Source organism: Saccharibacillus sp. WB 17 (genome assembly GCF_008634075.2).
Taxonomy (GTDB): Bacteria; Bacillota; Bacilli; order Paenibacillales; family Paenibacillaceae; genus Saccharibacillus; species Saccharibacillus brassicae.
In genome coordinates this window covers 1-115,343 of sequence record NZ_VPFK02000003.1, presented here as the reverse complement: position 1 = coordinate 115,343, position 115,343 = coordinate 1, and the positions used below count along the sequence as shown (strand labels likewise).

The following is a 115,343-nucleotide window of genomic DNA, read 5'->3' as shown; positions in this document are numbered from 1 at the left end:
CCTGGATGCCTTTGAGCGTGCCGACGAACGGCGTGGCGTCCGCGGCAAAGCTCAGTCCGGTCTCCCACCACGTCGCGCCGTCCGCGCTCAGGCCGAACGGGTCGATGTACGACACCGGATTGCCGTTGACGTAGGCATACCGGTTCAGGGTCAACCCGTCCCCGATGCTGCCGCTCAGTACGTCCCGATTCACAAACCGCTTGATCGCCGGATTATAGTAACGGGCACGCATCTGGTACAAGCCGTTAACATCCGTCTGCACGCCGCCCGCGTCCATTGTACTGGAACGGCTGCGAGCTTGCACCTTCGTGGCTCAAGCGCTCGCCGTACGTGTCGTAACTGTACGTATCGGTCACTTGGCCCTGCTCATCGGTCCTTGCATTCGTTAGCTTAGCTGCTTATCCACAACTTTACCAAACTGAATTCAGCTTATAGAGTTCCTCACTTGAAAAATGTTGTCTAAAAAACTAAATAGCCTTTCTCCGAATTCCTCCGGAAAAAGGCCGCTTCTATTATTTATTTACATGAAAGGGTTAGCATGAAATTCAAAATGTTTTCGAGAAATTTATTCTAATTGATCAAAAGACTACTTCATAGATATCAAGCTTGATCCTCTTAAAGTTGAAATTATATGTGGACTCAAAAATCACTTCTTGCGGCACAAGAGAATTAAAAGCATCTTTCTCAAAAATCATTTCTTTTCGGCTTAAATTTATCCATCCTCTATTCATTCCTTTCGAGTGTTTGAAAACACCTGGTATCCAAAAACTTTTGACTAGCTCTATCTCGCTTTCTTTTAAAAAATGTAGAAACCTACTGAATGAAAATTCACTAACAACGGCATCAGATTTTTCTAGCCTAAATATTTCATTTACTTTTGCATCAGTTGCTTCTTCTCCTAGCGTAGCTGGATGCACATTAATTACATCATAGACTGCTCTCAAATGGGGAGCCGCGTTTACAAACCCACCCTCATTAATTAAAGAAACTTTAAGATTTGAATTCACACCAACGTATTGGCCTAAAGGTAACTCATCTTTATCTAGTGTACTAATTAAAGAAGGAATCACTTTTTTACCTTTCAGTTTCAATGGTTTTTGCTCATGTTCGATCAAGATAAAAATATTTTATCCCTCCCTAATTATTGTACGTATTCTCTAGCTAACACTCTTCGGATATCATTTAACAATTCTTTTCGTAATTCAATCTTTAAATTATAATTATTCATAATAGCTCTTTTTGCCATCAGTTCTAGTGCTTCTGGAGAGTAGCCTGCTTTTTGTAGGCCGTTCTTATACTGTTGCCAATGATTTACCTCTTCAAGCATATCAACAATTCTAACTTTTTCTGGGTTCCATCTAAACCATACGCCTTCTTCTATGGAAGAACCTCCAAATACGCGGCATAGGTTCCTTCCATGACATCTGCTCCCCGGTGATCAGATCCACGCCGCTGAACACTTCCTGGATGCCTTTGAGTGTGCCGACGAACGGCGTCGCGTCCGCGGCGAAGCTTAGTCCGTTCTCCCACCACGTCGCACCATCTGCGCTCAAGCCGAACGGGTCGATGTACGACACCGGGTTGCCGTTGACGTAGCCATACCGGTTCAGGGTCTGGCCGTTCTCGATGCTTCCGCTCAGCACGCCCCGGTTCACAAACCGCTTGATCGCGGGGTTGTAGTAGCGAGCTCTCATCTGGTACAGGCCGTTAGCGTCGGTCTGCACGCCGTCGCGTCCATTGTATCCGGTAGCGTCGTAGCCGAGAGTATAGACTTCGCCAGTCGATTGGGTCACGGTGGTCAGGCGGCTTCCTTCGTAACCGTATTGGGTCTTTCCACCTAGAGGATTAGTCCCTTATTTAAAGATGAACTCTTGATCGCTTTTCACTACAAAAAGAAACCTTGAGAGGCATAGAGCCAATCAAGGTTATAACCAATATATTAACTGTCGGTTAAACTAAACATTGTCTGATTTTTCACTCTTAATTGCTACTCTTCCTGAACCAAAATGCTTTTGAAAAAAAGCGAAATCAAATAGTTTTCCAGAAGATTTTAATTCACATTGCTTCTTGTTGAATGAAGCTTGCTCAATGCTGATACCCTTCGTAAAATCAAAAGGAACAGTTTCTGATGTGTCGAATGTTAACGTCACCTTGGGATTTTGCTCAGTAACAACCATTAATGATGCATAAAAATCATGAAAAAAAGGCATCTTCCCACCGCACTTGCAAACAGTATCACCCTCATCAATAGTATAAGGCCAACTATAGTAATGTTCATTAATCTCAGGTGCACTACTATTAATTACTTTAAATTCTGCTCCTTTAACTTTTTCGATACGTACTTTTGTTTTACCAAATACAAAAACTGAATCCTCTTCCAAAAAGAAACCTTGTTGTTCCACTTGATTTTTAAAATCATAAACATTTACAACAGTATTAATAAGTTCAAATTCATATACACCTCTAATATCGCTCGGGAAATTCAAAAAAATAGTCGCATCAAAATTCCCTGTATCATCTACGATTTCGTCAAATTCTTTATGACTAATATCAAGCGTCAACTGCAATTATATCCCCTCACTTTCGCATAAAAATAAATCGATCTAACATAGGTGATTTGATAGTTTCACCGTCTGTAGTCAAATAACTGCCATCGTTCGGAACCTCTAGCAACTCACCTTTTATTTTTAATCCTCTATTATCTAGTTGCTTCAACAGCTTTTTCATGTTAGAACGAGAGCCAGTAATTGATATTTCACCATCCATTGATAAGACCCTGAGAACTTCGGAGTTTAATGGATCGTAGCCAAATGGATTTTCAAAGATAATTTTGCTTTGGCTACCTGTTTTGATACTCGTTAAGTTTGTTGCATCTCCGTAATGAACATCAGGTGACTTAGGATCTATATCAATATTATATGCCCCTTTTATAGCTTTGCCTCGTGCGCCAATGTTTAGAGTACCATTTTCTGTAGCAGCAATATTCAAATAATGATTTGGAGTTTTCGTGCTAGCTTTAGCTGTCATTTTAGAATCTATCTTTCTAGCTAACCAAGCCCCGCCTTCAATCCCTTCCTTCGCCAGATACTGCCCGACAAACTTCCCGAACGGAATCAAGCTCGCCGCCGTTCCCACGCCGGTCGCGACGCGATCCNCCTGGATGCCTTTGAGCGTGCCGACGAACGGCGTGGCGTCCGCGGCGAAGCTCAGTCCGGTCTCCCACCACGTCGCGCCGTCTGCGCTTAGGCCGAACGGGTCGATGTATGACACGGGATTGCCGTTCACGTACGCATACCGGTTCATTNTGTCATACGTGTACGTATCGGTCACTTGCCCTTGCTCGTCGGTCAGGGCGACGGTGCTGCCGCGCAGGTCGTAGTGATACGTCTGGTACTTCCCGGCCGCATCTTCGCGGCCGATCAGGCCCAGGCCGTAGACGNTAGCGGGCTTGCGGCGTTCCGGCCGTGTCGGTCTCCATCAGCACCTGGGACAGCACGGCGTGCGGATTGATGATCTGCTTGGTCGTCACGCCGTTCACGGTGATGGAATTGCGGTTGTTTTCGTTGTCGTAGCCGTAGCTAACGCCAGCCTGGATCAAATAACTCGCTATAAAAAGAACCTTGAATGGCATAAAGCCAATCAAGGTTGAAAGATATATTCAAAAATTACTCCATCACATCAGTCGGCTGTAAAATTTTACATTTTTTCTCCAACATCGCTTTTGTTATATCCTCTGAATTAGCATCGTCTCAATCTTGTCGTTATTAAAAATAACTCCAAATCTTTTTCTCCGTATAACTTTTGTTACTTAATCAATGATAACGATGAGGTATCCCATTATGATCTAGAACATGATCTACAATACCTTTTTCATCACAAATAACAAAAGTAATTTCATCCTCACCTTCATATGTTTTCGGTGTTACATCCGCTAAAACGAGCCATGCATTTCCTTTAATTCTATAAAAGCTGCTGTAAAACCTAACGGATCTTTCTACATCTTCATGTATGAATCCGTGTATATCATGCTTTTTCTGATAATCTTTTGCAATTTGAATAGCTTGAGTGGCAGTCACTTTCGTTTTTTCTTCCTCCACTAATCACTCAAACCCTTTCCATTTAGACATCGGCCATTGCCCATTTCTGAGGAAGAAAATATATCTTTGAGCTTCGTATATTTCTTCAGAACTAAATTTCGCTTTATTTCTCATGATTTCATTATATACATATTCCTCCCTTTGTAATCTCGATTGTTTGAGATAAACTTCTTGTCCAAGTTCTCTGAACTGTTTAGCATGGTAGGATTCATGAAGAGCACTTAAAAACGATGCGTTAGGTCGCAAAACTACTTGTCCTGTGAGAGGTCTAAAAGCTCCCTCAACATTTTTAGGAATGTATTTCCCCTTTTTATCGATGATAACCTTCGTACCAAAACTACTCATTTCATTTTTAAATTTCTTTAAATCTCGAATGCTCATAGTTCTTAATCCGTCATTAGTTAGACGAGTTTGACCACTTACAGGCATGTCTGCCCATTCCTTGTAATCAAGCCTTTCATTTGCTTTAGTAGATGACCGCAAGTCCAACTTCCCAGCCAGCCTAGCCCCGCCTTCGATCCCTTCCTTCGCCAGATACTTCCCAATATGCTTCCCAAACGGAATCAAACTCGCCGCCGTTCCTACACCGGTTGCGACGCGGTCGNTAGCGGGCTTGCGGCGTTCCGGCCGTGTCGGTCTCCATCAGCACCTGGGACAGCACGGCGTGCGGATTGATGATCTGCTTGGTCGTCACGCCGTTCACGGTGATGGAATTGCGGTTGTTTTCGTTGTTGTAGCCGTAGCTAACGCCGCCGGCTTCGATCAGGCGATTGCGGGCATCGTACCGATAGCTTTGCAGGCTGCCGTTCAGCGGACCGGTCAGCATGTTGCCTTCGCCGTCGTAGGTGACGGCTGCGCCGTTGACGGTCACCAGACGGTTATCCGCGCCATACGTCATCTGCATGCCGTACACATCCTGCATGACGGTCGGGTTGCCATAGACATCCCGAGTCACGCCCGGATTGCCGTACACGTCCCAGGTCACGGTCGGATGGCCATACACATCCCGGGTTACACTCGGGTTCCCGTATACGTCCCGGGTCACAGGCACGCCGTAGACGCTGTCGCCTACCGTTCCCGTGCCGCCCTGTCCGTTCGGACCCGTGGCTTCTCCCGGATTTGGCGATAATCCCGGCCCATTTTCGGCATAGACGACATCGGGAACCGCCTTTTCGAACGTGCCGCTGTTTTCCCGCACGAGGTTGCCGACCGCATCGTATACATACGTCGTCTCGACGCGAAGGCGGCCGTCGGCGTGCAGCTCGGATACGTTCGTCACCTGGCCGGCCGCCTCGTACAACCGCGTCTCTCTCGTCCCGTTCGGACGATTCGTGGCGATCAGGCGGCCGTTGGCGTCGTAGTCATAGCGCGTCACCCGGCCGTTCCAATCCGTCACGGTGGACAGACTGCCGATCGCGTTGTACGCGTAGTTGACTTGTTTCCCGTCCGGATACGTCAGCGTCTTGAGCTGGCCGGCCGCGTCATACGCGTAGCCGATCGTGTTCCCGTCGCCGTCCGTATACGTCTCGACCCGATCCAGCGCGTCGAATGTCCGCTTGAGGACCTTGCCGTCACTTCCGGTCACGGACAGGATGTTCCCGTTGGCGTCGTATTGGTATGAGACGCGGCCGGCTTCGTCCGTGAACTGGCTGAGCTGGCCGGCGGCATCGTAGGCGTACGCCGTGCTGCGGCCGTTTTTGTCCGTGTCCGCACTGAGCAGGCCAAGCGCGTTGTACGTGTACGTCCGGCTGCCGCCCGCCGCATCGGTCTCGTTCGTCAATCGCCCGAGCCGGTCGTATTGCGACTTCGCGGAATGGCCGTTGGCATCCGTCCGCTGCGTGATCTGGCCGAACGCGTCCGCGGTCTGCGACGTTTGGCCTTGCATGGCGTCGGTCACGCTCGTCAGCAGGCTGCGCTTGTCATAGCCGTAGCGGGTCGCGCGGCCCAGCGGATCGACCGATTCCGTCAACTGATTCAGCTGGTTGTACGTACTGGTGTACGCATTGCCCCGCGCATCGGTCCGTTTGACCGGGTTGCCGGCGCTATCGTATTGCACCGTGTAGACCTTGTTATTCAGCGCGTCGTACGCTTCCGTCGGACGGCCGAGCGCATCGTATACGTAGCGGACGCTTGCGCCCAGCGCGTTCGTCTCGCTCAGCAGGTGGCCGGCTTCGTCGTACGCGAACTTCGTCTCGCGCTTCAAGGCGTCTGTTACGCCGGTCATACGACCTTCCGCGTCATATTGAATCGTGCTTTTGCCGCCGAGTGCATCGGTGAAGCTCGTCAACTGCGCATTATTGTCGTACGTATAACGGGTAATATTGCCCATCGCATCCGTTACGCTCGTCAGGTTGCTCTGATCGTCGTACGCATAGCTACTCTGGTGACCCAATGCGTTGATGACCGCCGTCAATTGGTCCCCGTCGCTGTACACGATTTTGGACGTGTTGCCGTCGGCGTCGGTCTGAGTGGTCATTCGTCCGGCTGCGTCGTAACCGATACGATCCACTTCGCCCGTCGATTGGGTGACTTGGGTCAGTCGGTTGTTTTCGTACGCATACTTCGTCGTTCCGCCTTGCGGATCGATTGCCGACCGGAGTTGTCCTTTCTCGTTATACGCGTAGGTAACGGTGTTCCCTTCGGTATCCGTCGTGCTGAGCAGCCGTCCCTTCTCGTCGTACGTATGCGTGACGCTGCTGCCGTCCGGTCCGACCGCAGTCAGCAGGTCACCGCGGGCGTCGTACGTCATCGTGATCGACTGCCCCGACGGATCGGTCGCTTGGGTCACATTGCCTTGGTCGTCATGTGCGAAGGTGGTCGTCTGGCCCAGCGCATTCGTGAGGCCGGTCCGGTGGCCTTGGGCGTCATACGTATACGTCGTTTTGCCGGCCCGCGTGTCCTGCACTTCGACCAGCTGGTAGCGGGTATCATGGACGCGTTCTTGGACATTCCCGCTGCGGTCGTTGATCGTGGTCGTCAGCCGCCCTTCCGACCGGCTGTACACCAAGGTCGTCGAATGAGCGGCCACGCCGTCGGTCTGCTTCACGACTCGGCCCTGTTCGTCGTAAGTGTTGGCGAAGCGTTCCTGACCGGCCAACGATCCGGTGACGATCCGGTCTTGCCCGTCATACGTGTAGGCGGTCTTCTGCCCGGAAGGATCGGTGAGCGTCAGCAAACGTCCGGCCGGATCGTATACGAAGCTCGCCGTCCGGTCGGCGTGATCGCTGACCGAAACGACCCGACCCGCGGCGTCATAGGTCAGCCGCAGCTTCGCGCCGGTCGCCGCTTCGGTGACCGCTGCCAGCTTGCCGTCCGCGCCGTACTGCAGCGTCAGTTCGAAGCCGCCGGCCGTGTGCATCGATTGGAGCACACCGGCCGCGTTGAATTGATACGTCGTGCCTTCGTAACGGTTCAACGTGTAACGGCCGTCGGCGTTCTTTTGCAAAACATCATGGCGTGCCGCTTTGTCGGTCGATACATACGTACCGTCCGCTTGACGAGCAAACGTATGGTAGCGGAACGCACTCCAGTGAACGCGTACGGCTGGATCGCCGGGCATTGCCTTGAGGCGGATCTCGTAGTTATGCGTCCACCCTTTGCCGAGTGCCCCGTCGCCCTGCAGCAGGGAATAGTATTGAGCCTGGAAAGGCATGTCCACGCTGCCGTGCGCGACCAGCATCGTTTTGTTGATGATCTGCGCGCCGGTCGACGTATCGATCGGATCGGCGTAGAACGTCGCTTCGTCGTAATCGGACGGACTGAGCGAAGCGACCGGTGTAACCGCGGTCGGCGCCGTCGGTTCGGTCGTCTCTTCCCAGCGGAACAGGCCGTACGGGCTGTATACTTCCGCTGCGCTGCCGCTGGTATTGTGCAGCGTGGCGGTGTTGCCGCCGCCGATCGCCAGCGGACCGCTGCCGGGCTGCTCGGCCTGCTGCTCGATCCGATACGCGAAGCTGCCGCTTACCTGCAGCGTGCGGCTCCGATCGGTCACGTTCACCGATTTGAGCCATTTGTCTGCGGCCAGGCTGTAGATCGACAGCGCATCGCGGTCGTGCGCGGCCAAAGTAAACGATTCTTTACCGGCGGTCACAGTCGTGGCGGCACTCTGGCGGCCGGTCAGGATGGCGTAGCCGCCGGCCGGAACGGCAACGGGAATTCCCGTGCGCAGCCGCTCATAGTTGCCGGTTGGCTGCCCGGAGGCGTCGTAGACAGCCAGGTCGTACTTGCCGCTCAGGGTCAGCAGGGCCGGATCGCCCGAACCGTTGACGGCTTTCAGGCTCTCGCCGTCCGCCAGCGAGCGGAGAAGCAGATCGTCGCCCTGCGTGACGCGGATCGCTTCCGTAGGCGCCAGGACGGTGATCGGAACGGCGTCGACGTTGCCGATATTGATCCGTTCGGAAGCTTCGAAGCCTTGCGTGTTCCGCGTGCGGTCGCTGGAACCGATCAACGTCCCCGACCGGTCATACCGCTGGTACGCGTGGGCCCCGTTGATTTTGAGGGCGAAATAGCCCGGCGTAAGATTGCGCAGCGAATACGTCTCGCCGACGGCCAGCACTTTGGCCGTTACCGCCTTGCCTTTTGCCGCATCCGGCTTGAAAGCATCATAGGAACCGGAAAGCGTAACCGGCGCGGTCGACGCTCCGGTGAAGACGATTCGATCGCCTTGGTCCGCCATTCGGGTCGAATCCGCGTTGACGTCATATGCTTTGACTTTGCCTTCGGCATCGAACAGGGCATAATCGTAGACGCCCTGCGTTTGGATGAACCTATTGGAACGTTCGTTTTGAACATAAGCCGCGCTCTCGCCGGGGCTCAGCGTTTTCTTGAACGTGACGGGCGCGGCGCGATCCGTGATCCGGAACGATTCGTAAGGCCCGTACACCACATACGCTTTTTGATCGCTATTTTGGACGGCCAGTTTCCCGCCTGCCGCCACTGTTTGCGCGGACGTGAAGTTCCGGGCGTACTGCTTCAAGCGGCCGTCGGCTTCGAACTCGGCCAGATCATACAGCCCGCCCATATGCAGCTCCGAAGAGGTGGTCTCCAGATGAGTCGTTTCGATCGTGTCGCCGACTTGCAGCGTGCGTTTGATTAACGCCGGATGGGCTCTGGCCGTTATCCGGAAAGCGTCGAACGCGCCTTCGATGATCGTCGGCGCCGCGGACACGCCGGTGATCGCGATCTTCTCGTTGGCCTGCTGCACGGTTGTCGACGGGTTGGCGCCCAGCCCGATCCGGCCAACCGCACCGCTGGCCAAGCGGCTCGCATAATCGAACGGCCCTCCCGCCGTGTACAACCGGTACGCTTTGCCCTGCGTATTCGTAAAGTCGAAGCTTTCATTCGAATTCAACACGTGCCGGAACGTGACGGGATGGAGCCGGTTCTCCGCCGTATACCGCTCGTAAGCGCCGTACGCCTCGATCGGCGCTTCGCTCGTGTTCATGACCGCTACCTTTTGCGCAGGCGCAACCGAACGGACGCCGGTTATCGTCTGTCTCACGTAGCTGTCCGGTTTGCCCGCGGTATCGTAATCCATCAGGTCGTGCCGACCCGTCACATAGAGCGATTGGGTCGTCGCGGCGGTGCTGACGAACTCCGCACTCTGATGGATCGCCAGCGTCTTGATCAGCAGGGCCGGATTCGGACTGTCTTGCACGGTGGTTACGTCGTACGGCGCCAGCAGCACGACCTGCGACGCTCCGGCGTTGGTGATCGTCGTCCGCTCGCCGGGATAGAGCGCCAGCGAGCTTTGTTTGCTTTTATGGTCCAGCGATCGCAAAGACTGGTCCGCTTTGTAACTGGCCTGGTCATAGACGCCTTCGGTCTGCAGGCTGAAGTTCGCCGGACTGGTGTTGAACAGCTTGCGGCTTTGCCCCGAATCCAGATAGCCTTTGTAGAGCGCCGGTTCCGTGCGCCGGGTCACGTCGAACGCGTCGATCGGACCCGACACGCTCAGCGTGCCCGTCCCGCTGTTGGTCACGATCAGCTTTTCGTTTGGGGCTACCGGATACGTATCGGCTTGGATCCGATTGTCGAAGCGGCCGACCTCATTGTTCGCCTGATTGTACAAAGCGTAATGGTGCGCCTGATCCGCGGTGATCCCGAACGCATGGCGCGACGTATTGACGGCTTTGAGCGTTTGTCCCGGTTCGATCGTCCGTTTGAACGTGACCGGCTGCGTCCGGGCGGAGAAGCGGAACGCTTCGTACGGCGCGTAGACGTCTTGCGCCGCGCTGCCTACGTTGGTCAAAGCGACACGCTCCCCGACATTCAAACGGAAACTGGCGTGCAGCTGGGAAGCGCTGTAGTTCGTAAGGCCGATCCCGTCATAAAAAGCGGCGTCGTACCGGCCTTCCCCCCTGAACGTGGCGTCGCTGCGGGTTACGTTGTTCGCTTCGAGCGACTGGCCGGGCGCCAAGGAACTGCGGAACAAAGCAGGATGGGCCGAATCCGAATATTGGGCCTTTTCTTTGGGTACCTTGATCGTGATCGAAGCCGTGGCGCTGGGATTCGTGAACACGGCGAAGTGATCCGCAGGCAGGGAGTAAGTCGATAACAGGCTGCTTTTGGCATACGCGGCGACTTTGCCGGTCGAATCGTATTCGGCATGTTCGTACGCGCCGTCCAGCAGCAGTTTCATGCGGTCGTTCGACACGTTTTTGACTTTGAAACTGGCTTTCGGAGCCAACGTCCGGGTGATCATCGGTGGTTCGACCTGTGTCGTGGTGGAGAATGCAGGGTACGCGCCCGACACGACCATGGAAGTCGCAGACACGTTCGTGATGATGAATCGCTGCCCCGGTTTGACTAATCGGCTGCCGGAAGACGTTCTGCCCGTAAAAGCAAGGGTGCCGTCTTTGTTGTACGTGGAATATTCATAAATCCCGGTTCCATCCACATAGATGTAATAACTGCTGTCGGAAATATTGGTGGCCTGAAAAGAGCCGTTGGCGGCAAGCGAATGCCGAAAATCGGCAGGTCGATTCGAATCGTTCGCGAACCGGAAAGCCCGACCGGGACCGAATACGTAAATATCTCCGCGATCCCGGTTCGTCAAAGCGATGCTCCCGCCCGCAAGGATGTTTTCTGTACCGCCGGAAGAATTGCGTTCAAAGCTGCTCGCTCGGTAAGCTCCGCCCTTATATTCGATACTGGCGTTTTTGCCGCTGGCTTTGATGCTGTTTTCGTGCACTCCGTCCGTATTTTCTGCCCAGACGCTTTGGCCGGGCTGCAGTCGCACTTTTGCAAGGGCCCTCGAAGATCGGGGAGTCACGTGGATCACTTTGCTTTTCGTCTCGATTCTGAGGTTGGAAAAAGAGGTGTTGGTAATGTCCAAGTCATTATTTTTGTACAGGATGAAAGACCTTTTGCCTGAATCTTCGCCGTATGAGCCCGTGTTGCCGCTCGTGGTATAACGGGCATAGTCATATTGCGCTCCGTCGACGTATACATAGACCCCGGCTATCGATGTATACGAATGATTGACCGTTACGCTTTGTCCAGGAGCAAGCGTATAAGCATTCACCCCGGCCGATAGCGCCTGAGGCATTCTAATCAGCAGCAGCGAAGACAGAAGCAGAACGGCAAGCATAAATACCGGGAGAACGATTTTTTTCTTCATGGCCTAACCTCCGCTGCCGCCGGCTCGAACGTGCGATCCACAAAGCCGGCTTTGGCCTGCCCGTTAGCCCGAAGCAGCACCACCTGCAGATGCACCCGGGCCGTGACGGCATCCGAAGGCGCCATCCGCTTCTCTTGATACGCCTGCCAATCAGTGTCCTGCTTCAGGCCAAGAATCTGATCGTATCGGATCATCCGGTTGGCGCGGTCGTAATAATTGACGACGACCTGCACCACGGCGTCTTTCATCTGCTCGGACTTGACCTGCCCTTGGTACGTATAAGCGGTACCGCCCTGCACGGCCAGATCCCTGTAAATATTCGCTCCGCCCGGGCGCGGGCCGTTCAACACAAGAACCTGCGACGCGGAAAGGAGATACGTCTGTTCGGTAACGGTCGCGGTCGCGGAACCGGGAGCCGTCACGCCGCTGCCGTCCGGAGCCGCAATTGCGTACCGCGGCTGCATGCCGGACGTCCGATACGGCGTCCAGCCCGCAAGGACCGACGACGGTCCGGCCGATGAAGCGGGAGCGGAAGTCGCGCTGAGCAGATTGCCGCCTTGATCATAGGTATAACTCGTGATCCGGCCTTCTTTTTCGACCGAGGCGACCCGATCCAGACCGTCGTACCGATACTCGGCCGCATATATCGTAGACCCTACCAGAGTGAGCATACATAACGTGAGCACGACTGCCATGGACTTTTTCCCTTTGAATTTCATCGGTTCCGTTCCCCCTTGGATTGGCTTTTCTTACTGCTTTACCTACTCAGCCTCAGACTATAGCTTCTTCCTAAGGGTAACCATAGTTTATTTGTCACATTTAACCACTCATAAATACCTAATTTATTTTTTCATACAAAAAAAGCGCGCTCCCCTGTTCGGAGAAGCGCGCTTTTGGATCCTTTACAAGAAAATCAATAACCAAATCTGTCGCATATGTTCCTTGGCCTCATTCTTCAATCCTGTTCTTCAGCCTCGTCCCTCAGCTTTCTTCCGGCACTTCCGTCTCTTCCATGTACCGGTCGATCAGTCCCTGCTTGAGCTTCCATGCTTTTTCGCTGATATTGACGCGGTAGATTTCCGGGTTCAGCTTGCGCAGATACTGCGGCCAGAACTGGTTCAGCTGGGAGACATGATACTCGCGCACCTGCTCCAGCGCAGGAAGCTCGTAGACCAGTCGTCCTTCTTCGAACACCGGCACCAGCATGCTTTGCGCTTCGTAATCTTTGACGTAGCGGCGAATATACGTGTGCAGCGGATTGAACAGCTTCAGCTGCTTGCCTTTGCGCGGTTCGTCTTCTTCCGGGAAACAGATATAGTCCGCTACCGCTTTGCCCGTTCCGCGGTCGATAATCCGGTACACGTCTTTTTTGCCCGGCGTCGTCACCTTTTCCGGATTGGCCGAGATTTTGATCGTCGGCTGCATCGTTCCGTCCACTTCGCGTTCGACCAGCTTGTAGACGCCGCCCAGCGAAGGCTGGTCGTGCGCCGTAATCAACTGCGTACCGACACCCCAAACGTCGATACGCGCATCCTGCGTCTTGAGTTCGGTAATCGTATGTTCGTCGAGGTCGTTCGAAGCGACGATCTTGACGTAATCGAGTCCCGCTTCGTCCAGCATTTTGCGGGCTTCGATCGAGAGATACGCCAAGTCGCCGCTGTCCAACCGGATCGAATTCAGCCGCTTGCCGCGTTCTTCGAGCTTCTTCGCGGTACGGATCGCATTCGGCACGCCGCTGCGGAGCGTATCGAACGTATCGACGAGCAGCGTCGAACCGTCCGGCAGCACCTGGGCGTACTTGTCGAACGCTTCCTGTTCGCTCGTGAAACTTTGCACCCAGGAATGCGCGTGTGTGCCTTTGGTCGGGATGCCGAAACGCTTGCCCGCCATCATGTTCGACGTCGCGTGGAAACCGGCTACGTAAGCGGCTCTGGCGCCCCATACGGCCGCATCCGCTTCCTGCGCCCGGCGTGTCCCGAATTCAAGCAGCGTGTCGCCGTCGGCGGCCTGCTTGATCCGTGCGGCCTTGGTCGCGATCAGCGTCTGGAAATTCATGAAGTTGAGCAGCGCCGTCTCGACCAGCTGCGCTTCGAAGATGCTGCCTTCCACGCGGACGAGCGGTTCGTTCGGAAAAACGACCGCGCCTTCGCGCATCGAATGGATATTGCCGTTAAAACGGAACGTACGCAGTTCTTCCAGAAAACGCGTATCGTAATTTTCTTCCTGTTCGGACAGGTAGCGGATATCGTCTTCGTGGAAACGAAGATTCGATACGTAATGAACAATCCGTTCCAGTCCGGCGAATACCGCATAGCCATTGCCGAACGGCAGCGTGCGGAAGTATGCTTCGAACACCGCTTTGTGCTTGTGCGTCCCGTTCATCCAGTGTGCGTACATCATGTTGATCTGGTATTTGTCCGTATGTAAAGCCATGCCTGTCGTATCCATACCGTCTCCTCCTTCAATCCCGAATCAAAAAAAGGCTATCCGCGCCCGGTCGATCAAGACCGGAAACGTGCGCGGATGCAAGTCATGCGTAAAAGCGCGAAGCGGCTGCAAGTGAACAGGCGGCACTCAGGCCGAGATGACTTTCGCGCCGAGGCTGCCCGTAAAATGGCCCAACGCCCATTCGTGGCCGGCCGCATTGAAGCTTGCCACGGCGTCCGCGTGGACGACGATGTCAAAACCGAGGTTGTACGCATCGACCGCGGTATGCAGCACGCAGATGTCCGTGCACACGCCGATCAGATGCACTTCGGTAATGCCTCTCGCTCGCAGCCGCAGGTCCAGGTCCGTTCCCGCAAAAGCGCTGTATCTCGTCTTGTCCATCCAGTGGATCGCCGATTCGTACCGCTCGTAGACGGCCTTGAGCGTGCCGTACAGTTCCCGGCCGGCCGTTCCGCGAATATTGTGCGGCGGGAACAGCGTGCTCTCGGGATGATACGGATCGTTCTCTTCATGCAGATCGACCGCCATGACCGTGTACTCGCCGGCGGCGGCAAACTGCTCGGTCAGTTCGGCGATACGTTCCTGGATCGCGATCCCGGGTTCTCCTACCGGCAGGCTGCCGTCCACGAAATCGTTCGTATAATCGATTACGATCAGAGCTTTCATCGCAATTCCTCCTTGTCGTCGGCCGCGCCGATCAGGAATAGATCGACAGTCGGGGCACGTTGTCCAGAAAACGGTACAGCTGGGCCGGACGCTGCGAATACTGGTTCGAGCTGATCGGCGCCCCGTTTTCGTCGCGCACTTCTTCGAGAATGCCTTTGCGGCTGCGCGTGGACGTGATTTTGCGAATAAAATTCGGTTCTTCGAAGTCCGGCACGACAGCCTTGATCACCTGATACAATTCGCTGAGCGTAAAAGCCTGCGGCAAAAACTTGCGGGCGATCGTCGTCTGCAGCATTTTCTCCTGAATCCGCCGGTACGCGTCCGCGATAATATCCCGGTGGTCGAACCCGAGGTCCAGCTCGTCCAGCGCTTCTTCGACCGTGAACAAGCCCACTTCCTCGGCGTCATCCGCCGCCTGGCGCTTCTCCAGCACTTCTTCTTCCACGAGCGCGAAGAACGCGTGCGAGATGATCCAACCTCTCGGATCGCGGCCCGGATCGCTGTAGACGCTCAAATATTCCAAATGCCGGCCGACGACTCCGGTCTCTTCCTTCAGTTCGCGCATCGCCGTTTCGTACAGCGATTCGTCATCCCGGGAAAACCCGCCCGGCAGCGCCCATTTGCCCGCATACGGCCAAGCCCTGCGCCGAATAAGCATCACGCGCAGTTCGCGCAGCGGAAGCGTCTTGGTCACCGTCTTGCGTTCGCGCTTGGTCAGCGTGAACATCACGATATCGGCGGGCGCTCCGTCGGGTGTCCGATACTTTTTCGCATCGTAATTCGTTTGTTCTTCACGGTTGTTAGATTCGTTCTGTCCGTTCATCAGCATCACCATCGCAGCATTTGATAAAAGCGGTCCATACAAGTTTCGAATATGATATTATCATTATGACACACTCGAATTATTTGTCAACCCTGCACCGCTGAATCGTACGCAGGTCCAATCCCATCTGATACAGGTCGACCGGCTCGCCTTCGATGATCAGTGCTCCGCGCATGATGCCTTCCAGCTTGAACCCGATCGAACGGTAGAGCCGGTAAGCGCGCTGGTTGGACGCCTGAACGGTCAACTCGGCGCGAACAATATGGCGGCGCGCCGTCCATTCCAGCATTTCCGCGAACAGCTGCCGCCCGAGCCCATACCCGGTATGAGCTTCCAGAATACCGATCACGATATAGATCGTATGCTGGTTCCGCCGGACTTTGCCGCCGGTCGCTTCCAGATAGCCGACGATGCAGCCGTCGCTTTCGGCGACGAGCATCAGCGAGTTGGAACTGCGCAGCAGACCGCGAATCTGCTCCAGCTGATCGCCGTCGGTCATGCGCCGCTCGCCCGGTTCGTACAGCATGGAAGTCGTCTCGCGGTCGAGCTGCTTTTTCATTGCGAGCAGTCCCTGGCTGTCGCGCAGCTCGACCCGGCGTACGATCGGAGGCGCGGCGTGGACGACGCCGCTCCCGCGAGCGGACGAGCCGGCTTCGCTCTCCGGCAGCTTCTCCAGCATGAGCCGGTCCAGACGCCGGATGCCGTTCGTGCTGGCGCCTTCGGCCCAACAGCAGGCGTAATAGTCGGACTCGACCGCTGCGACGCGAAAGCCGGCCTGCTGGTACGCCGTCAAGCGGTCGGTCTGCCAGCTGCCGACATAAGCCATTACCCGGCGCACGCCGCCTTGCCGCAGTTCGCCGCATACGGCGTTCAGCAGGCGGACGAATCGCTGCGCTTCTTCTTCGCCGTGGACGGCTCCCGCCGCGTTGGCGATCTCCGCTTCTTCCGCGCCGATCCTCAGGCAACCGACCGCCGCCCGGAGCTCTCCGCCGAGACTCAGCGTCCACCACTGCGCTTCGTGCAGATACGTTTCGATCCGCCACGTCAAAAGGTCTCCGCTGTCCAACAGTTCCCGCGGCAGCTCGCCTGGCTGCGGCTCGGCTTGAATGATTTCGTTCCCGCTGATTCGATCACGTTCCATAGGGTCCGCTCCTCTGCAATCGTCGCTTTTTGGTGCAAAAACAAAAGACGCGGAGAAGATCGCCCGCGCCTGCTTGGCTTACGCCCCGAAGTTCAGCTCAACCGCAGGAAGAAGGCGGGCTGTCCGCCCCCCGTTCCACGGCAATCTTCTCGGATACGGTATCGTGGATAGCCGACACGATCATCTGCAGCAGATCGTTGATCTCGACCTGTCCCTGCTGGTAATCGCCCACGATCGGAATTCCGTCGAGTTCGTCTTGCAGCTCGCGCAGCTCCGCTTCGATCATGGCCGCCATCGTTTTATTTTTCATCGCTTCGAACGCGACAACTTCCTTTTGTTTCTTTTTAATCGTCTGGATCAGGGTTTGAATCCGTTCGTGACCTTGAATTTGCCGTTCGGCCTGCTGGAACACCCGGACTTCTTCGCTGGAAGAGACCAATCCGGCCAATTCCCGGGCTTTGCCCAAAATGTCTTCCCGGTTCCACAACGCGGCGGAATTTCCGGCTTCGGTGCGCGGCGGGACGTTTCCCTGGCTTGCGCTGCCTTGTATCGTCATGCGGTTCGCTCCCTTTCTCTGCTTCGGCGGCTTCTGCTGCATGCGCGCCATTTATCGTATGGACCCCGGATTCGGCGAATGCCGGGCTTGATCTCGACAGGTACGGTTCGGCTTCGATCGCTTGACCTGCGTCGCTGCCAACTTTTGATCGTTACGGTAAAAAATTATATCATACTGCCATGCGTCATTCCATTCGTTTCGCGCGGGCCAAGCTTTGAAATTCGCTTTTTGCTTTTTTGCAACTTTGGGGCCCTTTATGCAGTATACTTGAAAAACGACTGAAAAGCCTGCTTGATCGACAAGCATAACCCGGTTTCAGCCTTTAGGAGGAACATTGTTGAAAAAGAAACGTATCGCCTTGACGCTCGCAGCGGCGCTGGTCGGCTCGGCCGCCGTGCTGCCGTCTTTGCCGTATGCCGCATCCGCCGCGACGTCCGACCCTTCGGTCATCGCCACGATCTCGGCCGCGCTGGAACAGAAAAAAACGACGTTCACCGTTAACATGAGCAGCGCCCAATACTCGCGCCTGAGCAGCCTGCTCGACGGCGCTTCCGTCAAAGCCGAACCGTATACCCGCTATACGCTCGATCGGATCGATACGCGGGCCAGCGTGACCGGCTCCGGCGCTTCGGTCCGGTTCACGGTATCGTACCTGGAGAACAAGCAGCAGACCGACTACGTCACGGCCCAGGCCAAAGCCACGCTCAAAACGATCATCAAGCCGGGCATGACCGCGGAAGACAAAGTCAAAGTCATTCACGACTATATCGTCAAGCGCTTCGCCTACGACGACTCGATGACCCGCTACTCCGCCTACGAAGGCTTGACCAAAGGTACGACGGTCTGCCAGGGCTATACGCTGCTCGGCTACCGGATGCTGACGCTGGCCGGCATTCCGACCCGCATCGTGGAAGGCGAAGCCGGCGGGCAAAACCATGTATGGAACAAGGTCAAGCTCGACGGCAGCTGGTATAACCTCGACATGACCTGGGACGACCCGACGCCCGACCGCAAAGACGAAATCTCCTACACGTATTATCTGGTCACCGACAAGCTGCTCGCCCGCGATCATGCGTGGACGCGCACACATGTGCCGGCGGCCACTACCGATTATCGCGCGAAGCTGACCGAAAAAGCGAAAACGAGCGCCAAGTCCCGCAATCTGCTGGCTTCCATAGGCGGCGAGATGACCTCGACGACGGCCGCGCTGCAGCAAAAGGTGCTCAAAGCGATCGAACGCCGCTCGGGCGACTTGAGCGTCACGCACGATTTCGGTTCCGCTTCGCCCCGCGGCGAGCTGGATCGGATCATGAAAGCCTGCCTCGCCACGGCTGCCGAGCAGGTCGGTTACGCGTTCAAAGTCGCCGACAACGGCACGGCCGTCGTCATCTTCACGTTCGATTATTGAGGCCGCGGATCTGCCTGCCAATCAATAAAAGGGATCGCCCGAGGGCGATCCCTTTTTGTATGACCGGGTATGCACTTGTATGATTTCGAAACGGAAACGGCCGTGAAGCTGTTATCCGATGATTTCGGCCGTGTCGCCCGTTTTCGCCAGAACGGCGTTCGCTTCGTCGGTATCGATATGCATATCGAGCGCGAACGAATCGGAGACGCGCGCCACGACGTTTTCGAATACGACGCCGCGGTCTCCGCCGAAGCGTACTTTCAGCATTTGCTGATCCTGAATGTCCCATTTGGCGGCATCGGACGTATGGAAGTGGATATGGCGGGCAGCCACGATTACACCTTCTTCGATCTGCACTTCGCCGGCCGGTCCTTTGATCAGGATGCCCGGCGTGCCGGACGTTTTACCCGATTCGCGCACCGGAGCTTTGACGCCCAGCGCGAACGAATCCGTCTGCGAGATTTCCAACTGGGTCGACGGACGGGCCGGTCCCAGAATGCGGACTTTCGGGAACGTGCCTTTGGAGCCCACGACTTCCACCGTTTCGTTGGCGGCGTATTGGCCGGGCTGCGACAAAGCTTTCATTTCCGTCAGTTGATATCCTTGTCCAAACAATTTCTCGACATGTTCCTGGCTGAGATGGATGTGACGTGCGGACACGCCTACAGGTACGATTTTACTCATTGCGAGTCACTCCTTTTGTTTTCTCTATTTTATGCGTCGATCGGTAGGGCATACTTAAAAATACCCGCGCAGGCTCTATTATACACCTTCCCCGGCAAAAGAAAAAGTCGGATGGCAAGGGAGATCCGCGCCAAAAAGACGTCTTCCGCCTGCCCGGCGAAAGCCCGTCTCTTCGGTCTACCCTCTGTATGCGGTCGTGCTTTACCTCGGTTCTACGATCAATTTGATAGCCGTCCGTTCTTCTCCGTCGATGATGACGTCGGTAAAGGCCGGAATACAAATCAGATCGACCCCGCCGGGCGCTACGAAGCCCCGCGCGATGGCTACTGCTTTAACCGCTTGGTTGATGGCTCCCGCCCCGATCGCCTGAAGTTCGGCGGCTCCTTGCTCGCGCAGCACGCCCGCAAGCGCACCGGCAACAGAATTGGGATTGGACTTGGCAGAAACTTTTAATACATCCATGAGCAGGTACCTCCTCTGGGAAGAAGTGATAAACAGTAGTGTGACATCCAGTGACGGAAAGCAGCGGATACGGCTTGAATGGCTACTTCGTAACAACTATTCGCGACACGTACTTAAAATCCTTCTTTTTCGAGGCAGAACGACAAAATATTGCGAAATTTTGAAAGGTTTCGAGTCTTTATTCCATACGGAACTGGTCTTCCATCTGGCGGATTTTTTCGATTTTGCGCGCCTGCCCGGTTTCTTCGTCGATATCGACGTAGACGGCGTGGAAATGCCATTTGCCGTCTTCATCGACGTTGAAGCGCGAAGGCATCTGCGTCTTGAAGCGGTACAGCACGCCTTCCTGCTGCATGCCGAGAATGCCGTCGCGCGGACCGACCATGCCGGCATCGGTCAAATAAGCGGTTCCGCCCGGCAGGATACGGTCGTCGTTGCTCTGCACATGCGTATGCGTGCCGACGACGAGCGAAGCGCGGCCGTCAAGATGCCAGCCCATCGCGATTTTCTCCGACGTGGCTTCGGCATGAAAATCGACCAGGATGCATTTATGGTTCCGGCGCAGCTCGTCCACGATCTCGTCGGAAGCGCGGAACGGGCAGTCGATAGCCGGCAGAAACGTGCGCCCCTGCAGATTCACCATCGCGAGTTCTTTGCCGTTCGCTTTGATGACCGTATACCCCCGGCCCGGCGTACCCGGCGGAAAGTTGGCCGGACGAATCAGGCGCGGTTCGTCGTCGATGAACTCCAAAATTTCTTTGTTGTCCCACGTATGGTTGCCCATCGTAATTCCATGCACGCCGAGTTCGAACAGCTGTCTGACGATGGCATGGGTAATGCCGCGTCCCGAAGCCGCGTTTTCGCCGTTGGCGATAATGATATGCGGGTTATATTTCGATTTGAGGTAAGGCAGCATTTCCTTGACCGCGCGGCGGCCCGGACTTCCGACGATATCGCCGATAAAAATCAATTTCATTTCTGTCTTCCTTTCTGTCTCCCGTCCGATTCCTTCGGACAAGAAGAAACGGCTGCTCCGTCCCGTGAAGGAAAAGCAGCCGTTTGCTTGGGTGTAAGTGGATTGCTGCGAACGGCAGGTCGCGCCTTACGACGCGGCAGCCGTTCTATTTGGCATATTCGACCGCCCGCGTCTCGCGGATAACGGTTACTTTGATATGCCCCGGATAATCGAGTTCGCTCTCGATTTTCTTCGTGATATCGCGTGCCAGCTTGAAGCTTTCGGCATCGCCGATCCGATCCGGTTGGACCATGACGCGAACTTCGCGGCCCGCTTGGATCGCGAAAGACTTCTCGACTCCATCGAACGACTCGGAAATCTCTTCCAGCTTTTCGAGTCTGCGGATGTAAGTCTCGAGCGTCTCGCGCCGTGCTCCCGGTCTTGCCGCGGACAAAGCGTCCGCCGCTCCAACGAGCATGGCAATGATCGAAGTCGCTTCGGTATCGCCGTGGTGCGAAGCGATACTGTTGATAACGACGGCGTGCTCTTTGTACTTTTTGGCCAATTCGACGCCGATTTCGACGTGCGAGCCTTCGACTTCGTGATCAAGCGCTTTGCCGATGTCGTGCAGCAGGCCGGCGCGTCTTGCGAGCGTCACGTCCTGACCCAGTTCTCCGGCCATCAGGCCGGCCAGGTAAGCCACTTCCATCGAGTGCTTGAGCACGTTCTGCCCGTAGCTCGTACGGAAGCGCAGACGGCCCAAAATCTTGATCAGGTCCGGGTGCAGGCCGTGCGCGCCGACTTCGAACGTCGCTTGTTCGCCGTATTCGCGAATGCGCTCGTCCACTTCCTTGCGCGACTTCTCGACCATTTCTTCGATCCGGGCCGGGTGAATCCGTCCGTCGGCCACAAGCTTCTCAAGTGCCGTACGGGCGATTTCGCGGCGGATCGGGTCAAAGCCCGACAAAATAACGGCTTCCGGCGTATCGTCGATGATCAGGTCGATGCCTGTCAGCGTCTCGAGCGCACGGATATTCCGTCCTTCGCGGCCGATGATCCGGCCTTTCATTTCTTCGTTTGGCAGCGAAACGACAGACACCGTCGTCTCGGCCACGTGGTCGGCGGCGCAGCGCTGAATCGAGAGCGAGATGATCTCCCGGGCTTTGCGGTCCGCTTCTTCCTTGGCCTGCATTTCGATGTCTTTCATCATTTGGGCGGCTTCGTGTCTCGTTTCCTGTTCGACACTGCTCAAGATGATGCTTCTTGCGTCGTCCGTAGTCAAGTTGGAGATCCGTTCCAATTCGGCCAACTGCTGCGCAAGCGTTCTTTCGATCTGCTGCTTGGTTTCTTCGATGCGTTTCTCTTTGTTAGCCACTTGTTCTTCTTTACGTTCAAGCGATTCCAATTTTTTATCCAGCGACTCTTCTTTCTGCAACAATCGTCTCTCTAGTCGTTGATTTTCATTCCGACGTTCACGAATGTCTTTTTCAGCTTCGGTTCTGATTCGATGCACTTCGTCTTTCGCTTCGAGAACCGTTTCTTTCTTCAGTGCTTCCGCATCTTTTTTCGCGTTTTCCACGATTTGTTCAGCGGCCTGCTCCGCACTGGAAATCTTAGCTTCAGCAAGAGATTTGCGAATAAAATATCCGATCACGAACCCAAAGAATAATGCGGCTGCAACGAGAATCGCGACCCAGAAATTTGGCATTTCTGCTCACCTCCTCGTTCGTTCCTCCAAGGTATTCCTCGGGATAAAGCTTTTTTGGTTTTCATACCCTCATTCATCCATTCAAGGCTCGGTCCCAAGACCGTTCCCATAAGGCAAGACGACCGAAAAAAAGTCGCTGCCGATCCCGCTTTGGCAAGCGGGGGAGAGTCAATTAGGCAGAACTCAGGGATGCGCAGCGCATTTTTGGAAGGAAAAAGGCTTCTCACTCCACTGACGTTCCTCATTTATTGTAGTCTTCGTCAAAAGTTGTTGTCAAGCTATTGCCAAATTTGTGCGCGGATAATAAGCCGGATCAATCGAATTCCGTTCCGAGTTCTTCCGCATCTTCGCCTTCGCGGCTCAAAGCGAGGTCCAGCGCCCGGCGCGCAATATCGCTGGAAAAGCCTCTGCGCATAATGAAAGCGGCCGTTTTGCGCTTGCGATCCCACAGGTCTCCCTTGGTCGTACGCCACTTTTTGGCCGCCAGTTCTTCCGCGCTGCGCAGTTCGTCGTCTTCACCCAGCGCATCCAGCGCGTCGTCGATCAGCTCCTGATCGATGCCTTTGCGCTTCAGTTCCTGCTTCACGAGCACTTTGCCTTTTTTGCGCCCCGTCACCCGCTGCTGCGCCCATTCCTGGGCGTAGGAAGCATCGTCGATCAGATTCTCTTCCTGCAGCCTGTGCACCGTGTCCGCTGCCGCTTCCGGATCGATCTCTTTCTCCAGCAGCTTCTGCTCGATCTCGCCCGACGTGCGCGCCTTAAAGCTCAAAAAATTGATGGCGTGCGCATAGGCAATCTGCCGTTCGTTGTCACGCACGATATTATCGAGCGCTTCTTTGTCAAAAAAGCTGCCTTTGGTCATGCCATAACGAACCATCGTCGATTCGTGCACGGTGATATAATGCGGACCGAAATAGATCCGGTAACTTTGGCGCGGACGCCGCAGCAGTTCGACCAGCGTCACTTCCTGCGTTTCTTCTTCGGGAAAATCGCCCAGATTGTTCAGCCGTTCTTCGTACGATCTTTCATTTTTGCTTTCGCTATCGCCCTCGTCGGAGTTTGTGCGCCGGTTTGAATTTCGACTGCTTCCGTACGGTTTTCTTCCAAAGCTCATACAATCCCTCTTTTCTTCGATCCTGTGCCAAATTCGATTTTTCAAAAAAGCTGGTTAAAAGAAAAAACTCCAGCCGCATACGGGCCGGAGCTCTTCATCTTATTCGAAAGATTTATTCGAACGACTTATTCAACCGGATCATTCAAACGACTTTGCAGCCGTTGTTACTCGATTTCGAGCAGTTCTTGTTCTTCGTCCGCTTCGGCCTTTTTCTGAGCTTCGGTCGGCTCTTCGACAAGCGTAATCAGATTGCTGGCCTGGCGAATCTTCGTTTCGATCGCGAGCGAAATTTCCTTGTGGTCTTTAAGGAATTGTTTCGCGTTCTCGCGGCCTTGCCCCAGACGCTCGCCCGAGTAGGAATACCACGCACCGCTTTTTTCGACGATGTCCATCTCGGTTCCCATATCGATCAGGCTACCTTCTTTGGAAATGCCTTCTCCGTACATGATATCCACTTCCGCTTGTTTGAACGGAGGTGCGACTTTGTTCTTCACGACTTTGATACGTGTCCGGTTGCCGACGATATCGTTGCCCATTTTGATGGACTCGATGCGGCGCACGTCAAGACGTACGGTCGAATAGAATTTCAGTGCGCGTCCGCCCGGCGTTGTCTCCGGGTTACCGAACATAACGCCGATTTTTTCGCGAAGCTGGTTGATGAAGATCGCGATCGTGTTCGACTTGCTGATGGCTCCGGACAGTTTGCGAAGCGCCTGAGACATCAGGCGGGCTTGCAGACCGACGTGGGAGTCGCCCATTTCGCCTTCGATTTCGGCTTTTGGCACGAGAGCCGCTACGGAGTCGATAACGATGATATCGACCGCGCCGCTGCGTACGAGTGCTTCGGCGATTTCAAGGCCTTGTTCGCCGGTATCCGGCTGCGAGAGCAGAAGCTCGTCAACGTTAACGCCCAGGTTATACGCGTACTTCGGATCGAGCGCGTGCTCGGCGTCGATGAAAGCGGCTTGTCCGCCTGCTTTTTGCACTTCGGCTACCGCGTGCAGGGCAACGGTCGTTTTACCCGAAGATTCCGGTCCGTAAATTTCGATAATCCGTCCGCGAGGCATTCCGCCCGTTCCCAATGCCACGTCCAGAGCGATGGAACCGCTCGGTACGACCTCGACGTTCATGTGTGTCGATTCTCCAAGCTTCATGATGGAACCTTTTCCGAATTGTTTCTCTATTTGGCGAAGCGCCATATCCAGCGCAGCACGACGATCTGACAATATATCCACACCCTTATCTAATTGGTTTTGTACGTCTTCTGTACCTCTATCATAACGCTTTTGGACGGGTTTGCCAAGCTTTTTTTCGAACATACATTCGTATTTTTCCCGAACGGCTTTTTCCCTCTCCGACGCGGTCTGCAAAGCTAAAAAAACCCCTAAGTCGCAAAAAGAACCGCAGGCGAGTCTGAGGTATCGCCGCGGTTCTTCCGTATGTTTATTATACCAAAAAAGTCAGGTGCGGTCAATGTAAAAGCGCTTTGCTGCGCGGTCTGCGGCAGATTTCCGCACCTTTTTTCGCCTGCTGTTTTCCTGTGAAATCAGTCCTGCTTCTCCGCCTGCAAAAGCCGAAGCCACAGCCGGTACAGCAGCGTCTTCGTGGACCGCTTGCGCACGGTGTCGCGGTTGCCCTTGATAAGCAGTTCGAACACTTCCGTCTCGCCGCCCCGTTCGGAGATGCCGATATAGACGAGCCCGGCCGGCTTGCGCTCGGAGTAGCCCGGTCCGGCCACTCCGGTGACCGACAGCCCGTAGTCCGTATCCGTGATCATGCGGATCTGTTCGGCGAGCACCTCCGCCACTTCGCGGCTCACCGCGCCGGGCGCGTTCTCGCCTTCGAGGTAATCGTGCGGCACGTTCAGCAGCTTCTCCTTCATCTCGTTGGAGTAGCAGACGATGCCGCCTCTGAGCATGGCCGCGCTGCCGGGCACGGTAGTCAGGCTTTCCATGACCATGCCGCCCGTGCAGCTCTCGGCCGCGCTTACGTTCAGTCCAAGATCCGCCATCATCTTCACGATCGTCTCTTCGATCGCCACGTCGTCGCTCGCATACATATGCTGCGGCAGCCGGCTCTGGATCTGCACTTCGAGCGCGGTCAGCTTTTTGTCGGCTTCCTGAATGTCGTGCGCCTTCGTGGACAACCGGATCGCCACTTCGCCTTCTTTGGCATAAGGCGCGATCGTCGGGTCCGTCTGCGCGTCGATCAGGTCCAGCAGCTTGTCTTCGAGCGCCGATTCGCCGATACCGGCAAACTTCAGGATGCGCGAATACAGCGGCATCTCGTCGGTCAGCACCTGATGCAGCAGCCATGGCTTCGCTTCGGCCTCGAACATCGGCTTGAGCTCGCTCGGCGGGCCCGGCAGCACGATGTAATGATGGCCGGTCTCGTCGCTGATCGCGACGCCCACCGCAAGTCCCGTCGCGTTCGGCAGCGGGGTGCAGCCGTCGATCACGAGCGCCTGACGCTTGTTGTTGTCGGTCATCGGCACGCCGCGGTCCGCGAAAAACTCCGCGATCTTGTCCATGGCCGGACGATCGTTCCGTAGTTCCCGGCCGAGCACTTCGGCGATCGCGTCCTTCGTCAGATCGTCCTGCGTCGGTCCGATGCCGCCCGAAAAGACGAGTACGTCCGCACGTCCCTGCGCCTGGCGAATCGCTTCCTTGAGGCGTTCCTTGTTGTCTCCGACGACGGTCTGGAAATAGACGTCGATACCGAGCGCGGCCAGCTCCTGCGACAAATACTGGGCATTGGTGTTGACGATCTGGCCGAGCAGAAGCTCGGTCCCTACTGCGATGATTTCGGCTTTCACTACGCGTCACGCTCCTTATGAAGATGTGGGAATGGGGAAACAGCTTACGCATTCGACTGTTTCAGCAAATGACGGTTCGTCATTTACTGAAAGTCTCGCTTACGCATTCGACTGTTTCAGCAAATGACGGTTCGTCATTTACTGAAAGTCTCGCTTACGCGTTCGACTGTTTCAGCAAATGACGGTTACGTACAAAGTAATCGACGCCGGTGTAGACGGTGACAATGACGGCGGCCCAGATCAGGATCGTATCGGCCGGGAAAGACCAGATCTCGAACGGGAGGTTGTTCAGCAGCAGCACGACGATGGCCGCAATCTGGAGAACGGTTTTGATCTTGCCTCCGGAGCCGGCGGCCATGACGGCGCCGTCGAGCAGCGCGATCTGGCGCAGGCCGGTGACGGCGAATTCGCGGCTGATGATAACGATCGCCATCCAGGCGGCCAGTTTGTCCATCTGCACGAGCGAGATGAACGCCGCGGATACGAGCAGCTTGTCGGCGAGCGGGTCCATCAGCTTGCCCAGATTGGTCACCAGGTTGCGGCTGCGCGCGATATAGCCGTCGATGCCGTCGGTACACGAAGCGACGATGAAGATGATGCACGCGATCAGCTGGCCCCAGCCCAGCTCCACTCCGTGCCAGACGATAGGCTCCGGCAGAAAAGGCAGTTCCGCGAGGAGGAAGACCATCATGACCGGAATCATGAAAATTCGGCTGAGCGTAATACGATTGGGAAGATTCATTTGTGCATCCATTCCTTCCGATCGAGCCTTCGCCCGATTTCTCTTTTCAACCTTACAAGTATAATATCCGAATGTTAGGGTGTCAAAACGTCGACGGCTTCTCTCCGCGCCTGCAAAAATGCCCTCCGTTTCCTTGGGGAAACGAAGGGCATGCTTCGTGCGACGGTCTTATTTGAAGTTGGTGAATTGCAGTTCGATCGGCAGTTCGGCTTCGCGCAGAAGCTTCATGACGGCCTGGAGATCGTCCCGGCTTTTGGACGTGACTCTAATCTGATCGCCCTGAATCTGGCTTTTGACTTTGAGCTTGGAATCGCGGATCAGCGTATTGATTTTTTTGGAGCTGTCCGATTCGATGCCCGACTTCAGTCCCAGCTTTTGACGGACCGTATTCAGCGAAGCGGTCTCGATTTTGCCGAAATCCAGGTTTTTGAACGGGACGCCGCGCTTGATCATCTTCGATTGCAAAATGTCGATGACCGCGCCGAGTTTGTACTCGTCGTCGGAGATGATCGTCAGCGAGTCTTTGTCCAGTTCGAAGCTGGTCTTGGTTCCCTTGAAATCGAAGCGGCTCGTAATTTCGCGTTCCGCCTGATCGATTGCGTTTTTCAGTTCCTGCATATCCATTTTGGATACGATATCCATTGAATTTTCAGAAGCCACGGATCCTCTTCCTTTCGGGTGGAATTAATTAGTTATTGAAATTAGTTATTGAAATCAGTTCTTCAAATTAACCTGCAGGCGGGAAGTCGTCTTGCCGTCAACAATCGGCTGTCCGTCGACTCTGATATCCGTTACGGGCGAGTAGCCAGATTTGATATACAGACCCTGCGCGTCGAGATCGAACGACATCGATTCGCCTTCCTTCGTGTTCTGGTAGTAGAGCTTCTCGCCGCTCGTGCTGCCGCGATACACTTCCAGCCAGCTCATGCCGCTTGCGTTGATCGTGACTTTGACCGGCGTTCCCGCAGCGGCAGGCTGCGCGTCGAAGATCGTCGTCTTGCCCTGTTGGCCGGCCGGCGTGACAAGCGTTGCCCCGGTCGTGTTCGGAGTGCCCGTCTCCGCAGGCGTTTCTTCGCCGGTCGTGCCGGCTTCGTCCGGAGCTGCCGGATCTTCCGTCGGCGTTCCTTCGGTTCCTTCGGTCGGTTCCGCGCCTGTTCCGCCTTCTGCGGTACCCGTGTCGGCCGGAGGCGTCTCCGTCGTAGGAGGCGTCTCTTCCGCCGGCGTCTCTTCCGCTGCCGGAGCTGCCGGATCGGTTGTGGCCGGAGCCTGCGTGCCGCCGCCCGTCGTATCCGTTGGCGTCGTGTCCGCAGGGGCAGGCGTCGTCGTCGCGCTGTCCGCAGGCTTCGTCGTCGCCGCCGTATCCGGCGTCGTATCGTCGCTGGCCTGCGTATCGTCTTTGTTGCTGTTGACGTATACGATGGCCACGATGATCAGGATCAGGATCGGGAACGTCCACATCAGCGCCGTCGACAGCCCTTTGCTGCCTTCGCCGCGTCCGCCCGGACGTCCGCTTCCTCCGCCCGAACCCGCCGCTGCGGCCGTACGGGCCGAACGTTTGGTCAGCACCGGTTCCATGACGTTCTCCGGCTCGGCGGCCGGCACGTCCTTCGGATGGTTTTGCAGCAGCGCTTCCGGATCGAGTCCTACCGCTTCCGCATACGTCTTAATAAAAGCACGGACGTAAAAACTTCCCGGCAGAACCTTGAAATCCCCCTGCTCGATCGCTTCCAGATAACGTTTGCGGATTTTGGTCATTTCCTGCACGTCTTCAAGTGACAGCCCTTTTTGTAAACGGGCTTCTTTTAACTGCTGTCCCAGATCGGACATTCCGTTCATCCCTCCTTGTTGTATGCAAAGCCTGTGGAAACGCTATTCCAAGCAAGGCTTCATTTCCCTAGATGTCGTCGGTATAACTCGTGGCGAACGTGTCGTAAATGATCTCTTCGTCCGGCGTGCTGCGCAGCTCGATAATCATATCGAACTGCGAATGGTCGTATTCCGACTCGCGCATGAAAATATCCGGATGCTCGATCACTTTGGTGCAAGGCATCGCCATGATTTCTTTCAACAGCTGGTAATGTTTCTCGTTCGAGCGGATCGTGCTGACGATGCCGTCGATAATAAATACGTTGTTCGGGTTCATCTCTTCTTCCGACATTTGGCTCCGCACCGTCTGGCGCAGCAGCGTCGACGAAACGAACGTCCAGTGCTTCATCGCGCATACGCTGCCGGCAATGATGGACTCCGTCTTGCCGACCCGCGGCATGCCGCGCAGCCCGATCACCTGGTTGCCTTCGCGCTTGAACAGTTCCCCCAGAAAATCGACCAGCAGGCCGAGTTCGTCGCGCGTAAACCGGAACGTTTTGCGGTCGTCCGAGTCGCGCTCGATGTACCGGCCGTGGCGCACCGCCAAAATGTCGACCAGCTTCGGCGGGCGCAGGGCCGTCACCGTGACGCTGTCGACTTTTTTGAGCATGGCGCCCAGCAGTTGAATTTTCTCGTCGTCCGTCGTCTCCAGCAGCATGCCCCGGGTCCGTCCTTCGACGCCGTTGATCGTGATGATATTGACTTCCAGCATGCCCAGAATCGACGCGATGTCCCCGAGCAGGCCCGGCCGATTCTTATGTATGCGATATTCCATATACCATTGTTTGGTTTCCATGATCCATCCCACTTCCGTGTCGCGCGCAATTTTAAAGGCTGAAGCCGGTCCGAGCCCATGACTCCAACCTTTGTCTAATGATATTAAAAATGCCGTTTAAACGCAAGAAACAGATTCTTCATCTTTGAGCGGGGCGTCGGGCTTCGCGCCGGGCCTCAGGTGACCCATCCGCCGTTCGGGCTGAGAATCTGTCCGGTCATGTACGCCGACTCGGGCAGCGACAGGAAACGGACCGTCTCCGCGATCTCGCGCGGTTCGGCCAGTCGTCCGACCGGAATTTCTTCCGCCAGCGCGGCCAATTCTTCCGTAGACAGCGCATCGAGCATCGCCGTGCGCACGGCTCCGGGAGCCACCGCATTTACCGAAACGCCCGACAGGGCAAGTTCTTTGGCAAGCGCCTTGGTAAAGGCGTTGATTCCTCCTTTTGCCGCCGAATAGACGACTTCGCAGGAAGCGCCGGCCAACCCCCAAACGGAAGAGATATTAATAATCCTTCCGTATTTGCGGGAGACCATTTCTTCCATGAACGCCTGGCTGCACAAAAAAGTGCCTTTGAGATTGACTTCCATCACGCGGTCCCATTCTTCGTCCGTCACGTCGCACAGCATGCCGTAATGCGAGACGCCGGCGTTGTTGACGAGCACGTCGGGCACGAAGCCCGCCGATTTGAGCTCGTCGCGCATGCGCAGCACTTCGGCCCGGCTGCGCACGTCGGCGCGCGCGGTCAGCACTTCGGCCGCTCCGAGCGACGCGCAGCGGTCCGCGGCCGCGCGCACCGCTTCCGCCGAAGACGAATAATGCAGCGCCACCCGGCATCCGTCCGCGGCAAAACGTTCGGCGATTGCCGAACCGATCCCGCCGGACGCGCCGGTCACGAGGACGGCCGTGCCGGACGGCTTGCGCCGCCCGGCCTTTTTTTCCCCGTCCGGCATCACGCCCCGCGTACCACGGATACGGCGCGGCGATCCCAGCGGACATGCTGACGCAGCCGCGTATTGACGTCTTCGAGCGTCATGTCCTCGTAAATCTTCAGAATCGCGAACAGGTCGCCGCCGCGGAACTTGTAGCGGGTAAACTCGTGCGCGATACTCTCGGGCGAGTTCAGCATGCGCAGATAACCGCCGATTTTCTTTTTGCGCGCGCGTTCGAACGCTGTCGCTTCGAAGCCGCTTGCCGCCAACCGCTCCGATTCTTCGCGAATGCGTTCCATCAGCAGTTCGGGATCGCGCGTGTCGCCGCCGATGACGGAAAAGGCGTATTCGGGCGTAGCGCGGAAATCGCCGCCGAAACCGTCGGTGATCAGCGCTTCGTCGTACAGCTTCTCGTACAGCGGCGTACTGCTTCCGAGCAGCAGGTCGAGCATCACTTCCGTCGTCAGGTCAAGCTTGACCAGCTCCGGTCCGTCCACGTTCGGCGCCGATTCCTTGAATCCGAACAGGCACTTGGGCAGCGATACCGGCAGGTTCAGCTCTTTGCGCTCCTGCGCCACTTCTTCCGGTTCCGGGTCGAAGAAACGTTCGATCTCCGCCTGCGGGCCGTAGTTTTTGGACGCCTGATTGGCTTTGACCTGCTCGATGACCTGCTGCGGATCCACGCCGCCCACGACGAACAGCAGCATGTTGCTCGGATGGTAGAACGTGTTGTAGCACGCGTACAGCGTTTCTTTGGTAATCTCGCCGATCGATTCGATCGTGCCCGCGATATCGATATGCACCGGATGCACTTTGTAGAGCGCTTCGATCAATCCGTAATACACGCGCCAGTCCGGATTGTCCTGGTACATCTGGATTTCCTGTCCGATGATCCCTTTTTCTTTTTCAACATTCTCGTCGGTAAAATACGGATTTTGCACGAAATCGATCAGCGTCTCCAGATTCTCCGAAATTTTCTCGGTCGCGGAGAACAGGTAGGTCGTCTGGTCGAAGCTCGTGAACGCGTTGGACGAAGCGCCCTGCGTCGAAAATTTCAGGAACACGTCGCCTTCCGGCTCTTCGAACACTTTGTGCTCCAGAAAATGGGCGATGCCGTCCGGTACCCGGTGTTCTTCCTGACCGGCAACCCGAAAACGGTTATCGACCGAACCGTAATTCGTCGAGAACGTCGCGTACGTTTTCTGGAATCCTTCTTTGGGCAGGACGTAGACGCTGAGCCCGTTATCCAGCTTTTCGTAATACAGCGTTTCCTGCAAATGCTCGTAGACAATGCGCTCCATCGTTATTCCCCCTCTTTTCCGGTCAAAAAGTAAATGGTGTCCAGACGGAAGTTTTGCGCGGCGACCGCAACCTGCTCCGCCGTCATGCTCTCGACCTGTTCGATCAGCTCGGTCACCGCGCGCTCGCGGCCCGACAGCCTTCCGCCGAAATCGTGCTGGATCATCTGGAACGCCGAATCGCGCACTTCGCGCAGATCGTTGCCGAGCATCGCTTTCGTCTGGCCGAGTTCGGTGTCCGTGATCTCGCCCGCTTTCATCGCGTCGAGCTGTACCCGGATAATGTCCAGCGCCCGTTCGTAGTTGCCGATCTCGATGCCCGACTGGATCGTGCCAAACGCTTTGTGCGGTTCGTACTGCGACGACGCGTAATAGGCCAGGCTCGCTTTTTCGCGCACGTTCTGGAACAGCTTGGAATGCGGATACCCGCCCAGCACGCCGTTGTACACGAGCGCCGAAGCGTAACGGTCGTCCGCGTAGTCGATCGACGTTTTGAACCCGATATTGAGCTTGCCCTGCGACACGTCCATCGTTTCTTTGACGACGTGCGGATTGCCCGCCCCTTCGCTTTTGGCGCTTCTGGCGTATTCGTGCGGTTCGTGGCCGGGTCCGGCGACGTCGAAATACCGGTGCACGATACCGCGCACTTCGTCAAGCGTCGTATCGCCGACCACGTACAGGTCAAGCGTCGCTTCGGACAGCCATTTGCGGTACGATTCGTGCAGCGCAGGCGCGTCCAGATGTTCCAGCGCCTCGCGTTTGCCGAGCGCGTTCAACCGGTAAGCTTCTCCGGCAAACATCTCTTCCACGCAGCGCGAACCGGCATAGCGGGCTTTGTTGTTAATGATCGAGTCGAGCTTCTTGCGCACGTTGTCGCGTTCGGCGTCGACGAATTTATGCTTGAACACACCGCTTTCCAGCGCGGGCCGGGTGAGCGCTTCGCCGAGAAAAGACAGCGAATTCTCAAGCAGCGACTCGTCCGTGCTCACGAAAGCGTCGTTGATCGTGTCCATGCGAAACTGGACGATCTGGCTGCCGTCGCGCTTGTATACGTCAAAGCCGAAGCCGGCTCCGTACAATTCTTCGAGCCGCTCGCGAAACAGCATCGTCTCCGGGTAGGAGGCGCTGCCGCGGCGCAGCACGAACGGCGTCAGCGCGATCGGCGTCACGGTCTCTTCGCGGAGCGGGGCTCCGGCATATAGGGAAACGGCAAACGTCTTGAACCGCTTGGTCGGCATTACGTGAATGCGAATCCGGCCTTCCGCTGCCCGTTCAAATCCGGTCGTACTCATTGACATCACTCCTTAGGCTTTCGGCGGATTCCGCTCGATGATGGGGTTGCTCTAATTCTCTAACCATTCTTGACTATTCTAACTCACCGCCGAGAGCGGAATCAACTCGAAGCAGGGTCGGATCGGGCTCACGGCGGGAAAACAAAAAAAGATTCCTTCGTCCGCAGCGCGCGGGAAGCGCGGATGCGAACGAAGGAATCCGGGGTCGGGGCGGCAGCCAATCAAGAATTGGCTGCCGCCCGGCTTGCCTGCAGCTGCTCGATCGAGATCAGCACCTCGCGCGGCTTGCTGCCCTCGTAAGGGCCGACGATGCCGCGGGCCTCCATAGCATCCACCAGACGTCCGGCGCGCGTGTAGCCCACTCTCATGCGCCGCTGAAGCAGCGATACCGAAGCCTGCTTGGCTTCGACGACGATCTGCACGGCTTGATCGTACAATTCGTCCATCGCTTCTTCGGGGTCCGGCGCGTTGTCGTCGATCTCCGGCACGAGCGCCGTATCGTACTCCGCTTCCGCCTGGCCGCTGCAGTAGGCGACGATCTCCTCGACTTCGTTGTCGCTGAGGAAAGCGCCCTGCACGCGGACCGGCTTGGACGCGCCCATCGGCATGAACAGCATGTCGCCGCGGCCGAGCAGCTTCTCCGCTCCGCCCATGTCGAGAATCGTCCGCGAATCGACCTGCGACGAGACGCCGAACGCGATCCGCGACGGGATATTCGCTTTGATGACGCCGGTAATGACGTCGACCGACGGGCGCTGCGTGGCGATGATCAGGTGGATCCCGGCGGCGCGCGCCATTTGCGCGAGACGCGCGATCGCGTCTTCCACGTCGCCGGCCGCGACCATCATGAGATCGGCCAGCTCGTCGACGATGACGACGATGTACGGCAGAATGGCGGACGGATTGTCCTTCATCAGCGTATTGTAGCCTTCGATATTGCGCGTCGACGATTTGGAAAACAATTCGTAGCGCTTTTCCATCTCGACCACGATCTTCTTGAGCGCAAGCGAGGCGCGGCGCGGATCGGTGACGACCGGCGCAAGCAGATGCGGAATGCCGTTATAGACGTTCAGTTCGACCATCTTCGGATCGACCATAAGGAACTTGACTTCGTCGGGCTTCGCTTTGTACAAAATGCTGGCGATGATGCCGTTGATACAGACCGACTTGCCCGAACCGGTCGCTCCGGCCACGAGCAGATGGGGCATCCGGGCCAGGTTGCCGACGATCGTCTGGCCGGAAATGTCCCGGCCGAACGCGACAGTCAGCTTGGACGGCGCTTCTTCGAAGACGGGCGAATCCATCACCTCGCGCATCGTGACCATGGACACCTCGTTGTTCGGCACTTCGATGCCGATCGCGGACTTGCCCGGAATCGGCGCTTCCATCCGGATGTCCTTGGCCGCAAGCGCCAGCGCGATATCGTCGGTCAGTCCGACGATCCGGCTAACCTTGACGCCGACGTCGGGCTGGATCTCGTAGCGGGTTACGGCCGGGCCGCGGACGACTTCAAGCACCCGGGCGCGCACGCCGAAGCTTTCGAGCGTCGTCTCCAGCTTGCGCGCCGTCTGCATGTAATCGGCCTGGTTCGCCGCCGACGAAGTATCTTCCTTCGGCATGGCCAACAGACTCAGCGGAGGCAGCTTGTACGGCTTGGGCGGCGGCTTGATCCGCTCGCCTTCGGCGACTTCCAGCAGTTGGCCCGCCGCGGCCGGAATAGAAGGGTCGCCGCCTGGCAGCGGGAACAATCCGCCGTCCGAAGGCGACTCCGCCATTCCGGCTGCGGCCGCGCCTTCGGCCGAAGTCAATTCGGTCGGGGCAATACCGACCGCAAGAGCCGCTCCCGGCAGCGGGACTGCCGCTTCTTCGAAATCTTCGTCGTCATCCGCGGGCGCCGCATTCGGCGCGGCGGATGGAACGTCGATTTTTTTCTCCGCGCGGATATGCTCGAAGAAATCGCGGATGATCGGCGCGTGACGTTCCGGTTCCGGCGAACTCTTCGCGCCACTTGCCGGCGCCGCCGCCTCGGGGTACGTAGTGTCCGGCAGCACTGCGCCGATCGGCGCGGCGCCTGCGGCATCATGCGGGTGGGCAGGCCGGCCCGGTTCGGCCGGCACCCGGTAGGCGCCGATCCGGTCGGCTTGCTCCGGCGGCGATTGCGCACCTTCCGGCTCCGGTTCTTCGACCGCTTTGCGCCGGCGGCCCGGCAGCGACAGCGGTCCCCGGCGCGGCTCGATCTCTTCGCCGGGCTCAAGCTCGGGCTCCGGCCGCGCCGCGCGTCTGCGCTCGGCGGCTTCCGCTTTGTCCAGCGCCCGAATCTCGGCCTGCCGCTCGGCTTCGAGCCTGCGCTCTTCCGACGCGGCGCGCTCTTCCTTGAGCCGCGCTCCGGCCGAACGCGCCGCTTCGCCCGCCTTGCGGCGAACTCCGTTCATCAGGTCCACGTAGGACCGCTGCGTCACCAGCATCAGGCCGATGATCAGCAGCACGGCGGCAGCGAGAATCGCTCCCGGCATGCCCACCATCAGAAACAGCAGCGACAGCAGCAGCGCTCCGAAGTAGCCGCCTCCGATCGGACGGAGAAACGGCGTCGTCTCGCTCATCGGCCCGTCCGGGGCGATCAGCGAACGCTGCAGGTCGCTTTGGGCGGCGGCCAAAATACCATTGGCGCTCATCTGCCCTTCCAGCTCCGTGTGCGACTGCGCTTCCACGATCGACAGCGTCAGCACGCCGGCCAGCGCGATCAGCACAAGGCCCGACTTGCGGGAGCTCCATCCGTAAGGAATGCCCCGCCGAATCATCAGATACAGGCCGATATAGACGCCGAGCAGCGGGATGATCGCATACGCTTTGCCCAGCACGAGTCCGAAGCCGGCCGACAACAGCTGACCGATAAAGGCTTGTCCGGACAAGCCGATGACCGACAGCGTAATAAGAACGATGCCGTAGATTTCATATTTGAGGGCGCTGCCGAGCGCACTGCTCTTTTTTTTGCTGTTTTTGGTCGAGGCCGCACGGCTGCCGTTCGCGCGGGGCTTGCCGGCGGCACGCGTTCCCGTCCCTTTTTTCTGAGCCAATCCCAATCCCTCCTGCCGTTGACACGCTCTCCCCATAATAGCACATAAGTTCGCCAAAAGGCAGGGAAAACCGCGGCCTTCGCACGCTCTCTCACGTTTCCTTTTCGGCGGCAAAAAAGAAAAAACAAAAGCAAACACAAAGCAAAACAAAAAGCCCTTTCCGGCGGGAACGTTCTGTTCCCGGGCCGAAAAGGGCGATCACGCAGCCTGTCGATCGTCGATCGACGGCGCGGCTTGTTACACTTCCATGATGATCGGCAGGATCATCGGACGACGGCGGGTCTGGTCGAACAGGAAACGTCCGAGCGAATCTTTGACGCCCGATTTGAGCGAAGCCCATTCGTTGACGTTCTCGCTCATGAGGCGCTGCAGCGTGCTCGTAACGACGCGGTTCGCTTCGTCGAGCAGACCTTCCGATTCGCGCACGTAGACGAAACCGCGCGAAATGATGTCCGGACCGGATACGATGCGTCCGTCCTGCTTGCTGAGCGTCACGACGACGACCAGGATGCCGTCCTGGGACAGCAGCTTGCGGTCGCGCAGAACGATGTTGCCTACGTCGCCGACGCCGAGGCCGTCGATCAGCACGTTGCCGGAAGGTACCTTGCCGGCTTTGCGCGCTTCGCCGTTCTGGATCTCGACCGTATCGCCGATGTCGATCAGGAAGATGTTGTTCGGGTCGATGCCGACGCCTTCGCCGAGTTGGGCGTGCTTGCGCAGCATACGGTATTCGCCGTGGATCGGAATAAAGAATTTCGGACGCATCAAGTTGAGCATGAGCTTCAGCTCTTCCTGCGAACCGTGACCCGATACGTGAACGCCTTTGTTCGAACCGCTGTAGATGACTTCCGCTCCGAGGCGGAACAGCGCATCGATCGTGCGGCCGACGTATTTCTCGTTACCCGGTACCGGCGTAGCCGCGATGATGACGGTGTCGCCCGGCAGGATATCGACTTTGCGGTGCGTCGAGCGCGCCATGCGGCTGAGCGCCGACATCGGCTCGCCCTGGCTGCCTGTGCACAGGATCGCGACGCGGTCGGCGCCGATCCGGTTGATCTCTTCCGGCTCGATGATCATGCCTTCCGGAATTTCCAGGTAGCCGAGTTCCGACGCGATGGCTACGACATTGACCATGCTGCGTCCGATGACGACGATCTTACGGTCGGTAGCGATCGCCGCGTTGACGACCTGCTGAATCCGGTGCACATTGGACGCGAACGTCGCAACGACTACGCGCTGGCGCGCTTTGCGGAAAATGTCTTCCAGCACGATGCCGACGCTGCGCTCCGAAGGCGTGAAGCCCGGCTTCTCGGCATTGGTGCTGTCGGACAGCAGGGCGAGAACGCCTTTTTGACCGATTTCGGCCATGCGCTGCAGATCCGCGAATTGATCGTTGACCGGCGTGTGGTCGAACTTGAAGTCGCCCGTGTGCACGACGTTGCCTTCCGGCGTCTCGATCGCGACTCCGACAGAGTCGGGAATGCTATGGTTCGTCCGGAAGAACGTAGCCGTCAGCGTGCTGCCGAGTTTCAGTTCGGAATCGGCGTCGATCAGGATACGCTTCGTCTCGCCCAACAGGTTCGCTTCGCGCAGCTTGTTCTCGATCAGGCCGAGTGTCAGCTTTGTCGCGTACAGCGGAACGTTCAGGTGCTTGAGGACGTACGGCAGACCGCCGATATGGTCTTCGTGGCCGTGGGTGACGATGATGGCTCTGACTTTATCGCGATTCTCGGTCAGATAGCTGATGTCGGGAATGACCAGGTCGATTCCGAGCATGTCTTCTTCCGGGAATTTCAGGCCTGCATCGATGACGACGATATCGTCGTCATACTGTACGACATACATGTTCTTACCAATTTCGCCAACGCCGCCCAGAGCGAAAATCGTCAGCTTCTCCGTAGTATTGTTTTTCTTTACCAAGATGGATAGACCTCCTAATTATTAGTGTTTTGTTTGTTTTATAAGAGTTGGACGTTTGCTATTTTTCCGGTTTTTGGCATAGCTCGAACAAGGACTTGCACCGTTATGGATTCGAGAGGGCTTTTGGTACACAAAAGCCGCCCGATGCCAACTGATCAAGCCGATGCACGAACCTCCGTCAAATATGGTTCGTGTTGTTTTTCTATAACCCGCACCCAGTCACTTGCGTCCATTATACATGAATGAAAACCCAAAATACAAGTCGAAAGCCCTCTCATTCCCTGCCGGAACCGTTCAAAAGGCCTGTTTTGGCCCGATTTCATCGTGTTTCGGACACGCAAAAAAGCGCCGTTTCCTGTAATGGAAACGGCGCTGGAACCTTCAAAAAAATCTGTTTTCAGGAAAATTCGGCCATAAAGCGTTCGATATAACGTTTCTCTTCGTCCGTCGCGTCGAGCAGCGGCAGCCGTACCCCGCCCACGGCGTACCCGCGCAGCGTCAGCGCGTATTTGACCGCGACCGGATTGGGTACCGGATGCGGACAGGCGAACAGTCCTTTGAATACCGGCAGCAGCAAATGGTATACGCGGGTCGCGCCGGCCGCGTCGCCGCCGGCGTGCGCGGCGAGCATATGGCTCATGCGCTCGCCGACGACGTGGCTTGCCACGCTGACGATGCCGTACGCCCCGACGGACAGCGCCGGCAGCGAAGCGGCATCGTCGCCCGAATAGACGCGGAAGCCTGCTGGGGCGTTGGCGGCGATATAAGCGACCTGGTCAACCGGCCCGCATTCCTTGACGGCCACCACGTTCGGCAGCTGCGCCAGGCGCAGCGTCGTCGCGCCTTCGAGGTTCGAAGCCGTCCGGCTCGGCACATTGTAGAGCATGACCGGAAGACTCGTCGCCTGCGCGATCGCCGCGAAATGCGCATACAATCCGGCCTGGTTCGGCCGGTTATAATACGGCACGACGAGCAGCACGCCGTCGGCGCCGGCTTGTTCCGCTTCGCGGGTCAGCTCGACGCTGTGCTGCGTATCGTTGCTGCCCGTTCCGGCAATGATCTTGCAGCGTCCGGCCGCATGCCGCACCGCAATCTCAAGCAGCTTGATTTTCTCTTCGTCGCTCAGCGTCGGCGATTCGCCCGTCGTGCCGAACACGACGATCGACTGCGTCCGCTGCCGCTCGATCAGCATATCGATCAAAGCGGGAATATGCTCCCATGCCACTTCTCCGTGCTCGTCGAAAGGAGTGACCATGGCGGTGATCAATCGTCCGAAATCCATTTTTCATTCGCTCCCTCTGCGTGCTCTATGGTGGGTGTGCTTATCGCTTAACGATGCAGTTCGAATCTGGCGTGCAGCGCTTTGAGCGCTTTGACCATATCGTCTTTTTTGACCAGAACCCAGATCGTCGTATTGGAGTCGGCCGACTGCAAAATTTGCACGTTTTGCATCGTCAGCGCTTCGACGATATGCGACATGATGCCCGGAACGCCGTTGATGCCTCCGCCGATAACCGAGACTTTGGCGCATCCGCTGAGCGCGCGCGGCTCGTAGCCGATCTCCCGCAGCGCGGCCAAAGCCCGCTCCGCTTCCGTGTCGAACACCGTGTAGACGGCGCCGACCGGCGTCACGTTGATAAAGTCGACGCTGATCGCGTTCTCGGCCATTGCCTTGAACACGTTCAGCGACAGCTGGCCGCTCGGGTCCGGCTGTTCGACCGTAATTTGTGTAACGCTGCTCACGTAGGCGATGCCGGTCACGAAACGGTCGATCACGCCGGCCGATACGTCCGCGAAATTCTCCGGATGCGTGACGAGCGTGCCTTCTTCTTCGGAAAAGGTCGAACGGACCCGCACCGGAATTTGCGCCTGCATGGCGATCTCGACGGCACGCGGATGAATGACTTTGGCGCCTTGGTAAGCCATGTTGCAAATCTCGGTGTAGCTGACCACTTCGAGCGGCTTGGCATCTTCCACCAGGCGCGGATCGGCGGTCAGAATACCGTTCACGTCCGTATAGATGTCCACGATCTCCGCATGCAGCGCGGCGCCGAGCGCCGTCGCCGACGTGTCGCTGCCGCCCCGGCCGAGCGTCGTGAGATCGCCGTATTCGTTCTGTCCCTGGAACCCGGTCACGATGACGACACTGTGGTCCTGCAGTTCGCGCAAAATACGCTCGGGGCGCATCTCCAAAATCCGCGCGTTGCCGAAATGGCTGTCGGTCATGAAGCCGGCCTGCGCTCCGGTCAGTACGGTCGCGTCAATGCCTTCCTGATGCAAAATGCCGCAAAGCGTAGCCGCGGAGATGATCTCTCCGCAGCCCATCAACAAATCTTTTTCTTTGGCCGGCAGCGATTTGCCGCTCGTGCCTGCCGCCCAGCCGAGCAGCGTGTCGGTCGCGTACGGATCGCCGCTGCGTCCCATTGCGGACACGACGACGACCAGTTGATAACCGGCAGCCAGCTCCCGCTGAACGTGGCGAACGACGTGCGCTCTCGCTTCTTCCGAAGACAGCGACGTCCCGCCGAATTTTTGAACCCGAATAGCCATGGTCTCTTCCTTTCGTTTAGGCCTGCTGCGAACGAGCCGCAATGATTTCCGCGATTTGCACGGCGTTCCACGCCGCGCCCTTGAGCAGATTGTCGGAGACGATCCACAGATTCAGCCCGGTCGGCGAATCGAGGTCGCGGCGCAAACGGCCCACGAACACGTCGTTTTTGCCCGCGGCGTCGGTCGCCAGCGGATACGCCTGGTTGGCCGGATCGTCGATCACGGTCAAGCCCGGCGCGTTTTCGAGCAGCGAACGCACTTCGGCCAGATCGTATTCCGAACCGAGTTCCACGTACACCGATTCCGAATGGCCGTACACGACCGGGATACGCACGCAGGTCGCGGTTACCTGAATCGACTCGTCGCCCATAATTTTTTTGGTTTCGTTGATCATCTTCATCTCTTCGTACGTAAAGCCGTTGTCCGTGAACTTGTCGATCTGCGGCACGGCGTTGAACGCGATCTGATGCTTCACCGGCAGCGAAGCGACAGGAAGCACGTCCGGGTTGACCGGCTCGCCGTTCACGATCGCTTTCGTCTGGCGGTTCAGCTCGGCAATCGCTTTGGCGCCCGAACCAGATACCGCCTGATACGTCGATACGATGATCCGTTTAAGGCCGTAGCGGTCCTGCAGCGGCTTCAGCGCGGCCACCATCTGGATGGTCGAACAGTTCGGGTTGGCGATTACGCCGTTATGCTCGAAAATTTTCTCCGCGTTCACTTCGGGCACGACCAACGGAGCGGTCGGATCCATCCGGAAAGCGCTCGTGTTATCGATGCAGACCGTGCCGCGCTTGATCGCTTCCGGTACGAGCGCCTTGCTGACGTCCCCGCCCGCGCTGAACAGCGCGATCTGCACGCCTTCGAAGCTCTCCGGCTTCGCTTCTTCGACCGTCACGTCCTCGCCCTTGAACTTCAGCTTGCTGCCCGCGCTTCTCGCGGACGAAAGCAGTTTCAAGGTCTTGATCGGGAAGTTGCGCTCTTCGAGCAATCTCAGGATTTGTTCGCCGACCGCACCGGTCGAGCCGACTACGGCTACGTTAAACGTTTCATTCGACATCTGGCTTGTCTCTCCTTTATATGGGGCAAAATCGCTAAACATCAAGGTTTGCATTGTGAATATCATAGTGGGTCTCGAAATAAAAAGCAAGACGTTCGCACGCTATGAAAACGGCCCGCAAGCCAAAAAAGCCCGCGGCTTTCTTCGCTGCGAAGAAGCCGCGGCTGCCCGCAAAACATCGTTTATTTGCCGGTGTGCCCGAATCCGCCGCTGCCGCGAACGGTGTCGGACAGCTCTTCCACTTCGGCCAGTTCCGTCTCCGGCACTTCCTGGAATACCATCTGCGCGATCCGCTCCCCGCGTGCGATCGTAAACGGCTCCTCGCCCAGATTGATCAGCAGCACCTTGATCTCCCCGCGGTAATCCGCATCGATCGTACCCGGCGTATTCAGGCATGTGATGCCGTGCTTGAACGCCAATCCGCTGCGTGGACGAATCTGCGCTTCGAGCCCGCCCGGCATCGCGATAGCGATGCCCGTCGGCACGAGCGTCCGCTGCATCGGCTCAAGCACGATCGGCGCGAGCACGGCGGCCTGCAGGTCGTAACCTGCGGCAAGTTCGGTCATTTTGCGCGGAATCGCCAGATCTTCATTCCCGGCGAACCGTTTAATTTGTATCAGATGGGACAAGTTCATCTCTCCTCAATGCGTTAATCGCCCGGTCCGAGCCGCCGACCATCGCCACGGCGAACGGTTTGGCGAACAAGTGGTCGAGCGCGAGCCGGACGTCGGCTTCGGTCACCGCTTCGACTTTGGCGATCGTCTCGTCGATCGTCTCGTGGCGGCCGAGCATCAGTTCGTTTTTGCCGAGACGGTTCATCCGGCTTCCGCTGCCTTCGAGGCCCATGATCAGGCTGCCTTTGAGCTGCTGCTTGCCTTTGCGGATCTCGTCTTCGGTCAGTCCCCGGCTTTGCACTTCATGCAGCACCTGCTGCGTCAGCTTCAGCACGTCGGCCGTCTGCTTCGGCGCGGTTCCGGCATAGATCGTAAAGTAGCCGCTGTCGGCATGCGCGCTGTGGTACGAATAGACGGAATAGGCCAAGCCGCGCTTTTCCCGGATTTCCTGGAACAGCTTCGAGCTCATGCCTCCGCCGATCGAATTGTTGAGCAGCGCCATGGCGTACTGCCGGGGATCGTCATACCCGAACCCCTGGAACGACAGACAGATATGGTTCTGTTCCGTTTTCTTCTTGCGGTACACGAGTCCGCCGTCGAAGGACGGTTCGACGATCGGAGACGGCGTTCCCTTGCGGCCGAACGAGCCGAAATGCTGTTCGAGCAGCTCTTCGAGATCATCTCCGAGATTACCGGCGATCGCCACGATCGTATTGTCGACCGTGTAGCGCTCGTGCAGAAACCGCTGCAGGTCTTCCGAAGTCATCGGAGCGAGATGCTCCTGCGTGCCGAGTATCGGCATCGCCAACGGATGGCCTTCGTAAGCCGCTTCCACGATCAGGTCGTGCACCAGATCATCGGGATCGTCCAGATACATAGAAATCTCTTCGAAAATGACGTTCTTTTCCCGCGATAATTCTTCGGGATCGAACTTCGAATTGAAAAACATGTCCGACAAAATATCCATGGCAATCGGCAGATGTTCGTCCAGCACTTTCGCGTAATAGCTCGTATATTCTTTCGACGTAAAAGCGTTGACGTTGCCGCCGATCGCATCGAATTGTTCGGCGATGGCTCTGGCGTCGTAGCGTTCCGTTCCTTTGAACAGCATGTGCTCGATAAAGTGCGAAATGCCGTTATCGGCTTGCGTTTCGTTACGCGATCCGTTTTTGACCCAGATGCCGAACGAAACCGAACGCGAACCCGGAATATGCTCGGCGACTACCCGAAGACCACTGCTTAATGTATATTTTTTCAAAGCGTTATTCCCCTCCCGTGCGCTCAGCCGATACGTATCGGTCCAGATAAGCGTGCAAACTCTATCCTAACAAACTTTCGCTCAGCACTCAACCGTACGCGTTCCGGTCCTTTTAGTCCGCTCTGGGCGGACATTGATCCGATTTAACGTCTTACGCACGCGGCCCGCGCCGCCAAACACCGCCGCGGGGTCAAACGCAAAAAAAAGAGCCAGAAGCAAGTTCTGTCTCTTTCCTGTCTTTTGCACGCGCCGAAAGTCTTACAGTTTGGCCGAAGTTTCCGTGTTCAACAGCACTTTATGCGACAGGTTGACCCGTCCTTGTGCGTCGATCTCGGTAACTTTGACCTGCAGTTTGTCGCCAAGCGCGACGACGTCCTCGACTTTGACGACGCGCTCCGCAGCCAGCTGCGAAATGTGTACAAGCCCGTCTTTGCCCGGAAGCAGTTCGACGAAAGCGCCGAATTTCTCGATCCGTCGGACGGTTCCTTCGTAAACTTCGCCGACGACCACTTCACGCACGATACCCTGAATGATATCGGAAGCGCGGTTGATCATATCTTCGTCGGTCGAGGCGATAAACACGCGTCCGTCCTGCTCGATATCGATCTTGACGCCGGTCTCTTCGATGATCTTGTTAATAATCTTGCCGCCCGCTCCGATAACGTCGCGAATTTTCTCCGGCTTGATATTGATGATCGTGATCTTCGGCGCGTATTTCGACATTTTGGTTCTCGGTTCCTGGATCGCCTGCAGCATTTGCTCAAGGATGTGCATGCGGCCTTCACGGGCCTGCGTCAGCGCTTCGGCCAAAATCTCGCGGCTGATGCCGTCGATTTTGATATCCATCTGGATTGCCGTTACGCCGTCTTTGGTTCCCGCAACTTTGAAGTCCATATCGCCGAGGTGATCTTCCATGCCCTGGATGTCGGACAAGATGGAGATATGGTCTCCGTCTTTGATCAGGCCCATTGCCACGCCGGCAACCGGCGCTTTCAGCGGCACGCCCGCGTCCATCATCGCCAGCGTGCTGGCACAGATGCTGGCCTGCGACGTGGAGCCGTTCGATTCCAGCACTTCGGACACGAGGCGGATCGTATACGGGAATTCCGTCTCGGAAGGAAGCACCTTCATCAGCGCGCGCTCGCCGAGCGCTCCGTGTCCGATTTCGCGGCGTCCCGGCGCTCTCAGCGGACGGGCTTCGCCGACGCTGAACGGAGGGAAGTTGTAATGGTGCATAAAGCGCTTCGTGTCTTCCGGCGAGACGCCGTCGAGCATTTGCGCATCGCCCAGCACGCCCAGCGTACAGATGCTCAGCGCCTGCGTTTGTCCGCGGGTAAACAGACCCGAACCGTGCACGCGCGGCAGCAGCGCCACGTCGGAACTGATCGGACGAATCTCGGCCAGGCCGCGTCCGTCCGGACGCACTTTGTCGTGCGTGATCAGGCGGCGCACTTCTTCCTTGACGATATCGTGCAAAATTTCTTTGACGTCGTCCATTTTGCCCGGCGTCTCCAGATACTGCTCGATAAAGTGGGCGACCGTCTCGTCGTTCACCGCGTCGATCGCGTCTTGACGGGCATGCTTCTCGGCGATCCGGACCGCGTCTTTGAGACGTTCGCCCGCGAAAGCGCGAACGGCCGTATTCACGTCGGCGTCTACCGCATGCAGCTTGACGGCCATTTTCGGCTTGCCGGATTTCTCCACGAGCTGTTCGATAGCGGCGACGATCTCTTTGACGGCGTCGTGGCCAAACATGATCGCTTCGAGCATGATTTCTTCCGGTACTTCGTTGCCTTCGGCTTCGACCATCATGATGGCGTCTTTGGTGCCGGCGACGACGAGGTACAATTCGCTGACTTCCTGCTGCGCAAGCGTCGGATTGACGATGAATTGACCGTCTACGCGTCCGACAGCCACGCCGCCGATCGGTCCGTCAAACGGCACGTCGGAAATACTCAGCGCCGCGGAGGTGCCGATCATGGCCGCGATTTGCGGTTCGTTGTCGTGATCGACGCTCATGACGATATTTTGAATCTGAACGTCGTTGCGGAAGCCTTCGGGGAACAGCGGGCGAATCGGACGGTCGGTCAAGCGGGAAGACAGAATCGCTTTTTCGCTCGGACGGCCTTCGCGCTTAATGAATCCGCCGGGAATTTTGCCTACCGCGTACATTCTTTCTTCATAGTTCACGGTCAGCGGGAAAAAGTCGAGGTCTTTCGGCTGCGTGGACGCCGTAACGGTACACAGAACGACCGTTTCTCCGTAATGGACCATGACCGCGGCGTTCGCCTGTTTGGCCAAACGGCCTGTTTTGAGCGTGAGGGTTCGTCCCCCCAGCTGCATTTCTACTTGCTGTTCCATCAAATTCCTCCTCGGGCATCTATCATTCGGTTATTTTATATAAAATATCGAAAATCGTCAGTACAAAAACAACCCGGCTGCTGCCGTCGGCTCCAAAAAAGACCATACGGTTCACAACCAGGCTGCTTGTGCAATGCTTTTTAATTTTAGCGACGCAGGCCGAGCTTTTCGATCAGTGCGCTATAACGTCTAACGTCGTTATTTTTCAGGTAAGCCAGCAGTCTACGACGCCGTCCGACCATCTTCAGAAGACCGCGACGCGAGTGGTGGTCTTTCTTGTGCGTACGCAGGTGATCCGTCAGGCTCAAAATGTTGGCCGTCAGGACAGCAACTTGAACTTCAGGAGATCCGGTATCGGATTCGTGAGTTCTGTGCTCCTCGATCAGTTGGTTCTTGCGTTCTTGTGTCAATGCCATCCTAATTCACCTCCTAATTTCGTTAAAAGTATCCCCGTTCGCCTCGTAACGGCCGGTGAAAGCCAGAAACCAAGCGAGGGTTAAGTCACTTGCACGCGTGCGAGCAACATAAATCAGTATAGCAAACCTTCGGTCAAATGTAAACCGTCAGCTTCTTAAAATGCTGCGCGCCTGCTCCGCGTCTTTGGCGATCTGCGCCACCAGTTCGTCGATGCCGGAAAATTTGCGTTCGGGACGGATGAAACGAATCAGTTCGATCCACACTTCCTCGCCGTAAATACTCCGATCGAAATCGAACAGATGCGTCTCGTAGGTCGGCTTGACGATGCCGTCGGTGAACGTCGGCTTGACGCCCACGTTCATGACTCCTTCCAGCACTTCGTCTCCGAGGCCGAACCGAACGGCATAGACGCCTTTGACCGGCGTGACGTAATGTCCGGAAGGCTCGACGTTGGCAGTCGGAAATCCGATCGTGCGGCCGCGTTTGTCGCCGCCGACCACTTTGCCGGCGACCCGGTACGGACGGCCCAGCCAGCGCGCGGCTTTCTCGGCATCGCCCGCTTTGAGCGCGGCCCGGATACCCGAACTGCCGACTTTTTCGCCATCAAGCAAAAACGGCTGCACCGTCTCTACCCGAATAGCGCCTCCGCTCAGCGGAGCGAGCGCTTCGGCCGTTCCCTGTCCCATATGGCCGAACCGGAAATCGAATCCCACGACCGCGGTATCGACCTGCAGAGGCATCAGCATACCGGAAACGAACTCGGCCGGCGACACTTTGGAAAATTCGGACGTGAATTCCCCGACGTACATATAGTCGATGCCCATCGAAGCCAAGATCGCTTCTTTGTCGGACAGCGGGGTCAGGTACCCTTCGTAGTCGCCTTTGCCCATCACGTCTTTGGGATGCGGATGGAACGTCAGGACGGATACCGGCAGTCCCAGATTCTGCCCGAGATCGAGCGCGCGCCGAATGACGCTGACATGCCCCAGATGCAGACCGTCGAACTGGCCGATCGCCAGCACCTGGCGCTGCACGGGGATAAGACTTTCTTGTATCGTTAAAGGATAAGTTAACGTTATCGTCTTCACTTTGCGATCACCTGCATTTTCCGCCCGTCGTCTTCCGGCCGGTCCCTTCCGCTTGAATCTCTAGGGAAGGAACACTTTGACCGGAACGACTTTCCCGGCTTCTTCATTCCATTCATAGATTCCGATGAAACGATCGTCCGGCGTATACAGTCTGAACTCGCGCTCGGCGCCTTCGGCAGAAGGCGTAACGGCCCAGGGCGCAAGCTTCTGTCCCTGCAGCGCGTTGATCAACCGGCTTTCGTTCACGACGTGCTCCGCCATATGCGAAGCGGCTTTGTCCGCGCGCAGAAGCGCTTGTTCGAAGCTGCCGTCTTCAAGCTTTTGCTCGATATCGTCGAAAGTGAGGCAGCGGTCGAGCCCGATTCCCGCCGACTGCGTACGCTGCAAGGCGGCCATGGTCGAAGGAACGCCCAGCTTGGCACCGAGATCGACGCAAAGCGTGCGGATATACGTTCCTTTGGAACACAGCACCCGAAGCGAGACTTCCGGCTGGTCTCCGGGCGCGAAACCGGTCACCTCAAGTTCGTGAATCACGACTTCCCGGGCTTTGCGCTCGACGGTCTTGCCTTCGCGCGCCAGCTCGTACAATCGTTTTCCGTCGATCTTGATCGCGGAATACATCGGAGGCGTCTGCATGATCGAACCGATAAAATCCGACAGCGCGGCGCGCACCTGGTCTTCGGTAATGCCGGTCTGGGCCATTTCCTCGATCACGGTGCCCGTCAGGTCTTCGGTATCGGTCGCGATGCCGAACTTGAGCACCGCCCGGTATTCTTTGGGCATCTCCTGCAAATACTCGACCATCCGCGTAGCGCGGCCCAGACAGAGCGGGAGCACGCCGGTCACGGACGGATCGAGCGTGCCGGTATGGCCGATCCGCTTCATTTGGAGCAGCCTGCGGCATTTGGCGACGACATCGTGGGATGTCATCCCCGCAGGTTTGTACACGGGCAATACACCGTCGAATTCATTCATAGCGATTGTTGAATCCTTTCGATCACTTTGCGGGTCACTTCCTGCAGCGACCCTTCCATGCGGCATCCGGCAGCGCGCACATGTCCGCCTCCGCCGAATTCGGCGGCAATGGCGGCCACGTCCACTTTTCCGGCGGAACGCATGCTGGCCTTGACCGCATTATCGGTGATGACTTTGAATAGAACGCCAACTTCGACGCCCTGAATATTGCGCGGATAATTGACGATCCCTTCCAGGTCTTCGTTGGACGCGCCGGTCTGAAGCATATGTTCAGGCGTCACATGTACCCAGGCCACCCGGCCGTCGCCGGACATTTCCAGCGTGCCGAGCGCGATCGTCAGCACGTCGAACTGCGGCTTGGTCAACTGTTCGAGCAGCGAATCCGCCAGATCCGGACCGTTGACGCCGAGTTCGAGCAAATGCGAAGCGATCTGCATCACCTTGGGCGAAGTGCTGGAATACCGGAAACCGCCCGTATCGGTCAAAATACCGGTATACAGCATTTCCGCGATTTCGCGGTCCCAGCCCAGTTCGAACGAAGCCAAAAGATCGTACAGGATTTCCGCCGTCGCAGCCGCATCGGCTTTGATCAGCGTGCAGGTCCCGTACCCGTCGTTCGTCGGATGATGGTCGACGTTCAGCATGTTCGCTTCCGGCTCCATCCATTCCGATACGAGGCCGACGCGTTTGAAATCCGCGCAGTCCACGCAAATCACATTTCCATATGTCCGGGTGCGTTCCATCAAACTCATATCGAGAATGTCGGCGGCTCCGGCCATGTACGTCATACGTTGGGGAATCGGCCCTTCGTTGATCAACGTGAAGGTTTTGCCCAAACGCGAGAGAAGCCAGCCCACCGCAAGGGTGGAACTGACTGCATCTCCGTCGGGCTGTACGTGCGCCACGACCAGGAAATCATCGTGCTCTTCGATAAATCGTCGCGCATCGATCAAATCCTGCTCATACGTCCGCATCGCCGTCTCCTTTTTTGTTGTTGCCTGGTTCTTCTTTTTTGATCTGACCGAGCAGAACGTCGATCTTGTTGCCATAGGCGATCGATTCATCGACATGGAAAAACAGTGCCGGCGTATGACGCAGCCGAATCCGCTTGCCGATCTCGGTCCGAAGGAAGCCTGTCGCTTTGGCGATACCCGCCAACGACTGCTGCTTCTGGTCCTCATCGCCGAAAATGCTCAGATATACGTTCGCTTCGGATAGGTCGCCCGTCACCTCTACGTCGGTGACGGTAACGAATCCGATCCGGGGATCTTTGAGTTCGCTCTGGATAAGCTGGCTGAGTTCCTTCTTGATCTCTTCCGCAACCCGGCCTACTCTAATCTTAGCCATTTGTCTTCACCCCACTTTTTAGCGCTCGACGGCTTCCATCACATAGGCTTCGATGATGTCGCCTTCTTTGATATCGTTGTAATCGAGCGTAATGCCGCACTCGTAGCCTTGAGCGACTTCTTTGGCGTCGTCTTTGTAACGCTTCAGCGAGTCGATCTTGCCTTCGTAGATGACGATGCCGCCACGGATCAGGCGAGCTTCCGCATTACGCGCAATTTTGCCCTGAATGACCATGGAGCCCGCGATTACGCCGACTTTGGTAACTTTGAACGTGCTGCGGACTTCGGCCTGGCCGATGACCGTTTCTTTGAAGATCGGATCGAGCATGCCTTTCATGGCTTGTTCGATTTCTTCGATCACGTTGTAGATGACGCGGTGCAGACGAATGTCGACTTTCTCCTGCTCGGCTGTCAGCGCGGCCTGGTTGTCCGGGCGAACGTTGAAACCGATCACGATGGCATTGGAAGCCGCCGCCAGAATAATGTCCGACTCGTTGATCGCGCCGGCGCCGCTGTGAATGATCTTGACGCGTACGCCTTCCACTTCGATCTTGCCGAGCGAGCCTTTGAGGGCTTCGACCGAACCTTGCACGTCGCCTTTGATGATGACGTTAAGGTCTTTGATCTCGCCGTCCTTGATATGCTTGAACAGATCGTCAAGCGTAACGCGGGTGTTGGCGCCCATATCCGATTCGCGCTGCGTGATCGAACGCTTGTCGGCAATGCTGCGCGCTTTGCGCTCGTCTTCGAAGACCATGAACGGATCGCCCGCCTGCGGCACTTCGGTCAGACCCGTAATTTCGACCGGAGTCGAAGGGCCGACTTCCTTCAGACGGCGGCCTTTGTCGTTCACCATCGCCCGGATACGGCCGAAGCAGTTGCCCGCCACGAAGGCGTCGCCCACTTTGAGCGTACCGTGTTGAACGAGAATCCGCGCAACCGGTCCGCGGCCTTTGTCCAGCTCGGCTTCGATGACCGTACCGCGCGCACGCTTGTCCGGATTCGCTTTGTAGTCGTTGACTTCGGCTACGAGCAGAATCATTTCAAGCAGGCCTTCCAGGCCCATTCTTTGCTTCGCGGAAACGTTGACGAAGATCGTGTCGCCGCCCCACTCTTCCGGAACGAGGCCGTACTCGGTCAGTTCCTGTTTGACGCGGTCCGGATCGGCACCCGGCTTGTCGATTTTGTTGACCGCTACGATGATCGGCAGGTTCGCCGCTTTCGCATGGTTAACCGCTTCGACCGTCTGAGGCATAACGCCGTCGTCCGCCGCTACGACGATGATCGTCATATCGGTAACCTGGGCGCCGCGCGCACGCATCGCCGTGAAGGCTTCGTGACCCGGCGTATCCAGGAACGTAATTTTTTTGTTGTTAATTTCGACCTGGTAAGCGCCGATATGCTGAGTAATGCCGCCTGCTTCGCCGCCGGTTACGTTCGTGGAACGAATAGCGTCGAGCAGCGTCGTTTTACCGTGGTCGACGTGACCCATGATCGTAACGACCGGAGGACGTTCTTTGAGTTCCGCCTCTTCGTCGGTTTCTTCAAGCGTCTCGAAACGATCGTCTTCGACCGGGATCTTGATTTCGACTTCGACACCGAAATCGCCGGCGAGCAGCTGAATCGTCTCCAGATCGAGCTCTTGGTTGATCGTGGCCATAACGCCGAGCATGATCAGCTTCTTGATGACTTCCGAAGCGTCCTTATGCAGCAATTTGGCTGTTTCGCCGACCGTCATCGTGCCGCGCACGATAATTTTCTTCGGCGTATTGTCGATTTTCTCTCTTGGCGGCTGGTTGCGATTGCCACCGCGTCCGCCTTTGCCACCTCGTCCGCCTTGACCGCCGCGGAATCCGCCACGGCTGTCGTCGGAACGACGCTGGCCCGGACGTCCGCCCTGGCCTCCGCCGCCGCTGCGATTGCCGCCGCCGGGACCGCCGGTACCGGTACGGTTACCGCCTTGGCCTCCTTGACCGCCGCCGCTGCTGCGATTACCGCCGTAGCTGCTGCTCGAAGAACTCGAAGGGGTACCGCTGCGGCCTTGCGAAGAAGTGCCGCCAGGACGGTTTTGCGAACTTGGGCTTGTACCGCTAGGGCGCTGGCCTGTCGTGCCTTGGCCGCCGCCGCTAGGACGCTGCCCTTGTCCGCTTGCTGCGGGACGGCTTGCGCCGCCGCTGCTTTGCGGACGACTTTGTCCTCCGCCTACGGAAGAAGGACGGCTGCCCTGCGGACGGTTACCGCTTTGACTTTGCGACTGACTACTGTTTGGGGTTTGTGGTTTATTATTCATACCTACCTGCTTTTCTTGTAAAGTTTTTGTTGTTTGGTCACCGTTCGATTGCGGCTTGCTGCTTGGAGATGCCGGTTTGGAGGCATTCGACTTGATCTTCTGAAAAAATTGTTCCACTTTGCCGATCGCGTCCGGTTCCATCACACTCATGTGATTGTTCACCGGCATTTCGAGTCTTTTCAAAATGGTAATGATTTCTTTACTGCTCATGTCGAGCGATTTGGCGTATTCATAGACCCGAACTTTGTTCTCTGGTTTACTCAATATACTCCACCTCCGACGTTGTCCCCAGTTTCCTGCGGATCATGTCGGCGAACCCCTGGTCCGTTAATGCAAGCACGAGTCTTTCCGGCTTGCCGATGCTGGCGCCGAGACGCTCGCGGTCGAAACCGATAAGCAGGGGAACGCCGTACGTTCCGCACTTGTCTCGAAACTTTTTTTGGGTATTGGGTGAGGCGTCGCCGGCCAAAACGATCAACTTGGCTTCGCGCGACCGGATGGCTCTAAGGACCAACTCGTCTCCGGTAACCATCTTTCCGGCGCGCATGGCCAGCCCCAGTCCCGAAAGCTCATTATTCATCGTCTGCTTCTTTCTCCTGCAATTCCCGGAATTGTTGCTCGACCCGGATAAAATCCCGGGCGAGTTGTTCGTAAATTTCGATCGGCACCGGCTGCTTGAGTGCGCGGTCGAGCGACTTGTTCTTCTGGGCGAGCCTGAAGCAGTCCGCGTCCGCGCGCAGATAAGCGCCTCTGCCTGATTTTTTGCCCGTCAAATCGATTTCGATCCGGCCTTCCGGCGTGCGGACGACCCGGATCAATTCTTTTTTGGGCAGCATTTCCTGGCTTGCCACGCATTTGCGCAGCGGAACCTTTTTCGTTTTCATGATTGGAATCCCCGCTTTCTCCTGTAACCGACAGGCGATCCGCGATTCGAAGCTTTCAGGCTCCGAATGCAGGGCTAGTCAATAGACACGGAGTCCTGCGGCATTTCGCCGTCGTACGTGCGTTCTCTGCCGAATTCTTCCTCGGCCTGCGTCTCGCTCTTGATATCGATCTTCCAGCCGGTCAGCTTCGCCGCAAGGCGGGCGTTTTGGCCTTTGATGCCGATCGCAAGCGACAATTGATAGTCGGGCACGATGACGCGGGCCATTTTCTCGGCTTCGAACACTTCGACTTCGATCACCTTGGAAGGGCTAAGGGCGTTAGCCACATATTCTTCCACGCTCTCGGAGTAATTGACGATGTCGATCTTCTCCCCGCGAAGCTCGCCTACGATGGTCTGTACGCGGATGCCTTTTGGGCCTACGCAGGAACCGACCGGATCGACTTCGGGATTGCGGGAGTAGACCGCGATTTTGGAGCGGAAGCCCGCTTCGCGCGCAACCGACTTGATTTCGACGACTCCGTCGAAAATTTCGGGCACTTCAAGTTCGAACAACCGCTTCAGCAGGCCCGGATGCGTCCGGGACAAGATGATCTGCGGCCCTTTGGTCGTATTCTCGACCTTCGTAATGTAGCCTTTGATCCGTTCGTTATGCGCGAACTTCTCTCCCGGCATCAGTTCGGTCAGCGGCAGCGCCGCTTCGATCTTGCCGAGATCGACATACAGGTTCCGGGCGTCCATGCGCTGCACGGTTCCCGTCACGATGTCTTCCGTCTTGTCGACGAATGCGTTATAGATCAAACCGCGTTCCGCTTCGCGTATGCGCTGCGTTACGACCTGCTTCGCCGTTTGGGCGGCGATGCGGCCGAAGTCGCGAGGCGTCACTTCGAGTTCCGCGATATCGTCGATTTGCAGATGCGGGTTGATTTCCCGCGCGCCTTCGAGCGAAATTTCGGTTCTATCGTCGAGCACTTCCTCCGCGACCAATTTACGCGCATATACTTTTATTACCCCGGTATTGCGATTCATATCCACACGCACGTTTTGAGCCGTATTGAAATTGCGCTTGTAACTCGAAATCAGCGCCGCTTCAATCGCTTCGAAAAGAATCTCCTTGCTGATTCCTCGATCCCGCTCCAGCTCGTTCAAAGCTTCAATGAAATCCGTACTCATTTGCCCAACGCTCCCCCTTTCAGGACTCTCTATATTAGAAAATAATAGCCAGTCTGGCGCTGGCGACCTTGTCGTAAGGCACAGCCGCCTGCTTCTTGCCGATGGCGATCACAAGTTCTCCCTCTTCGAACGAAAGCAGCTTGCCTTCGAATTCCTTCGATCCGCCGATCGGCTCGTAAGTCGTAACGAAAACGTCTTTGCCGACCGATTTCAGGACGTCTTCCGCTTTTTTGAGCGGACGTTCGGCTCCCGGCGAAGACACTTCCAGGAAGTAAGCCTCCTCGATCGGATCGTTCTCGTCCAGTTTCTGGCTCATGTACTCGCTGATCTGCCCGCAGTCGTCGATATCGATGCCTCCGTCCTTGTCTACGTAAATGCGCAAGAAATAGCTTCCGCCTTCCTTGACGTATTCCACGTCGACCAGTTCGAATCCCTGTTCGTTCAGGTACGGTTCGATCATCTCTTCTACGGTTGATTTAATCTTTGGTGTGCTCAAGCATTCACCCTCCAAGCGTTGTCAGGTTCCGTCCGCAAAGGCGGCGCAGAAGATATCAGCCCAAAAGTAAAGAGTGGGTTGCCCCACTCTCTACACAAAGATCTATCTCCTACTGGGTCTAACTCCAAAATCCTACTCCGATTATACCATAATGCCCGAGTGGTGACAAGTACGGAGGCTTTACAAACGCCTCTGCTGCGCTCTTTCTCAGAACAGCGACAGCTGGTTGCTCTCCGGCAGGCCGCGGAAACAGCCCAGCTGGTTCAGCAGTTCGATGATCGTTTTGGAAGCTTTCGATTTCTGCTGGAAGTCTTCGATCGACAGGAATTCGCCGTGGTCGCGCGCCGAAGCGACGCTTTTCGCGGCGTTTTCGCCGAGACCGGCAAGCGCCGAGAACGGGAACAGGAGGCTCGTTCCGTCCACCGTGAACTTGTTGGCATCCGAGCGGTACAGGTCGATCGTTTTGAACGTGAATCCGCGGGCCGTCATTTCGAGCGCCATTTCCAAAATCGGCAGCATCGCTTTTTCTTTCGGCAGCGCCTGGAAGCCTTTTTGCTCGATCTCGACGATTTTGCGGCCGATCGCTTCGTATCCCTGGCAGAACAATTCGATTTCGAAATCCGCCGCGCGGACCGAGAAATACGTCGCGTAATATTCGATCGGATGGTACAGCTTGAAATAAGCGGTCCGCACAGCCGAGATAACGTAGGCCGCGGCGTGGGCTTTCGGGAACATGTACTGGATTTTGAGACAGGAATCGATGTACCAGTTCGGCACTTTGCAGCGCTTCATCTCGTCGATCCATTCCTGCGGCAGACCTTTGCCTTTCCGTACGCTTTCCGTAATCTTGAACGCGAGACTCGCATCCATGCCGGCTTTGTAGATCAGGAACAGCATGATATCGTCCCGGCAGCCGATTACGGTCTTGATGTTGCACGTTCCGTTCTTGATCAGCTGGTCCGCGTTGCCGAGCCATACGCCCGTTCCGTGCGAAAGTCCCGAGATTTGCAGCAAATCCGCAAAACTCGACGGCTTGGCTTCGATCAGCATCTGGCGGACGAACTTGGTGCCCATCTCCGGCACGCCGTACGTCGCGACCGGCGTACGGATCTGCTCCGGGGTGACACCGAGCGATTCCGTCGAATTGAACATGCTCATGACTTTGGGGTCGTTCATCGGAATGCTCGTCGGATCGACGCCGGTGAGATCCTGCAGCATCCGCATCATCGTCGGATCGTCGTGGCCCAGAATATCGAGCTTGAGCAGGTTCTCGTCGAACGCGTGATAATCGAAGTGTGTCGTTTTCCATTCCGCGTTCACGTCGTCGGCCGGGAACTGCACCGGCGTGATGTCTTCGATCTCCATGTAGTCCGGCAGCACGACGATACCGCCCGGGTGCTGCCCGGTGCTGCGCTTGACGCCGGTACAGCCGGAAGCAAGCCGGTTCAGCTCCGCCGAACGCCAGCGCTTCTGATGCTGTTCCTCGTACTTTTTCGCAAACCCGAAAGCCGTCTTCTCCGCGACCGTACCGATCGTACCGGCCCGGAACACGTTGTCCGGCCCGAACATGATTTTGGTAAAGTTATGCGCCTGCGGCTGGTATTCGCCGGAGAAGTTCAAGTCGATATCGGGAACTTTGTCGCCTTTGAAGCCGAGGAACGTCTCAAACGGAATATCATGCCCTTCGCCGAGCATCGTCGAACCGCAGTCCGGGCACTCTTTGTTCGGCATGTCAAAACCGCTTCGCACGCTGCCGTCCAGGAACCATTCGCTGTGTTTGCAGTCGGAATTGCGGCACACATAATGCGGCGGCAGCGGATTGACTTCGGAGATGCCGAGGAACATGGCGACGACGGACGAGCCGACGGAGCCCCGCGAACCGACCAGATAGCCGTCCTGGTTCGATTTTTTGACCAACCGTTCGGAAATGAGATAGTTGGCGGAGAAGCCGAACTTGATGATCGGTCCGAGTTCTTTTTCCAGCCGCGCCACGATCACTTCCGGCAGTTCGTCGCCGTACATCGCTTTGGCCGTCGAATAACACGTATCGCGGATCTCCTGATCGGCGCCTTCGATGACCGGCGTATACAGTTCGGAAGGAAACAGCTTGAGTTCCTCGAACCGGTCCGCAAGCTCCGACGTGTTGGTCACGACGACTTCTTTGGCTTTTTCCGCGCCCAAAAACTTGAACTCTTCCAGCATTTCTTCCGTCGTACGCAGATGCGCGTCGGGTTTGTTCTGGTCTTTGAGCGGGCTGAAGCCGGTAATGCCGTGGATCGTAATGTCGCGGTACAGCTTGTCGCGGGGATCGAGATAGTGCGCGTTGCCTGTCGCCACGACCGGCTTGTTCAGCTTGCTGCCGATCTTGCACACTTTTTCGACCGCAAGCTTCAGTTCTTCCGCGCTGCCGACGAGCCCTTTGTCCACGAGATGCATGTACATGGTGAGCGGCTGGATCTCCAGAATGTCGTAGAACTGCGCCACTTCTTCCGCTTCTTCGACCGTTTTGTTGAGCACCGCTTCGAAAAACTCGCCTTTTTCGCAGCCGGACAAAATCAGCAGCCCTTCGCGCATTTTCTCGAGCTTCGATTTGGGCATGCACGGTACCCGTTTGAAATGCTCGGTATGCGACATGGAGATCAGGCGGTACAGATTCTTTTTGCCGACGTCGTTCAGCGCATAGATGCCGCAGTGGAACGGACGGGAGTTGGACAGGTCTTTGCCGACGAAATCGTTCAGCCGGCTCAGGTTGTTGAGGCTGCGCTCTTTGATCGCTTCGTCGATCAGTCCGTTCAGGATGCCGCCGAGCGCTATCGTATCGTCGATCGCGCGGTGATGGCTTTCGAGCGACACTTTGTATTTGGTCGCGAGCGTGTTCAACCGGTGATTTTTCATCGTCGGATGCAGCAATCGCGCAAGTTCCAGCGTATCGAGCACGGGATTCTCAAGTTCGGGCAGGTCGAAGTTTTTCAGCGTCGCCTGAATGAAGCCCATATCGAACCTCGCGTTGTGCGCTACCAGAATACCGTCACCGGCGAATTCGACAAACTCGCGGATGACGCTGTCGATATCGGGCGCGCCGCGCACCATGTCGTCCGTGATGTTCGTCAACTGCTGGATATGGTACGGAATACGCTCATGCGGATCGACGAACGTGGAATACCTCCCCGTTTCGTGCCCTTCTTTCATTTTGACCGCGGCGATCTCGATGATCTTGTTCTGCGTGATCGACAATCCGGTGGTCTCGATATCGAATACGATGTACTCGGCCGTCTTCAATTCTTCGTCACGCGGATTGAGCACGACCGCTACCGCATCGTTGACCACGTTCGCTTCGACGCCGTAGATCATTTTGATGCCGTTCTTTTTGGCCGCTTTGGCCGCGTCCGGGTAACACTGCACGCCGCCGTGGTCGGTGACCGCGATCGCTTTGTGGCCCCATTTCGCCGCGCGCTTGACGTACTCTTCGATCGAGCAGACGGCGTCCATCGTGCTCATCTTCGTATGCAGGTGGAATTCGACCCGTTTGTTCTCCGCGTTGTCCATACGAATCGGTGGCGTCTTGATCTCCATCAGGTCGGACGGGATCATGACGAGTTCCGGAATCTGCATGAACCGGTCCAATTCGACGCGGCCGCGCGCTTTGACCCACTTGCCGTTGGCCAGCAGGCTCATCACTTTGAGGTCTTCCTTGTTTTTGGCGAACATTTTCATTTGCAGCGAATCGCTGTAATCCGTCAGATAGTAAGTGAACAGCGTGCTGCCGTTGCGAAGTTCCTTGCTCTCCAGGCCGAAAATCAGACCCTGGATCGTCACTTTCTTCTCTTCGTCCTGCAGGTTCTGCAGCGGAATCGCTTCGTCGCGAATATCGTAGCCGACCTGCAGCTTGATATTCTCGTCGTTCTCGCTGCCTTCGCCCGCGCTCACTTCGGCGTCGATCTCGGCCATCATCTTCTCGATCGCGGCCATCTCGTCGCGGCGGCGCATTTCGTCGAACGCCGCTTTGGCAGCCTGCGAAGCCGCTTCGCCTTCGCCCACGTTCAGCTTCACCTGAAGCTGAAGTCCGAAATATTTGGCGTAAAAATCGGTCAGCGCGCGGTCGATGTTCCGTTTGCGGCCCAGTTCCAGCGACGTCGCGTCGGCAAACGACACGGTCGTCACGTTCCCTTCCGTTACGGCCTGCGCCCGCGCCATCCAGCCGTTGACCGAAGGAATTTCGCGCTGCGCCCATTCGATGAACAGCTTCCAGTATTCGTCGACGATCTCGCCCTGCCGATTCTCGCCCGTATATTGAAACAGGAAGCGGATTTTGGCAATATGCTTCAACCGCTCCTGTATTTGCAAACAAAAAGTCCGGTAGATCTGCGCCGGTACCAGCGTGTCTTTGACGAGCACGATTTTCCAATCTCGATTCGACCGGCTGATCTCCACCCGTTCGATATGGCCGTCGTTAAAATAAGGGTCCGCCGCGCCGGCCGGCATCTCGGCCTGCCTCATCAGCAGTTCGAGCCGCTGTCTGCGCTCTGCCGTCTCACTCATCGTCTGTCCCCCTTTGTTTCTTAAAAAGCGAAGAGCTTCCGCGGCGGGCATCCTTCTTCGCCCCGCCGCCGGAAGCTTTATCCCGAGCCAGCCTTCATCCGGTTGTCCGGCCGTACCGGCCCGGTGTGACGCTTTTCTCCCGCCTCGTTCCGATCGAACGGCGGCGGGAGCTTTCGATTAATTAATACGCTTTGGCAAATACGACCGTATGCTTGGAGGCTTCTCCGCATGCCACGCACGTATTTTTGCGTTCCTGCGGATCGAACGGAATGTTGCGGCTCGTGGCGCCTGTCTCGGCACGCACCGTGTCTTCGCAAGCTTCGCTTCCGCACCAGCCGGCGAGGAAAAATCCGCGTTTTTCTTCCATCTGCGTACGCATTTGATCGAGGTTGTCCACAGCATGGAAATGTTCGTCGCGGAATTCGAGCGCGCGCTTGAACATGCCGGTCTGCACGTCGTCAAGCAGCTGCTTGACGTCGGCGACCACGTTATCGAGCTGCACGGTCAGCTTGTCGCCGCCCAGGCGCGAAGCCAGCAGGCAGACGCCGTTCTCGATATCGCGCGGCCCGATTTCGATCCGGACCGGCACGCCGCGCATTTCGTATTCGTTGAATTTCCAACCCGGACGCACATCGGCGCGATCGTCCATGGCGACGCGGATACCGGCCGCTTTGAGTTCGGCAAACAGCGCGTCGGCGCGTTCGATGACCATATCGCGCATTTTCGGCGGACCGATCGGAATAAGGATGACCTGGGTCGGCGCCACTTTCGGAGGAAGGACCAGGCCGCGGTCGTCGCCGTGCGCCATAATCAACGAGCCGATCAGGCGGGTACTCGTTCCCCACGACGTCGTATGCGTGAATTCCAGCTCGTTGTCGCGGTTCAGGTATTGGATCTCGAACGCTTTGGCGAAGTTCGTGCCCATATAATGGGACGTACCGGCCTGCACCGCTTTGCCGTCTTTCATCATCGCTTCGATCGAGAAGGTGTCGACCGCGCCCGCGAATTTCTCGGAAGGCGTCTTCTGGCCCATGATGACCGGCAGCGCGAGGAAGTCTTCGACGAAATCGCGGTACAGTTCGAGCATGCGCATCGTTTCTTCGCGCGCGTCCTTCTCGTCTTCATGCGCGGTATGGCCTTCCTGCCACAGGAATTCGCTTGTGCGCAGGAACGGCATCGTACGCTTCTCCCAGCGCATGACGTTGGCCCATTGGTTGATCAGCACCGGCAGGTCGCGGTACGATTTGATCCATTTGGAATACATATGGCCGAACATCGTCTCCGAAGTCGGACGCACCGCCAGACGTTCTTCGAGAATATCGCCGCCGGCTTCCGTAACGAACGGCAGCTCCGGATTGAATCCTTCGATATGCTCTTTCTCTTTTTGGAAAAAACTTTCGGGAATCAGCATCGGGAAGTAGGCGTTGCGGTGTCCCGTTTCCTTGAACCGGCGGTCCATCTCCTGCTGAATATGTTCCCAAATCGCGTAGCCGTCCGGACGGAACACGATGCAGCCGCGAACCGGCGCGTAATCCATCAATTCCGCTTTTTTGATGACGTCGATGTACCAGCGCGAAAAGTCTTCGCTCTGCGGCGTGATTTCCGTAACGAACTGTTTGTCCTGTTTGTCGCTTGCCATGATATTCCCTCCGTTTATCGAACGAACCTAAGTTAAGCTATCCTCTGATGATGCGTAAAATATCGTTGTACGTGACGGCGATCATCAGCAGGAAAATGAGCCCGAAGCCGACGAAATGCACGATGCCTTCCTTGTTCGGATCGATCGGCCTTCTGCGGATCGCTTCGATCCCGAGGAAGATCAATCGGCTGCCGTCGAGCATCGGAATCGGCAGCAGGTTGAAAATGCCGAGGTTGATACTGACGAGCGCCGTCCACAAAATCATCTGGTCGATGCCCTGGCTCGCAATTTGCCCGGTCGCCTGAAGCGTGCCCACGGGACCGGCAAGCTGGTTGATGTCGAAACGTTCGAACACCAATTTGCGCAGCGCGTCCAAAATCGCCGTGCTGCCGTTTTTGAACGATTCGCCCGCAAACTGGAACGTCTCGGTAAAGGAAGCGGTGCGCTTGAGCTGGCTCAGCGCGATGCCGACCTGAAGCACTTCGCGCCCGTCTTCCGTTTTGACCATTTTCGGCGTAACCGGGATTTGCAGATTTTCGCCGCCGCGCTGCACCGACATCTCGACCGGCTGTCCGCCGGAAGCGTTGATCAGTTGGGTCACGGTGGACAGTTCGCCCTGAACGGGCTGTCCGTCGATCGATTGCACCACGTCGCCTTCTTGCAGCCCGGCGGAAGCGGCCGGCGTTCCGGCCACGACGCTCGACACTTCGACGCCCGTCGCTTTTTCGTCCGGCACGCCTGCCACCTGCACATAGATCAGGAACAGCACGAAGGCCAGCACGAAGTTCATCAGCGGTCCGGCAAAAATGGCCAACGCCCGTTTGCCGACGCTTTTGCTGCGGAATTGACGGTCTTTGGGCGCCACCTGAAGCTCTTGGCCGCGCGTGACGATATCCGCTTTGCGATCGACTTCCAGATGCTGCGTTTCGCCGTCGACGTTCAGGCGAATCTGCATCCGTTCTTCGATATCGATCCATTCGATCTCGCCGATCACGACGTTGCGGCGATTATCGAGCTGATCGAGGAAAATTTTCTTGACGACGCCGGCATCCGACAGGCGGACGGCGATCGTCTGCCCGGGCTGGATCGGATCGAGTTCGGGATCTTCCCCCGCCATTCGGGCGTAGCCGCCGAGCGGAAGCAGGCGCAGGGTGAACATCGTCTCGTCTCGTTTATAAGCAAACAGCTTGGGACCGAAGCCGATCGCAAACTCGCGTACGAGAATCCCCGCGCGCTTGGCAAAGTAGTAATGTCCCCATTCATGGACCGTAACGACGACGAAAAACATCAATACGGTCAGAACGACGATCTGAAGTGTCATCATATCTGGTCTGATCCTCCCTGTGGGTCAAGCCCCGAATATCGCGTAGATTCCGTTATTCGGAAGCGATCCGCCGTGCCCATTCGTCGGCTTCGCGAATCGTTTCCAGATCGGGGTCGGCCGACGCGACGTGCCGCGCCGAGACGTTCTCCAGGATCTCTTCGATCTGCAGGAACGAGATTTCGCGGCGCAAAAAGCGTGCGACCGCGACTTCGTTCGCGGCGTTGAATACGGTCGGTGCGGTTCCTCCCATTCTACCACACTCATAGGCCATCCTTAAACAAGGGAACCGGCCGAAATCCATCTCCCGGAAGTTCAGCCTGCCTACTTCGGCCAGCGACAATCGCTTGGTTCGAAGCGGAATGCGATCCGGGTAAGTGAGCGCGTATTGAATCGGAACCCGCATATCGGGGTTGCCGAGCTGGGCGATGAGGCTTGTATCTTCAAATTCCACGAACGAATGGATGATGCTCTCGGGATGCAGCAGCACGCCGATCTCGTCGTAGCCGAGACCGAACAGCCAGTGTGCCTCTATCACTTCGAGTCCTTTGTTGACCATCGTCGCCGAATCGATCGTGATCTTCGCGCCCATCGACCAGTTCGGATGCTTGAGCGCGTCTTCCACCGTCACGCCCGCCAGCTCTTCCCGGCTCAAATGCCGGAATGAACCGCCCGAAGCGGTCAGCGTAATGCCGAGCAGCCGCTCGCGCGGTTCTCCATTGAGACATTGGAAAATGGCGGAGTGTTCGCTGTCGACCGGCAAAATCGACACGCCTTTTTCGGCGGCGCGGCGCATCACGAGATGGCCGGCCGTTACGAGCGTTTCCTTGTTGGCAAGCGCGATCGTTTTGCCTTCGTCGATCGCCGCAAGCGTTGCCGGCAGTCCCATGCTGCCTGTCACGGCCGTGACGACGGTATCCGCATCGGTACCGGCCGCAATCTCGACCAGCCCTTCTTCGCCGAAATAGACCTTCGTGCCTGCGGGCACCTGCAATTTCAGCGCCTGCGCGGCTTCCCGCGTCGCGACCGACACTTTGGACGGCTTGAACTGCCGGATCTGTTCCAGCAGCAGCTGCGTATTGCTTCCGGCCGCCAACGCTTCGATCTCAAAACGTTCGGGATGTTCGGCTACGACCTGCAGCGTCTGGGTTCCGATCGAACCGGTAGAGCCGAGCAGCGCGATTTTTTTCGTCATGCTTAATATGCCCCTTTCCTTCTCCTTGCCGAATCGGTCTGCCGCGGCCCGCGGACTAGTAAGGAAGCAAAAGCAGGATATGTACGAACGGGAATACGGCCAGCCAACTGTCGCAGCGGTCCAATATCCCTCCGTGACCGGGAAGAATGCTGCCCGAATCCTTGATTCCGTATACGCGCTTGTAGGCGGACTGAATCAGGTCCCCCATCTGTCCGACGACCGAAGCGGCCAGGCCGATCAGCATCGCGCGCAGCGGGTCCACCATATCCGGCGCGGCCAGCGAAAATCCGAGCGCGATCAGAACGGCGATCAAAATGCCTCCGACCGCTCCTTCGATCGTCTTGTTCGGACTGATCGCGGGCCACAGCTTGTTTTTGCCGAACGCTTTGCCGGTAAAATACGCTCCGGCATCGCTGCCCCAAATGCTGAGCAGCAGCATGAACGTCCAGAACAGTCCTTGTCCGTCCGGCGTTTCGCGCGACATAGAAATATAATAAAAACCCAAGCCGACATAAGCCGCGCCTAGAAACAGCAGCGATGCCTGCCTGATATTGATTTCGTTTTTGGTAAGCACGGTTGCGCAGAGCAGCAGCAGCAGCATAAGCCAGGCCGCATGGAGAGGAGGAAGCGGAAAGTCCATGTTCCATACATGCCAGGGAAAGGTCAGGTAGGCGACGCCTACGTAGCCGATCCAGGCTTCCGACCGAAACGGCGCCCCCGTGCTCATCTTCGCAAACTCGTAGTAGCCGACAAGGGCCATCAGCATGATCAACGCCGGGTACCAGATGCCTCCGACTACGCACAATCCCAAGAACAACACGCCGGCTACCACGCCGGTTATAATTCGTTGTTTCACCGTTTCATCCTCCGTCCGGGCAACGCCGCTATTTCAAACCGCCGTACCTGTTCGCTTGGACCCAAACGGGCTCAAGCGCCCGGCGATCATTTCAAACCGCCGTAACGACGCGTACGCCGCTGGTATTCCGCTACCGCTTCCCTAAGATGTTCCCTGCTGAATTCCGGCCAATACGCGTTCGTGAACCACAGTTCGCTGTACGCGATCTGCCACAGCATGAAATTGCTGATGCGCAGTTCGCCGCTTGTGCGGATCAACAAATCGGGGTCGGGCATGTCGACGCTTTGCAGATGCGCGGAAATCATGGCCTGATCGATGTCTTCTGCTCTGATCCGTCCCGCTTCGACGCCGCGGGCGATCTCGCGAATGCCTTCGACGAGCTCTCGGCGGGCTCCGTAATTCAAAGCGAAATTGAGCACGAGTCCGGTATTGCCCTGCGTGCGGCGAATCGCTTCCCGCATCGCTTTGAGCGTATGTTCGGGCAGGTTTTCCATGTTGCCCATCATGCGTACCTGTACGTTTTTCTGGATCAATTCTTCAAGTTCAAGGGCCAGGAACTCCTGCGGCAGCCGCATCAGGAAGTCGACTTCCTCTTTGGGCCTGCTCCAATTTTCCGTGGAGAAGGCATACAACGTCAGATAGCGCACACCCATTTCGTCCGCCGCGATCGTGGCCCGTTTGACCGCTTTCATCCCGCTTTGGTGACCGACGATACGTGGCATGCCGAATTTTTTGGCCCATCTGCCGTTGCCGTCCATGATGATGGCGATATGCTGCGGTACGTTCTCTGCCGACGGCTCGGCCGGTCCGGATGCCAGCTCGCGTTCCTTCGGACCGATCCACGAGCGAAACCGATTTATCATGTCTTCTCCCCCATGCCTTCAGCTCCCGCGGATGTCCCTAAAAAAGACACAACCCCACCTGGAACGGAGGGGTCGCGGGGTCTTAAACTTCCATGATTTCTTTTTCTTTTGCAGCGATGACTCGATCGACTTCCGCGATATATTTATCCGTAAGCTTCTGGATGTCTTCCTGATGGCCACGGGATTCGTCTTCGGAGATTTCGCCTTTTTCCATCTTCTTGATATCGTCGTTGGCATCGCGGCGAATGTTGCGTACGGCCACTTTGCCTTCTTCGCCGAACTTCTTCGTCAGCTTGACGAGTTCGCCGCGGCGTTCTTCGGTCAGAGGCGGAATGCTCAGTCGAATCGCGTTGCCGTCGTTGCCCGGCGTCAGGCCGAGATCGGATTTCTGGATCGCGCGCTCGATTTCGCCCAGCGAAGACTTGTCCCACGGTTGAATCATCAAAGTCCGGGAATCCGGCGTGTTGATGTTCGCGAGTTGGCTAAGCGGAGTCGGAGCTCCGTAATATTCGACTTGAATCCGGTCCAGCAGGGCCGGTACCGCACGGCCGGCGCGCAGCGTGCTCAGGTCGCGTTGCAGCGCCTGAATCGCTTTGCCCATCCGTTCTTCCGCGTTTTTCTTCACACTTTGAGGCATCTTAATCTACACTCCCTTTGACGATCGTCCCGATTTTTTCACCGAGAACGACTCTTTTGATATTACCCTTTTCGGTAATGGCAAATACGATCAGCGGAATATTGTTGTCCATGCACAAGGAAGAAGCGGTAGAGTCCATTACGCCCAGGTTCAGGTTCAGCACTTCCATGTAGGTCAGCTGTTCGAACTTCTCCGCGGTGCTGTCGACGAACGGGTCGGCCGAATAGACGCCGTCCACTTTGTTCTTCGCCATCAAGATGACTTCCGCTTCGATCTCTGCGGCGCGCAGCGCGGCCGTTGTATCGGTCGAGAAGAACGGGTTGCCCGTACCGGCTGCAAAGATCACGACGCGGCCTTTTTCCAGATGGCGGATGGCTCTGCGGCGGATGTACGGCTCGGCGATCTGCTGCATGGCGATCGAAGTCTGAACGCGGGTCGGCACATTGATCGACTCCAGCGCGTCCTGAAGCGCCAGCGAGTTCATGACGGTTGCCAGCATCCCCATGTAATCCGCCGTCGAACGGTCGATGCCGCTCGCACTGCCGGCAATTCCCCGCCAGATGTTGCCGCCGCCGCAGACGACGGCGACTTCGACACCCAGTTCCACGACTTCCTTGATTTGTTCGGCAATATCGGCAATGGTCAATCCGTCAATTCCGTATCCGTTCTGTCCCGCAAGCGACTCGCCGCTGACTTTGAGTACCACTCGCTTAAATGCAGGCTGCATCAATTATACCCTCCGCTTTTTTCCGCTGCCTGAGTAAGGGCGGGAACCCTGGTTAAAAAAGAAGGAACACCAAGTGTTCCCCCCATACACAGAAGCTGTGATTGTTCTTTAGTTACCGGTCTGAATTACTTGACTTGAGCCATAACTTCTTCTACGAAGTTGTCGACTTTTTTCTCAAGGCCTTCGCCCAGTTCGAAACGTGCAAAACGACGGATAGAGATGTTTTCGCCGATCGTGCTCACTTTTTCGTTCAGCAGCTGCGAAATCGTTTTGTCCGGATCTTTAACGAACGATTGCTCCAGCAGGCAGTATTCTTCATAGTATTTGTTGATGCGGCCTTCAACCATTTTCTCAACGATTTTTTCCGGTTTGCCTTCGTTGAGCGCTTGGGCTTTCAGGATTTCTTTTTCTTTCTCAAGGGCTTCTGTCGGTACTTCTTCACGACGAACATAGAGCGGGTTAGCGGCAGCGATATGCATCGCGATGTCACGCGCGAAGCTCTTGAACTGGTCGGTTTTGCCGACGAAGTCCGTTTCGCAGTTGATTTCCACGAGAACGCCGATACGGCCGCCTGCGTGGATGTACGATTCAACCGTGCCTTCTGTAGCGGTACGGCCGGCTTTGTTCGCTGCTGCGGACAAGCCTTTTTCGCGGAGTACGTCTACCGCTTTATCGATATCGTTGTTGGTTTCTTCCAGCGCTTTTTTGCAATCAAGCATACCTGCGCCTGTTCTTTCACGAAGTTCTTTTACCGCGCTCGCGTTTACTGCCATTGTTGATTACCTCCAGATAAGTATTGGTTTGCGGGATTTACCCCTAAAAAAAGGGCGGTTAAGAGGCTATTCACCACCAACCGCCCTCTTTTATTAACTCTGCCTTCGTCTTGGGTCAAGCACCGGGATCGGCGCCGCCGGACTTATGCAGTTGTTTGTTCGCCTTGGTTGCCTTCGATGATAGCGTCGGCCATTTTACCTGTCAGCAGTTTAACGGCGCGGATCGCGTCGTCGTTGCCTGGGATAACGTAGTCGATTTCGTCCGGATCGCAGTTCGTGTCGACGATGCCCACGATCGGAATGTTCAGCTTGCGTGCTTCTGCAACAGCGATACGCTCTTTGCGAGGATCGATGATGAACAGCGCGCTAGGCAGTTTTTTCATGTTCTTGATGCCGCCGAGGAATTTTTCGAGGCGATCCTTCTCTTTGCGGAGCAGGATAACTTCTTTCTTAGGCAGAACTTCGAACGTGCCGTCTTCTTCCCAAGCTTCGAGCTTTTTCAGACGGTCGATCCGCTTTTGGATCGTTTGGAAGTTGGTCAGCGTGCCGCCGAGCCAACGTTGGTTGATGAAGTACATGCCGCAGCGTTCCGCTTCGTCTCTTACGGAATCCTGAGCTTGTTTTTTGGTACCTACGAACAAGAGCGTACCGCCTTCGCCAGCCAGGCTTTTCACGAAGTTGTAAGCTTCGTCAACTTTCTTGACTGTCTTTTGCAGGTCGATGATGTAGATTCCGTTTCTTTCGGTAAAAATGTAACGATCCATCTTCGGGTTCCAACGACGAGTTTGGTGACCGAAGTGTACGCCAGCTTCGAGAAGCTGTTTCATGGAGATAACTGCCATTCTCCATACACCTCCTATGGGTTTGGTTTTTTTGATGTACCTCCGCCGAAATCATCTTCCATGGAGACTCTGCCCTGGGCAAAGCACCTTCCACAAAATCAATCAGCGTGTGTTTTAACACCGTTTTCTAGTTTATCATAATGAATTGCGCTGCGCAATCCCCAACAGCATTATTTAGGCGCGAAAACCATTTTTGCGACCGAACGCAAAAAAAGCCGCGGCTTCCAGACGAAGTCGCGGCTTTTTCGGCAGTCTATTCTTTTTTAGGCGTCGAGATTTCCTGAATGATCTCTTCGTAGGAATCGCCGGGCTCGAACGAATAATCGCCGACCTGCAATTTCGCGGTCACGCCTTCCTGCGCGGCAAGGCGCTGGAAAGCGGCGGCGTCTTCGACGATACCCGCGCTTTCGAGCGCGCGCGACACCGTTTGAAGATTCATGCCGCTTTCGATCTCGAACAAAACGCGGGAATTTTGCTCGGCTGCCGACTCCTGCGGCTTCAGGCTGCCGGAAGCGGCCGGTTTGGCCGGTTCTGGCGCCGGCTGCTCGGAAGGAGCCGGGTTGGCTGGCTTCGCAGGCGCGGCAGGCTCGCTTGCGGCCGACGAAGACGGCTTGGCCGGCTGCGCCGTCGCTTCGGCGGCAGGCTTGCTTGCAGCCGGCTTGTCGCCGGTATTCGGCGCTTCCGCAGGCTGGGCCTGCGGCTTGGTCGGCGCTTCGGCCGTAGGCGCGCTGGTCGTCGGCGCTTTCGTGGTCGACGCTTTGGACGCAGGCGATTGCGCGTTGGCAGACGGCGCGCTATCGCTTTGAGGCGCGGTCGTCGTCGGGGCGACGTCGGAATCCTTATTCGCCGGAGCCCTTTCGGTATCCGGGGCGGCTTCCGAAGTCGCTTCGGGAGTCGTCGCTTCCGAGTCCGTTCCTGCCTCGGGAGCCGTTTCCGTATCGGAAGCCGGCTCGGTCGCCGGAGCGTCGGCTTCGTTGCCGGCAGCAGCCGGCGTGCCGGTGTCGGCGGCCGGGTCCTTCTCTGCGGGTTCGTTCCCGGCCGGAGCCGTGTCCGTCCCTTCCTGCTGCGTCCGGGTGTCTGGCTCCTCCCCGGAGGCGGGCAGCGCTTCGCGTCCCGTCTGCGCCAACAGCATCAGCTGCAGCAGCAGCGCGCCCATAATGATCCCGATCCCCAGTCCGAACATAAACGAGCGATTTTTGAACACTACGCTTCCTCCCTTTTCGCCAACCGCAAAATCAGCTGGATCTCGCCTCGCTGGAGCCCTGTCGCTTTGGCGATGGCGTCCACCGATTTGCCCTGATCGTGCAGCTCGAAAAGCTGAGGGTAGCGGCTGCGCACGGAATCTTCCGGCTCCGCTTCAAGTTCGGGTTCCGGGGCGGGCGCGGCCGCCGCAGGTTCGCCTGCCGGCTGAACGAAAGCGTCCCGGGCGATCCGCATCGTCGCAAGCGGCGCTTCGATAGCGGACAGCTGCTCGATTTTGGCTTCGTGTTTGCCTGTCGTGCGTTCCATTTCCGACAAGCGGGTGCGCATTTCCCCGAGCTGCTCTTGCAGCGACAGCTGCTTGGCCCCGGTCTCCTGGCGGATTTGCACCAACAAGTTGACGAGGTCGTCGTTTTCTTTTTCCATTTCGGCCATGTACTGTTCGAGGGTTTGTTCCACTTCTTTTACGACGCGATCGCTCCCGGAAGAGGCTTTGGACGCCGATGCCTTCGGAATGAGAAAGGCATACACGACGGCCGCAGCTCCGAGCAGAACCACGTAAAGCCAGGCATCGTTCATCTCAGTTTCCTTTCTTACAGCGACAAGTCTAGATGTTTTCCTTTGAAAGGATGGGGCGCGGCCGCAAACCCGGCTTCCGCTTCTTCCCGTTCGCGGCTGTCGTCGGAACCGGACTCGTGCGACGCGGCTCCGTGTCCGTCCTTGCGGACTTTCGTATCGGCCGCTTCCGCCGTCGGCGCGCTTCGGTGACGGGCGCGCTCCAGCTCAACGTTCGCCCGCTCGGCAATCTGCATCTGGTCAGTCAAGGGACGCTGAAGCTGTTCATGCTGCATACGGCTCGTTTCCGGAGCGCGGTGAACCGCCAATTGAACTTCGATTGCTTTCATCATGAAGCCCCCTAATCGCTTGTGCATTCGATTCAAACGTCAAAAACCGCCAGCGAACGCTCAGCGATTTGCGGACATGACGATATCGCCTTCCTGATATTGAAAAGACACCCGAGATGCCGTTTCCTTCAGAAATTTGGTGTAACGACCGATAACAACTTTGGCGCCTCCATAAATCGTATCGTTCACGACGACACGCGCCCGGCTCGCATCTTCCAAAATGTGTTCGATTTCGAAGATCCTTTCTTTGACGTCGGCCCGGTTTTTTTCCTGCTGCCGCTTGGTCACACTCAGTTTGGCGCGCAGCGCCAGCTTGTCGGCGTTCAACGTGCCGGCCTGTGCCATTTGATCCAGCATCCCGAGCGCCTGCGTCGTTTTTTGGACATTGTCCGCGGCTTCGCGCAATTTGTTATGTAGGTCCGCCAATTCGTTGCGAAGATTCGGCAGAACGCCTACTTCGATTGCTGTGGCCGTCGCCATCGTGTTCCCGATCGTTCTGGCCGTCACGCTTTCACCCGCCTGGACATGCCCGCCGACGATCAATCCTTTGGTACCGCCGCAAATGACGTCTTTTCCGGCTCTTACTTCGGAATGCATAATGCTCTGCGAGACGAAGATCGTATCTCCGGCTTCCACGTTGCCGTCCTGAATAAACGAACTTTTCACGTTCATTCCGGCTTTGACGATGCCTTTATGGTAACCGATAATTCCACCCGTAATTTCGATCGAGCCTTCGGCAAACAATTCGGCGCCTTCGACGCCTCCCTGGACCCGGATGTCTCCGGCCGCTTTGACGCGGAATCCCGGCAGCACGCTGCCCCGGATCACGACGGTGCCGACGAAATCGACGTTGCCGCTGCTGTAATCCACGTCGCCGTGCACTTCATATACGGTGAATACGTTGATTTTTCCGTTATCCGTCCGACTGACCATGCCTTCGATCGTCGCGTACAGCGATGTATGATTTTCGTCCGTCACGACGTTTTTTCCGACTTTGAATCGAACTTCCTTGCCGGGTTTGAACGGAGCTTCTTCTCCGGTCACCGTGGTGCCCGACGTTCCCGGCCGGGAAGCATGCCTGCGGGCCAACAGCTGGCCTTTGCCCACGTTTTTGAGACGGATCAATTCTTTGTAGTCGACTCGCCCGTCTTCGCGTTCCATCGGTCTGGCTTCGTCTTCTTGTTCAAACATGAATTCGATGTAACCATCTGTGCCATCGATCGGCGCAAGCCCTCTGGCAACTTCAAAGTCTTCAAAAGCGTACGTTTGCGGCGAGGCAACGAATGCGGCGATAGAATCCTGCAGCAGTCCGAACCGGACATCGTGATCGTGCAAAAATTGGTTCAAACTCTCTTCCGTACAAGCAAAGTCTTCTTCCGCTTTCAAGAAACGCAAACGGGCCGACATTTTGGACGGCTCGAATACGACGGCAAGATGCCGGTCCAACGCCAGATGTTCAACCACGGATAACTCCCCTTTCGGATTCCCCAACTTTCCCTATCCAAGACCAGAATCCCCCCGGTCTTTTGTCGCTTTGGTCTTACCGATCCTGCATCAACAGGCTCTTTTGCTTGTCCAGCGTTCCGCGCAGACGCAAAATCGCTTTGGAGTGCAGCTGCGAAATACGCGAAGGAGACAGCGACATGACTTCCGCGATCTCGCTCAGCGACAAGTCTTCGAAATACAGCAGCGAGATGACGATCCGCTCTTTTTCGGTCAGCTTGTCGATCCCTTTCGCCAAAGCTTCCTTCAAATAAAACTCGTTCACTTTGTGATCGGGATTTTTGGCTTTTTCGTCGACCAGCACCGAAATCCGGGTCTCCGATTCTTCATCGCGGATCGGATCTTCCAGCGAAACGAGCGACATGACCGATACGTCCTGAAGCATCTGCTGGAATTCTTTTTCGGAAATGCCCAAAAACTCGCTCATCTCCAGGTCCGAAGCGCCCCGCATATTTTCCTGTTCCAGCCTTTGGTAAGCTTCCTCGATCTTTTTCGCTTTTTCCCGCACCGACCGAGGCACCCAATCGCCTTGGCGCAGTCCGTCGAGAATCGCGCCCCGTACCCGCCAGGAAGCGTAAGTCTCGAATTGCAGTCCCCGTTTATAATCAAATTTTTCGATTGCGTCGATTAGCCCCATGACCCCGTTGCTTGCCAGATCGTCCTTGGACACGTTTTTCGGGAGTCCCACCGCCAGTCGCGAAGAGACGTAATCGACAATGGATAAGTGATTCTCGATCAGTTTCTTCTTGGCTTCGATATCGTTATGCTCTTTCCAGCGAATCCATAAATCCAGGTGGTTCAACTGACCGGATTTGCGTTCATCCATTGTTATCTCCCTCCTTCATCTTCTGTGAGATGACGTACGGCTTTCGCCAGTTCTTCGGGATCGTTATCTTGCGTCGATACCAACTTTGGCGGATTGAGCGGCTTGAATCCGCTTGCCTGTGCCGTTCGCTCGTCGGTCATCCGAGTCTGATCCGCGTCCGGTTTTAACAAATCGTTTAATTCGTCGCTTTCATCGGGCGTTACCAGATCCAGCCTGGATCCCCGCGTATCCTCGCCCGGAATGCCATCCGGCGCAGAAGAGCCGCTGCCCTGATTTTCTTTGGGCAGCGGCTCAAGTGCTCCGAGCACGATGCGAAAAAGAAACGCCAGGAGAAACCAGACCAACGCTCCGACGCCTCCCCGAATCAAACTGGTTACGGGGAGGTTGGTTCGGACCGCGAATAAAAAAGTAACTACAAATCCGATCAAAGCGAATATCAGATTTACTCTTATGGTTCCCTTCATCGCTACAATTCCTTTACCCCTTTTTGAACGCTGCGTATGGTCAAAATCCCCGTTTCCGAACTGATTTCAATCGTTCGGCCGTAATTGGCTCCCGTATCTTCGGCAAACAGCGATATGCCCAGTTTCTTGAGCATCTCTTTGCACGACTCCACGTTGCGCGGACCGATACGCATCGTGTCTCCGCTTCCGGCAAACGCGAACATCTGCGCCCCGCCGGCCATTTTGGCGACCAGCCGCCGTTTGGAAGCGCCCAGATCGACCAAACGGTCGACCAGCGCCGGCAGGGCCGTATCCGCATACTTGGCAATATTGATTTGACTTTCGCGAGCGATGTCCGACGTAGGCAGCATGACGTGAGCCATGCCGGCCACTTTGACCTGCGGATCGTACAGTGTCAAGCCGACGCAGGAGCCGAGTCCCGTGGTACGAAGAATTCCGGAATTCCCGACTACGTTGAGATCGGCCATGCCGACTTTGACCAGATTTTGTCCGTCAGTCATTGTCGAACGGAACTCCGAGCGCCGTAAAGATTTTGTTGAACGATTCCGGATCCGGGATGAGGAAAAATTGTCCCTCAACCTCATCATTGCCTTGTACAAATGTGGTGTCGATCAACAGCGCCGCATCGCCCATCTCTCCGAACTGGATCATTCCGTAGCTTAGAATCGCCCCCGCCATATCCAGCGCAAGCGCAGGAACGGTAGGCGACATCGCCAGATTCGTAAAGTCGGCCAGGGAAGACAGATAAGAGCCGGCCAAAATATTGCCGATTTCGCCAAGAGCGGACTGCTCCATCTCCGACAGTTCCAGTCCTTCCGTCGGCACGAAAGCGCCGAGACGGCGCAGGAGCGACTTGCCGGCTTCCGGCGCCATGATGTAGAACAGATTGCCCGGAGCGTCTCCTTCGACCCGGAAAAAGACGGTCAGCACGATTTTTTCCGCGCCGCCCACCTTGTCCGCAATGTCTTCGAACGGAAGAAGCTGTACTTTGGGTACCGCCATGTCGATCGGTTTGTTCAGCAGCTGGGATAACGCGGTGGCGGCATGACCGGCGCCGATATTGCCGACTTCCTTCAGTACGTCAAGCTTGAAGCCTTCCAGTTTCGAATAAATTTCCATCGCTTAATCCTCTAACTGTTCGAGGTGGGCTACTTCACCGCGATTCAGCACTTCCGCCAGATTCAACATGATCAACAAACGATCTTCGCCGACTTTGGCCACTCCGTCCAAATACTTTGCTTTGACTCCGCCGACGACTTCCGGAGGCGAGTCGATGTTATCGCGGTCGAGATCGACCACGTCGTTGGCCGCATCGACAATAAAGCCGACTTCCATATCGCCGACAGCCACGATAATAATCCGGGTCTGATCGGTGTACGTCGTCTCTTCCAGGTTGAACCGGCCTCTCAGGTCGATGACCGGAATGACCACGCCGCGCAAATTGATGACCCCTTTGATAAAGGAGTACGTTTTCGGTACGCGCGTAATCGGCATCATGCGCTCGATCGTGCGCACTTTATCCACGTCGATACCGTACTCTTCATTACCCAATGCAAACACGATTACCTTAATTTGTTCTGCCACAAAAAAATCCCCCTTTATTGGGCCTTGGCCCTTGACCGCGTTAACGATTCCGTTGGCGGCTTTCCTCCGTAATTCTGAATCCTACGCAGGCTCGAAACGTAAGTCGAACCCGGCCAAACGGCCGGGATTCGATTATTTGATCAGCGCGTTCGGATCGAGAATCAAAGCCACCTGGCCGTCCCCGAGTATCGTAGCGCCGGAAATCCCCGGAACTTGAGGCAGGTATTTGCCCAGGTTCTTGATGACGATTTCGTTTTGGCCGATGAACGAGTCGATGGCCAAAGCCGCCAGACGATCGCCTTTGCGAATAACGACGATCTCCGTTTCTTCTTCATCCTCTTCGTTGTAATCCACGGCGTCGAAGAAGCGGCTCAGCGACATAAGAGGAATATGGGCATCCCGATAAGGAATCAGTTTGCTGCCGTGCACGTTGCGGACCTGTTCTTTGCGGATGATGCCGGTCTCCACGATGGAAGACAGCGGGATCGCGTATTTCTCCGAACCGAGACGAATCATCATCGCGGAGATGATCGACAGCGTCAGCGGAAGCTGGACCGAGAACAGCGTGCCTTGGCCGAGCGTCGACGTCACCGCGACGTGACCGCCCAGGGAAGCGATTTTGGACTTGACGACGTCGAGGCCGACGCCGCGTCCGGAAATGTCGGAGATGACTTCAGCCGTGCTGAAGCCCGGAGCGAACAGCAGTTGATAGACCTGCTCGTCTGTCATCGAACGCGACTCGTCTTCGGTCACGACGCCTTTTTTGAGCGCCGAAGCCAAAATCTTGTGCCGGTCGATGCCTTTGCCGTCATCTTCGATTTCGATAAAGACATGGTTGCCGCTGTGGAAAGCGCGCAGATTGACGGTACCCGTCTCCGGTTTGCCCGCAGCTACCCGCTCGGCGATCGATTCGATGCCGTGATCGACCGAGTTGCGCAGCAGATGGACGAGCGGATCGCCGATCTCGTCGATAACGGTACGGTCGAGTTCGGTCTCGGCTCCCGTGATGACCAGATCGAGCTTTTTGCCGAGCGACTTCGCCAAATCTCGCACCATGCGCGGGAAGCGGTTGAACACCGTATCGATCGCGACCATCCGCAGCTTCATGACGATGTTCTGCAAATCGCTGCTCACGCGGCCCATATGCTCGACCGATTCGGTCAGTTCCTGGCTTTTGATTTCCGTGGCCAGCTGTTCAAGCCGGACCCGGTCGATCAGCAGCTCGCTGAACAGATTCATCAGCACGTCGAGACGTTCGATATCGACGCGGATCGTCCGCGAAGGCGCGGCAACCACTTTTTTGGCGGCGGCCGGTTTGTCTTTGTCGGCAGCCGCTGCAGGTGCCGCTTCCACAGCTGCGGCTTCGGTGACGGCCGGCGCTTCGTCTTCGACGTCCGCTTCGAGTTTCTCCGCCAGTTGGCTCAGCGTATCCATATCAATCGAGACCAATTTCGCGTCTTCGATTTCCGACAGGTTCAAAATCATCGACTGCAGTTCTTCCGGATCTTTTTCGGTGATGAAATAAAGCGAGAAACTGCGATCGAATTTCTCCTGCTCGATTTCCTGAACGGACGGATGGGACTTGACGACTTCGCCGCTTCGTTCGAGCAGATCAAAGACCATATAGGCGCGAGCCGCTTTGAGTTGACAATCCTCCCGTATGGAAACTTCGATATAGAGTACCCGATGTCCTGCCGTGAGCGATTGTTTGAGAATGGAATGTTGGAATTCGTCCAGCTGGATCTGTTCTTTGGAGATGGGAACGCCCGAAACGGCGTTCGGGGACGCCGGAGCCGAAGCGTCTGCGGCCGCAGGCGCCGATCCTTCGCTGCTCGGCACTTCGCCGCGCACGATCGACTGCAGGGAAGCGACGATCGCCGTAACGTCCGCTTTGCCTTCGCCGCCCTGCGTGATGTCTTGCACCATCGCATCAAGTGCGTCGAGACTTTTGAACAGCGTGTCGAAAATGAAGTTTTGCATTTTCAGCTTGTCGTTGCGCACCAGATCGAGCACGTTCTCCATCTGGTGGGTCAGTGCGGCCAAATCTTCGAATCCCATCGTGGCCGCCATGCCTTTCAACGTGTGCGCGGAGCGGAAAATAACTTGCACGATGCTAATATCCTCGGGGCTGCCCTCAAGTTCCAACATTTTTTCGTTCAACGATTGCAGATGATCATTCGACTCATCAATAAACATAGATAGATATTGATTCATGTCCATTGCGAGACACCTCCTCCATTAAAATGCAATTAAGATTTCACGACCTGATTTAATTTTGTTGCAATTTGCGGCAGAGGAAGAAGGTGCATGACACAATTCAATTCGGCGGCGGAACGAGGCATGCCGTAAACGACGCACGTCTCTTCGCTTTCTGCAATCGTGGTGGCAATCCCCGAGTCGTACAGCTTCTTCATTTCTTTGGCCCCATCGCTGCCCATGCCGGTCATAATGACCGCGTGCCGGCGAACTTCGTTCATCGGCAGCAGCGAGTCGAACATGGCCCCGACGGACGGCTTATGGCCGTTCTGCGGCGCCGCGTCGGACAATTCGATCGAGTATTGGCCGCTTCCCGCACGTTTGACGAGCAGATGCTGGCCGCCCGGCGCGATGTAGGCCGTTCCTTTGCGCAGCGGCATCCCCTGCTGGGCTTCGACGACTTCGAGCTGGCTGAGCGTATTCAGGCGCTGGGCCAGCGAATGGGTAAATTTGGGCGGCATATGCTGCACGATGACGATCGGAGCGGGGAACGAAGCCGGAATGTTTTCCAGCAGTTCCTTCAGCGCTCTCGGCCCTCCGGTCGAGCAGCCTACCGCGACGATCTGATCGATCGAGTCGCCGGCGGAAGGCCGCGAGAAGGTCGGCGCCGGAGGACGCTCGGACGTTTTATCCGGCGCTTTCCGGTCGAAGGCCGGCGTCTTGGCTGCCGCAGGCGGAACCTGCAGCGGCTTTTTCGCCGGAGCCGCGGAGAACTCGCTTCGAGGCTTGTCCGCCGGAGCCGACGGGCGCACATTCGGCGCGCGTTCCGGCTTTTTCTCTTCGCGGGGAGCCGAAGGGCGGGCAGCCGCAGGAGGTTGCCCTGCGGGCATTCCCGCGTTTCCTTTTGGCATCGCGGCGCCGGAACGCGGCGCCGTGTCCGTGACGGAGGACTCGGGGCGGCTTCGGTCCGCAGGCGGCGGAGCCGCGATCTTCGGACGCGGCGTCTCCGGAGCTCGTTCTTCCGTCGGACGCGCTGAAGTGCCGGAAGCATCGGCTTCGGGCGGCTCGGGCGCGGCCGCTTGTTCCGGAAGCGCGCTGGAAGCTTTCGACGGAAGCGGCTTGTCTTTTCTCCAGGTGGAGTCGTGAACGGCCGCATGCAGCTGGCGAAGCAGCGCTTCGCCGACCGCTTCGATATCCTGCGAGTTCGAGACCGAAGGCTTGCGGATAAAATCGAACGCGCCCGCTTCCAGCGCCATGATCGTCTCGCGCATGCCTTCTTCGTTGATTCCCGACAGCATGATGACCGGCAGCGGGTATTCGCGCATGATGACCTTAAGCGATTCCAGTCCGTTCATTTCCGGCATCTCCACGTCCATCGTGACGATGTCGGGTTTGATTCTCATAATTTGCTCGACGGCTTCCCGCCCGTTTGTTGCCGTATCGACAACGGAGAACGATACATCCCGTTCGATCAGGTCCGATACGATTTTACGCATAAAAGCGGAATCGTCGACCACAAGCACGCGATATGGCGCCATACCTTCAACTCCTGTTCGGTTCCAGAATCAGTTTCACCGTTTTAATAATCTGCTCACAAATCCCTTGATCCCTTTCGGCGAATCGGCTCGAACTTGCAAGGTGTTTTGCGTGTAACGAACTGCCAGCTCTTGGATGTCTTTCGAAGCCTGACTGTTTGGAAACCGGATAGAAAAAGGCGTCTGCTTCTTGACCGCCTGGCTGACGTGCGGGTCGTCGCTCACATGACCGAGAACCGGAATGTCCAGCTGCAAAAATTTTTCGGCCACAAGCCGGATCTTGTCCGACGTCTGCTGCGCTTCCCGCCGGTCGGAAGCCCGATTGACGACCAGCCGAAAACGGGCGGAATGCTCCAGATCGTGCACGACTTTGATCAGCGCGTAAGCGTCCGTAATCGCGGTCGGTTCCGGCGTCGTCACGACGATGCATTCGTCGGAAGCGGTAATGAACCGAATCGTTTCCTTGGATAGACCGGCTCCGGTATCGAACAGAATATAATCGAGATCGTGCGCGATTTCTTCGATCTGCTGTGTAAAATAGAGCAGATCTTCGTCCGAAAGCGAAAACAATTCGGCCATGCCCGACCCTCCCGCAACGAAAGGAAGCGAGTTCGGCCCCAACTGGATAATCTCGCTCATGTTTTTTTCCCGCTTCAACAGATGGAACAAATTGTACCGGGCACGGACGCCCATCAGCACGTCGATATTGGCCATTCCGATATCGGCGTCGAACACCAGCACTTTTCGCCCCAATTTTTGCAGTTCCAGCGCGAAATTCAAAGTGAAGTTCGACTTTCCGACGCCTCCTTTGCCGCTCGTGACCGCTATGATATGCGCGGTTTTGCCGGATGGATCGGAAGGGTCTCCCTGTTTGGCCGGATCGGTTCTTAGCGAGGTGATCAGCTCTCTGAGCGCCGCGGCCTGGTCACTCATAGGCTCTGTTCTCCCAACAGAAGGTCCACGAGGAATTCTCCATCAGGAAGCAGCAAATCGTCCGGCACGTTTTGTCCGTTCGTGATGTAAGAATACTTGAGTGGGTAGCGATAGAGCAAGCTAAAGATACTGCCAAAGCTTCCGGTCTCGTCGGCTTTGGTAAAGATCACTTTGTCCAGTCGGTATTGATTGAAGTTTTCGGTAATTTCGGCCATGTCCATCTCTTTGGAAGTCAGACTCAAGACGAGATACGTTTCGCTGCGTTCGACCGGAGCGATCAGCGCCTGAAGTTCGGACACGAGCATCTCGTTCCGGTAATTCCGGCCGGCCGTATCCATCAAAATCAGGTCGCAGTGTTCCAGCTTCTGAAAGGCACGCTGCAAGTCTCCCGGCGACTGCACGACTTCGAGCGGCACGTTGAGAATCGACGCGTAGGTCCGAAGCTGTTCGATCGCGGAGATGCGGTACGTATCGGAAGTAATGAAGCCGACTTTCCGTTTCTTTTTGAACATTTGTTCGGCTGCCATTTTGGCAATCGTCGTCGTTTTGCCGACTCCGGTCGGACCGGCGATATACACGATTTGCGTCTCCGGGTCGATTCCGCCGCCTTCCCGCTCGGAAGCGAAGCGGCGGATTTCCCGCTTGAGTTCTTCGTCCGAAGCGTCGGAGAAAGGTTCGCCGTCCTGGCTGCGGATACTTCCGAGCCATTGTTCGATCAGCCCTTCGTCCACCTGGTTTTCGCGCAGACGGCTCAGCATCTGTTCCAACGGCTCCGGCATGTGTTCGGTTTGGCTTTTCTCTTTGGATAGCTTGTCGATCATGAGGCGCATCTGATGCAGTTCTTCGTACAGGCGATCTTCTTTGCCCTGCACTCGCTCGCCCTGATACTCTCGGATGCTGCGCTCCAACTGGCGCTGCTGTTCGGCTTGAACGACAGGCTGGGGAGCTTCGAAAACGGCCGCTGCTTGCTCCGGGGCAGAAACGGAGTTCATACTCCCGTTAAAAGGATTATCGGAAGATAGGGCCTCAGGTTTTATACGAAGGTTCTCCAGACCCTTATCCACGGCTGAAACCGTGACGTTTTTCCTAGGTTTGGACTCGTTTTGATCGGTCTGCGGCTCGGTTTGCTGCGAACTGGAAACTGTGCTTGCTTTGCGGTAAGCGCCGGCTCCGGCGCTTCTGGGCATTGTAGAAGGCACGGCCAGAGGCGTTTCGACCGGAACGGCTGTTGCCCGTTTGGGCGGCGCTTCTTTTTTGTCGCTTTCCAACGCGGCGACGACTTCCAGCCTTTTTTTGCCGAACAAGCCGAACACACCGCCTACCTTCGTTTCTTTCGTGCTGAGAATTACCGCGTCCGATCCGAGATCGGTCCTGATTTTCTGCATCGCTTCGATCATCGTCTCTACTACGTAACGCTTCACGATCATAAGTTCACCACTCCGACACTTTGAATTTCGACGCTCGGTTCAAGCTCGCTGTAAGAGAGCACCGGAATGTCCTGCATCGTGCGTTCAATGATTTGGCGCATGTACATGCGGATCGTCGGTGAAGCGAGCAGAATCGGCTGTTGACCGGATTGAACGGCCCGGTTCACCTGTTCAGTAAGTTTCTGGTACACGGCCTGCGTCGATACCGGATCAAGCGCCAGATAACTGCCCTGATCGGTCTGCTGCACGCTTTCGGCGATTTTCTTTTCCAGATTCGGCCCGACCGTTATGACGCGCATCGTCTCCCCCTGCTGTGTAAACTGCTGCGTAATTTGGCGGGAAAGCGCTTGTCGCACGTATTCCGTCAAAATGTCGGGATCTTTCGTGTACGTGCCGTAATCGGCCAGCGTCTCGAAAATGGTCACCATGTCGCGAATCGAAATCTTTTCTTTGAGCAGCTTGACCAGCACTTTCTGAATATCGCCGATCGCCAGCACGGAAGGAATAAGTTCGTCGACCAGCACCGGATAGCTTTCTTTCAAATTGTCGATCAAAGCTCTCGTCTCCTGGCGGCCGAGCAGTTCGTGCGCATGGCGCTTGACCAGTTCGGTCAGGTGCGTGGCAACGACCGAAGGCGGATCGACCACCGTGTACCCCGACAGTTCCGCGCGTTCTTTGGTCGCTTCGTCGATCCACAGCGCCGGAAGTCCGAACGCGGGTTCCATCGTCTCGATGCCGGTGATGCTCTCGTCGTCGAATCCCGGGCTCATCGCCAGGTAATGATTCAGCAAAAGTTCTCCGCGGCCGACCACGTTGCCTTTGATCTTGATGACGTATTCGTTCGGGCGCAGCTGGATGTTGTCGCGGATCCGGATAACCGGAACGACGAGACCGAGCTCCAGCGCGCACTGCCGACGAATCATGATAATCCGGTCGAGCAGGTCGCCGCCCTGCTGCATGTCCGCAAGCGGAATCAGGCCGTAACCGAATTCGAACTCGATCGGATCGATCTGCAGCAGGCTGACCACGCTCTCGGGACTGCGCACCTCTTCGATCTGCTGTTCTTCTTCCTGCATCTCTTCCGCTACCTGCTTCTTGTTCAGGTTAGCCTGCATGCGGCGCGCCGCAATGAACATGAGCGCCGAAAGCGGAAGCGTGGAAAACAAATGGATCGGAGTCAGAAAGCCCAGCAGCGCGATGGCTGTAGCCACGATGTAAAGCAGTTTCGGATAAGAAAACAGCTGGCCGACCACGTCGTCCGCGAGGTTGCCTTCGGAGGTAGCTCGTGTCACGATCAGGCCCGAAGCTGTCGAGATCAGCAGCGCCGGAATCTGGCTGACGAGACCATCGCCGATCGTCAGGATGGAGTAGGTCGACAGCGCGTCGCCGAATTCCATGCCGTGAATGGTCATACCGATAATAAACCCGCCGACCAAGTTGATGATCAGCAGGATGATGCTGGCGATCGCGTCGCCTTTTACGAATTTACTCGCACCGTCCATTGCGCCGTAGAAGTCCGCTTCGCGCTCGATTTTAGAACGTCTTTCACGCGCCTGCTGTTCATTGATCAGGCCGGCGTTCAGATCGGCGTCAATGCTCATCTGCTTGCCGGGCATCGCGTCGAGCGTAAAGCGCGCCCCTACTTCGGCTACGCGTTCAGAACCTTTGACAATAACGATAAATTGAACCGCAACCAAGATCAGGAAGACGATAAAACCGATCGCGATCTCTCCGCCTGCGACGAATTCGCCAAAGGTCGCGACAACGGACCCCGCGTCGGCCTGGCCCAAAATCAGTTTGGTCGTCGAGATGTTAAGCGACAATCGGAACAAAGTCGTGATCAGCAGTAGCGCTGGAAAGATGGAAAACTGCAGCGCTTCTTTGGTGCTCATGGCGAGCAGCATGATCAGCATCGCCACCGCGATATTGATAATGATCAGAATATCGAGCAGCCAAGTCGGAATCGGCAGAATCATCATCAAGATGATCCCAAGAACGCCGGCAAGAATGACTATGTCCGTTTTCTTCATAATTTTCTCCCTCCGGGCTCGATTACTTCACTTTGCCTTTTAACTTATATACGTAAGCCAGCACTTCGGCCACGGCCTGGAACAAATCTGCCGGAACCGTATCCCCTATTTCCGCCTGAGCGAACAGCGCACGTGCCAACGGCTTGTTTTCCATGATCAGGACACCGTTTTCTTTGGCTACTTCCCGGATGCGAAGGGCAACGAAATCTTGTCCTTTTGCTACGACTTCCGGAGCCTGCATCTGATTTCCGTCGTACTTGAGTGCTACCGCGTAATGCGTCGGGTTCGTAATAATGACATCGGCGGTCGGGACGTCCTGCATCATTCGCTGCATCGCCATACGGCGCTGACGTTCGCGAATTTTGCCTTTGATCATCGGATCGCCTTCCGCTTTTTTGTACTCGTCTTTGATATCCTGTTTCGACATTCGGATGCCTTTTTCGAATTCGTACTTTTGATACATAAAGTCGAACACCGCGAGGATCATAAGAGCGACGCCGATTTTGATACCCAGGGAAATCGTAACCGATGCCCCGAAATCCAAAATGTCTTCAAGAGACATGGCGTGCATTTTCGATATGACGCTAATCTGACCTTGCAGCGTGCTGTAGACGAGATATGCAATGATCGACATTTTGAACAAAGATTTTAGCAGTTCGACGATCGATCGCAGAGAAAAGATATTTTTGAACCCTTTGATCGGGTCCATTTTGCTGAATTTCGGCTTTAGGCCTTCGCTTACGAACAAAATGCCGTATTGACCGAAGCTTGCAACGATGGCAATAAGTACGGCAGCGATAAAAATGGGAGCCAGCAGTTTCATGATCTCAAGCATGTACTGCATCATCATGTTCATCACGTTGGAAATGGTGATCTCCATGGTCATCCGATTGTTGAATACGTCCGTGAACAGATGAGTGATGGTCGTACGAAAGTTACTGCCGAAAATCATCAATATGACGATCGACGCGATAAGGATCGCTGCGGCCGGAAGCTCCTGGCTTTTGGCAACCTGTCCTTTTTTTCGGCTTTCATCGCGCTTTTTCGGCGTCGCTTTCTCCGTTTTTTCTCCGGAAAACAGCTGTAGATCCAGTTTATGCCTGAGCTCCAATCTGCCTAACTCCTTTCGCTGTCCGCCGTACGCCGCTTTACTGGGGTCGTTCTCCGACCGTGCCCAAAAATCCTTGCATGGACTCGGCCATCAATGTAAACAGATGATCGAAAATGTACGTTAAACTCGGCATCAGCAGCAGCAGTAGAATAAGCCCCACTATGATCTTGATCGGAACGCCGATAACGAAAATATTGAACTGCGGAGCGGTTTTCGCCAAAAAGCCCAAACCGACGTCCGTCAAAAACAAAGCCACGACAATCGGAGCCGCCATTTGAAAAGCAACGACCATGACCATGGCAAAAGCCCGGAGCAAAAATTCCATGATGCTTCCGTCGTAAATTTTCACGAACAGGTCATTATCGATCGGCACCCAATTATAGCTGTAGACGATAGCGTCGAGCAGCCTGTGATGGCCGTTCATCGATAAAAACATCAGCATCGCGATCATGTACTTGAAATTGCCCGTCAACGGAGTGACCGCGCCGGTCGTCGGATCGAATACGGTCGCCATGCCGAAACCGATCTGGATATCGAGGATCGCCCCGGCGATCTGAATCGCAATGATGATCATGTAGGCCGCATAGCCGAGCAGCAGCCCGATCAAAATCTCCCGAATGATCAACAGCACGTATTCGCCGTCAAAAGACGCCGTCTGCGCCGTTCCGTAACTCAGATAGACCAGAATAGCCACCATTGTCGCCAGTCCCACCTTGAAGCGCGTAGGCACGTTCCGCGAAGAGATCAAAGGCGCAATGACGAAAAACGAAGTGACCCGACAAAAAATAAGTAAAAATACCGGAAAAGCCTGCAGCAGATTTATCATCATGAACCGGCCTTATCCGACATACAGATACAGATTATTTAAAATATTGTAAGTAAAATCGACAAGCGTATTCAGGATCCAGGGACCGAAGATCAGCACCGATAGCATGACGGCCACGATTTTGGGAACGAAAGCCAACGTTTGTTCCTGAATCTGGGTCGTCGCCTGAAAGACGCTTACGATCAATCCGACCACAAGCGCCAAAATCAACATCGGCGCGCTGGCTTTCAATACGACGTATATCGCTTGGCCGGCGAGACCGATAATGAAGTTTGAATCCATATCGTTTCCCTCCCGAATTCATCCGATCTTCGGCTCCTTAGCCCGTATCGAAGCTGAGCAGCAGCGATTTGACGACCAGATACCAACCGTCCACGAGCACGAACAGCAAGATTTTGAACGGCAGCGAGATTACGGTCGGCGGAAGCATCATCATCCCCATCGCCATCAGCGTACTGGATACGACAATGTCGATCACCAGAAAAGGAATGTAGATCATAAAGCCCATTTGAAAAGCGGTCTTCATCTCGCTTATGGCGTAAGCCGGCACCATGACGGTCAACGGAATGTCCTGGAAACTTTCCGGTTTCTCCGCGCCCGTATATTCCATAAACAGCATCAGGTCTTTTTCCCGCGTATGCTTGAACATGAATTCTTTCATCGGAACAGCGGCTTCGTCCAGCGCCTCCATTTGCGTCAGTTCGCCGCGGATGTACGGTTGGAGCGCCGTCTCATTGATGGAAGAAAGCGTCGGGGACATAATAAAAAGGGTTAAAAAAAGTGCCAGTCCCACGAGCACCTGATTCGGCGGCATTTGCTGCGTACCGAGCGACGTTCTGACGAAACTGAGCACAATGACGATGCGGGTAAAACTGGTCATCAACACCAGCAGGGCCGGCGCTATACTGATGACGGTAATCAAAAGCAGAACCGACAGCGTACTCGTTGCCGGAGCGCCTTCCGAATCCCCGCCTATCTGAAGATCGATATTCGGGATCGGATTTTCCGTGCCGGTCGCATGTACCGGTGGCAAAAGCTGAATAAACAGAAAGGCAAACATAAGAACAAACGTAATCGTTAACTTTTTTTTCATGGTTCCCTCGATCGGTCAGCAGATTCCTCGTGTTCCAGCAGATCTTCGACTTTTCGCCGTCGATCGGACGATTCGCGCAGACGCGTCTCGAACAATTCCTGGAATGAAGCCGCCTCAAGCTCTTCCGCTTCGGAAGGAGCTTTCGACCCGCTTCGGAATCTGGATGTGAGTTTCTCCGCCCAGGCAGGCAAAGCGATGTTCGGGCCGGCACTTTCTTGCTCCAATGCCTCAAGCAGCTTCTCCACTTGCTCGGGTTCCGAAATTTTGTCGATCAGCGAGATGTCGTCGCCGACGCCGATCAAATAAACGCTGCTCCCGATTTCGATAATCTGCAGCGATTTATTTTGGCCGAGTCCGACTCCGCCGAGTGTACGGACGGAGCGGCCCCCGAACCAGCCCCGGTTTTTTTTACCCAGGTAACGGATCAAAAAAACGATAAGGGCGACAATTACGATCAGGACGAAGATTACCCATACCAGATAAGAATAGACGCCGGTATCCGCTGTAAAGTTCGGCTGCTCTTCATTCAGTAAAAGCATGGGCCGACTCCCATCTTACGCGCCAAGCGTTTTGTTGATAGCTTCGACAACGCGATCGGATTGGAACGGTTTGACGATGAAATCTTTAGCGCCTGCTTGAATCGCATCGATAACCATAGCCTGCTGACCCATAGCGGAGCACATGATGACTTTTGCGCTTGCGTCGATTTTCTTGATTTCTTTCAAGGCGGCGATTCCGTCCATTTCCGGCATTGTGATATCCATGGTAATCAGATCCGGCTTGAGTTCCTTGAATTTTTCGATCGCTTGCGAGCCGTCTTGGGCTTCCCCTACGACCTCAAACCCGTTTTTCGTCAAAATATCTCTGATCATCATGCGCATGAAAGCCGCGTCGTCCACGATAAGAATACGGTTTGCCATTGATTAAAAATCCTCCCTGTCGATTACATTATTATTGTAAGTTTTGAATGCGGTCCCACTGGCTGACGATATCTGTTACGCGCACGCCGAAGTTTTCGTCGATAACGACCACTTCGCCCTTGGCGATTAGCTTGTTGTTCACGAGGATGTCGACCGGTTCGCCGGCAAGTTTGTCCAACTCGACGATAGACCCCTGAGACAATTCCAGAATATCTTTGATCTGCTTTTGGGTCCTTCCTAATTCTACGGTTACTTTGAGTGGAATGTCCATCAGTAATCCCAAATTATTTTCATCCGCAGCTCCGTACCCGCCATTTTGCAGATTGCCGAACTGAACCGGTTGAACATTTACGTTCCGGCCCGGCGTTCCGTAATGGTTCGGTTGAGGCGGCTGCTGCTGCTCCATAGGCATCTGTCCGTAACCCGGATACGGCATGCCGTAAGGCGGCTGCATGCCCGGCGCTCCGTAACCCGGGTAAGGAGGCATCCCTTGCTGAGCCGGCATTCCGTAAGGCGGCATTCCCTGCTGCTGCGCGGCAGCGGCATAAGGGTCCGGATACGGCGCGTTCTGAACGGGCGGCTGCTGCATTTGCGGTTCCGGAACAGGAGGCTGCTGTTGCACCGGCGCGGCTGCCTGCGGCTGCTCGACCGGAGCCGGCGTTTCTTCCGGCGCTCCTCCGCCCAACAAAATTTCGACCATGTTTTTGGCAAAGTCGACCGTAATCAGCTGCATAATCGTTGAATCGATCAGGTCCCCGATCAGGAGGCGGAAAGAAACTTTAATAAGCGTTTCTTCCACGGGAAGATTGCTGACTCCGTCCCCGTTGCTCATATCGAGAATATCGATAGCGGGAGGGGATATGTTGACAAAGCGGTTAAAAATGGTGGACATGGAAGTCGCGGAAGAACCCATCATCTGGTTCATCGCTTCCTGCACGGCACTGATATGGATTTCGTTCAGTTCTTCATCCTGCGGGTCCCCTTCCCCGCCAAGCATTAAATCGGCGATAATCTGGGCGTCTCTCGTCTTGATGACGAGCGAGTTGATTCCCTGGAACCCATCCACGTAATTGACGTGTACGGCAACGTGCGGCTTCGGAAATTCGGATTCGAACTGGCTTCTCGTAATGATAGAAACTTTCGGCGTAGTGATATCCACCTTGCGGCCGAGCAGCGTCGATAAAGCCGTTGCCGCGCTTCCGAACGTAATATTGCCGATTTCACCCAACGCATCCTGCTCAAGAGGAGTCAGAAAGTCGTCAACGGTTTTCTCCGCTCCGCCCGACGCGTCTGCGTCGTCCGACTCGGAGGACTGTCTCAACAGCGCGTCGATCTCTTCTTGGGACAAATAATCTTTACTCGTCAAATTCCTCAACTCCTTCGTTGACGATCTCGTCGATTTGCACGGCGATCCGGTCTTTGATCATACCCGGACTGCCGATAAATTTCAGGTTGTCTCCGACCCGAATAGCCAGTCCTTCTTCCGTGGCCTTATTCAGCGTGATGACGTCGCCCGGAGCCAAACTGAGAAATTCGCGAATCGTCAGTTGGGATTGGCCGAGCTCGGCGATCAGCGGAAGCTGGGCACGGGTAACCCGTTGGCGCAGCGCTTCGAGTTCTTCGGGCACGCGCGCCTTCTTTTGCGAGACGAACCAGTGATGCACCGACAGCTTCGACATGATCGGCTCAATGACCACGTGAGGAATACATAAGTTGATCATTCCCGTCGTGTCGCCGATCTTCGTGCTAAGCGAAATCAATGCGATGGTCTCATTGGGCGATACGATCTGCATAAACTGGGGATTGGTCTCGAGCGCTTCCATTCTTGGCGAAAGGTCGAAAACCGTTTTCCAGGCTTCCTGCAAATTTTCCAGAGCGCGGCTGAAAATTCGTTCCATGATGATGGTCTCGATTTCCGTGAGCGCACCCGGTTTGAGCGGAGCCGTTCCCGACCCTCCCAGCATCCGGTCTACCATCGCATACGCGACGTTGGGGTGGACTTCCAGCACCATGCGTCCTTCCAGCGGCTCCGCTTCGAAAATGTTCAGAACAGTCATTTTCGGAATGGAGCGGATGAATTCGTCATAAGGCAGCTGCTCGACCTGCACGACGCTGATCTGAACGAAGGTCCGAAGCTGAGCGGAAAAATAAGTGGTCAGATTTCGCGCAAAGTTTTCGTGGATTCGGGTCAGGCTTCGAATATGATCTTTGGAAAACCGTACCGCTCTTTTGAAATCGTAGGAACGGATCTTGCGCTGCGTGTCTTCTTTTTTGAGTTCTTCGGCATCCATTTCGCCTGATGAGAGCGCGGCTAACAGTGCGTCGATCTCGTTCTGGGATAATACATCAACCAAACCTTTCACCCCCCTCCCATAGACGCGGCCGCCTTTTGGCGGCGCGGTCTTGACTCATGCGGCGAACCGCAAAGTCCTCAGATCAGATATTGGCCAAAATGAAGTTGGTGATGTTGACGCTCACCACTTTGCCTTCGGGCATTGATTTGTTGATGAGGTTTTTAAGCTTCGTATTCAGCTGCATTTTGCCTTTTGCCGTACTCAAGCTTTGCGGCGTCGTATCTGCCAACGTCATCAAGATGATCGGCTTGATCGTGATTTCTTTGATTTCATCAAACTCGGCTTTGACTTTCGCGCTGTCGAGTTGAATCGAAAAATCCATCTGCACGATGTAGCCCGCATCCGAAAGATTCGTTTTGATGCCCGTGATGTCCGAGCTTACCGCCACGATTTCTTTGGCCGACAATTTCTTTTCCTGCTTGGTTTCTTCCTTTTTTTCGGCTGCTGCCGCTGTGTCGTCGCCTCCACGGCTCAGAACCAGAAACACGGCCACCACGATCAGCGTGATCGCCAGAAACATCGTAATGATCCATGGCAAAAGTTTCTTCATTATTCTTCTTCCCCCATATTCTGTACCTTAATCGAAGCCGTGTGCAGACCGATCGTGGCATAATAGTCAGTCATCAGCTTGACGACGTCGGCAGCCTTTTCCAGCACGATCATGCGCTTTCCGTTTACCAGCGTAACGTAGGTATCCGGCGTTTCTTCTACCATTTCGATCTGCAGTGCATTGAGCCACAGCGGCGATCCGTTCAAACGAGTCACTGGAATCATATTTTTCCTCCCGTAAATGAGCGGAAAGGCGGCTGTAATCAGCCTGCCTTTCCGCCGCTAATCAATCCGGATTAACGTTTCAGGTTAACGACTTCCTGGAGCACTTCGTCAGAGGTCGTAATGATTCTGGAGTTCGCTTGGAATCCGCGCTGCGCCGTAATCATTTCGGTAAACTCGCTCGTCAGATCGACGTTGGACATTTCCAGCTGGCCGGCTACGATGCCGCCTGCTCCGCCGTTCGCTTCATCCTCGGGATCAAGCGAAATCGCAGCTTCCGGTCCCAAAGCATTTTGTCCGACGCGGTACAGATTGCCACCGGCTTTCTCGAGGCCTTCAGGATTGCGTACAACGACTACGGCAAGACGGTTTTCCGAATTGACTTCACCATCCGCATTTTTGATCGCTACCGTACCGTTGCTGCCGATCTGGAAGCTCGATCCCTGCGGTACGTTGATCACTTCGCCGCCTGTATTCAAGACGAACAATCCGTCGGAGTTCACCAAGTTGCCCGCACCGTCGACATGAAAGTCTCCGGCTCTTGTCAGGAACATGTTGCCGACTTCCGTGCCGCCTTCAAGCGCGACTGCGAAGAAGCCGTCGCCGTCGATACGAAGATCCGTCGGGTTGTTGGTCGTCATGGCGCTGCCGGCCAGATGCAGCGTATCGATGGAACCTACCGATACACCCAGACCGATCTGCTTGGCATTGGAACCGCCAGTAGGTCCGTCTGTAGGAGCCGTAGCGCCCGCTGCCGTTTGGCTGAGGATATCCTTGAACATAACGCGTGAAGATTTGAATCCGGCCGTATTTACGTTCGCGATATTGTTGCCGATGACGTCAAGTTTGGTTTGGAAGCCTTTCATACCCGACACGCCCGAATACATGGATCTCAACATTAAATGATTCCTCCTGTGATTGTGCACAATTTTGAGTGTGATCGTATAAACTTGAATTGCTTTCATTTTACTGTCATTGCCGGAAAAAAACCCGGCTATAAAGTGCTATTTTTTACCGCGTCATGCGTTCGGCGGTAATACGGCTTCCTATCGGGCCAGCCGGTCAAACTAGGAAACGATGACGGCACTGTCGATTTGAGTGAACACATTGTCTTTCATGGAACCTCCGTCGACTGCCGTAACTACGGTGCGGTTGCGGACGTTTACGATCAGGGCCAGATCCTGCATCAAAACGAGTGATTCTTTGGAGCCTTTGGCGGCCGCCTTGTCGATGGCACTGCCGATTTTGCGAAGCTGCTCCGGGTTGAATTCGATACCCCGCTGTTCGAGTCTTTTCGAAGCATGTCCGCTAAACTTCAGCAGTTTATCTTCGAGTACGTTCTTGAAGCTTTCCTGTCCCGTATTCGAACCTGTGGGCCTCGATACGGTCGGCGGCATTTTCGCCGGATATAACTGCCCTACGCGAATCGGGTCGTTCATTGCGCACCTCCGCTAGTTCCGGATGTCGGCGTACCGGCTGCCTCCTCTGCGGATTGTTGCGGAGCCTGATTGTCTGCTGCCGCCGCCGCTGTTGCCGCCGGAGCTGCTTCCATCGTCTTCGCTTCTGTCGTTTCTTTGGAAACGGAATCCGTTTTGGCTGCTGCCGCCGCGTCTGTCGAAGCTGCCGTATCCGGTGCTTTACCCGGCGTAACGCCTTCCGCTTTGTCATCAGCCGCACCAGCCGGTTCTACCATCGTGATATCCGAAGTCGGAACGAGATACTTGCCTACGGCCGCGAACATTTTTCCGTCTTTTTGCAATACGGAAGCTACGTTGCCGGTCAAGTAATTTTTCGATTCCGTATCGTACCAGGTGACTTTCTGGCCAATCAGTTGGGAAGCCGAACCCATCGAAGCATTCATCTGCGTCAACTGCGTGGACATGTTCATCAGCTGTTCAAGCGAAGAGAACTGCGCCATTTGAGCCGTAAACTGCGAATTGTCCATCGGAGCAAGCGGATCCTGGTTTTTCAGCTGCGCGATCAAAATGGTCAAAAATTGTTCTTTGCCCATCGTTGCCGAATCCTTGGAAGGAACCGCTGCCGCTTTTTGCACGTTTTGCGTGGAATAGTTAGGCCAAATGTTCGAAGTTGAAACATTGTTATTCGCCAAAAAATTTCGCCTCCAATCTGAATTACGCTTCTGCTATAAACGAACTGCCGGACTGCGCCGCCGTTTTTTGTCTCAGCCATTCGCCGAGTTCTTCGCCGAGTTCAGCCGCCAAGATCGCATCGTCGTTGGCTTCTTCTCTGGCACGGGAGCGTTTTTCCTGCTGTTGTCTACTGCTTGTTTGTCCGCCGTTTTGGTCCATTTGCGATTGCAGCGAAGAACTTTGCGTCACTTCAAGCCGCTCTACCGTCAAGCCTTGTCCCTGCAGCGAGCCTCTCAGTTGAACCATCTGCTGCTCCAGCATATCTTTGGCAGCGGCATGTTCCGTTACAAAGTGGGCAACCAGCTGTCCGGCGTGCATCGTAATCCGGATATCGACTTTGCCGAGATGATCGGGCGTCAACGAAATTTTGGCTTCGGTAAATCCTTGTTTTTGCAAAATCTCCAGTCGGTCGACGACAAGCTTCTCGACTTCCTGTGCCATACGGTGTACAGGAACCGCTTCAACCGGTTTGGCCGGCGTCGTGCCGTTCGTGCGCATAGCCAGTTCTCCTGCCGTAATCGTGCCCTGCGGTTTGATCTCCTGCGACGCTTCTTCGGAAGATTGTCCTTCCTGCTGCGTGCCGGCCTGCTGAGATTGACTTTTCGCTGATACGATTTTGGACTCCGCCGCGTTCGTCGCTTGCACTTCTGCCGCAGGCTTGGAGACGGTCTGATCGTTTTTCGTCGGCTGTGCATCATCCGCGAGCTGAACGACTGCTGCCGTCTGCTGCGTCAGACCTTGTTTGGCTTTGGTTTGCGTATCTTTATCAACAGTTTGAATCGTCTGCTCAAGAGCTGCCAGTGCCTGCTGAGCCTGAACTTTCACCTCGGGCGCTGCTTGATCCGATTGCTGCAGACCGATCAGTTGGGTCACCGTATCCTGCAGCGCGAATTTCAGCGTAGCGGGGTTCGAAGCGAGCGCCTGAACCGCATTTCCAGCCGGCTGATCCTGTTCGGTTCCGCCTGCCTCTTCACCACTGCCGAGAAGCGCCTGCGCCTGCTGAATCCAGCCTTGAAGCATCGGCATCAGTTCCGGATTTTCTGTCAACTGTTCATCCAGCGAATCAAGCTGCTGCATCAGTTCGTCGAGCTTCTGTTCAAGTTCTTCGGCTGCGCCGTCGTTCGACTGTTGATTCTCGCCGGTCGTTTGCGCAGCCGCCGCAATCAACTGTTGAAGCGCGGACAAAAGCGGGTTGGCGGGCGTTTCGGCTCCACCTGCTGTCGATCCTGTCGCGGAGACCGCCGCTCCCATCAACTGCTGAAGCGATTGACCGAATAAGGCTGCCGCTCCGCTTGCGACCGTAACGGCGCCTGCTTTGCTTCCTGCAGCAGCGGCAGCCGGGGCCGCCGGAGCTCCTGTCGTCATTCCTGAAATGCTCATCCCCATATTTTCCTCATTCACCTCCTCTCAAATGGACTTAACCGCCGATCAACTTATTGGCCAGGGAAGCGGCCGTTTCGCTATCCGTACCTGCCATCTGAGACAGGATTCCGGAACGGGTCGTATCGTCTACCGATTTCAAAATGGTCAACACCTTTGCTTGATTGGTTTTGGCCATCTGGGCCAGAAGCGTTGCGGCACTCGACGCATCCATCGAAGAAAACGTCTGGGCCAATTGGTCTTGATTCAGCGAGCCTGCCGTTGAAGTCGCCGCTTGCGTAGGCTGACTTGCTTTGTCGGCCGCTGTGCGCGCCGTATTGGCCGCCGCTTCCAGCGCTTTGGCCGAAGTCGCGTTTTTGAGCATGATCGAGACTTTGGCCGCTTTGTCGGCCGTCATCTTCTGCATAATGCCCGAGCGCTGCTCTGTCCCCATCGCGTTGAGCACCATCGCGATTTCCGCGTCGGTCAGCGTCTGAAGGATCGGAGCCGCTTTGCTGGCGCTCATGGAGCCGTAAGTCTGGGCCAACTGCTTGACCTGCTTGCTCGGTCCTTCTTCGGCCGCCGGTTCCGCAGCCGCTTTGGCTGTCTGGGCTGCTGCGGCCGCATCCAGCTGCTTTTGCAAACCGTCCACTTTGGTCTGCGTATCCGCTTGGGCTTTTTGCGCCGTTTTGAGTTCGGTAGTTTTCTGTTGAAGCTGGGTTTTCAGTTCGCTGATCGTTGCTTCGGCGCTTGCAGCCTGCTTCTCTTCCTGCTTCTGCGCCTGTTGTGCCGGCGTATAAGTCGGTTTGGGAAGCATCGAGCCGACAAGCGGCACTTTGTTCGCCGTCTCCAATACGGTGTTGCGCGTATTGGGATTCGTCAACGCCAGCAGTGCACCGACCAGCACGACCGTGAAGAGAATCGGTACTGCGAACAGCAGGATTCGTCCCGCTTTGCTTCCCGATCCTTCTTCAAGATTCATATCGGCTTCTGCTCCGGCTTTCGCCATGCCTTTGACCTCCCTTTGCACTTGTTGCACTTGCTGATTCCGCTCCGCCTGCGTTCTTAGCGGGTGCGGGAAGCAAATCGAACCGTCGCCATTTCGTCAAGTTCGTTTTGCTCGCGCAGCGATTCTTCTTTTTGGAACGACTCCAGCGCTTTGCCGCGCGCTTGCAGCCACACTTTTTCATCCAGCATTTTCGTCGTAAGATGTTCTTTCTTTTCTTCGACTTTTACCTGCGCCGTTTGAATATCTTGGCGTTTTTGCAAAATGCACTGGTCGATGTAGTTGATATAATCCTGCATCTGCTGGAGTTGGAAAGCTGAAACCGCGTTTGTGGCCTGAGTTTGAAGGGAATCGGCCATCTGATCTTTATCGGAGAACAGTTGGCCCAGCGTGTGCTTTTCAGCCTGCAATTGTCCGATTGCCGAAGAAAGATGCATTTCGGCATGACTTTTTTCGCTTGTTTTCAGATCCACGACTTTTTGAAATGAATAGTTGAATTTCAACATTTCTTAAGGTCAGCTCCTTGAGAATTCTTGGATTAAACGTTCGATCGTTTCGTCCAGCGTTGTTTTTTCGTCCACTTTTTGTTTCGTAAAATCCCAGATGCGTTGAATGTTCTCGATCGCTTCGTCGATCTCGGCACTGGACCCTCTTTGGTAAGCGCCGATGTTGATCAAGTCTTCCGACTCTTTGTAGACCGAGAGCAGCCGTTTCAAGTTGTTGGCCGCGTCCGTTTGAATTTCCGGCGAGATGTCTTTCATGACCCGGCTGATGCTGGCCAGCACGTCGATGGCCGGAAAGTGTCCCCGGTTGGCGATGCCCCGATTCAACACGATGTGTCCGTCCAGAATCCCGCGCACCGCATCGGCAATCGGTTCGTTCATATCGTCGCCGTCTACCAACACGGTGTAGAACGCGGTGATCGATCCGGTCGGCCCCGTTCCCGCCCGCTCGAGCAGTTTGGGCAGCGTCGCGAATACCGAAGGGGTGTAACCCCGCATCGCCGGCGGTTCGCCGACAGCCAGCCCGACTTCGCGCTGAGCCATCGCAAACCGCGTAACCGAGTCCATCATCATCATGACGTTCATGCCGCGGTCCCGGTAATACTCGGCAATGCTAGTCGCGATCAAAGCCGCCTTGATGCGTACCAGCGCCGGTTGATCCGACGTTGCGACGATGACGACGGAGCGTGCCAGGCCTTCCGGCCCCAGGTCGCGTTCAATGAAGTCCAATACTTCGCGGCCCCGTTCGCCGACCAGCGCGATCACGTTGATGTCCGCCGAAGTGTTTCGGGCGATCATGCCCATCAGCGTGCTTTTGCCGACGCCCGAGCCGGCGAAGATGCCGACCCGCTGTCCCTTGCCGATGGTCAGCAGCCCGTCGATGGCTCGAACGCCGACGTTGATCGGCTCGTGCACTCTCGGACGCTGCAGCGGATTGCTCGGCACGTTGAACGTCGAAGCGTGGGCCATGCGTGCCGGAAGCAGCGAGCCGTCCAGCGGCCTTCCCAGACCGTCGAGCACTTTGCCCAGCAGTTCCGAACCGACCTGTACGGTCAGCGGCTTGCCCGTGCCGACCACGTCGCATCCCGGGCCGATCGACTGCAGTTCGCCGAGCGGCATCAGCAGCACTTTGTTATCCCGGAATCCGACGACTTCGGCCTGGAGCGGAGTCGACGTTTTGGTCGGATAAATGTAGCAAACCTCGCCGATGCTCGCGTCGGGACCTTCCGATTCGACCATCAAGCCGATAACCTGCGTCACCTTGCCGTTTACCCGGATTGGATCCAGCTGCCTGAGCTGTTCCAAATACTTGTCGACCAGAATTTCTTTCATCCCTTCACCTCCGCGCCGTCGTTCGCTTTACACTTATCATTGTACATCGTTCCGAAAAAACCTCTAAGGCTAAAAAGTGCTATTTCCGCATTTTAAAAAAACCCGGCAAGTTACCTGAGTTCCTATAGGATTATGTCCGACTAGGAGGTCCAGCCCGCCAATCAGGAACCGGAAGCTTCTTCGTGCAGCGCCATTCTCAGCAATTCGCGTTTGATTTCGGTCAGTTGGGTATCAATTCTGGCATCGACGCTTCCGAAGTTCGATCGAATCACGCAGCCGCGGTCTTTGACGGTCGAATCGGGCAAAATTTGCAGCTCGGCCTGCGAATCAATCGACATAGCAAGCTCTTCACGCGCGGAGTTGATCAGGGAAAACTGCGACGGCGCCACACAAAGCGTAATGGTGCCCTGCTCCCTTTTGCGCGAAAGCGTCTGGCGGATCAGCGAAATGGTCAAAGCTTCGTCCTGCTCCAGCTTGCGATCGATAATTTTTTCGGCAATCGCCGAACTCAGACTGACGAGAAAAGGTTCGGCTTCCTGAATGATTTCTTCTTTGGTCCGAACCGCTTCCTCGATCAACGCCTGCACTTCTTCGGCCGCTTCGCGGATTTGAACGGCAAGCTCCGCTTCCGCCTGTGCTCTGCCTTCCTCATAACCTTCGCGGAACCCCTGCGATTTGACCGCTTCCACCAAATGCTCGTCCTGCTCGCGTTTTTCCTGCCACCAGAGATCAATCTGCTGCTGCGCTTCGGCAAGCATTCGTTCGGCTTGTTCGGCGGATTCCCGAATTTGGAATTCCGCGAATTCTTTCGCATCCTGAATCATTTCGTCTTTGAGGACAACCGTCTGCTGATCCGCAAGCGGAAGCCTCGGTTCGTCCTCATGGCCGTCGATTTCCTGCTTGGAGGCATAATGCCGATGCAGATCAAGCTTGACAAAGTCTTCTTTTGGCACGTACTGCGAAGATTTAATGAGGTTAGACAATGATATCATCTCCTCCGCCGCGTGCGATGATGATCTCGCCCGCTTCTTCCAGCTTACGGATAATCGTTACGATACGAGTCTGGGCTTCTTCCACGTCACGAAGCCGTACAGGCCCCATGAATTCCATTTCTTCCCGGAACGTATCCGCCATCCGTTTGGACATGTTTTTGAATACGACTTCGCGAACTTCTTCGCTGGCGACCTTGAGCGCGAGCTGAAGATCGGCATTTTCGACATCGCGGATAATCCGCTGAATGGAACGATCGTCGATATTGACAATATCTTCGAACACGAACATTCTTTTCTTGATTTCTTCCGCCAGTTCCGGATCCTGGATTTCGAGCGAGTCGAGAATCGTCCGTTCCGTTCCTCGGTCGACGCCGTTCAAAATCGAAACGATCGATTCGATACCGCCTGCCGTCGCAAAATCCTGCGTAACCGTCGAAGACAGCTTTTGTTCCAGTATGCGTTCTACCTGGGCGATAACTTCCGGCGAAGTGCTGTCCATCATGGCGATCCGCCGCGCGACTTCGGCTTGTTTCTCCTGAGGCAGCGAAGACAAGATCACAGACGCCTGCTCGAACTGCAGATACGAGAGCACAAGCGCGATCGTCTGTGGATTTTCGTTTTGGATAAAGTTCAAAATCTGGCTCGGATCGGCTTTGCGCGCAAAGTCGAAAGGACGGACCTGCAAAGTGGCCGTCAGTCGATTGATGACTTCAAGCGCTTTCTGTTCGCCGAGCGCTTTTTGAAGAATCTCTTTTGCGTAGTTGATGCCGCCCTGCGAAATGTATTCCTGGGCCAGGCAAATTTGGTGGAACTCGGCAAGTACCGAATCTTTTTCCGAGCTGTCCACTTTTCGCACGTTGGCGATTTCGAGCGTCAGCTGCTCGATTTCTTCATCGCGCAGATGCTTGAAGATCTGAGCCGAAACTTCCGGCCCGAGAGAGATGAGCAGAATGGCAGCTTTCTGTCTTCCGCTCAACGTTTGCGCGCTTGCTTTGGCCACACTTATTCACTCCTATTCATCGGCTAGCCATGTGCGCAGCAGATTGACAAATTCGTCCGGTTTCTTTTTGGCGAGCGATTCGAGCTGCTTGCGCGTCTGGCTTTCTCCGTTAACCGTTTCAAAACTGATGGACGGCATTTCGGCCGGCGTCGGAAGCGCCATTTCTTCGAGCAGTTCTTCTTCGCGATTTTTTCTTCTGCGACGCAGTACCAGGAAAACGGCTGCGGCAAGCAGTAAAGCCAATCCGCCGATGATGCTCCACAGAAGCGTTCTGGAGATGCCGGTATCGGCCGCTGCCGTTTCCGCCGAAGGCAGCGAAGCAAACACAGCGACTTTTTGTTGCAGCTGCGCGTCGTCGTAAGTCGTTCCGGAGTCGGCAAGCGAAGCTCCGATAATATTGACGAGAATGCTCGTGATATTCCCTTCGATTCCGGTTTCAAGCGTTGTGGAACCGGCAGGAGGTTCAATCGATACATTGATGGTTAAATCCTTAACGACATACGGGCTCTGCACAATTTCTTTCGTGATTTGGTTAACTTGGTAATTCACGATTTTGTTGGAGCTTTCGGACGTCGATTGTCCGGCGCTTGTATCGCCCGGATACGTCGGCACGGCTTCGGTTCCGGTTCCGGCTACGCCGCCGTCCGCGGCTCCCGCTCCGGTATAACTCTCCTGAACGTCCTGCACGCTGATTTCGATGCCCCGCATATTTTCCACGTCGACCGGTTCGTATCTGTTTTCCGTCGCGTTCACCTGATCGAAGTTCAACTTCGAAGCGACGAGTACATTGACCCGATCCGCTCCTACCATACTCCCCAGGAACATCTTCACGCTTTTCTCGATATCGCTCTCATACTTGCGCTGAATCGCCAGGTTATCCTGTATCGCCCCTGCGGAACCGGCTCCAAAACCGTTGCCCGCGTTGGAAGCGTAAAGTTCGGCATTGTCGCTCGTAATCGTGATATTGTCGATCGGCAAATTCGGAACCGAAGTCTTGACGAGATTGAAGTAGCCGTCAATCACTTCCTGGCTCGGCCGGAAACCGGGCTTGAAAGTCATTACCACGGAAGCCGAAGCTTGATCTTGATTCTCGCTGCTGGCAAAAAGGCTTTCTTCGGGCAGGTTAATAAGTACCCGCGCCGTCTCGACCCCGCTCATCATTTTGAGCATCGATTCGATTTCGCCGTTCAATGCGCTTTTGTACTTTACGTTAAACTCGTTCTCGGTCATGCCGAGCGCGGAAGTCGTCGTGCCGAACATTTTGTTGAAGCCGATCGAGCCGTTCTGAATAATGCCCTGCGAAGCCACGTCCACTCTGACTCTCGCGGCATTGGTACTCGGTACCGACAAACTCTTGCCGTCTGCGCTCAATTTATACGGAATGGCGGCGGAATCCAGATACGTCATGGCCGCAGCCGCGTCTTCGCCGTTCATGTCCTGAAAAGCAACTTCGTATTCCGTCTTGGAAAACTGCATGGTCAGAATCACGATCGTCAGCAGCGTGATGGCAACGGTCGAGACCAACAGCGCCTTTTGGGTTTTGCTAAGCCGATTCCAATAACCCAAAATCGAATCCCTGATTCGGGTCAATCTTTCATTCACATTTTCACCCCACTACGCAGCATTATACTTGGCTCGCTTTTTTTTACAGTTGTGTCCGCATGATTTCCTGGTAAGCTTCGATTACTTTGTTGCGCACTTGCGAAGTCATCTGAAGTCCAAGAAGGGCTTGTTCGCCCGTAATCATCACTTGGTCCACACTCGCTTGTCCAAGCATGAATTGCTTCCCGGTCTCATCTGCCGTTTTCTCCATATTGGATACTCCTTGCAGAGCGTCCTGCAGATAATTGCCGAAGTTTTGCATCGTTTCTTGCGGGGTAGCCTCGGCCGTCTTGTCCTGAAGGTTAGACACGGCACGGTTCGCCATTTGAACCGGGTTGAACATATGGTTTTGAATCATCGCAATCTCCCTTTCCGATCGGTCCGCTTAAGCGTCCGTGATTTGTCTGTGGTGTCTGTTCAAGCGCTAACCGGAATTACTTGCCGATTTGCATCGCCTTCATCAGCATCGACTTCGTTGCGTTCAACGCCGTGACGTTGGCTTCGTAGGAGCGCGTCGCCGAGATCATGTCCACCATTTCTTTCGCGATGTCGACGTTCGGCATCTGGACGTAGCCGTCGCCGTTCGCGTCCGGGTGAGTCGGGTTGTAGACCAGTTTGAACGGCTCTTGATCTTCCTGGATTCCCGTGACTTTGACGCCGCTTGCCGAGCTTTTGCCCTTCATCGCCGCGTTAAGGGTCTGGGAAAACGGGGTCTGGTTATTTTCGGAAAGCACCGTCACTTTGCGGCGATAAGCTTGAGCCTGGCCGTCGACGACCTGGGCTCTTGTCGTATCGGCGTTCGCAATATTGGACGAGATGACGTCCATGCGAAGCCGTTGGGCCGTAAGGGCCGAAGCGCTAACGTCAAATCCGCTGCTGATTCTCATCGTTATCCATTGCCTCCCAGCGCTGTGCGCATCATTTTGATCTGGTGATTGACCTCTTCGATGTACGTGTTATAGCGCAGCTGATTTTCGGCCAGGCTCGTCATCTCGGTGTCGATATCGACATTGTTTTTGTTGTTGTTCATGGCCGTGCTCTTGTCGCTTGTAATGCGTGCGGTCGGAATGGAACCGGCAGAACCGATTTCGATATGACGAGCGTTCGTCATCCGGCCCTTAATCGAACTTACACCGTTCATTTCCGACTGAAGCAGGCTCTCGAAAGAGACCTCGGAACGTTTGAAATACGGCGTGTCCGCATTCGCCACGTTGTTGGAAATGACCTGCTGTCTCGTGTTTGAAGCATCGATTGCGCTGCGCAGGCGGGTAAAGCCGGTATCGTTCAAAATGTTCATCGATTCCACTCCTTTAGTTAATAAAGCTTGTGCACTTTATAAATTATACAAAATTAAATTCGACTGCACTATTCTTTTTTTTGAGCTGCGCCTGATTTTCACGATAAACTCTAGCTTTTTTCGCAAATTCCGTCCTACAGGCTCCGCCGCAACCTACATATTATCTAATCTAAGTTTCTTCGAGTTGGGCCTATAAAACAATGAGAAAAAAGCCCTATCTTTCCGCAGTTGAAAGACAGGGCTTTTTCTTATATGGATATCTTTCTTACATTCATCAATTTGACGTAAAAAATGAATATGCTTACACGGTGAAAATCGCTTTTGCGTCCTGATTTTCTCCGTATTTTTCCATATTCCCCATGGAATCAAGTAAGGTCGAAACCTTTAGAGAATGTACTGGCTCAAGTCGCGGTCTTTGGCGATATCCGAAAGTTTTTCACGTACGTATTCCGGGGTAATCGTCATTTGTTCCAAATTCAGCTCCGGCGCTTCGAAGGAAAGATCTTCAAGCAGCTTTTCCAAAATGGTATGCAGACGACGGGCTCCGATATTTTCGGTATTCTGGTTGACCGAAGCGGCGATGCTCGCGATTTCGCGAATCGCTTCCTCGGAAAATCCGATATCGATGTTTTCGGTGCGCAGCAGGTCCACATACTGTTTGGTGAGCGCGTTTTGAGGTTCGGTCAAAATGGCGATAAAGTCTTCCAGCGTCAAGCTCTCCAGCTCGACCCGGATCGGAAAACGCCCCTGAAGTTCGGGAATCAGATCCGAAGGCTTCGCCACGTGGAAAGCGCCGGCCGCGATAAACAAAATATAATCGGTTTTGACCGGACCGTATTTCGTGACGACCGTCGATCCTTCGACAATGGGAAGAATATCCCGCTGCACGCCTTCGCGCGAGACGTCGGGTCCGTGACCGCGGCCCGCACCGGCCACTTTGTCGATTTCGTCGATAAAGATGATGCCAGCCTGTTCGGCGCGGCGCACCGCTTCCTGGTTCACGTCGTCCATATCGATCAGCTTGGACGCTTCTTCCTGGATCAACGCTTTGCGCGCTTCGCGAATCGGCAGCTTGCGGCGCTTGCTCCGCTTGGGCAGGAAATTGCCGAGCATCTCCTGAATGTTCATGCCCATCTGGTCGTTGCCGCCCTGCCCGGCGAGCATGTCGAACATGTTCGGCATCGCGTCTTCGACGTCGATTTCGATCACCTGCTCTTCGAGCTTGCCGGCCAGCAGATCGAACCGCACTTTGCGGCGGCGTTCGCTGAGGCTGCCTTCTTCGTAGCGCGTTTTTTCCGGTTCCGGCTCGGGCGTCTTGCCCTGTGCGCCGCCGAACAGCATTTCGAACGGATTGCGCTGCGAAGTCGACGACTTGGAAGCCGGCTCCAAAATTTCGACGATCCGCTCATTTGCCATTTCTTCCGCGCGGTCTTTGACCTTTTCGGTCCGTTCGGCTTTGACCATGCGAATCGAGGTGTCCACCAGATCGCGGATCATCGCTTCGACGTCGCGGCCGACGTAACCGACTTCGGTAAACTTGGTCGCTTCCACCTTGATGAACGGCGCGCCGACCAATTTGGCCAGCCGACGCGCGATTTCCGTCTTGCCGACGCCGGTCGGTCCGATCATCAGGATGTTTTTCGGCACGACTTCGTCGCGCGTTTCTTCGGGAAGCAGGCTGCGGCGATACCGATTGCGCAGGGCAACGGCTACCGAACGCTTGGCCTTCTTCTGTCCTACGATATACTTGTCCAGCTCCGCTACGATTTCCCGCGGTGTCAGGGCTTCGTTTTTCATGGCCATACCCTCCACTTTTAAGGCGTGTTCGCCGTTCGCGCACGACCCACGGCCCGTAATTGGCGTTAAAGTTCTTCGACGATAATGTTGTCGTTCGTATAAACGCAAATTTCAGCGGCAATCCGCAGCGAAGCTTCGGCGATCTCTTTCGCTTCGAGCTCTGCGTGGCGTTTGAGTGCGCGCGCGGCCGACAGAGCAAAATTGCCGCCCGAACCGATCGCGATAATGTCGTCGTCCGGTTCGATGATTTCGCCGTTGCCGGAAATCAGCAGCATGCCGTCTTTGTCCATGACGATCATCAGCGCTTCCAGCTTGCGCAGCATCTGATCGGTCCGCCATTCCTTCACCAGCTCCACCGCGGCGCGCTGGAGATTGCCCTGATGTTCTTCAAGCTTGGCTTCGAACTTCTCGAACAGGGTAATGGCGTCGCCGACAGAACCGGCAAATCCGGCCAAAACCTGTCCGCGGTACAACCGGCGTACCTTTTTCGCGTGCTGCTTCATGATCACGTTCTGTCCCATCGTGACCTGGCCGTCGCCGGCTATGGCCGACTTGCCGTTTTTGCGCACGGCGCAAATCGTCGTCGCGTGAAAAGAAATTTCCATCATGATCCTCCTCTCCGGATAGGGCGGTCAGCTGCGAACGGGATTCAGCGCGTGTTCCGCCGTGAAAGCCGTCAACGCATCCAACGCGCGCATGGCCAGAGCTTCGTTTTTTTCTTTTTTGTTGCGGATCTTCTGTTCCGGTTTCGGCAGCAGGCCGAAGTTGGCGTTCATCGGCTGGAAATGGTTCGGATCGGCCGTCGTGATATAACGGGCCATGCCTCCGAGCGTCGTCGCTTCGGGGAAAACGATCGGTTCGTGTCCGAGCGCCAGATGCGCGGCGTTGATACCGGCGATCAGGCCCGATGCGGCCGATTCGACATACCCTTCCACGCCGGTCATCTGCCCGGCGAAGAACAGGTTCGACTTGTTTTTGCACTGGTAGGTCGGCTCAAGCAGCTTAGGCGAATTGATGAACGTATTGCGGTGCATGACGCCGTAGCGGACGATATCGACGTTCTCGAGGCCCGGAATCATCTGGAACACCCGCTTCTGCTCGCCCCATTTCAGATGCGTCTGGAAGCCGACCAGATTGTACAGCGTGCCGGCCGCGTTGTCCTGGCGCAGCTGCACGACGGCGAACGGATTTTTGCCCGTGCGCGGGTCCGGCAGGCCGACCGGCTTCATCGGACCGAACAGCGCGGTCTGGCGGCCTCTTTGCATCATGACTTCGATCGGCATGCAGCCTTCGAAATAAATTTCTTTTTCGAACTCTTTGAGTTCCGCCGTTTCCGCCGCGATCAGCGCTTCGTAGAAACGATCGAATTCCTCTTCGGTCATCGGGCAGTTCAGGTACGCCGCTTCTCCCTTGTCGTAGCGGGAAGCGAGGTAGACTTTATCCATATCGATCGAATCTTTCTCGATGATCGGAGCCGCCGCATCGTAGAAGTAGAAATATTCTTCGCCCATGAAGCTTTTGATCTGTTCGGACAGCGCGGGAGAAGTGAGCGGACCCGTGGCGATGATCGTAATCCCGTCTTCGGGAATCTCCGTCACTTCTTCTTCCCGCACGTCGACGAGCGGATGTTCTTTGAGCGCCTGCGTGATGCCGCCCGAGAACAGGTCCCGGTCGACGGCAAGCGCTCCGCCCGCCGGTACGGCGCTGGCATCCGCTTTGCCGATTACGAGCGAATCGAGCCGGCGCATTTCTTCCTTCAGCACGCCGACCGCTCCCGTAAAGCCGTTTGCGCGCAGCGAGTTGCTGCATACGAGTTCCGCAAAATACGACGTGTGATGGGCCGGCGTTTTGACTTTCGGCCGCATCTCGTAGAGCGTGACCGGAACGCCGCGGCTGGCGATCTGCCAAGCCGCCTCGCTTCCCGCCAGTCCCGCTCCGATTACCGTTACTCTTTGATTGCTGCTCACTTCATGTTCCCCCTATATTAAACTTCCGCTGCGTCTTCGCTGTCTTCAAGCAGTTCTGTATGATCGCACGACGTGCATTGAAGCTTCGTCCCTTGTTTGCTGCGTTTTTCGACCATCAGCGAGCTGCATACCGGACAAGGCTTCGGCGACGGACGATCCCACGATACGAAGTCGCATTCCGGATACTGGTCGCATCCGTAGAAGATACGCCCTTTTTTGCTGCGGCGCTCGACGACATGCCCTTCTTTGCATTTCGGACAGGTCACGCCGATATTTTTGACGATCGGACGGGTATTGCGGCAGTCCGGAAACCCGGAACAAGCCAGGAATTTGCCGAACCGGCCCATTTTGTACACCATCGGCTTGCCGCATTTGTCGCACACTTCGTCCGAAACTTCGTCCTGGATTTCGATTTCTTTCATTTCTTCTTCCGCGAATTCGAGACGTTTCTCGAACGTGTCGTAAAACTCTCTCAACACGCGGACCCACTGTTCTTCGCCTTCTTCCACATGGTCGAGGCTTTCTTCCATGTGCGCCGTGAATTCGGCATCGAGAATTTCCGGGAAAAACTGTTCCATCTGTTCGTTGATCAATTCCCCGAGCTCGGTCGGCATAAACTTCTTCTCTTCGATCGCCACGTATCCGCGCTTTTGGATCGTCTCCAATGTCGGCGCGTACGTACTCGGGCGTCCGATTCCGAGTTCTTCGAGCGTCTTCACGAGACGGGCTTCCGTATAGCGCGGAGGCGGCTGCGTGAAATGCTGCTTCGGTTCGGTATTTTTGTGTTCAAGCTTGTCGCCCTTGACGAGCGCCGGCAGGAACTTGTCTTCTTCCACGCTTCCGTCGTCGTTGCCTTCCACGTACACTTTCATGAAACCCTGGAACCGGACTTTCGATCCGACCGCCCGGAAAGTGGTGTCGCCGGCCGCGATGTCCACGGACAGCGTATCGAGCACGGCCGAAGACATCTGGCTGGCAACGAAACGTTCCCAGACCAGCTTGTACAGACGGAACTGGTCGCGGCTCATGACCGCTTTGACCGATTCCGGATCGCGTTCCATCGAAGTCGGGCGAACCGCTTCGTGGGCATCCTGCGAACCCGCGGATTTTTTCGAATATTGGCGCGGCGTCTCCGGCGAAAATTCGGTGCCGTAACGTTCGCCGATAAAAGCTTTGGCTTCTTCCTGGGCGCTGGCGGCTACCCGGGTCGAGTCGGTACGCATATACGTGATCAAGCCGACCGTGCCTTCTTTGCCGAGATCGATGCCTTCGTACAGCTGCTGAGCGACCGACATCGTTTTGGCTGCGCGGAAATTGAGCTTCCGTGCGGCTTCCTGCTGCAGCGAGCTTGTCGTAAACGGAGGAGACGGATGACGCTGGCGTTCTCTTTCCTTCACTTCGCTTACGACAAAATCTTTTCCTTCAAAAGCGGCCAGCACTTCTTGAACGTCCTGCTCGCTGCCGAGCTCTTTTTTGCTGCCGTTCAGTTGGTGGAACTTGGCTTCGAATTCGTTGCCTTTGACGGCCAGGCGGGCCGTAATGCTCCAGTATTCTTCGGGCAGGAACTCGGAAATTTCGTTCTCGCGGTCGATGATCAGCTTGACGGCAACGGATTGTACGCGTCCGGCGGACAGTCCTTTTTTGACTTTTTTCCACAGCAGCGGACTGATCTTGTAGCCGACCAGCCGATCGAGAATACGGCGCGCCTGCTGGGCATTGACCAGGTCCATGTTGATCGGACGCGGCGTCTTGAACGCATCCTTGACCGCCTGTTTCGTAATTTCGTTGAACACGACGCGGCAGTCCTGCACGTTGTCGATATTGAGCGCATGCGCCAAGTGCCACGCAATCGCTTCCCCTTCGCGATCGGGGTCGGCCGCGAGGTACACTTTTTTCACTTTTTTGCTGGCGTCTTTCAATTCTTTCAGGATCGAGCCTTTGCCGCGAATCGTAATATATTTCGGATTGAATTCGTTGTCGACTTCGACGCCGATCTGGCTTTTCGGAAGATCCCGAATATGGCCCATGGACGCTTTGACGATAAATTTGCTGCCTAGGTATTTGCCTATCGTTTTCGCCTTTGCGGGCGATTCCACGATGACTAGCGCATCAGCCATAGGTTCGTCCTCCTCTCAGGTTGTGCGAGCGCGGCTTTACGGACCCCTTGCCCTGGACCGCGTCTATCGTTGATTATGTGCCTTGACTGAAACTGGATCGAAAGTGGGGGTCGACGAATCGCTTATCCGATCCACGTGTAAATGGCGCCGGAGAGCGACTTCACCTGGCTTTTTATGATTAAAGATAGCAGAACGGAATGTAAAAGTCCAAACTCCCAGGAGGTCTTCCGCTGCAGCTCGTCGATGCTTGCATCCCCTTGCTCCAATATAACGTATATCTTCCGCTCCTCTTTTGTCAATTTTTCATGTCCCTCTTTTTTTGCAGCGCTTTGGGGCAGGGGAGCGAAGCAATCGCCGTACGCTTCCAAAATATCTTCCGCGCCTGCGCAAGGCTTCGCCCCGTTTTTGATCAGTTCGAACGTTCCCGCGCTTTTCGGCGAAGTGACCGGCCCCGGCACGGCGAACACGTCGCGGTTGCTTTCGAGCGCATAATCCGCCGTGATCAGCGAACCGCTTCGCTGCGCCGCTTCAACGATCAGCACGCCGCGACACAAACCGGCGATGATCCGGTTGCGCAGCGGGAACAAGCCCGGCACCGGCTGTGTGCCCGGAGGAAACTCCGACACAAGCAAGCCCTGCTCGGCGATCTCCCGGTGCAGCTGCCGGTGCTCCGGAGGATAAGGCACGTCCAACCCCGCTCCGAGCACCGCGATCGTAGCTCCGCCGCGCTTGAGCGCTTCCCGGTGGGCGTATCCGTCGATGCCCCGTGCCATGCCGCTCACCAGGCATACGCCCCGTTCCGCCAGAGCTCCGGCGATCCGTTCGCAGACGACGCGGCCGTAGGAAGTAGGCGTTCTCGTGCCGACGATCGCGATGCCGAATTCGTTCAGCAGCTCGCGGCGTCCGATCGTATACAGCAGCCAGGGCGGTTTGGCGGTTTCCTTCATTAGAGTAGGATAGTCGTCGTCGTAAAAAGAAATCGGTTCGATGCCAAGCTTGCGCAGCTGTTCCGCCCGGTCGAACGCCTGCGCGATATTCAGGCGTGCTGATGCCGCGGCCGATTTCGGTTCCGCGCCCAGAGCCGTCCACTCCTGTTCGGTCAGCTCAAACAGCCGTGAATACGGAATGCGCCGCTCCGATACGATCTTGATCAGTCCGTACAAACTGTGCCAACCGATGCCTTTCGTTTCGTGCAGCGCCAGCAGCCAGAGGGCTTCAGGCAGTCGTTTTCGCGTCATAGAGATTACCCGCTCCTTTTTGCGGACAAGCGGCAAACGCGAAAAGGCAGCCTTTCTTCCCATAGGGAAAGAAAGGCTGCCTGCCTCGTCGGTTTTTGCTTATCCGATTAAGTTTCTTTTCGTTATTGTGCCAGAAAAGAAACCGGAAATCAACCCACCGTGAACGTCTCCAGCACGCCGCGCTCTTCGAGCACCGCGACGAGCGTAGCGCCCATTTCCGCCGGAGTCGGAGCAACGCGAATGCCGCACTCTTCCAACTTGGCGATTTTTTCGGCTGCCGTGCCTTTGCCGCCCGAGATGATCGCGCCGGCATGGCCCATGCGTTTGCCTTCAGGCGCCGTAGCGCCGCCGATAAAGCCGACGACCGGCTTCGTCATGTTGGCTTTGACCCACTCGGCCGCTTCTTCTTCGGCCGTGCCGCCGATTTCGCCGATCATGACGACGGCCTGCGTGCCTTCGTCTTCGTTGAACATCTTCAGGATGTCGATGAACTCCGAACCTTTGACCGGGTCTCCGCCGATACCGACCGCAGTCGACTGGCCGATGCCGCGCGTCGTCAGCTGGTGCACGGCTTCGTACGTCAGCGTTCCGCTGCGGGACACGACGCCGACTTTGCCGGCTTTGTGGATATAGCCCGGCATGATGCCGATTTTGCAAGCGTCAGGCGTAATGACGCCCGGACAGTTAGGTCCGATCAGAATCGTCTTTTTGCCTTCCATGTAGCGCTTGACTTTGACCATGTCCAGCACCGGAATGCCTTCCGTGATGCAGATGACGAGGTCAAGCTCCGCGTCTACCGCTTCCAGGATCGAGTCCGCGGCAAAAGCCGGCGGCACATAGATGACGCTTGCGGTTGCGCCGGTCGCTTTGACCGCGTCGTTTACCGTATTGAAAACCGGAAGTTTGACGGCGCTGCCGTTTTCGAGCTGAATTTCAACTTCGGTGCCGCCTTTGCCGGGAGTTACGCCCCCAACCATCTGCGTTCCGTATTCCAAAGCGCCTTTCGTATGGAAAAGCCCTGTCTCGCCCGTAATGCCCTGCGTAATCACTTTTGTATGTTTGTCCACCAGAATACTCATGCCGATCCACATCCTCCGTTTAAAGTCGGTTTGCGAAACTGACGCCGCGGCGATCCGGCCGGTTCTGCGCATCGAACCAGAACCGGCCGCGTACGCACACCGCATTCGTTGGCCGTTCTGCCGTTAGCCAAGCTGAATCCGATTAAGAGACCAACTCTACGATCTTCTGTGCCCCGTCGGCCATCGAGTCCGCGGATACGATATTGAGTCCCGATTCGTTCAGGATCTTCTTGCCGAGGTCCACGTTGGTGCCTTCAAGGCGTACAACGAGCGGTTTGTCCAGTTTGATCTGCTTCGCGGCTTCGACTACGCCGTCCGCGATAACGTCGCAGCGCATGATGCCGCCGAAGATGTTGATGAAGATCCCTTTGACTTCCGGATCGGACAAAATGATCTTGAACGCTTCCGTTACCTTTTCCTTGGTGGCACCGCCCCCTACGTCCAGGAAGTTGGCGGGTTCGCCGCCGTAGTATTTGATAATATCCATCGTGGCCATGGCCAGTCCGGCTCCGTTGACCATACAGCCGATATTGCCGTCAAGGGCGATATAGCTCAGGTCGAACTTGGAAGCGGCGATTTCCTTCGCATCTTCTTCGTCCAGATCGCGCAGCGCCAAAATGTCCTTGTGGCGGAACAGCGAGTTTGAATCGAAGTTCAGCTTGGCGTCCAGCGCCATAACGTCGCCGTCGCCGGTGACGACCAAAGGGTTGATCTCGGCGATCGAACAGTCTTTGTCCACAAAAGCGGTGTAGAGCGCCATCATGAACTTGGCTGCCTTGTTCACCAGTTCTTTTGGAATGTTGATCGCATACGCCAGGCGGCGTGCCTGGAACGGCTGCAGACCGACGGCTGGATCGACGACTTCGCGGAAAATCCGCTCCGGTGTGGCGGCTGCCACTTCTTCGATCTCCGTACCGCCCTCTTCCGAGGCCATCAGCACGACGCTTCCGGTTCCCCGGTCCACGACGACGCCGACATAATATTCTTTTTTGATGTCGCAGCCTTCTTCGATAAGAAGACGCTTGATTTCTTTGCCTTCCGGACCTGTCTGATGGGTCACGAGTACCTTGCCGATCAATTCTTCGGCGTAGGTCCGCACTTCATCCAGACTTTTGGCGATCTTGACGCCTCCGGCCTTGCCTCGTCCGCCCGCATGGATCTGCGCCTTTACGACGACGACTGGACTCCCAAGCTCGCGGGCCGCGTCCACGGCTTCCGCCGCGCTGAACGCTACTTTGCCGCGGGGCACGGAAACTCCGTACTGCTGCAAAACTTCTTTGCCTTGATATTCGTGGATATTCATTTGTGAATCCTCCTATCAAATTGGCTCGCACCAGGCGGGTTGCCAGGCAGAAAAAGTACAACCTCAATCATTATAGCACGACTCCGGATAAAAATTGAAACGCTTTCTTGAAATTTGAAGGATTCCGTCTTTTTCGACAAAAATCAACATGCCAAAAACCGGAGCCCAAAAGGCTCCGGTAATATCGATTCTAACCCGGCGTTCAACAGATTGACTGCCGCTTATTTGCCCGAGGAAGAACGGTTTACGTCATGCGCCCGCGCCAGCAAATTCTGGAATCTGCCGAGCAGTTCCACGAATTCCGGTACGTCCATATGCAGGTCTCTCGACATGCATTCCGGAATGTGCGCCGCTTTTTCGCGCAGTTCCCGGCCTTGGTCGGTCAGCGAAATAAACACTTTGCGCTCGTCTTCGGTCGAACGGTTGCGTGACACGAAACCTGCGTTCTCCAACCGCTTGAGCAGCGGAGTCAGCGTGCCGGAGTCGAGGAACAATTCTTCGCCCAGCTCCTTGACCGTGCGTTCGTCCTGCTCCCACAATACGATCAGCACCAAATACTGCGAATAGGTGACGCCGAGCGTCTCCAGATAAGGTTGATACATTTTCGTAATCTCGCGCGAGCTGGCATAAATCGAAAAGCACAGCATGTTGTCCAGTTGAAGCTGCGGATATTCGTTGACTTTGCCCATAGTGCTCACTCCTCTCCTTTTTCGGTTCTGTCCGAAATTGATTTACAAACATAATCGCATTAAATTTGATTGTTGTAAATATGTTTGATGCGAATTGTACGAAAAAAGCTCCATATTGACATCTTCGGCCGCCGGTTTACAATAAAAGAAGCTGCATAATCGATCGGAAAAAGAGGAAGCACCCTTTTTCGAGGCCAGCGGGAACATTCCGCCATCCGATAAAAAAGAGGTGTTTTTGCCATGTACGGAAAAAGTTACAGCGCCTGCCTGTACGGCGTGGACGGCGTAATCGTGGAAGTGGAAGTCGATATTACGAACGGCCTGCCGCAGACGGCGATTATCGGCCTGCCCGATTCCGCGATTCGCGAAGCGACGGACCGTGTCAAAGCGGCGCTCAAAAACTGCGGTTTCCGCTTTCCGAACCGCCGCGTCACGATCAATCTGGCTCCGGCCGATCTGCGCAAAGAAGGCTCGTCGCTCGATCTCGCGATTGCGCTCGGCATCCTGCTCAGCGACGGGCAGCTGGAACTGCCGGCCGGGCGGCGCTTCGTCGCTATCGGCGAATTGTCGCTCGACGGCACGCTGCGCTCGGTGCCCGGCGTGCTCGCCATGGCCGACTGCGCGCGGCGCCGGGGCTTCGACGCCATTCTCGTTCCGCCGGCCAACGCGGACGAAGCGGCGCTGGCCGGCGGACTCGCGGTGCATGCGCTGCCGCATTTGCGCGCGCTCGTCCCCGAGCGGCAGCGCAAAGAGCTGGCCGCCGGCAAAGAAATGAAGTATGCGTTCGACGCAGAAGGACTGCGCCATGCCGCACAGCCTTCTCTTCTGACCGCAGACCCCGGTGGACCCGCCGACGACTACGCGGACGTGCTCGGCCAGGAACAAGCCAAGCGCGCCCTGACGATCGCGGCAGCGGGCATGCACAATATTTTGCTGTGCGGTCCTCCGGGTACGGGCAAAACGATGCTGATCAAACGCCTGCCGGGCATCATGACGCCGCTCAGCGAAGCCGAAGCGCTGGAGGCGACCAAAATTTTGAGCGCGGCCGGACGGCTGAACAGCGTTCGCCGGGGACTGGTGACGCAGCGGCCTTTCCGCTCGCCGCATCATACGATTTCTCCGTCCGGGCTTGCCGGAGGCGGTTCCATTCCCCGTCCCGGCGAAGTAAGCCTTGCCCATCGCGGCGTTTTGTTTCTCGACGAGCTGCCGGAATTTTCCCGCGCGACGCTCGAAGTGCTGCGCCAGCCACTCGAAGACCGGACGGTCACGATTAGCCGCGCACGTGCCGCTTTTACGTTTCCCGCGCATTTCATGCTCGCCTGCTCCATGAATCCGTGCCCGTGCGGCGGCGGCCGCGGCGAAGACGGCCAATCGGCCTGTACCTGCTCGCCGCATGCGATCGCCCGCTATCGCAGCCGGATCTCCGGGCCGCTGCTCGACCGGATCGACATGCAGGTCGAAGTGCCGCAGCCTCCGCCGGGGTGTTTGTCGACGCCGGGCGCTTCGTCCGACCGGCTGCGCGATCAGGTTCGGGACGCCGCCGAGCGGCAAAGGAATCGCTACCGTTCAATCGGTCTTCGGGTGAACAGCGAATTGAGCGGCGCTTCACTGCGCAAATACGCCGCTCTGCCGCGCGAAGCCAACGTGCTGCTGGACAGCGCGATCGGCGCGTTGGGACTGAGCATGCGCTCGCGCGACCGGATTCTGAAGCTTGCGCTGACGATCGCCGATCTGGAAGGCTTCGCCGGTATCCGCACGGAGCATATCGCCGAAGCGCTTCAGTACCGGCAGATGGATCGGCGGGGGGCCGAGCTGTAGCGGACGTAGCTTCTGATGGCGCAGGCTGCGCCCTCTTTTGCTTGCAGCGATCAACGCAATAAAAAGGCTGCCCGGAAATCTCCGGGCAGCCTTTTTTCGTTCAAAGAATGTAAATCCCTTTTCCATATTTGGATTCGTCCGATATCGGGCGTAAGACGAATTGTCGCGCTGCCGAAAACAGTCGACTGCCGTTAAAAAGCTTCTTCGATGTGGTCCAGCGAGCGAATCTCAAGGCGTCTGCCGAGCATGACGGCGATCACGTCGAAGCGAATTTCGCGGTCGGACAAGCCGAACCGATGCAAATATACTTCGGCGGTCTGCCGTACTTTGCGCACTTTGCGCGCATCTACCGACTCGGCCGGCAGGCCGAATCCGCTGCCGCTCCGGCTGCGCACTTCCACGAACAGGATAACCGCCCCCTTGGTGGCGATCACATCCAGTTCGCCGGAACGGCAGCTCCAGTTCCGCTCGGCGATCGTCCAGCCTTGCCGCTGCAAATGCAGAACGGCCGCTTCTTCGGCGGCCCGCCCTTTGTCCTGCCGGGTCGGCGAAACGGACGAGGCGTTCGCCGGCCGGATGAACTTCGCGGCCGGCGGGGCGGACCGGTCTTCCGGTACGCCGTTCATCGGCCCGCTCTTCTGGCCGCTTCCCGGTCGCTGCGATACACGAAGGACAGCAGCTCGGCCACGAGGCCGTACAGCTCGCCGGGAATCTGCTGGTCGAGATCGAGCTTGGACAGCACTTCGACCAGCGCCGCATCTTCCTGGATCGGAACGCCGGCTTCCTGCGCGCGGGCGAGAATCGCTTCGGCGATGCTGCCGCTGCCTTTGGCCACGACGGTCGGCGCGGACATCTGCTCCGGCGAATAACGCAGGGCGACGGCGCGTTTGCGCGCCGCTTCTTCCGGTTTGGACTCTTTCATATTTTCACATCCACTCCGCGATAGGCCTGCGGCACGAAGGAGAGCGACGTGCCTGTCTCGCCCGCGGCTGCGGTTCGCTCGGGCAGCGCGTCCGTGCGCAGCGCCATAAGCTGATAGCCGGCGGCATCGAGCGCCGAAGCGATCTGCGGCTGGCCGGCTTCGAGCAGCGGGCGCGCCCATTCTTCGTCGTTGCGGAAATTCAGGCTGACTTTGCGATCCACGACCTGCACGTCGATCACCGTACGGCCGAGCGACTTCATGTCCAGGTCGAACCACAGCCGGCAGTTCGAAGCGTCCAGCTCGCCTTTGCTTCCGCGCCTGGATTCGATCTGGACCGACGCGGTCTGGTTGCCGTCGGGACCGACGAATGGCAGAAACATCGTCACCTGGGCAAAAGGCGCGGTTCGATCGGTATTGAGCAGCAGCTGCTGACCGGTCATCTGCTGAACGGCCTGCTGCGCCGCATCTTTGATCGCGGGCGGCAGCGAATCGGAAGCCGACAGCTGAAGCAGCAGCGACTTGAGATTCTCGCGTACTTCAGCCAACTGCGGAGTGCCGGCCGCTTGGGCGGAACGAACTTCGGAAGGCGAAGCGGCGCCCTCGGGACGGCCGAGTTCTCCCTGCAGACCGCGCAGCGCCTGTTCCGCCGCCGTGCGGACGGCAGCCGATAAGCTGCCTGGGGTGTCCGTACTGGCTGCGGCAGAAGCCGCGGCGGTCTGCGCCTGCGCGGATACCGGCGGCGTCTGTTGGGGCTGGGTCTGGGCCGGCGGTGTTCCCGGCGGCGGCGCGGTCTGGCCCTGGGCCGAGGCCGGCGGCGTCTGGATAGCCGGCTGCGCGGCGGGCGCGGGCGGAGCCGCGTTCAGCAGCGTCGCACGCGCGGCCTGATGCTCGTGCTCCGCACCGAGCATCTTGAGCAGTCGGCCGACCCAGGGGCCGCCCTCCGCCGCATCGGCCTGCGCCTGCTGCGGCGCGCCCTGCGCGGCCGACGCGGGAGAACTTCCCGCTGCGGCCGTGCCGCCTGCGGCGGCGGAGCGAAGCTCGCCGAGCAGCGCCTGCACTTTGCGCAGCAGAGCCGCGTCGGCTTCGCCGGGCGCGGCCGTTCCGGCAGCCGCAGGCGCCGGTTGGCCGTTCGCGGTCGCCGCGGACGGCTGGGCGGCAGGCTGGGCCGCCGCAGCCGGCGCCGAAGCTGCGCCG

General features: G+C 56.2%; 104 protein-coding genes and 1 pseudogene (1 of these 105 running past the window's edge). 2 read left to right on the top strand and 103 right to left on the bottom strand.

The features are described from left to right. From FTE24_RS01075 to FTE24_RS01010, 13 genes are all read right to left on the bottom strand, one after another. On the bottom strand, nucleotides 1-262 hold the 5' portion of the coding sequence (locus tag FTE24_RS01075; protein ID WP_160441613.1) for an RHS repeat-associated core domain-containing protein. Its footprint begins 182 nt before the window's first position; the window shows 262 of its 444 coding nt (coding positions 1-262); the start codon lies at nucleotides 260-262; its stop codon lies beyond the left edge, outside the window. Between the two features lie 316 nt (nucleotides 263-578). Next, nucleotides 579-1,115, bottom strand: a complete 537-nt coding sequence (locus FTE24_RS01070; RefSeq protein ID WP_150235681.1) for a hypothetical protein — start codon at nucleotides 1,113-1,115, stop codon at nucleotides 579-581. A 243-nt stretch (nucleotides 1,116-1,358) separates the two neighbouring features. Then, complete coding sequence (locus tag FTE24_RS01065; protein ID WP_150235683.1) at nucleotides 1,359-1,793, bottom strand: RHS repeat-associated core domain-containing protein; 435 nt, start codon at nucleotides 1,791-1,793, stop codon at nucleotides 1,359-1,361. 162 nt (nucleotides 1,794-1,955) lie between these two features. Continuing rightward, nucleotides 1,956-2,567, bottom strand: a complete 612-nt coding sequence (locus FTE24_RS01060) for a hypothetical protein (RefSeq protein ID WP_150235685.1) — start codon at nucleotides 2,565-2,567, stop codon at nucleotides 1,956-1,958. Nucleotides 2,568-3,812: 1,245 nt separating this feature from the next. Further along, the gene (locus FTE24_RS01050; protein WP_150235728.1) at nucleotides 3,813-4,097 is read right to left on the bottom strand and encodes a hypothetical protein; all 285 of its coding nucleotides are present in this window, start codon (nucleotides 4,095-4,097) and stop codon (nucleotides 3,813-3,815) included. 3 nt (nucleotides 4,098-4,100) lie between these two features. After that, entirely contained in the window at nucleotides 4,101-4,580 is a 480-nt protein-coding gene (locus FTE24_RS01045; RefSeq protein ID WP_160441611.1) for a zincin-like metallopeptidase toxin domain-containing protein, read from the bottom strand. 19 nt (nucleotides 4,581-4,599) lie between these two features. Then, nucleotides 4,600-8,772, bottom strand: coding sequence for a DUF6531 domain-containing protein (locus FTE24_RS23595; RefSeq protein WP_442978157.1), 4,173 nt, complete (start codon nucleotides 8,770-8,772; stop codon nucleotides 4,600-4,602). A 2,942-nt stretch (nucleotides 8,773-11,714) separates the two neighbouring features. Beyond that, nucleotides 11,715-12,437 (bottom strand): hypothetical protein, encoded by a 723-nt coding sequence (locus FTE24_RS01035; RefSeq protein WP_150230774.1) that lies wholly within the window; start codon nucleotides 12,435-12,437, stop codon nucleotides 11,715-11,717. 262 nt (nucleotides 12,438-12,699) lie between these two features. Then, complete coding sequence (locus FTE24_RS01030; protein WP_150230776.1) at nucleotides 12,700-14,166, bottom strand: nicotinate phosphoribosyltransferase; 1,467 nt, start codon at nucleotides 14,164-14,166, stop codon at nucleotides 12,700-12,702. Nucleotides 14,167-14,292: 126 nt separating this feature from the next. Further along, nucleotides 14,293-14,832, bottom strand: a complete 540-nt coding sequence (locus FTE24_RS01025) for a cysteine hydrolase family protein (RefSeq protein WP_150230778.1) — start codon at nucleotides 14,830-14,832, stop codon at nucleotides 14,293-14,295. Between the two features lie 31 nt (nucleotides 14,833-14,863). After that, a complete protein-coding gene (locus tag FTE24_RS01020) occupies nucleotides 14,864-15,655 on the bottom strand; it encodes an NUDIX hydrolase (RefSeq protein WP_150230780.1) in 792 nt (263 codons plus the stop codon). Nucleotides 15,656-15,734: 79 nt separating this feature from the next. Next, on the bottom strand, nucleotides 15,735-16,796 hold the full coding sequence (locus FTE24_RS01015; RefSeq protein WP_150230782.1) for a GNAT family N-acetyltransferase: 1,062 nt from the start codon (nucleotides 16,794-16,796) through the stop codon (nucleotides 15,735-15,737). Between the two features lie 97 nt (nucleotides 16,797-16,893). Further along, the gene (locus FTE24_RS01010) at nucleotides 16,894-17,352 is read right to left on the bottom strand and encodes a RicAFT regulatory complex protein RicA family protein (RefSeq protein ID WP_150230784.1); all 459 of its coding nucleotides are present in this window, start codon (nucleotides 17,350-17,352) and stop codon (nucleotides 16,894-16,896) included. Nucleotides 17,353-17,689: 337 nt separating this feature from the next. Between FTE24_RS01010 and FTE24_RS01005 the strand changes: the two genes are divergently transcribed. Then, a complete protein-coding gene (locus tag FTE24_RS01005; RefSeq protein ID WP_150230787.1) occupies nucleotides 17,690-18,760 on the top strand; it encodes a transglutaminase domain-containing protein in 1,071 nt (356 codons plus the stop codon). A 111-nt stretch (nucleotides 18,761-18,871) separates the two neighbouring features. Here the strand turns inward: FTE24_RS01005 and pduL are convergent, their stop codons facing one another. The 87 genes from pduL to FTE24_RS00570 form a co-directional block, all read right to left on the bottom strand. Beyond that, the gene (pduL, locus tag FTE24_RS01000; RefSeq protein WP_150230789.1) at nucleotides 18,872-19,444 is read right to left on the bottom strand and encodes a phosphate propanoyltransferase; all 573 of its coding nucleotides are present in this window, start codon (nucleotides 19,442-19,444) and stop codon (nucleotides 18,872-18,874) included. 201 nt (nucleotides 19,445-19,645) lie between these two features. Further along, nucleotides 19,646-19,906: a stage V sporulation protein S gene (locus FTE24_RS00995; protein WP_141449461.1), complete on the bottom strand. Its 261-nt coding sequence runs from the start codon at nucleotides 19,904-19,906 to the stop codon at nucleotides 19,646-19,648. 178 nt (nucleotides 19,907-20,084) lie between these two features. Next, entirely contained in the window at nucleotides 20,085-20,882 is a 798-nt protein-coding gene (locus tag FTE24_RS00990; protein ID WP_150230791.1) for a TIGR00282 family metallophosphoesterase, read from the bottom strand. A 145-nt stretch (nucleotides 20,883-21,027) separates the two neighbouring features. Then, nucleotides 21,028-22,569 carry a ribonuclease Y gene (rny, locus tag FTE24_RS00985; RefSeq protein WP_141449459.1) on the bottom strand — a complete coding sequence of 514 codons (1,542 nt, stop codon included), beginning with the start codon at nucleotides 22,567-22,569 and terminating at the stop codon, nucleotides 21,028-21,030. A gap of 313 nt (nucleotides 22,570-22,882) precedes the next feature. Continuing rightward, nucleotides 22,883-23,683, bottom strand: a complete 801-nt coding sequence (locus tag FTE24_RS00980; RefSeq protein ID WP_150230794.1) for a regulatory protein RecX — start codon at nucleotides 23,681-23,683, stop codon at nucleotides 22,883-22,885. A 164-nt stretch (nucleotides 23,684-23,847) separates the two neighbouring features. Continuing rightward, entirely contained in the window at nucleotides 23,848-24,909 is a 1,062-nt protein-coding gene (gene recA / locus FTE24_RS00975) for a recombinase RecA (RefSeq protein ID WP_141449457.1), read from the bottom strand. A 320-nt stretch (nucleotides 24,910-25,229) separates the two neighbouring features. Then, the gene (locus tag FTE24_RS00970; protein WP_150230796.1) at nucleotides 25,230-26,498 is read right to left on the bottom strand and encodes a competence/damage-inducible protein A; all 1,269 of its coding nucleotides are present in this window, start codon (nucleotides 26,496-26,498) and stop codon (nucleotides 25,230-25,232) included. Nucleotides 26,499-26,652: 154 nt separating this feature from the next. Beyond that, nucleotides 26,653-27,240 (bottom strand): CDP-diacylglycerol--glycerol-3-phosphate 3-phosphatidyltransferase, encoded by a 588-nt coding sequence (gene pgsA, locus FTE24_RS00965; protein ID WP_150230798.1) that lies wholly within the window; start codon nucleotides 27,238-27,240, stop codon nucleotides 26,653-26,655. Between the two features lie 168 nt (nucleotides 27,241-27,408). After that, on the bottom strand, nucleotides 27,409-27,900 hold the full coding sequence (locus FTE24_RS00960; protein ID WP_141449454.1) for a YajQ family cyclic di-GMP-binding protein: 492 nt from the start codon (nucleotides 27,898-27,900) through the stop codon (nucleotides 27,409-27,411). A 54-nt stretch (nucleotides 27,901-27,954) separates the two neighbouring features. Then, on the bottom strand, nucleotides 27,955-29,067 hold the full coding sequence (locus FTE24_RS00955; protein WP_150230800.1) for a helix-turn-helix domain-containing protein: 1,113 nt from the start codon (nucleotides 29,065-29,067) through the stop codon (nucleotides 27,955-27,957). A gap of 67 nt (nucleotides 29,068-29,134) precedes the next feature. Next, complete coding sequence (locus tag FTE24_RS00950) at nucleotides 29,135-29,902, bottom strand: YmfK family protein (protein ID WP_141449452.1); 768 nt, start codon at nucleotides 29,900-29,902, stop codon at nucleotides 29,135-29,137. Nucleotides 29,903-30,057: 155 nt separating this feature from the next. After that, entirely contained in the window at nucleotides 30,058-30,834 is a 777-nt protein-coding gene (gene ymfI, locus FTE24_RS00945) for an elongation factor P 5-aminopentanone reductase (RefSeq protein WP_150230802.1), read from the bottom strand. Beyond that, entirely contained in the window at nucleotides 30,834-32,114 is a 1,281-nt protein-coding gene (gene yfmH, locus FTE24_RS00940) for an EF-P 5-aminopentanol modification-associated protein YfmH (RefSeq protein WP_141449450.1), read from the bottom strand. Before yfmH ends, ymfI begins: the two co-directional genes overlap by 1 nt. Before the next feature lie 2 nt (nucleotides 32,115-32,116). Next, complete coding sequence (gene yfmF, locus FTE24_RS00935) at nucleotides 32,117-33,403, bottom strand: EF-P 5-aminopentanol modification-associated protein YfmF (protein ID WP_150230804.1); 1,287 nt, start codon at nucleotides 33,401-33,403, stop codon at nucleotides 32,117-32,119. A 221-nt stretch (nucleotides 33,404-33,624) separates the two neighbouring features. Then, a complete protein-coding gene (locus FTE24_RS00930) occupies nucleotides 33,625-36,477 on the bottom strand; it encodes an FtsK/SpoIIIE family DNA translocase (protein WP_237401573.1) in 2,853 nt (950 codons plus the stop codon). A 237-nt stretch (nucleotides 36,478-36,714) separates the two neighbouring features. Beyond that, nucleotides 36,715-38,397, bottom strand: coding sequence for a ribonuclease J (locus tag FTE24_RS00925; protein WP_141449447.1), 1,683 nt, complete (start codon nucleotides 38,395-38,397; stop codon nucleotides 36,715-36,717). 397 nt (nucleotides 38,398-38,794) lie between these two features. Continuing rightward, nucleotides 38,795-39,679 carry a 4-hydroxy-tetrahydrodipicolinate synthase gene (gene dapA, locus FTE24_RS00920; protein WP_150230808.1) on the bottom strand — a complete coding sequence of 295 codons (885 nt, stop codon included), beginning with the start codon at nucleotides 39,677-39,679 and terminating at the stop codon, nucleotides 38,795-38,797. Nucleotides 39,680-39,726: 47 nt separating this feature from the next. Beyond that, nucleotides 39,727-40,947, bottom strand: coding sequence for an aspartate kinase (gene dapG / locus FTE24_RS00915; protein WP_141449445.1), 1,221 nt, complete (start codon nucleotides 40,945-40,947; stop codon nucleotides 39,727-39,729). Between the two features lie 16 nt (nucleotides 40,948-40,963). Next, nucleotides 40,964-42,007 (bottom strand): aspartate-semialdehyde dehydrogenase, encoded by a 1,044-nt coding sequence (locus FTE24_RS00910; protein WP_141449444.1) that lies wholly within the window; start codon nucleotides 42,005-42,007, stop codon nucleotides 40,964-40,966. 182 nt (nucleotides 42,008-42,189) lie between these two features. Beyond that, nucleotides 42,190-42,642: a dUTP diphosphatase gene (gene dut, locus FTE24_RS00905; protein WP_141449443.1), complete on the bottom strand. Its 453-nt coding sequence runs from the start codon at nucleotides 42,640-42,642 to the stop codon at nucleotides 42,190-42,192. Beyond that, the gene (locus tag FTE24_RS00900; RefSeq protein WP_141449442.1) at nucleotides 42,614-43,879 is read right to left on the bottom strand and encodes a M16 family metallopeptidase; all 1,266 of its coding nucleotides are present in this window, start codon (nucleotides 43,877-43,879) and stop codon (nucleotides 42,614-42,616) included. Before FTE24_RS00900 ends, dut begins: the two co-directional genes overlap by 29 nt. Before the next feature lie 258 nt (nucleotides 43,880-44,137). After that, nucleotides 44,138-46,240 carry a polyribonucleotide nucleotidyltransferase gene (locus FTE24_RS00895; RefSeq protein ID WP_150230810.1) on the bottom strand — a complete coding sequence of 701 codons (2,103 nt, stop codon included), beginning with the start codon at nucleotides 46,238-46,240 and terminating at the stop codon, nucleotides 44,138-44,140. A gap of 146 nt (nucleotides 46,241-46,386) precedes the next feature. Next, nucleotides 46,387-46,656: a 30S ribosomal protein S15 gene (gene rpsO / locus FTE24_RS00890; protein ID WP_141449440.1), complete on the bottom strand. Its 270-nt coding sequence runs from the start codon at nucleotides 46,654-46,656 to the stop codon at nucleotides 46,387-46,389. A gap of 147 nt (nucleotides 46,657-46,803) precedes the next feature. Further along, entirely contained in the window at nucleotides 46,804-47,745 is a 942-nt protein-coding gene (locus tag FTE24_RS00885) for a bifunctional riboflavin kinase/FAD synthetase (protein WP_150230812.1), read from the bottom strand. A gap of 60 nt (nucleotides 47,746-47,805) precedes the next feature. Then, nucleotides 47,806-48,720, bottom strand: coding sequence for a tRNA pseudouridine(55) synthase TruB (truB, locus tag FTE24_RS00880; RefSeq protein WP_150230814.1), 915 nt, complete (start codon nucleotides 48,718-48,720; stop codon nucleotides 47,806-47,808). Further along, entirely contained in the window at nucleotides 48,717-49,694 is a 978-nt protein-coding gene (locus tag FTE24_RS00875; RefSeq protein ID WP_150230816.1) for a DHH family phosphoesterase, read from the bottom strand. Before FTE24_RS00875 ends, truB begins: the two co-directional genes overlap by 4 nt. Further along, complete coding sequence (gene rbfA / locus FTE24_RS00870; protein ID WP_150230818.1) at nucleotides 49,681-50,067, bottom strand: 30S ribosome-binding factor RbfA; 387 nt, start codon at nucleotides 50,065-50,067, stop codon at nucleotides 49,681-49,683. Before rbfA ends, FTE24_RS00875 begins: the two co-directional genes overlap by 14 nt. An 18-nt stretch (nucleotides 50,068-50,085) precedes the next feature. Then, complete coding sequence (gene infB, locus FTE24_RS00865; protein ID WP_150230820.1) at nucleotides 50,086-52,620, bottom strand: translation initiation factor IF-2; 2,535 nt, start codon at nucleotides 52,618-52,620, stop codon at nucleotides 50,086-50,088. Further along, entirely contained in the window at nucleotides 52,613-52,936 is a 324-nt protein-coding gene (locus FTE24_RS00860) for a L7Ae/L30e/S12e/Gadd45 family ribosomal protein (RefSeq protein ID WP_141449434.1), read from the bottom strand. Before FTE24_RS00860 ends, infB begins: the two co-directional genes overlap by 8 nt. Beyond that, complete coding sequence (gene rnpM, locus FTE24_RS00855) at nucleotides 52,929-53,240, bottom strand: RNase P modulator RnpM (RefSeq protein ID WP_141449433.1); 312 nt, start codon at nucleotides 53,238-53,240, stop codon at nucleotides 52,929-52,931. The genes FTE24_RS00860 and rnpM overlap by 8 nt, the downstream gene beginning before the upstream one ends. A gap of 74 nt (nucleotides 53,241-53,314) precedes the next feature. Further along, a complete protein-coding gene (gene nusA, locus FTE24_RS00850) occupies nucleotides 53,315-54,412 on the bottom strand; it encodes a transcription termination factor NusA (RefSeq protein WP_141449432.1) in 1,098 nt (365 codons plus the stop codon). 34 nt (nucleotides 54,413-54,446) lie between these two features. Next, on the bottom strand, nucleotides 54,447-54,908 hold the full coding sequence (rimP, locus tag FTE24_RS00845) for a ribosome maturation factor RimP (RefSeq protein ID WP_141449431.1): 462 nt from the start codon (nucleotides 54,906-54,908) through the stop codon (nucleotides 54,447-54,449). A 207-nt stretch (nucleotides 54,909-55,115) separates the two neighbouring features. Further along, nucleotides 55,116-59,447, bottom strand: coding sequence for a PolC-type DNA polymerase III (locus FTE24_RS00840; protein ID WP_150230822.1), 4,332 nt, complete (start codon nucleotides 59,445-59,447; stop codon nucleotides 55,116-55,118). A 181-nt stretch (nucleotides 59,448-59,628) separates the two neighbouring features. Then, on the bottom strand, nucleotides 59,629-61,086 hold the full coding sequence (gene proS, locus FTE24_RS00835; RefSeq protein ID WP_150230824.1) for a proline--tRNA ligase: 1,458 nt from the start codon (nucleotides 61,084-61,086) through the stop codon (nucleotides 59,629-59,631). 37 nt (nucleotides 61,087-61,123) lie between these two features. After that, on the bottom strand, nucleotides 61,124-62,410 hold the full coding sequence (gene rseP / locus FTE24_RS00830) for an RIP metalloprotease RseP (protein WP_150230826.1): 1,287 nt from the start codon (nucleotides 62,408-62,410) through the stop codon (nucleotides 61,124-61,126). Nucleotides 62,411-62,462: 52 nt separating this feature from the next. Beyond that, nucleotides 62,463-63,602, bottom strand: a complete 1,140-nt coding sequence (locus tag FTE24_RS00825) for a 1-deoxy-D-xylulose-5-phosphate reductoisomerase (RefSeq protein ID WP_150230828.1) — start codon at nucleotides 63,600-63,602, stop codon at nucleotides 62,463-62,465. Nucleotides 63,603-63,657: 55 nt separating this feature from the next. Continuing rightward, entirely contained in the window at nucleotides 63,658-64,458 is an 801-nt protein-coding gene (locus FTE24_RS00820) for a phosphatidate cytidylyltransferase (RefSeq protein ID WP_150230830.1), read from the bottom strand. Between the two features lie 86 nt (nucleotides 64,459-64,544). Next, complete coding sequence (locus tag FTE24_RS00815; protein WP_150230832.1) at nucleotides 64,545-65,321, bottom strand: isoprenyl transferase; 777 nt, start codon at nucleotides 65,319-65,321, stop codon at nucleotides 64,545-64,547. 82 nt (nucleotides 65,322-65,403) lie between these two features. Then, nucleotides 65,404-65,958, bottom strand: a complete 555-nt coding sequence (gene frr / locus FTE24_RS00810) for a ribosome recycling factor (protein ID WP_141449424.1) — start codon at nucleotides 65,956-65,958, stop codon at nucleotides 65,404-65,406. 1 nt (nucleotide 65,959) lies between these two features. Continuing rightward, a complete protein-coding gene (gene pyrH, locus FTE24_RS00805; RefSeq protein WP_141449423.1) occupies nucleotides 65,960-66,688 on the bottom strand; it encodes a UMP kinase in 729 nt (242 codons plus the stop codon). Between the two features lie 122 nt (nucleotides 66,689-66,810). Continuing rightward, nucleotides 66,811-67,458, bottom strand: coding sequence for a translation elongation factor Ts (gene tsf / locus FTE24_RS00800; RefSeq protein WP_141449422.1), 648 nt, complete (start codon nucleotides 67,456-67,458; stop codon nucleotides 66,811-66,813). Nucleotides 67,459-67,601: 143 nt separating this feature from the next. Further along, a complete protein-coding gene (rpsB, locus tag FTE24_RS00795; protein ID WP_141449421.1) occupies nucleotides 67,602-68,300 on the bottom strand; it encodes a 30S ribosomal protein S2 in 699 nt (232 codons plus the stop codon). A 253-nt stretch (nucleotides 68,301-68,553) separates the two neighbouring features. Further along, nucleotides 68,554-69,504, bottom strand: a complete 951-nt coding sequence (locus tag FTE24_RS00790) for an endolytic transglycosylase MltG (RefSeq protein WP_150230837.1) — start codon at nucleotides 69,502-69,504, stop codon at nucleotides 68,554-68,556. Further along, entirely contained in the window at nucleotides 69,504-70,079 is a 576-nt protein-coding gene (locus tag FTE24_RS00785; protein WP_150230839.1) for a DUF2802 domain-containing protein, read from the bottom strand. Before FTE24_RS00785 ends, FTE24_RS00790 begins: the two co-directional genes overlap by 1 nt. A gap of 14 nt (nucleotides 70,080-70,093) precedes the next feature. After that, entirely contained in the window at nucleotides 70,094-70,405 is a 312-nt protein-coding gene (locus FTE24_RS00780) for a hypothetical protein (RefSeq protein ID WP_150230841.1), read from the bottom strand. Between the two features lie 60 nt (nucleotides 70,406-70,465). Further along, nucleotides 70,466-71,869 (bottom strand): FapA family protein, encoded by a 1,404-nt coding sequence (locus FTE24_RS00775; RefSeq protein ID WP_150230843.1) that lies wholly within the window; start codon nucleotides 71,867-71,869, stop codon nucleotides 70,466-70,468. A 76-nt stretch (nucleotides 71,870-71,945) separates the two neighbouring features. Further along, nucleotides 71,946-72,734, bottom strand: coding sequence for a FliA/WhiG family RNA polymerase sigma factor (locus tag FTE24_RS00770; RefSeq protein WP_141449415.1), 789 nt, complete (start codon nucleotides 72,732-72,734; stop codon nucleotides 71,946-71,948). 2 nt (nucleotides 72,735-72,736) lie between these two features. After that, nucleotides 72,737-73,078, bottom strand: a complete 342-nt coding sequence (locus FTE24_RS00765; protein WP_337189997.1) for a hypothetical protein — start codon at nucleotides 73,076-73,078, stop codon at nucleotides 72,737-72,739. Between the two features lie 122 nt (nucleotides 73,079-73,200). Then, entirely contained in the window at nucleotides 73,201-73,698 is a 498-nt protein-coding gene (locus tag FTE24_RS00760; protein WP_141449413.1) for a chemotaxis protein CheD, read from the bottom strand. Next, on the bottom strand, nucleotides 73,691-74,317 hold the full coding sequence (locus FTE24_RS00755; RefSeq protein ID WP_150230847.1) for a chemotaxis protein CheC: 627 nt from the start codon (nucleotides 74,315-74,317) through the stop codon (nucleotides 73,691-73,693). Before FTE24_RS00755 ends, FTE24_RS00760 begins: the two co-directional genes overlap by 8 nt. A 3-nt stretch (nucleotides 74,318-74,320) precedes the next feature. Beyond that, entirely contained in the window at nucleotides 74,321-74,782 is a 462-nt protein-coding gene (locus tag FTE24_RS00750; protein ID WP_141449411.1) for a chemotaxis protein CheW, read from the bottom strand. 132 nt (nucleotides 74,783-74,914) lie between these two features. Beyond that, nucleotides 74,915-77,002: a chemotaxis protein CheA gene (locus tag FTE24_RS00745; protein WP_150230848.1), complete on the bottom strand. Its 2,088-nt coding sequence runs from the start codon at nucleotides 77,000-77,002 to the stop codon at nucleotides 74,915-74,917. A gap of 29 nt (nucleotides 77,003-77,031) precedes the next feature. Next, entirely contained in the window at nucleotides 77,032-78,516 is a 1,485-nt protein-coding gene (locus FTE24_RS00740; RefSeq protein WP_150230850.1) for a chemotaxis protein CheB, read from the bottom strand. 33 nt (nucleotides 78,517-78,549) lie between these two features. Next, entirely contained in the window at nucleotides 78,550-79,446 is an 897-nt protein-coding gene (locus tag FTE24_RS00735; protein WP_150230853.1) for a MinD/ParA family protein, read from the bottom strand. Beyond that, the gene (flhF, locus tag FTE24_RS00730) at nucleotides 79,443-80,831 is read right to left on the bottom strand and encodes a flagellar biosynthesis protein FlhF (protein ID WP_337189999.1); all 1,389 of its coding nucleotides are present in this window, start codon (nucleotides 80,829-80,831) and stop codon (nucleotides 79,443-79,445) included. The genes FTE24_RS00735 and flhF overlap by 4 nt, the downstream gene beginning before the upstream one ends. A gap of 38 nt (nucleotides 80,832-80,869) precedes the next feature. Next, nucleotides 80,870-82,903 (bottom strand): flagellar biosynthesis protein FlhA, encoded by a 2,034-nt coding sequence (gene flhA / locus FTE24_RS00725; protein ID WP_141449406.1) that lies wholly within the window; start codon nucleotides 82,901-82,903, stop codon nucleotides 80,870-80,872. Nucleotides 82,904-82,925: 22 nt separating this feature from the next. Continuing rightward, entirely contained in the window at nucleotides 82,926-84,014 is a 1,089-nt protein-coding gene (gene flhB / locus FTE24_RS00720; RefSeq protein WP_150230857.1) for a flagellar biosynthesis protein FlhB, read from the bottom strand. Nucleotides 84,015-84,051: 37 nt separating this feature from the next. Then, complete coding sequence (fliR, locus tag FTE24_RS00715; protein ID WP_150232534.1) at nucleotides 84,052-84,840, bottom strand: flagellar biosynthetic protein FliR; 789 nt, start codon at nucleotides 84,838-84,840, stop codon at nucleotides 84,052-84,054. A gap of 12 nt (nucleotides 84,841-84,852) precedes the next feature. Then, nucleotides 84,853-85,122: a flagellar biosynthesis protein FliQ gene (fliQ, locus tag FTE24_RS00710; RefSeq protein WP_150230859.1), complete on the bottom strand. Its 270-nt coding sequence runs from the start codon at nucleotides 85,120-85,122 to the stop codon at nucleotides 84,853-84,855. Between the two features lie 37 nt (nucleotides 85,123-85,159). Next, nucleotides 85,160-85,900 (bottom strand): flagellar type III secretion system pore protein FliP, encoded by a 741-nt coding sequence (fliP, locus tag FTE24_RS00705; RefSeq protein WP_415663158.1) that lies wholly within the window; start codon nucleotides 85,898-85,900, stop codon nucleotides 85,160-85,162. 29 nt (nucleotides 85,901-85,929) lie between these two features. Next, complete coding sequence (locus tag FTE24_RS00700) at nucleotides 85,930-86,472, bottom strand: flagellar biosynthetic protein FliO (protein ID WP_150230863.1); 543 nt, start codon at nucleotides 86,470-86,472, stop codon at nucleotides 85,930-85,932. A gap of 15 nt (nucleotides 86,473-86,487) precedes the next feature. Then, entirely contained in the window at nucleotides 86,488-86,853 is a 366-nt protein-coding gene (locus FTE24_RS00695; RefSeq protein ID WP_141449400.1) for a response regulator, read from the bottom strand. 31 nt (nucleotides 86,854-86,884) lie between these two features. Beyond that, complete coding sequence (fliY, locus tag FTE24_RS00690) at nucleotides 86,885-88,219, bottom strand: flagellar motor switch phosphatase FliY (protein ID WP_150230865.1); 1,335 nt, start codon at nucleotides 88,217-88,219, stop codon at nucleotides 86,885-86,887. Beyond that, nucleotides 88,209-89,207, bottom strand: coding sequence for a flagellar motor switch protein FliM (gene fliM / locus FTE24_RS00685; protein ID WP_141449398.1), 999 nt, complete (start codon nucleotides 89,205-89,207; stop codon nucleotides 88,209-88,211). Before fliM ends, fliY begins: the two co-directional genes overlap by 11 nt. 82 nt (nucleotides 89,208-89,289) lie before the next feature. Next, nucleotides 89,290-89,757 (bottom strand): flagellar basal body-associated FliL family protein, encoded by a 468-nt coding sequence (locus FTE24_RS00680; protein WP_150230867.1) that lies wholly within the window; start codon nucleotides 89,755-89,757, stop codon nucleotides 89,290-89,292. Beyond that, nucleotides 89,757-89,981 carry a flagellar FlbD family protein gene (locus FTE24_RS00675; protein WP_141449396.1) on the bottom strand — a complete coding sequence of 75 codons (225 nt, stop codon included), beginning with the start codon at nucleotides 89,979-89,981 and terminating at the stop codon, nucleotides 89,757-89,759. Before FTE24_RS00675 ends, FTE24_RS00680 begins: the two co-directional genes overlap by 1 nt. Nucleotides 89,982-90,052: 71 nt before the next feature. Continuing rightward, complete coding sequence (flgG, locus tag FTE24_RS00670) at nucleotides 90,053-90,877, bottom strand: flagellar basal body rod protein FlgG (protein ID WP_150230869.1); 825 nt, start codon at nucleotides 90,875-90,877, stop codon at nucleotides 90,053-90,055. A 168-nt stretch (nucleotides 90,878-91,045) separates the two neighbouring features. After that, entirely contained in the window at nucleotides 91,046-91,417 is a 372-nt protein-coding gene (locus tag FTE24_RS00665; protein ID WP_150230871.1) for a TIGR02530 family flagellar biosynthesis protein, read from the bottom strand. Beyond that, complete coding sequence (locus FTE24_RS00660) at nucleotides 91,414-92,031, bottom strand: flagellar hook capping FlgD N-terminal domain-containing protein (protein WP_337189998.1); 618 nt, start codon at nucleotides 92,029-92,031, stop codon at nucleotides 91,414-91,416. The genes FTE24_RS00665 and FTE24_RS00660 overlap by 4 nt, the downstream gene beginning before the upstream one ends. Nucleotides 92,032-92,110: 79 nt before the next feature. Beyond that, on the bottom strand, nucleotides 92,111-93,508 hold the full coding sequence (locus FTE24_RS00655; protein WP_160441609.1) for a flagellar hook-length control protein FliK: 1,398 nt from the start codon (nucleotides 93,506-93,508) through the stop codon (nucleotides 92,111-92,113). A 37-nt stretch (nucleotides 93,509-93,545) separates the two neighbouring features. Continuing rightward, a complete protein-coding gene (locus FTE24_RS00650; protein ID WP_150230877.1) occupies nucleotides 93,546-94,496 on the bottom strand; it encodes a MotE family protein in 951 nt (316 codons plus the stop codon). A 56-nt stretch (nucleotides 94,497-94,552) separates the two neighbouring features. Then, on the bottom strand, nucleotides 94,553-94,996 hold the full coding sequence (gene fliJ, locus FTE24_RS00645; protein WP_141450549.1) for a flagellar export protein FliJ: 444 nt from the start codon (nucleotides 94,994-94,996) through the stop codon (nucleotides 94,553-94,555). A 12-nt stretch (nucleotides 94,997-95,008) separates the two neighbouring features. Next, nucleotides 95,009-96,328, bottom strand: coding sequence for a flagellar protein export ATPase FliI (fliI, locus tag FTE24_RS00640; protein ID WP_141449390.1), 1,320 nt, complete (start codon nucleotides 96,326-96,328; stop codon nucleotides 95,009-95,011). 161 nt (nucleotides 96,329-96,489) lie between these two features. Then, complete coding sequence (locus FTE24_RS00635; RefSeq protein WP_150230880.1) at nucleotides 96,490-97,311, bottom strand: FliH/SctL family protein; 822 nt, start codon at nucleotides 97,309-97,311, stop codon at nucleotides 96,490-96,492. Beyond that, nucleotides 97,304-98,320, bottom strand: coding sequence for a flagellar motor switch protein FliG (gene fliG / locus FTE24_RS00630; protein WP_141449388.1), 1,017 nt, complete (start codon nucleotides 98,318-98,320; stop codon nucleotides 97,304-97,306). The genes FTE24_RS00635 and fliG overlap by 8 nt, the downstream gene beginning before the upstream one ends. Nucleotides 98,321-98,332: 12 nt before the next feature. Next, nucleotides 98,333-99,922 (bottom strand): flagellar basal-body MS-ring/collar protein FliF, encoded by a 1,590-nt coding sequence (gene fliF, locus FTE24_RS00625; protein ID WP_150230881.1) that lies wholly within the window; start codon nucleotides 99,920-99,922, stop codon nucleotides 98,333-98,335. Between the two features lie 43 nt (nucleotides 99,923-99,965). Further along, the gene (fliE, locus tag FTE24_RS00620; protein WP_141449386.1) at nucleotides 99,966-100,280 is read right to left on the bottom strand and encodes a flagellar hook-basal body complex protein FliE; all 315 of its coding nucleotides are present in this window, start codon (nucleotides 100,278-100,280) and stop codon (nucleotides 99,966-99,968) included. Between the two features lie 76 nt (nucleotides 100,281-100,356). After that, nucleotides 100,357-100,809, bottom strand: a complete 453-nt coding sequence (gene flgC / locus FTE24_RS00615; RefSeq protein ID WP_141449385.1) for a flagellar basal body rod protein FlgC — start codon at nucleotides 100,807-100,809, stop codon at nucleotides 100,357-100,359. Between the two features lie 2 nt (nucleotides 100,810-100,811). Further along, nucleotides 100,812-101,219 carry a flagellar basal body rod protein FlgB gene (gene flgB, locus FTE24_RS00610; RefSeq protein ID WP_141449384.1) on the bottom strand — a complete coding sequence of 136 codons (408 nt, stop codon included), beginning with the start codon at nucleotides 101,217-101,219 and terminating at the stop codon, nucleotides 100,812-100,814. A gap of 384 nt (nucleotides 101,220-101,603) precedes the next feature. Further along, the gene (hslU, locus tag FTE24_RS00605) at nucleotides 101,604-103,016 is read right to left on the bottom strand and encodes an ATP-dependent protease ATPase subunit HslU (protein WP_150230884.1); all 1,413 of its coding nucleotides are present in this window, start codon (nucleotides 103,014-103,016) and stop codon (nucleotides 101,604-101,606) included. A gap of 65 nt (nucleotides 103,017-103,081) precedes the next feature. Further along, the gene (gene hslV / locus FTE24_RS00600) at nucleotides 103,082-103,621 is read right to left on the bottom strand and encodes an ATP-dependent protease subunit HslV (protein WP_141450548.1); all 540 of its coding nucleotides are present in this window, start codon (nucleotides 103,619-103,621) and stop codon (nucleotides 103,082-103,084) included. A 27-nt stretch (nucleotides 103,622-103,648) separates the two neighbouring features. Then, complete coding sequence (gene trmFO / locus FTE24_RS00595) at nucleotides 103,649-104,983, bottom strand: FADH(2)-oxidizing methylenetetrahydrofolate--tRNA-(uracil(54)-C(5))-methyltransferase TrmFO (RefSeq protein ID WP_150230886.1); 1,335 nt, start codon at nucleotides 104,981-104,983, stop codon at nucleotides 103,649-103,651. 17 nt (nucleotides 104,984-105,000) lie between these two features. Next, the gene (gene topA, locus FTE24_RS00590) at nucleotides 105,001-107,100 is read right to left on the bottom strand and encodes a type I DNA topoisomerase (RefSeq protein WP_150230888.1); all 2,100 of its coding nucleotides are present in this window, start codon (nucleotides 107,098-107,100) and stop codon (nucleotides 105,001-105,003) included. A 122-nt stretch (nucleotides 107,101-107,222) separates the two neighbouring features. Continuing rightward, nucleotides 107,223-108,338: a DNA-processing protein DprA gene (dprA, locus tag FTE24_RS00585; RefSeq protein WP_150230890.1), complete on the bottom strand. Its 1,116-nt coding sequence runs from the start codon at nucleotides 108,336-108,338 to the stop codon at nucleotides 107,223-107,225. Between the two features lie 149 nt (nucleotides 108,339-108,487). Continuing rightward, nucleotides 108,488-109,417 carry a succinate--CoA ligase subunit alpha gene (gene sucD, locus FTE24_RS00580; RefSeq protein ID WP_150230892.1) on the bottom strand — a complete coding sequence of 310 codons (930 nt, stop codon included), beginning with the start codon at nucleotides 109,415-109,417 and terminating at the stop codon, nucleotides 108,488-108,490. 142 nt (nucleotides 109,418-109,559) lie between these two features. Continuing rightward, nucleotides 109,560-110,720 (bottom strand): ADP-forming succinate--CoA ligase subunit beta, encoded by a 1,161-nt coding sequence (gene sucC / locus FTE24_RS00575; protein WP_141449378.1) that lies wholly within the window; start codon nucleotides 110,718-110,720, stop codon nucleotides 109,560-109,562. Nucleotides 110,721-110,941: 221 nt separating this feature from the next. Further along, nucleotides 110,942-111,409: a MarR family winged helix-turn-helix transcriptional regulator gene (locus tag FTE24_RS00570; RefSeq protein ID WP_141449377.1), complete on the bottom strand. Its 468-nt coding sequence runs from the start codon at nucleotides 111,407-111,409 to the stop codon at nucleotides 110,942-110,944. 240 nt (nucleotides 111,410-111,649) lie between these two features. On the opposite strand from FTE24_RS00570, the gene FTE24_RS00565 reads away from it, so the two are divergent. After that, nucleotides 111,650-113,227, top strand: a complete 1,578-nt coding sequence (locus FTE24_RS00565; RefSeq protein ID WP_150230894.1) for a YifB family Mg chelatase-like AAA ATPase — start codon at nucleotides 111,650-111,652, stop codon at nucleotides 113,225-113,227. A 191-nt stretch (nucleotides 113,228-113,418) separates the two neighbouring features. Here the strand turns inward: FTE24_RS00565 and FTE24_RS00560 are convergent, their stop codons facing one another. The 3 genes and pseudogenes from FTE24_RS00560 to FTE24_RS00550 all read right to left on the bottom strand — a co-directional run. Continuing rightward, the gene (locus FTE24_RS00560) at nucleotides 113,419-113,853 is read right to left on the bottom strand and encodes a YraN family protein (protein WP_150230896.1); all 435 of its coding nucleotides are present in this window, start codon (nucleotides 113,851-113,853) and stop codon (nucleotides 113,419-113,421) included. Beyond that, on the bottom strand, nucleotides 113,850-114,149 hold the full coding sequence (locus tag FTE24_RS00555) for an EscU/YscU/HrcU family type III secretion system export apparatus switch protein (RefSeq protein ID WP_141449375.1): 300 nt from the start codon (nucleotides 114,147-114,149) through the stop codon (nucleotides 113,850-113,852). Before FTE24_RS00555 ends, FTE24_RS00560 begins: the two co-directional genes overlap by 4 nt. Next, a pseudogene (locus FTE24_RS00550) lies at nucleotides 114,146-115,343 on the bottom strand (flagellar hook-length control protein FliK); the annotation flags it as partial. The pseudogene FTE24_RS00550 and the gene FTE24_RS00555, both read right to left, overlap by 4 nt.

Coding starts and splice junctions, on each gene's coding strand:
- FTE24_RS01035 (WP_150230774.1), bottom strand. CDS start 12,437: ATGAAATTCAAAGGGAAAAAGTCCATGGCAGTCGTGCTCACGTTATGT.
- FTE24_RS01030 (WP_150230776.1), bottom strand. CDS start 14,166: ATGGATACGACAGGCATGGCTTTACATACGGACAAATACCAGATCAAC.
- FTE24_RS01025 (WP_150230778.1), bottom strand. CDS start 14,832: ATGAAAGCTCTGATCGTAATCGATTATACGAACGATTTCGTGGACGGC.
- FTE24_RS01020 (WP_150230780.1), bottom strand. CDS start 15,655: ATGAACGGACAGAACGAATCTAACAACCGTGAAGAACAAACGAATTAC.
- FTE24_RS01015 (WP_150230782.1), bottom strand. CDS start 16,796: ATGGAACGTGATCGAATCAGCGGGAACGAAATCATTCAAGCCGAGCCG.
- FTE24_RS01010 (WP_150230784.1), bottom strand. CDS start 17,352: ATGACGATACAAGGCAGCGCAAGCCAGGGAAACGTCCCGCCGCGCACC.
- pduL (WP_150230789.1), bottom strand. CDS start 19,444: ATGAGTAAAATCGTACCTGTAGGCGTGTCCGCACGTCACATCCATCTC.
- FTE24_RS00995 (WP_141449461.1), bottom strand. CDS start 19,906: ATGGATGTATTAAAAGTTTCTGCCAAGTCCAATCCCAATTCTGTTGCC.
- FTE24_RS00990 (WP_150230791.1), bottom strand. CDS start 20,882: ATGAAATTGATTTTTATCGGCGATATCGTCGGAAGTCCGGGCCGCCGC.
- rny (WP_141449459.1), bottom strand. CDS start 22,569: ATGCCAAATTTCTGGGTCGCGATTCTCGTTGCAGCCGCATTATTCTTT.
- FTE24_RS00980 (WP_150230794.1), bottom strand. CDS start 23,683: ATGAGCTTTGGAAGAAAACCGTACGGAAGCAGTCGAAATTCAAACCGG.
- pgsA (WP_150230798.1), bottom strand. CDS start 27,240: ATGAATCTTCCCAATCGTATTACGCTCAGCCGAATTTTCATGATTCCG.
- FTE24_RS00955 (WP_150230800.1), bottom strand. CDS start 29,067: ATGTCCGATCTGGGACAGCAGTTAAAAGAAGCCCGTTTACAAAAAGGG.
- FTE24_RS00950 (WP_141449452.1), bottom strand. CDS start 29,902: ATGGAAACCAAACAATGGTATATGGAATATCGCATACATAAGAATCGG.
- ymfI (WP_150230802.1), bottom strand. CDS start 30,834: ATGCCGGACGGGGAAAAAAAGGCCGGGCGGCGCAAGCCGTCCGGCACG.
- yfmH (WP_141449450.1), bottom strand. CDS start 32,114: ATGGAGCGCATTGTCTACGAGCATTTGCAGGAAACGCTGTATTACGAA.
- yfmF (WP_150230804.1), bottom strand. CDS start 33,403: ATGAGTACGACCGGATTTGAACGGGCAGCGGAAGGCCGGATTCGCATT.
- dapA (WP_150230808.1), bottom strand. CDS start 39,679: ATGGATTTCGGACGATTGATCACCGCCATGGTCACTCCTTTCGACGAG.
- dapG (WP_141449445.1), bottom strand. CDS start 40,947: ATGGCTATTCGGGTTCAAAAATTCGGCGGGACGTCGCTGTCTTCGGAA.
- FTE24_RS00910 (WP_141449444.1), bottom strand. CDS start 42,007: ATGTCGAATGAAACGTTTAACGTAGCCGTAGTCGGCTCGACCGGTGCG.
- dut (WP_141449443.1), bottom strand. CDS start 42,642: ATGAACTTGTCCCATCTGATACAAATTAAACGGTTCGCCGGGAATGAA.
- FTE24_RS00895 (WP_150230810.1), bottom strand. CDS start 46,240: ATGGAACAGCAAGTAGAAATGCAGCTGGGGGGACGAACCCTCACGCTC.
- rpsO (WP_141449440.1), bottom strand. CDS start 46,656: ATGGCATTGACACAAGAACGCAAGAACCAACTGATCGAGGAGCACAGA.
- truB (WP_150230814.1), bottom strand. CDS start 48,720: ATGAATGAATTCGACGGTGTATTGCCCGTGTACAAACCTGCGGGGATG.
- FTE24_RS00875 (WP_150230816.1), bottom strand. CDS start 49,694: ATGCGGACGTATGAGCAGGATTTGATCGATGCGCGACGATTTATCGAA.
- rbfA (WP_150230818.1), bottom strand. CDS start 50,067: ATGGCTAAGATTAGAGTAGGCCGGGTTGCGGAAGAGATCAAGAAGGAA.
- FTE24_RS00860 (WP_141449434.1), bottom strand. CDS start 52,936: ATGAATAATGAGCTTTCGGGACTGGGGCTGGCCATGCGCGCCGGAAAG.
- rnpM (WP_141449433.1), bottom strand. CDS start 53,240: ATGAAAACGAAAAAGGTTCCGCTGCGCAAATGCGTGGCAAGCCAGGAA.
- nusA (WP_141449432.1), bottom strand. CDS start 54,412: ATGAGTACGGATTTCATTGAAGCTTTGAACGAGCTGGAGCGGGATCGA.
- FTE24_RS00840 (WP_150230822.1), bottom strand. CDS start 59,447: ATGAGTGAGACGGCAGAGCGCAGACAGCGGCTCGAACTGCTGATGAGG.
- proS (WP_150230824.1), bottom strand. CDS start 61,086: ATGGCAAGCGACAAACAGGACAAACAGTTCGTTACGGAAATCACGCCG.
- rseP (WP_150230826.1), bottom strand. CDS start 62,410: ATGATGACACTTCAGATCGTCGTTCTGACCGTATTGATGTTTTTCGTC.
- FTE24_RS00825 (WP_150230828.1), bottom strand. CDS start 63,602: ATGACGAAAAAAATCGCGCTGCTCGGCTCTACCGGTTCGATCGGAACC.
- FTE24_RS00815 (WP_150230832.1), bottom strand. CDS start 65,321: ATGATAAATCGGTTTCGCTCGTGGATCGGTCCGAAGGAACGCGAGCTG.
- frr (WP_141449424.1), bottom strand. CDS start 65,958: ATGCCTCAAAGTGTGAAGAAAAACGCGGAAGAACGGATGGGCAAAGCG.
- tsf (WP_141449422.1), bottom strand. CDS start 67,458: ATGGCAGTAAACGCGAGCGCGGTAAAAGAACTTCGTGAAAGAACAGGC.
- rpsB (WP_141449421.1), bottom strand. CDS start 68,300: ATGGCAGTTATCTCCATGAAACAGCTTCTCGAAGCTGGCGTACACTTC.
- FTE24_RS00785 (WP_150230839.1), bottom strand. CDS start 70,079: ATGAACGATGCCTGGCTTTACGTGGTTCTGCTCGGAGCTGCGGCCGTC.
- FTE24_RS00780 (WP_150230841.1), bottom strand. CDS start 70,405: ATGAAAGCAATCGAAGTTCAATTGGCGGTTCACCGCGCTCCGGAAACG.
- FTE24_RS00770 (WP_141449415.1), bottom strand. CDS start 72,734: ATGGATGAACGCAAATCCGGTCAGTTGAACCACCTGGATTTATGGATT.
- FTE24_RS00760 (WP_141449413.1), bottom strand. CDS start 73,698: ATGACTGACGGACAAAATCTGGTCAAAGTCGGCATGGCCGATCTCAAC.
- FTE24_RS00755 (WP_150230847.1), bottom strand. CDS start 74,317: ATGGAAATTTATTCGAAACTGGAAGGCTTCAAGCTTGACGTACTGAAG.
- FTE24_RS00745 (WP_150230848.1), bottom strand. CDS start 77,002: ATGGACATGAATCAATATCTATCTATGTTTATTGATGAGTCGAATGAT.
- FTE24_RS00740 (WP_150230850.1), bottom strand. CDS start 78,516: ATGGCGCCATATCGCGTGCTTGTGGTCGACGATTCCGCTTTTATGCGT.
- FTE24_RS00735 (WP_150230853.1), bottom strand. CDS start 79,446: ATGAGTGACCAGGCCGCGGCGCTCAGAGAGCTGATCACCTCGCTAAGA.
- flhF (WP_337189999.1), bottom strand. CDS start 80,831: ATGCAGAAAATCAGGACCGATCTCGGATCGGACGCGGTAATTCTCAGC.
- flhA (WP_141449406.1), bottom strand. CDS start 82,903: ATGAAGAAAACGGACATAGTCATTCTTGCCGGCGTTCTTGGGATCATC.
- fliR (WP_150232534.1), bottom strand. CDS start 84,840: ATGATAAATCTGCTGCAGGCTTTTCCGGTATTTTTACTTATTTTTTGT.
- fliQ (WP_150230859.1), bottom strand. CDS start 85,122: ATGGATTCAAACTTCATTATCGGTCTCGCCGGCCAAGCGATATACGTC.
- fliP (WP_415663158.1), bottom strand. CDS start 85,900: ATGTTTGCCTTTCTGTTTATTCAGCTTTTGCCACCGGTACATGCGACC.
- FTE24_RS00700 (WP_150230863.1), bottom strand. CDS start 86,472: ATGCTTTTACTGAATGAAGAGCAGCCGAACTTTACAGCGGATACCGGC.
- FTE24_RS00695 (WP_141449400.1), bottom strand. CDS start 86,853: ATGGCAAACCGTATTCTTATCGTGGACGACGCGGCTTTCATGCGCATG.
- FTE24_RS00680 (WP_150230867.1), bottom strand. CDS start 89,757: ATGAAGAAACTTTTGCCATGGATCATTACGATGTTTCTGGCGATCACG.
- FTE24_RS00675 (WP_141449396.1), bottom strand. CDS start 89,981: ATGATTCCAGTGACTCGTTTGAACGGATCGCCGCTGTGGCTCAATGCA.
- flgG (WP_150230869.1), bottom strand. CDS start 90,877: ATGTTGAGATCCATGTATTCGGGCGTGTCGGGTATGAAAGGCTTCCAA.
- FTE24_RS00665 (WP_150230871.1), bottom strand. CDS start 91,417: ATGAACGACCCGATTCGCGTAGGGCAGTTATATCCGGCGAAAATGCCG.
- FTE24_RS00655 (WP_160441609.1), bottom strand. CDS start 93,508: ATGAGCATTTCAGGAATGACGACAGGAGCTCCGGCGGCCCCGGCTGCC.
- FTE24_RS00650 (WP_150230877.1), bottom strand. CDS start 94,496: ATGGCGAAAGCCGGAGCAGAAGCCGATATGAATCTTGAAGAAGGATCG.
- fliI (WP_141449390.1), bottom strand. CDS start 96,328: ATGAAAGAAATTCTGGTCGACAAGTATTTGGAACAGCTCAGGCAGCTG.
- fliE (WP_141449386.1), bottom strand. CDS start 100,280: ATGATTCAAAACCATATGTTCAACCCGGTTCAAATGGCGAACCGTGCC.
- flgC (WP_141449385.1), bottom strand. CDS start 100,809: ATGAGAATCAGCAGCGGATTTGACGTTAGCGCTTCGGCCCTTACGGCC.
- flgB (WP_141449384.1), bottom strand. CDS start 101,219: ATGAACATTTTGAACGATACCGGCTTTACCCGCCTGCGCAGCGCAATC.
- hslU (WP_150230884.1), bottom strand. CDS start 103,016: ATGAAAAACGAAGCCCTGACACCGCGGGAAATCGTAGCGGAGCTGGAC.
- hslV (WP_141450548.1), bottom strand. CDS start 103,621: ATGGAAATTTCTTTTCACGCGACGACGATTTGCGCCGTGCGCAAAAAC.
- topA (WP_150230888.1), bottom strand. CDS start 107,100: ATGGCTGATGCGCTAGTCATCGTGGAATCGCCCGCAAAGGCGAAAACG.
- dprA (WP_150230890.1), bottom strand. CDS start 108,338: ATGACGCGAAAACGACTGCCTGAAGCCCTCTGGCTGCTGGCGCTGCAC.
- sucD (WP_150230892.1), bottom strand. CDS start 109,417: ATGAGTATTCTGGTGGACAAACATACAAAAGTGATTACGCAGGGCATT.
- sucC (WP_141449378.1), bottom strand. CDS start 110,720: ATGAATATCCACGAATATCAAGGCAAAGAAGTTTTGCAGCAGTACGGA.
- FTE24_RS00570 (WP_141449377.1), bottom strand. CDS start 111,409: ATGGGCAAAGTCAACGAATATCCGCAGCTTCAACTGGACAACATGCTG.
- FTE24_RS00565 (WP_150230894.1), top strand. CDS start 111,650: ATGTACGGAAAAAGTTACAGCGCCTGCCTGTACGGCGTGGACGGCGTA.
- FTE24_RS00560 (WP_150230896.1), bottom strand. CDS start 113,853: ATGAACGGCGTACCGGAAGACCGGTCCGCCCCGCCGGCCGCGAAGTTC.
- FTE24_RS00555 (WP_141449375.1), bottom strand. CDS start 114,149: ATGAAAGAGTCCAAACCGGAAGAAGCGGCGCGCAAACGCGCCGTCGCC.